This window comes from Tenacibaculum sp. FZY0031, assembly GCF_036350695.1.
Classification (GTDB): Bacteria; Bacteroidota; Bacteroidia; order Flavobacteriales; family Flavobacteriaceae; genus Polaribacter.
This window is the reverse complement of record NZ_JAZDVY010000001.1, coordinates 403701-505383: the sequence shown is the minus strand read 5'-3', so window position 1 is coordinate 505383 and position 101683 is coordinate 403701. Positions and strand designations below refer to the sequence as shown.

Annotated in this window: 89 protein-coding genes (1 of these 89 running past the window's edge); 36 read left to right on the top strand and 53 right to left on the bottom strand. The window is 32.1% G+C overall.

Features of this window, described 5'->3' with window-relative positions; genetic code table 11:
• The 3 genes from V1T75_RS02335 to V1T75_RS02325 all read left to right on the top strand — a co-directional run.
• Positions 1-2052, top strand: a 2052-nt coding sequence (locus V1T75_RS02335) for an HYR-like domain-containing protein (RefSeq protein WP_330486947.1), incomplete at its 5' end; no start/stop codon positions are given.
• A 10-nt stretch (positions 2053-2062) separates the two neighbouring features.
• Positions 2063-3001 carry a PorP/SprF family type IX secretion system membrane protein gene (locus tag V1T75_RS02330; RefSeq protein WP_330486946.1) on the top strand — a complete coding sequence of 313 codons (939 nt, stop codon included), beginning with the start codon at positions 2063-2065 and terminating at the stop codon, positions 2999-3001.
• Positions 3002-3012: 11 nt separating this feature from the next.
• The gene (locus V1T75_RS02325) at positions 3013-4890 is read left to right on the top strand and encodes an OmpA family protein (RefSeq protein ID WP_330486945.1); all 1878 of its coding nucleotides are present in this window, start codon (positions 3013-3015) and stop codon (positions 4888-4890) included.
• 91 nt (positions 4891-4981) lie between these two features.
• Here the strand turns inward: V1T75_RS02325 and V1T75_RS02320 are convergent, their stop codons facing one another.
• From V1T75_RS02320 to V1T75_RS02310, 3 genes are all read right to left on the bottom strand, one after another.
• Positions 4982-5473, bottom strand: coding sequence for a CAP domain-containing protein (locus V1T75_RS02320; protein WP_330486944.1), 492 nt, complete (start codon positions 5471-5473; stop codon positions 4982-4984).
• A 112-nt stretch (positions 5474-5585) separates the two neighbouring features.
• Positions 5586-6023, bottom strand: a complete 438-nt coding sequence (locus tag V1T75_RS02315; RefSeq protein WP_330486943.1) for a DUF4268 domain-containing protein — start codon at positions 6021-6023, stop codon at positions 5586-5588.
• Positions 6024-6108: 85 nt separating this feature from the next.
• The gene (locus V1T75_RS02310; RefSeq protein WP_330486942.1) at positions 6109-6690 is read right to left on the bottom strand and encodes a tRNA-(ms[2]io[6]A)-hydroxylase; all 582 of its coding nucleotides are present in this window, start codon (positions 6688-6690) and stop codon (positions 6109-6111) included.
• Positions 6691-6921: 231 nt separating this feature from the next.
• On the opposite strand from V1T75_RS02310, the gene V1T75_RS02305 reads away from it, so the two are divergent.
• The 3 genes from V1T75_RS02305 to V1T75_RS02295 all read left to right on the top strand — a co-directional run bounded on the left by V1T75_RS02305 (position 6922) and on the right by V1T75_RS02295 (position 14329).
• Positions 6922-12441, top strand: a complete 5520-nt coding sequence (locus V1T75_RS02305; RefSeq protein WP_330486941.1) for an alpha-2-macroglobulin family protein — start codon at positions 6922-6924, stop codon at positions 12439-12441.
• A 136-nt stretch (positions 12442-12577) separates the two neighbouring features.
• The gene (locus V1T75_RS02300) at positions 12578-13891 is read left to right on the top strand and encodes a DEAD/DEAH box helicase (protein WP_330486940.1); all 1314 of its coding nucleotides are present in this window, start codon (positions 12578-12580) and stop codon (positions 13889-13891) included.
• 261 nt (positions 13892-14152) lie between these two features.
• The gene (locus V1T75_RS02295; protein WP_330486939.1) at positions 14153-14329 is read left to right on the top strand and encodes a hypothetical protein; all 177 of its coding nucleotides are present in this window, start codon (positions 14153-14155) and stop codon (positions 14327-14329) included.
• A gap of 209 nt (positions 14330-14538) precedes the next feature.
• On the opposite strand, the gene V1T75_RS02290 is transcribed toward V1T75_RS02295, so the two are convergent.
• On the bottom strand, positions 14539-15486 hold the full coding sequence (locus tag V1T75_RS02290; protein WP_330486938.1) for a tRNA dihydrouridine synthase: 948 nt from the start codon (positions 15484-15486) through the stop codon (positions 14539-14541).
• An 85-nt stretch (positions 15487-15571) separates the two neighbouring features.
• Between V1T75_RS02290 and pbpC the strand changes: the two genes are divergently transcribed.
• Complete coding sequence (gene pbpC, locus V1T75_RS02285; protein ID WP_330486937.1) at positions 15572-17926, top strand: penicillin-binding protein 1C; 2355 nt, start codon at positions 15572-15574, stop codon at positions 17924-17926.
• Positions 17927-17984: 58 nt separating this feature from the next.
• On the top strand, positions 17985-19808 hold the full coding sequence (locus V1T75_RS02280) for a cation:proton antiporter (protein ID WP_330486936.1): 1824 nt from the start codon (positions 17985-17987) through the stop codon (positions 19806-19808).
• Here the strand turns inward: V1T75_RS02280 and dnaX are convergent.
• Positions 19797-21500 (bottom strand): DNA polymerase III subunit gamma/tau, encoded by a 1704-nt coding sequence (gene dnaX, locus V1T75_RS02275; protein WP_330486935.1) that lies wholly within the window; start codon positions 21498-21500, stop codon positions 19797-19799. The two genes, V1T75_RS02280 and dnaX, sit on opposite strands and share 12 nt — an antisense overlap.
• A 144-nt stretch (positions 21501-21644) precedes the next feature.
• Here dnaX and msrA point away from each other — a divergent pair, with 144 nt between their 5' ends.
• Positions 21645-22301 carry a peptide-methionine (S)-S-oxide reductase MsrA gene (gene msrA, locus V1T75_RS02270; protein ID WP_330486934.1) on the top strand — a complete coding sequence of 219 codons (657 nt, stop codon included), beginning with the start codon at positions 21645-21647 and terminating at the stop codon, positions 22299-22301.
• 83 nt (positions 22302-22384) lie between these two features.
• Here the strand turns inward: msrA and V1T75_RS02265 are convergent, their stop codons facing one another.
• From V1T75_RS02265 to V1T75_RS02210, 12 genes are all read right to left on the bottom strand, one after another.
• Entirely contained in the window at positions 22385-22945 is a 561-nt protein-coding gene (locus V1T75_RS02265) for a type 1 periplasmic binding fold superfamily protein (protein WP_330486933.1), read from the bottom strand.
• Between the two features lie 10 nt (positions 22946-22955).
• A complete protein-coding gene (locus V1T75_RS02260) occupies positions 22956-25364 on the bottom strand; it encodes a TonB-dependent receptor (RefSeq protein WP_330486932.1) in 2409 nt (802 codons plus the stop codon).
• 440 nt (positions 25365-25804) lie between these two features.
• Entirely contained in the window at positions 25805-26584 is a 780-nt protein-coding gene (locus V1T75_RS02255) for a TerC family protein (RefSeq protein WP_330486931.1), read from the bottom strand.
• Between the two features lie 3 nt (positions 26585-26587).
• Positions 26588-27028 carry a hypothetical protein gene (locus tag V1T75_RS02250; protein WP_330486930.1) on the bottom strand — a complete coding sequence of 147 codons (441 nt, stop codon included), beginning with the start codon at positions 27026-27028 and terminating at the stop codon, positions 26588-26590.
• Positions 27015-27602, bottom strand: coding sequence for an adenylate kinase family protein (locus tag V1T75_RS02245; RefSeq protein ID WP_330486929.1), 588 nt, complete (start codon positions 27600-27602; stop codon positions 27015-27017). Before V1T75_RS02245 ends, V1T75_RS02250 begins: the two co-directional genes overlap by 14 nt.
• Positions 27603-27605: 3 nt before the next feature.
• Complete coding sequence (purB, locus tag V1T75_RS02240; protein ID WP_330486928.1) at positions 27606-28949, bottom strand: adenylosuccinate lyase; 1344 nt, start codon at positions 28947-28949, stop codon at positions 27606-27608.
• Between the two features lie 360 nt (positions 28950-29309).
• Positions 29310-29891 carry a hypothetical protein gene (locus V1T75_RS02235; protein ID WP_330486927.1) on the bottom strand — a complete coding sequence of 194 codons (582 nt, stop codon included), beginning with the start codon at positions 29889-29891 and terminating at the stop codon, positions 29310-29312.
• 2 nt (positions 29892-29893) lie between these two features.
• Positions 29894-30832: a hypothetical protein gene (locus tag V1T75_RS02230; RefSeq protein ID WP_330486926.1), complete on the bottom strand. Its 939-nt coding sequence runs from the start codon at positions 30830-30832 to the stop codon at positions 29894-29896.
• A gap of 167 nt (positions 30833-30999) precedes the next feature.
• Positions 31000-32064, bottom strand: coding sequence for a serine/threonine-protein kinase (locus tag V1T75_RS02225; RefSeq protein WP_330486925.1), 1065 nt, complete (start codon positions 32062-32064; stop codon positions 31000-31002).
• Positions 32064-32519 carry a hypothetical protein gene (locus tag V1T75_RS02220; RefSeq protein ID WP_330486924.1) on the bottom strand — a complete coding sequence of 152 codons (456 nt, stop codon included), beginning with the start codon at positions 32517-32519 and terminating at the stop codon, positions 32064-32066. Before V1T75_RS02220 ends, V1T75_RS02225 begins: the two co-directional genes overlap by 1 nt.
• Positions 32520-32660: 141 nt before the next feature.
• On the bottom strand, positions 32661-33248 hold the full coding sequence (locus V1T75_RS02215; RefSeq protein ID WP_330486923.1) for a hypothetical protein: 588 nt from the start codon (positions 33246-33248) through the stop codon (positions 32661-32663).
• Positions 33249-33557: 309 nt separating this feature from the next.
• Positions 33558-34154 carry a Crp/Fnr family transcriptional regulator gene (locus V1T75_RS02210; RefSeq protein WP_330486922.1) on the bottom strand — a complete coding sequence of 199 codons (597 nt, stop codon included), beginning with the start codon at positions 34152-34154 and terminating at the stop codon, positions 33558-33560.
• Positions 34155-34225: 71 nt separating this feature from the next.
• On the opposite strand from V1T75_RS02210, the gene V1T75_RS02205 reads away from it, so the two are divergent.
• On the top strand, positions 34226-34639 hold the full coding sequence (locus V1T75_RS02205; protein WP_330486921.1) for a group III truncated hemoglobin: 414 nt from the start codon (positions 34226-34228) through the stop codon (positions 34637-34639).
• Here the strand turns inward: V1T75_RS02205 and V1T75_RS02200 are convergent.
• A complete protein-coding gene (locus tag V1T75_RS02200) occupies positions 34629-34967 on the bottom strand; it encodes a hypothetical protein (RefSeq protein WP_330486920.1) in 339 nt (112 codons plus the stop codon). The genes V1T75_RS02205 and V1T75_RS02200 overlap by 11 nt on opposite strands.
• A 130-nt stretch (positions 34968-35097) precedes the next feature.
• Between V1T75_RS02200 and V1T75_RS02195 the strand changes: the two genes are divergently transcribed.
• The 9 genes from V1T75_RS02195 (at position 35098) to V1T75_RS02155 (ending at position 46122) form a co-directional block, all read left to right on the top strand.
• Positions 35098-37116, top strand: coding sequence for a VWA domain-containing protein (locus tag V1T75_RS02195; RefSeq protein WP_330486919.1), 2019 nt, complete (start codon positions 35098-35100; stop codon positions 37114-37116).
• Positions 37116-37295, top strand: coding sequence for a CPXCG motif-containing cysteine-rich protein (locus tag V1T75_RS02190; protein ID WP_330486960.1), 180 nt, complete (start codon positions 37116-37118; stop codon positions 37293-37295). The genes V1T75_RS02195 and V1T75_RS02190 overlap by 1 nt, the downstream gene beginning before the upstream one ends.
• Positions 37296-37300: 5 nt before the next feature.
• Positions 37301-37699: an acyl-CoA thioesterase gene (locus tag V1T75_RS02185; protein ID WP_099214563.1), complete on the top strand. Its 399-nt coding sequence runs from the start codon at positions 37301-37303 to the stop codon at positions 37697-37699.
• Between the two features lie 33 nt (positions 37700-37732).
• Positions 37733-38071: a hypothetical protein gene (locus tag V1T75_RS02180; RefSeq protein WP_330486918.1), complete on the top strand. Its 339-nt coding sequence runs from the start codon at positions 37733-37735 to the stop codon at positions 38069-38071.
• 121 nt (positions 38072-38192) lie between these two features.
• Complete coding sequence (locus tag V1T75_RS02175) at positions 38193-42503, top strand: CusA/CzcA family heavy metal efflux RND transporter (RefSeq protein ID WP_330486917.1); 4311 nt, start codon at positions 38193-38195, stop codon at positions 42501-42503.
• Positions 42504-42513: 10 nt separating this feature from the next.
• Positions 42514-43707: an efflux RND transporter periplasmic adaptor subunit gene (locus tag V1T75_RS02170; RefSeq protein ID WP_330486916.1), complete on the top strand. Its 1194-nt coding sequence runs from the start codon at positions 42514-42516 to the stop codon at positions 43705-43707.
• A gap of 87 nt (positions 43708-43794) precedes the next feature.
• Positions 43795-44694 carry a cation diffusion facilitator family transporter gene (locus V1T75_RS02165; protein WP_330486915.1) on the top strand — a complete coding sequence of 300 codons (900 nt, stop codon included), beginning with the start codon at positions 43795-43797 and terminating at the stop codon, positions 44692-44694.
• A gap of 36 nt (positions 44695-44730) precedes the next feature.
• Positions 44731-45561, top strand: a complete 831-nt coding sequence (locus V1T75_RS02160) for a prohibitin family protein (protein ID WP_330486914.1) — start codon at positions 44731-44733, stop codon at positions 45559-45561.
• 27 nt (positions 45562-45588) lie between these two features.
• A complete protein-coding gene (locus V1T75_RS02155; RefSeq protein WP_330486913.1) occupies positions 45589-46122 on the top strand; it encodes a GNAT family N-acetyltransferase in 534 nt (177 codons plus the stop codon).
• 70 nt (positions 46123-46192) lie between these two features.
• On the opposite strand, the gene V1T75_RS02150 is transcribed toward V1T75_RS02155, so the two are convergent.
• Positions 46193-47992 carry a DEAD/DEAH box helicase gene (locus V1T75_RS02150; RefSeq protein WP_330486912.1) on the bottom strand — a complete coding sequence of 600 codons (1800 nt, stop codon included), beginning with the start codon at positions 47990-47992 and terminating at the stop codon, positions 46193-46195.
• 126 nt (positions 47993-48118) lie between these two features.
• Entirely contained in the window at positions 48119-49477 is a 1359-nt protein-coding gene (locus V1T75_RS02145) for a hypothetical protein (protein ID WP_330486911.1), read from the bottom strand.
• Positions 49478-49655: 178 nt separating this feature from the next.
• Between V1T75_RS02145 and V1T75_RS02140 the strand changes: the two genes are divergently transcribed.
• Complete coding sequence (locus V1T75_RS02140; RefSeq protein WP_330486910.1) at positions 49656-51278, top strand: ABC-F family ATP-binding cassette domain-containing protein; 1623 nt, start codon at positions 49656-49658, stop codon at positions 51276-51278.
• Positions 51279-51324: 46 nt separating this feature from the next.
• Here the strand turns inward: V1T75_RS02140 and V1T75_RS02135 are convergent, their stop codons facing one another.
• On the bottom strand, positions 51325-53442 hold the full coding sequence (locus V1T75_RS02135) for a response regulator (protein ID WP_330486909.1): 2118 nt from the start codon (positions 53440-53442) through the stop codon (positions 51325-51327).
• A gap of 200 nt (positions 53443-53642) precedes the next feature.
• Between V1T75_RS02135 and V1T75_RS02130 the strand changes: the two genes are divergently transcribed.
• Positions 53643-54011: a hypothetical protein gene (locus V1T75_RS02130; protein WP_330486908.1), complete on the top strand. Its 369-nt coding sequence runs from the start codon at positions 53643-53645 to the stop codon at positions 54009-54011.
• Between the two features lie 203 nt (positions 54012-54214).
• On the top strand, positions 54215-54673 hold the full coding sequence (locus tag V1T75_RS02125) for a hypothetical protein (protein ID WP_330486907.1): 459 nt from the start codon (positions 54215-54217) through the stop codon (positions 54671-54673).
• A gap of 60 nt (positions 54674-54733) precedes the next feature.
• Here the strand turns inward: V1T75_RS02125 and V1T75_RS02120 are convergent, their stop codons facing one another.
• The 4 genes from V1T75_RS02120 to V1T75_RS02105 all read right to left on the bottom strand — a co-directional run bounded on the left by V1T75_RS02120 (position 54734) and on the right by V1T75_RS02105 (position 57244).
• Positions 54734-55012, bottom strand: a complete 279-nt coding sequence (locus tag V1T75_RS02120; RefSeq protein ID WP_330486906.1) for an STAS domain-containing protein — start codon at positions 55010-55012, stop codon at positions 54734-54736.
• 138 nt (positions 55013-55150) lie between these two features.
• Positions 55151-55705, bottom strand: coding sequence for an RsmD family RNA methyltransferase (locus V1T75_RS02115; protein ID WP_330486905.1), 555 nt, complete (start codon positions 55703-55705; stop codon positions 55151-55153).
• Positions 55705-56535 carry a DUF3822 family protein gene (locus V1T75_RS02110; protein WP_330486904.1) on the bottom strand — a complete coding sequence of 277 codons (831 nt, stop codon included), beginning with the start codon at positions 56533-56535 and terminating at the stop codon, positions 55705-55707. The genes V1T75_RS02115 and V1T75_RS02110 overlap by 1 nt, the downstream gene beginning before the upstream one ends.
• Positions 56510-57244 carry a hypothetical protein gene (locus tag V1T75_RS02105; protein WP_330486903.1) on the bottom strand — a complete coding sequence of 245 codons (735 nt, stop codon included), beginning with the start codon at positions 57242-57244 and terminating at the stop codon, positions 56510-56512. The genes V1T75_RS02110 and V1T75_RS02105 overlap by 26 nt, the downstream gene beginning before the upstream one ends.
• Before the next feature lie 102 nt (positions 57245-57346).
• Between V1T75_RS02105 and V1T75_RS02100 the strand changes: the two genes are divergently transcribed.
• Positions 57347-58774, top strand: a complete 1428-nt coding sequence (locus V1T75_RS02100) for an ATP-dependent DNA helicase (RefSeq protein WP_330486902.1) — start codon at positions 57347-57349, stop codon at positions 58772-58774.
• A gap of 121 nt (positions 58775-58895) precedes the next feature.
• Positions 58896-61397, top strand: coding sequence for a PIG-L family deacetylase (locus V1T75_RS02095; protein WP_330486901.1), 2502 nt, complete (start codon positions 58896-58898; stop codon positions 61395-61397).
• Between the two features lie 53 nt (positions 61398-61450).
• Here the strand turns inward: V1T75_RS02095 and V1T75_RS02090 are convergent, their stop codons facing one another.
• The 6 genes from V1T75_RS02090 to V1T75_RS02065 all read right to left on the bottom strand — a co-directional run bounded on the left by V1T75_RS02090 (position 61451) and on the right by V1T75_RS02065 (position 67082).
• The gene (locus V1T75_RS02090) at positions 61451-63061 is read right to left on the bottom strand and encodes a class I SAM-dependent methyltransferase (protein WP_330486900.1); all 1611 of its coding nucleotides are present in this window, start codon (positions 63059-63061) and stop codon (positions 61451-61453) included.
• Between the two features lie 74 nt (positions 63062-63135).
• Positions 63136-63753, bottom strand: coding sequence for a hypothetical protein (locus V1T75_RS02085; protein WP_330486899.1), 618 nt, complete (start codon positions 63751-63753; stop codon positions 63136-63138).
• Positions 63754-63771: 18 nt separating this feature from the next.
• Complete coding sequence (locus tag V1T75_RS02080) at positions 63772-64320, bottom strand: NUDIX hydrolase (protein ID WP_330486898.1); 549 nt, start codon at positions 64318-64320, stop codon at positions 63772-63774.
• Between the two features lie 124 nt (positions 64321-64444).
• On the bottom strand, positions 64445-65533 hold the full coding sequence (locus V1T75_RS02075) for a M42 family metallopeptidase (RefSeq protein WP_330486897.1): 1089 nt from the start codon (positions 65531-65533) through the stop codon (positions 64445-64447).
• Positions 65534-65558: 25 nt separating this feature from the next.
• On the bottom strand, positions 65559-66395 hold the full coding sequence (locus V1T75_RS02070; protein WP_330486896.1) for a lysophospholipid acyltransferase family protein: 837 nt from the start codon (positions 66393-66395) through the stop codon (positions 65559-65561).
• 60 nt (positions 66396-66455) lie between these two features.
• Positions 66456-67082 carry an NUDIX hydrolase gene (locus V1T75_RS02065; protein ID WP_330486895.1) on the bottom strand — a complete coding sequence of 209 codons (627 nt, stop codon included), beginning with the start codon at positions 67080-67082 and terminating at the stop codon, positions 66456-66458.
• A gap of 103 nt (positions 67083-67185) precedes the next feature.
• On the opposite strand from V1T75_RS02065, the gene V1T75_RS02060 reads away from it, so the two are divergent.
• On the top strand, positions 67186-67479 hold the full coding sequence (locus V1T75_RS02060) for a hypothetical protein (RefSeq protein ID WP_330486894.1): 294 nt from the start codon (positions 67186-67188) through the stop codon (positions 67477-67479).
• A 68-nt stretch (positions 67480-67547) separates the two neighbouring features.
• Here V1T75_RS02060 and V1T75_RS02055 read toward each other — a convergent pair whose 3' ends face one another.
• A complete protein-coding gene (locus V1T75_RS02055; protein WP_330486893.1) occupies positions 67548-70118 on the bottom strand; it encodes an endonuclease in 2571 nt (856 codons plus the stop codon).
• Positions 70119-70290: 172 nt separating this feature from the next.
• Here V1T75_RS02055 and pheT point away from each other — a divergent pair, with 172 nt between their 5' ends.
• The 3 genes from pheT (at position 70291) to V1T75_RS02040 (ending at position 74449) form a co-directional block, all read left to right on the top strand.
• Entirely contained in the window at positions 70291-72717 is a 2427-nt protein-coding gene (gene pheT / locus V1T75_RS02050) for a phenylalanine--tRNA ligase subunit beta (RefSeq protein ID WP_330486892.1), read from the top strand.
• Positions 72718-72781: 64 nt separating this feature from the next.
• Complete coding sequence (locus V1T75_RS02045; RefSeq protein WP_330486891.1) at positions 72782-73831, top strand: quinone-dependent dihydroorotate dehydrogenase; 1050 nt, start codon at positions 72782-72784, stop codon at positions 73829-73831.
• A 3-nt stretch (positions 73832-73834) separates the two neighbouring features.
• Complete coding sequence (locus tag V1T75_RS02040) at positions 73835-74449, top strand: LysE family translocator (protein ID WP_330486890.1); 615 nt, start codon at positions 73835-73837, stop codon at positions 74447-74449.
• Here the strand turns inward: V1T75_RS02040 and V1T75_RS02035 are convergent.
• On the bottom strand, positions 74446-74976 hold the full coding sequence (locus tag V1T75_RS02035) for a YfiT family bacillithiol transferase (protein WP_330486889.1): 531 nt from the start codon (positions 74974-74976) through the stop codon (positions 74446-74448). The genes V1T75_RS02040 and V1T75_RS02035 overlap by 4 nt on opposite strands.
• Position 74977: 1 nt before the next feature.
• Positions 74978-75664, bottom strand: coding sequence for a tetratricopeptide repeat protein (locus tag V1T75_RS02030; RefSeq protein WP_330486888.1), 687 nt, complete (start codon positions 75662-75664; stop codon positions 74978-74980).
• A gap of 230 nt (positions 75665-75894) precedes the next feature.
• Here V1T75_RS02030 and lon point away from each other — a divergent pair, with 230 nt between their 5' ends.
• Positions 75895-78351: an endopeptidase La gene (gene lon, locus V1T75_RS02025; RefSeq protein WP_330486887.1), complete on the top strand. Its 2457-nt coding sequence runs from the start codon at positions 75895-75897 to the stop codon at positions 78349-78351.
• Positions 78352-78440: 89 nt separating this feature from the next.
• On the opposite strand, the gene V1T75_RS02020 is transcribed toward lon, so the two are convergent.
• Positions 78441-78608, bottom strand: a complete 168-nt coding sequence (locus V1T75_RS02020) for a hypothetical protein (RefSeq protein WP_330486886.1) — start codon at positions 78606-78608, stop codon at positions 78441-78443.
• Between the two features lie 484 nt (positions 78609-79092).
• On the opposite strand from V1T75_RS02020, the gene V1T75_RS02015 reads away from it, so the two are divergent.
• Positions 79093-79302: a hypothetical protein gene (locus V1T75_RS02015; RefSeq protein WP_330486885.1), complete on the top strand. Its 210-nt coding sequence runs from the start codon at positions 79093-79095 to the stop codon at positions 79300-79302.
• A 17-nt stretch (positions 79303-79319) separates the two neighbouring features.
• Here the strand turns inward: V1T75_RS02015 and V1T75_RS02010 are convergent, their stop codons facing one another.
• Positions 79320-81023: a helix-turn-helix domain-containing protein gene (locus V1T75_RS02010; protein ID WP_330486884.1), complete on the bottom strand. Its 1704-nt coding sequence runs from the start codon at positions 81021-81023 to the stop codon at positions 79320-79322.
• Between the two features lie 274 nt (positions 81024-81297).
• Between V1T75_RS02010 and V1T75_RS02005 the strand changes: the two genes are divergently transcribed.
• Positions 81298-81732: a hypothetical protein gene (locus tag V1T75_RS02005; protein WP_330486883.1), complete on the top strand. Its 435-nt coding sequence runs from the start codon at positions 81298-81300 to the stop codon at positions 81730-81732.
• A gap of 72 nt (positions 81733-81804) precedes the next feature.
• Here V1T75_RS02005 and V1T75_RS02000 read toward each other — a convergent pair whose 3' ends face one another.
• The 7 genes from V1T75_RS02000 to V1T75_RS01970 all read right to left on the bottom strand — a co-directional run bounded on the left by V1T75_RS02000 (position 81805) and on the right by V1T75_RS01970 (position 88589).
• On the bottom strand, positions 81805-84033 hold the full coding sequence (locus tag V1T75_RS02000) for a M1 family metallopeptidase (RefSeq protein ID WP_330486882.1): 2229 nt from the start codon (positions 84031-84033) through the stop codon (positions 81805-81807).
• A 71-nt stretch (positions 84034-84104) separates the two neighbouring features.
• Positions 84105-84596: a DUF6702 family protein gene (locus tag V1T75_RS01995; RefSeq protein WP_330486881.1), complete on the bottom strand. Its 492-nt coding sequence runs from the start codon at positions 84594-84596 to the stop codon at positions 84105-84107.
• A gap of 30 nt (positions 84597-84626) precedes the next feature.
• On the bottom strand, positions 84627-85424 hold the full coding sequence (locus V1T75_RS01990) for a carboxypeptidase-like regulatory domain-containing protein (protein WP_330486880.1): 798 nt from the start codon (positions 85422-85424) through the stop codon (positions 84627-84629).
• A 91-nt stretch (positions 85425-85515) separates the two neighbouring features.
• Complete coding sequence (locus V1T75_RS01985) at positions 85516-86292, bottom strand: carboxypeptidase-like regulatory domain-containing protein (RefSeq protein ID WP_330486879.1); 777 nt, start codon at positions 86290-86292, stop codon at positions 85516-85518.
• 36 nt (positions 86293-86328) lie between these two features.
• Positions 86329-87147 (bottom strand): carboxypeptidase-like regulatory domain-containing protein, encoded by an 819-nt coding sequence (locus V1T75_RS01980; protein WP_330486878.1) that lies wholly within the window; start codon positions 87145-87147, stop codon positions 86329-86331.
• A gap of 4 nt (positions 87148-87151) precedes the next feature.
• Positions 87152-87928, bottom strand: coding sequence for a carboxypeptidase-like regulatory domain-containing protein (locus V1T75_RS01975; RefSeq protein WP_330486877.1), 777 nt, complete (start codon positions 87926-87928; stop codon positions 87152-87154).
• A 130-nt stretch (positions 87929-88058) separates the two neighbouring features.
• Positions 88059-88589, bottom strand: coding sequence for a hypothetical protein (locus V1T75_RS01970; RefSeq protein WP_330486876.1), 531 nt, complete (start codon positions 88587-88589; stop codon positions 88059-88061).
• A gap of 210 nt (positions 88590-88799) precedes the next feature.
• Between V1T75_RS01970 and pepE the strand changes: the two genes are divergently transcribed.
• The 3 genes from pepE to V1T75_RS01955 all read left to right on the top strand — a co-directional run bounded on the left by pepE (position 88800) and on the right by V1T75_RS01955 (position 90721).
• Complete coding sequence (pepE, locus tag V1T75_RS01965; RefSeq protein WP_330486875.1) at positions 88800-89501, top strand: dipeptidase PepE; 702 nt, start codon at positions 88800-88802, stop codon at positions 89499-89501.
• A 137-nt stretch (positions 89502-89638) separates the two neighbouring features.
• Positions 89639-89830 (top strand): hypothetical protein, encoded by a 192-nt coding sequence (locus V1T75_RS01960; RefSeq protein WP_330486874.1) that lies wholly within the window; start codon positions 89639-89641, stop codon positions 89828-89830.
• Positions 89831-90097: 267 nt separating this feature from the next.
• Positions 90098-90721 carry a JAB domain-containing protein gene (locus V1T75_RS01955; protein WP_330486873.1) on the top strand — a complete coding sequence of 208 codons (624 nt, stop codon included), beginning with the start codon at positions 90098-90100 and terminating at the stop codon, positions 90719-90721.
• 139 nt (positions 90722-90860) lie between these two features.
• Here V1T75_RS01955 and V1T75_RS01950 read toward each other — a convergent pair whose 3' ends face one another.
• The 10 genes from V1T75_RS01950 to V1T75_RS01905 form a co-directional block, all read right to left on the bottom strand.
• A complete protein-coding gene (locus V1T75_RS01950; RefSeq protein WP_330486872.1) occupies positions 90861-92261 on the bottom strand; it encodes a Sau3AI family type II restriction endonuclease in 1401 nt (466 codons plus the stop codon).
• Positions 92254-93450, bottom strand: a complete 1197-nt coding sequence (locus V1T75_RS01945; protein WP_330486871.1) for a hypothetical protein — start codon at positions 93448-93450, stop codon at positions 92254-92256. The genes V1T75_RS01950 and V1T75_RS01945 overlap by 8 nt, the downstream gene beginning before the upstream one ends.
• Positions 93450-94676: a DNA (cytosine-5-)-methyltransferase gene (gene dcm, locus V1T75_RS01940; protein ID WP_330486870.1), complete on the bottom strand. Its 1227-nt coding sequence runs from the start codon at positions 94674-94676 to the stop codon at positions 93450-93452. The genes V1T75_RS01945 and dcm overlap by 1 nt, the downstream gene beginning before the upstream one ends.
• Positions 94666-94974 carry a helix-turn-helix domain-containing protein gene (locus V1T75_RS01935; RefSeq protein ID WP_330486869.1) on the bottom strand — a complete coding sequence of 103 codons (309 nt, stop codon included), beginning with the start codon at positions 94972-94974 and terminating at the stop codon, positions 94666-94668. Before V1T75_RS01935 ends, dcm begins: the two co-directional genes overlap by 11 nt.
• A 348-nt stretch (positions 94975-95322) precedes the next feature.
• Positions 95323-95502 carry a hypothetical protein gene (locus V1T75_RS01930; protein WP_330486868.1) on the bottom strand — a complete coding sequence of 60 codons (180 nt, stop codon included), beginning with the start codon at positions 95500-95502 and terminating at the stop codon, positions 95323-95325.
• Positions 95503-95648: 146 nt separating this feature from the next.
• Positions 95649-96533, bottom strand: coding sequence for a bifunctional methylenetetrahydrofolate dehydrogenase/methenyltetrahydrofolate cyclohydrolase FolD (folD, locus tag V1T75_RS01925; protein ID WP_330486867.1), 885 nt, complete (start codon positions 96531-96533; stop codon positions 95649-95651).
• Positions 96534-96985: 452 nt separating this feature from the next.
• Positions 96986-98314 carry a signal recognition particle protein gene (gene ffh, locus V1T75_RS01920; protein WP_330486866.1) on the bottom strand — a complete coding sequence of 443 codons (1329 nt, stop codon included), beginning with the start codon at positions 98312-98314 and terminating at the stop codon, positions 96986-96988.
• Positions 98315-98485: 171 nt separating this feature from the next.
• Positions 98486-99040, bottom strand: coding sequence for a DUF1572 family protein (locus V1T75_RS01915; protein ID WP_330486865.1), 555 nt, complete (start codon positions 99038-99040; stop codon positions 98486-98488).
• A 151-nt stretch (positions 99041-99191) separates the two neighbouring features.
• Positions 99192-99659, bottom strand: coding sequence for a peptide-methionine (R)-S-oxide reductase MsrB (msrB, locus tag V1T75_RS01910; protein ID WP_330486864.1), 468 nt, complete (start codon positions 99657-99659; stop codon positions 99192-99194).
• On the bottom strand, positions 99656-100528 hold the full coding sequence (locus tag V1T75_RS01905; protein ID WP_330486863.1) for an alpha/beta hydrolase: 873 nt from the start codon (positions 100526-100528) through the stop codon (positions 99656-99658). The genes msrB and V1T75_RS01905 overlap by 4 nt, the downstream gene beginning before the upstream one ends.
• Positions 100529-100660: 132 nt before the next feature.
• Here V1T75_RS01905 and V1T75_RS01900 point away from each other — a divergent pair, with 132 nt between their 5' ends.
• Positions 100661-101470 (top strand): M48 family metallopeptidase, encoded by an 810-nt coding sequence (locus tag V1T75_RS01900; RefSeq protein ID WP_330486862.1) that lies wholly within the window; start codon positions 100661-100663, stop codon positions 101468-101470.
• Positions 101471-101537: 67 nt separating this feature from the next.
• Positions 101538-101683, top strand: the 5' portion of a protein-coding gene (locus V1T75_RS01895) for an MFS transporter (RefSeq protein ID WP_330486959.1). Its footprint extends 1150 nt past the window's final position; 146 of the gene's 1296 nt are visible here — the first part of the coding sequence; its start codon is at positions 101538-101540; its stop codon lies off the right edge, out of view.

The following is a 101683-nucleotide window of genomic DNA, read 5'->3' as shown; positions in this document are numbered from 1 at the left end:
ATCACAGTAGAAGACACGGTAGCCCCAGAATTTGTAGAGACTTTACCAGTAGCAGAAATCACGGTAAGTTGTGATAACATTCCAGTGATGGAAACTTTAACAGCAACCGATAATTGTGATGCATCCGTAACAGTTAATTATGCTGAAGAGTTTGCGGGGCAAGATGATGCCTGTGCATCAGAATATACCATCACAAGAACATGGACAGTGCAAGATTGTGCAGGAAATAGTACATCACATACTCAAGTAGTAACGGTAGAAGATACTGTAGCTCCAGAATTTGTAGAAGCATTACCAGCAGATACAACCGTGAGTTGTGATGCCATTCCAACAGCTGTAGTTTTAACGGCAACCGATAATTGTGATGCATCCGTAACAGTTAATTATGCTGAAGAGTTTGCGGGGCAAGATGATGCCTGTGCATCAGAATATACCATCACAAGAACATGGACAGTGCAAGATTGTGCAGGAAATAGTACATCACATACTCAAGTAGTAACGGTAGAAGATACTGTAGCTCCAGAATTTGTAGAAGCATTACCAGCAGATACAACCGTGAGTTGTGATGCCATTCCAACAGCTGTAGTTTTAACAGCAACCGATAATTGTGATGCATCCGTAACAGTTAATTATGCTGAAGAGTTTGCGGGGCAAGATGATGCCTGTGCATCAGAATATACCATCACAAGAACATGGACAGTGCAAGATTGTGCAGGCAATACTACATCACATACTCAAGTAGTGACAGTAGAAGATACTGTAACTCCAGAATTTGTAGAAGCATTACCAACAGATACAACCGTGAGTTGTGATGCCATTCCAACAGCTGTAGTTTTAACGGCAACCGATAATTGTGATGCATCCGTAACAGTTAATTATGCTGAAGAGTTTGCGGGGCAAGATGATGCCTGTGCATCAGAATATACCATCACAAGAACATGGACAGTGCAAGATTGTGCAGGCAATACTACATCACATACTCAAGTAGTGACAGTAGAAGACACCGTAGCTCCAGAATTTGTAGAAGCATTACCAACAGATGTAACGGTAAGTTGTGATGCTATTCCAACAGCTGTAGTTTTAACGGCAACAGACAATTGTGATGCATCCGTAACAGTTAATTATACAGAAGAGTTTTCTGGACAAGAAGAAGGATGTGCTTCAGAGTATACCATCACAAGAGCATGGAGAGTACAAGATTGTGCAGGTAATGAAACTTCGCATATGCAAATACTTACTGTAGAAGACAATGAAGCACCAACTTTAGTGTCAGTATTAGAAGATATAACAGTTGCATGTGATAATGTTCCTGAAGTTCCAACATTAGAATTTACAGACAATTGCTCATCAAATGTAACACAAACAAACTTTGAAGAAACAAGTACGTTTGATGGCAGTGATAGTGATTATACAATCACAAGAACATGGACAGTTACGGATGACTGTGGTAATGTAGCAGACTTTACGCAAAATATAACAGTAACAGTCAATACAACAGTAACTGAACTAGCTGACTCAAGATGTATCGATGACGGAACGATTGATTTGAATGACTATTTAGCAAATCAAAGTGAAGATGGAACTTGGGAAGTAACTCAAGGAAGTGTAACAATATCTGATGACGGAAGTTTTGATCCGTCAGGATTAAACTTAGGAGATTACATCTTTACATATACATCACCAAATAATGGATGTTTAATAGCAACAAAAGTTACCATTAATATAAACGACGATTGTATAGTATTGCCATGTGGACAAGAAGATGTGGTCATATCTAAAGCAGTAACCCCTAATGGAGATTCATGGAATGAATTTTTTGAAATTACAGGAGTTGAATCCTGTGGATTCGTAGCCAATGTAAAAATATTTAACCGTTGGGGTGCAAAAGTATTTGAATCAAACAATTATGCAAATAATTGGAACGGAACTTCAGATGGAGCTACGTTTGGAGGAGCTGAAAGACTACCAGCCGGTACATATTACTACATTGTAATATTAGAAAATAGTGGTTTAAAACCATTTACAGGAGCAATTTACTTAGGAACCAAATAATATTATAGCTATGAACCATAATTACAAACTATTACAGGCAGTTATTGTGCTGTTTTTTGCAACAGTTTTAACAGTTCAATCACAACAGCTACCACAATTTACTCAGTATATGTATAATACAATTTCTATTAATCCTGCCTATGCAGGAAGTAGACAAGTGTTGAGTATTGTTGGATTGCACAGAAGTCAGTGGGCGGGACTAGATAGAGCACCAGAAACACAAACATTATCTATTCACACACCACTTAGAAATGATAAAATAGGGTTGGGGTTATCCTTTATAAATGATCAACTAGGATATGAAAATTTCACTTATTTATATGGAGATTTTTCGTATACCATTCAACTTAATGACGATATAAAATTGGCTTTTGGACTTAAAGCAGGGGTTACTCAATACAATATTGATGATGCTTTGATTGCAGCCGAAGGATCAGATCCAGGAATTTCTGGAATTCAAAATAGATGGGAACCAAATATTGGTAGTGGATTGCTGCTACATACCAACAAATGGTATGTGGGGCTTTCTGCCCCAAGGTTATTAAATATAGACCATAATGATTTAGAAATTAATGGAATTAATTATGGGGTTGTAGATAGGGTAAGTTATTACTTAACAGGAGGATATGTTTTTGACTTAAGTGATAATGTAAAGTTTAAACCAGCTACATTAATAAAAGCAACTAATGGAGCTCCAGTATCATATGATATTACAGCAAACTTTTTATTCAATGAAAAGTTTTGGTTAGGAGGTTCATACAGGATAAATGAAGATACAGGAGCTTTAGGAGCTTTAGTAGATTTTCAGGTATCTCGTCAGTTTAGAATTGGTTACGCTTATGAATATCCATTATCAGACATTAATCAGTATTCAAATGGAACACATGAAATATTATTAATGTTCGAGTTGCATAAAGTAAATAGAGTTAAATCTCCTAGATATTTTTAAAAAGCATAGTTATGAAGACAAAAATTACACTTTTAATCTTAATTTTTTCATTCTCCTATTCATTTTCTCAGAAGAGAGTCGCGGATAAGTTTTATAGAGATTATGCCTATGTAAAAGCTGCTGAGTTTTATGAAAGCGCAGTGAAAAAAGGAGACAGTACCACCTATACATTAGCAAGACTTGGAGATTGTTATTATAATAATTCAGATTCAAAAAAAGCAGTTCATTGGTATCAATTAGCAGCAAAAAGTGAAGATGGTTTAAGTAATGAAAATATTCATAGGTACGTACAATCATTACGAAGTATTGGAGCATATGAAAAAGCAGATGAATGGTTGCAAAAATTACCTGATGCTAAAGGAAGTTTATCAAAAGAAGGTTATGAAAAACTCATGACTTTGAATAACGATACGATTAATATTTACAATTTAGAAGTTAATACCAAAAATTCCGATTTCGGACCTTATGTAATAGGAAATAAATTTGTTTTCTCATCAGCAAAAAATAATAAAGGCAAAATTTATGAATGGAATAATGAGCCTTATTTAGACTTATATGAAGCAAAAATAAATGTAGAAAATGGAATAAAAACGATAGAAGCTGTTGTGCCAATTACCTCCTCAAAAATTAATACAAGTTTTCACGAATCAAGTGTGGCTATTACAAAAGATGGAACCACTATGTACTTTACCAGAAATAACTTAAACAAAAGAGATAAGTTAGATTATGATAAAGAAGGAACATCTCACTTAAAAATATATAAAGCCACACTGGTTAATGGACAGTGGGACAATATTGAAGAGCCTTCGTTTAATGATGAAGTATATTCAAGCGGGCATCCAGCATTAAGTCCAGATGAAAAAACACTGTATTTTACGTCAGACAGACCTGGAGGCTATGGTTTTACAGATATTTATAAAGTAGCCATTTTACCAAATGGAACTTATGGAGATCCTGTAAACATGGGAGATAAAATTAATACTGCTGGTAAGGAAATGTTTCCATATGTGGCTAAAGATTATACGTTATATTTTTCTTCAGATGGATATGCAAATTTAGGACTGCTAGATATTTATAAATCTAATTTATTAAATAATAATTCATCAGAAGTAAAAAATTTAGGAGCACCTTTTAATAGTGGATATGATGATTTTGCATTCTTTTTAAATGAAGATAACAAAACAGGGTATTTTTCATCGAATAGGCCAGGAGGAAAAGGACATGATGATATATATAGTTTCGAAAAATGTAAGCAGTTTATTTCTGGAAAAGTATTTGACAAAAGAACAAATGAGCTGTTAGCAGAGGCGCTAGTAGAATTAGTTGATACTACAGGAAAAGTGCTAGAAACAATTACTACAAAAGAAGATGGTTCATACTTTTTTGAAGTTAATTGTGGAAAAAAGTATGTTCTTAGAGGTTCAAAAAATGATTATAAAGACGATTTAAAAGATGTATTAACGACAAACGAAGACAATAAAAATATAGAGCTAGACCTGTATTTAACTCCTTTAATTATAGGTAATGAGATAGTGATAGATCCGATATTTTTCGACTTTGATAAGTGGAATATTCGTCCAGATGCAGCCTATGAGCTAGAACACATAGTAGGCGTGTTAAAAAATCACCCGAAAATGATTATTAAAATTGAAGCTCATACTGACAGTAGGGGAAGTGATCGTTATAACGAAATTTTGTCGGATAAGAGAGCCAAATCTACTAGAGATTATATTTTCTCAAGAGGGATAGCTACCAATAGGATAGAAAGCGCTATTGGTTATGGAGAAAAGCAGTTGGTAAATAAATGTTCCAACGGTATTCCTTGTACAGAAGAAGAACATCAAGAAAATCGACGATCAAAATTTATAATCATTAACGATTATAAATAGCAAAATAAGTAATTAGTCTCCCGTAGAGTAGTTTTCTTTAGCCCCGATTCAATGCGCATATTGGATTGGGGTTTTGATTTACTTCACTATTCTATTTCTTGACAAAAATATTGGTAAAAAACCATTTGCCGTTAGCACTTTTTTCAGCGGTAACTTCAAAGTGAGTGTAATCACCTTCAATATTTTCTTTATGTCCATTGCTTTTAATCCAAGCATTAACTACCGATTCAGCGGTAGAATAACCATAAGCCACATTTTCACCTACCTTAATTGCATCAGCGTTTTCAGCTAAATACTCTTTACGTTGGTAAAAAAAGTCGTGTGAAACTTCGTCCTTTTCAATCATGTAATTAGTATGATTGCTTGTTTGCGACTTAATAGTTTGTAACTTGTTTAGTGAAGAAAAGCCATTATTAACCCTATAAGAGTTAATGAGATTTAAAATGTCTGCCTCAATCGGTTTTTCACTGATGTTAGTTGACACTTCTGGGGTACTGTCAATTATCTCGGCTTCGTTAGAAGAGCAAGACGTTATTATTAGTGCACAAAATAACACCAATAACTGGAGGGGGTAGTTATTCATGATTATAGGGGTTAAGGGGTTAATCAAAAAACGTTGTAAAGATATGACGAAAACTTAATACAAAACAAGTTAATTGTATGTGTTTGAGGTAAAAAGGGGCTTTTTCCTGTGACTAGATAGCCTGTTTTATAAAGTCTTCATACTCGTAAAAAAACAGTTCAAACTGTGTCATGGTTTCAACATAAAACTCATAACAATCTCGCCACGTATTTTTATTGTGAATACTGAATTTTTTATCAAAAGGGACGTAAATTCTACGAATAATTTTGTGATTGTCTAGCTCAAAGTTGTCATCAAAAATAACCTCAGACAAATACGCACTTTCCAGTATGTTTTTTAAAGAAAGTAGCTGATCATAAAGTAATTCATTGGCTATGTCTTCAGGATGTTCAAAATCTAAACAAACAGAAGCTTTTTTTCTATCCGCTTGAAATTTAAAAGCAACCCCTTTTATCTTGGTATTGTATAATAGCCATTTTCTAGGAAAAGACTTTCCAAAGCTTGTCCAAAACTCTTTACGTAAACGAGCAGATTCTTCTTTACTGAACATTTATTTTAGTTATCAGTTATCAGTTATCAGTTATCAGTTATCAGTTATCAGTTATCAGTTATCGGGGTAATTAACTCATGAAACTTTACCCGTGAACTTTAGCAGTTTTACCTCTCTCTTTCATCATTTCTGCTTCAAAAGCTAACAACCCCTCCCATTTTTTATCAACTATTTCACGATCCATATACTTACGAGCATACCCCAAAAATAAAGTATAGTGATTTGCTTCCGAAACCATTAAATCTAAATAAAACTTAGCTAATTGTTCATCTTCCATATTATCAGCAAAAACTTTAAAACGCTCACAGCTACGTGCTTCTATCAAGGCAGCAACCAAAAGTCGATGAATTAGGGCTTCTGTTCTGTTGCCTGTGTGAGGAAAAAACTTTTGTAATCGTAAAGCATAGTCATTTTTAGTAGCTTGCCCTAAAACCATACCTCGCTCTATCATTATATTATGTACCATTCTAAAATGTTCCATTTCTTCAATAGCAATATCGCTCATATCCTTTACAAGTTCAGTTTCTTCAGAGTAATTGATAATAATTGACACGGCATTCGAAGCTGCTTTTTGTTCAGCAAAAGCATGGTCGGTTAAAAGTTGTTCTAATCCGTTTTTAGCAACTTCAACCCATGAAGTTGCTGTGTCAAATTGTAATCCAAGCATAATGTGTAATTGAGGCTGTAAAAGTAAAAAATATAAGTGCTAATTGTATATGAAATAGTCTAAAAATAGCTAGATTTGTTGTTAAAAAAAACTCTTAATAAAATTGCTCAAAAATATTGTTTTAATGACGAATACTAAATGAATTACTACAAATTCTAAATAGCTAAGCAGATAAAAAATATTTTTCAGTAGTTTTAGGTACCATAGAGAAAGACAAAACTCCTAAAAGAAATGAAACTACAGTTATTTAAAAAAAAGAAAAAGATTCTTAGTGTATTGGCATTGACCTTTTTAATGCTTATTGCTAATTCATGTAAAAAATCGGTTATCACAGAAAGTAATGTTAACGCGTTTAGTGAGTACATTAGTGTTTTTCCAGATAAACTGATATCAGTAACACCAAACTTAAAATTTGTCTTAAAAAAGAAGGGAACAGCAAACTTTGATGCAGCTGAAGTTATTACGACAAAGCCAGCCATAAAAGGAGAAGTAGTTGTAAACGATAACGAGCTAGTTTTTGTACCTGCTGAAAAATTAAAAAGCAATCAAGAATATTTAATAACCCTTCATTTATCAAAATTATATGAGGATATTGATGAGAGCCTAGAGAACTTTACTGTTAAAGTAAAAACGAAAGAATTATTATTTAATGTTTCTCTACAATCTCCAAGTGTTTATACCAAAAATGTATACGCAGTTGAGGGTGAATTGACAGCTAGCGATATTATTGAAACAGACAAAATACCATCTTTGGTCAAAGCAACCTATAATGGAAAGACAAAATCTATAAAGTTTAGCACTGTTGGAGAAGTAAGTTCTAAGGTTTATTTTAAAATAGACAGCATACAACGTTTTGAAGACGATAAACAATTAAAGGTAGAATGGACAGGAGCCCCAGTACAATCAGAATCTAAAGGGAGTAGAGAAGTAACGATAACAGGGAAAAATAACTTTAAAGTATTAAGTGTAGATGTTGTTGATACCGATAAGCAACATATTGAAATAAGTTTTTCAGACCCAATACAAAAAACTCAAAACTTAAAAGGACTTATCCAGTTTTTAAATACTCAAAAAAGAGCCTTTACATATAAGGTTAATAATAATAAAGTAACAGTATATCCTAAATCATCATTTGCACAAAAAGTTGAGATAGAAATATTCAAAGGAATAAAGAGTGTAGATGGTTATGCTTTAAAAGAAAATACAATTAAAACCATTTATTTTGAAGAGTTAAAGCCTGCTGTAACCTTTATAAAAAGTGGATCCATACTCCCAAATTCTAACAATTTAAAAATAAATTTTAATGCTGTAAATTTAAAAGCGGTTGATGCAACTGTTTACAAAATTTATAAAGAGAATGTACTACAGTTTTTACAGTATAATGAGTTAAGTAACCAAGGAAACTTACGTTACGTAGGGCGTCCAATAGCAAAATATACAGTAAACCTTGGTAATCAAGGATTGGATTTAAGTAAAGAAAATGCTTTCGCAATTGATTTAGCAGATATCGTAAAAATAGAAAATGGAGCAATGTATAGAGTTGAGTTTTCTTTTAATCAAGATTACTCAAATTACAAATGTGCAGAAGGGGGGGCAACCAAAACTATAGTTTTCGGAAAAAAAGAAATAGCTACAAAAAGTTATGATAACCCTAATTATTATGACGATTACTATTACGATTATAGCTGGAGAGATAGAGAAAATCCTTGTACCACTTCATACTACTACAATAAAAAAATCAGCACAAATATTTTAGCTACAAACATTGGTGTTATCGTTAAAAAAGGAAACAATGCTAAAATAGTAGTAGCAGTTACGGATATACTTACCACTGAAGTTATTGATGGGGCTAAAGTAACGTTATACAACTTACAAAAACAACCAGTAGCATCAGCAGTTACCAATAAAGAAGGTGTTGTTTCTTTTTCTGATGTTGCTAATGCCTTTTTTGCAGTAGTTACTAAAAACAACAGCACAACTTATGTGAAGCTGAAAGATGGCGAAGCGCTGTCTATGAGTAAGTTTGATGTTTCTGGGGTAAAATTACAAGAAGGAATTAAAGGGTATATTTATGGAGAACGTGGAGTTTGGCGACCAGGCGATCAACTATTTTTAACTTTTGTTTTAAATGATAATGCGAATCCAATTCCAGAGGAACACCCTATAAAATTCGAATTAATTAATCCACGAGGAAAGATAATCGATAGAAAAGTACTTCCAAAAAAATCAAATAATGTATACGGGTATGCTCCAATAACAAGCCAAGAAGCGATTACTGGGAATTGGAAAGTACGTGTAAGTGTTGGAGGAGCTGTTTTCAACAAAATAGTAAAAGTTGAAACTATAAAACCGAATCGTTTAAAGATTAAACTAGCTACAGATTCAGAATTCATTAAAGCAAACTCAACGATTACAGGAAATGTAGAAGTAAAATGGTTACACGGAGCAATAGCGAGAGGATTAAAGTTAGATATCAACGGAAAATTTTCACAAACCAATACGGAATTTTCAAACTTCAAAAACTATAATTTTGATGATGTTACTCGTCGATTTGGAACAGAAGAGTTTAAAGTACTAAAAGGAAGTTTAAGTAATGAAGGAACGACAAAATTTTCGGTAAAGCCTAAATTAGATAGTAAAGCTCCAGGGATGTTGAAAGCAAGTTTTATTACCAAGGTATATGAAAATGGAGGAGACTTTAGTACCGATGTATTTTCTAACAAAGTGTCACCGTATACCTCGTATGTAGGATTACAAGATGCCGAAGAGCCACAATCTAAAAACTATTTATTTACAGATGAAGAGTATACTTTTAATGCAGCTTCAGTAAATGAAGAAGGAGTAGGAATAGCAAATACTTTAGAAGTAAATGTATATAAACTATCATGGCGTTGGTGGTGGAGTACCTCTGATAATGGATTGTCTAGTTACGACGGTACACGTTATCATGAACCTTATAAAAAACTGAAAGTAACAACAAACGCAAGTGGTAAAGGGACTTTTAAATTAAAGGTTGATGAAAATGATTGGGGGCGTTATTTAATAAAAGTAAAAGACTCAAAAAGTAAGCATGTTACCTCAAATGTGGTGTATTTTGATTGGCCTTCTTGGTATGCTAAGAAAAAAGGAAATCAAGATAAGAGCAATGCTACGATGTTGGTATTTACAACCGATAAAGAATCGTATGAAGTAGATGAAAAAGCAACAGTGAAGTTTCCATCTTCAGAAGGAGGAAAAGCATTTATAACAATAGAAAACGGAACCGAAGTACTAGATCACTTTTGGGTACCAACACAAGCACAACAAACAACGTTTAGTTTTCCTGTAAAAGCGAGTTATACACCAAATGTGTTTGTAAATATATCGTTGCTACAAAAACATAGCCAAACAGTAAACGATTTACCAATTCGTATGTATGGTTCAATACCAATGTTGGTACATAATCCTGCAACGAAATTAGAACCAAAAATTCAGTTAGCAGACGAGTTACGACCAGAATCAACAGCTACCATTCGAGTAAAAGAGGAAAAAGGTAGAGCTATGACCTATACCATTGCATTGGTAGATGAAGGATTGTTAGATTTAACACGTTTTAAAACTCCGAATCCTTGGGGAGTGTTCTATGCACGTCAATCTTTAGGAGTAAAAACTTGGGATATTTTTGATGATGTAATTGGTGCGTATGGAGGAAAAGTAAATCAGATATTAAGTATTGGAGGAGACGAAGCAGAAGCAGGAAGTAAGAATCGAAAAGCGAATCGATTCAAATCAATGGTTACCTATTTAGGGCCTTTCGATTTAGAAATGGGAGATATTAAGGAGCATAAAATTAAAATTCCTAAATATGTAGGATCTGTTCGTGCTATGGTAGTAGCGACTGATACTAAAAAAGAGGCGTATGGGAGTGATGAAAAAACAGCTTTTGTACGCAAGCCAGTTATGATTTTAGCATCATTACCTCGTAAGATTACTCCACAAGAAACCGTTACCTTACCAGTTACTGTTTTTGCCATGAAACCAAACATTAAAAATGTAAAAGTTACCGTACAACCTAACGAAGCATATACTATTGAAGGAGATAAAACACAAACTGTTTCATTTAGTCAGCCAGATGAGAAAATGGCGTATTTTACCTTAAAAGTAAATGATTTTAAAGGAATTGGTAAAGTGAAAATAGACGCAAGTTCAGGAAGAGAAAAAGCGTCTTACGAAGTGGAAATAGATGTGTTGAATCCAAATCCAGTAACCACAGAAGTAAAAGATGTCGTATTGAAATCTAATGAAGCAGGGGAGATTAACTTTACAAGCTTTGGAACCAAAGGAACGAATGCAGCTACGTTAGAATTATCAACCTTACCACCCATGAACTTTACCAAGCGTTTGGGATACTTAATTCGTTATCCACATGGGTGTGTAGAGCAAACAACCTCTGGGGCTTTTCCGCAGTTATTTTTACCAGAATTATTTGAATTGCCAAAAGAAAAGATAGCTTCAACTGAAAGAAACATCAAAGCAGCAATTCAACGCTTATCTGATTTTCAATTATCTAATGGAGGATTGTCGTACTGGCAAGGAAATAGTACCGCGGATAGTTGGGGAACGTCTTATGCAGGTCATTTTATGATAGCAGCAGAGAAGAAAGGATATGTGTTGCCTATTGGATTCAAATCAAAATGGATAGGATATCAAAAGCAACAAGCACGTAATTGGAGAAATAACTCACGTTATTACAACAACTCTTTATCACAAGCATATCGATTATATACGTTGAGTTTAGCAAATAGCCCTGATTTAGCATCAATGAACCGTTTACGCGAATCAATGGGAGTTTCAGATGAAGCAAAAATGAGATTAGCAAGTGCGTATGCTTTAATAGGTAAAAAGACCATCGCAAAATCCATTTTAAAAGAAATAACCGGTTATACCTATACAAAACGATATTATACAAACTATGGTTCTGAAACTAGAAACAAAGCAATGTCTTTAGAAACCTATATGCTACTGGATGATGAAACGAAGTCAATAAAATTAGCAAAAGAAATAGCTGAAGATTTATCTAGTAACAATTGGATGAGTACGCAAACAACAGCCTATAGTTTATTAGCAATGAGCCAGTATGCTCTAAAAAATGGAGGTAGTGATGGAATTAATGTCAACTATATTTTAAATAAGGCATCAGGAGAAGCAAGTACTTCAAAATCGTTGTTAGCAAAAGAGTTGATAGCTATTCAAAAAGAGAATACATTAAAAATAACAAACAAAAACAACGGAGTTTTATATGTACGTGTGCTAAACAAAGGAATTTTACCTGTAGGTGAGGAAAAAGTATTCCAAAAGAATTTAGAAACTACTATTACATATAAAACAAAAGAAGGGACTCGTATTACCCCAGATAATTTGTCACAAGGAACCAACTTTGTAGCAGAAGTTACGGTGAAAAACCCAACAAGTGAAACTATTGAAAATGTGGCATTGACACAATACATTCCTTCAGGATGGGAAATTGTAAATACTCGTTTTACTGATTTTGGAAATAATACAACGTCTTCAAAAGTAGATTATACAGATATACGAGATGCAAGTATCAGTAACTATTTTACCTTGAAAAAATATGAAACCAAAACATTTAGAGTGTTGTTAAATGCGTCGTATTTAGGTGAATATTATTTGCCAGGAGTACAAGTAGAAGCGATGTATGATAATGACTATATAGCTCGCACCAAAGGAGAATGGATTAAAGTGGTGAAGTAGTTTATAAATAATTAAATGAAATAAAAAAGCTTACTGATTTCAGTAAGCTTTTTTATTTCTAAAATACTTAATCTTTCCTTGTGTAAGACTACCTATCTTTGCCCATCAATATAAAATTCATAGATATAAAAAGATTATGGTAAATACAGTTAAAACACAAGAAGATATTTTAGCAAAATTAAATATTTATGAGTTAAATGAAATGCAACAAAATGCCATTTCGACCATTGATAAAACAACCAATACAGTAATACTATCACCTACTGGTACAGGTAAAACATTAGGATTTTTATTACCAACATTAAAATTAATAGACCCTGATAATAAAGAAATTCAGGTTTTAATTTTAGTACCTTCAAGAGAATTAGCAATTCAAATAGAACAAGTGATACGTGAAATGGGAACTGGTTTAAAAGTAAATGCTGTATACGGTGGACGTTCAATGGCAAAAGATAAAATAGAACTAAAACATACACCAAGTATATTAATAGGTACACCTGGTAGAATCTCTGATCATTTTGCCAACGATCGTTTTTCTAAAGAAAGTATTAAAACCTTAATTTTAGATGAGTTTGATAAATCGTTAGAAGTTGGTTTTGAGTATGAAATGCGCGGAATTATTAATCAATTACCAAATATTAATAAACGTATCTTAACTTCAGCAACTCAAGAAGCTGAAGTTCCAGACTTTGTACGTTTAAACAATCCTACCGTATTAAACTATTTAACAGATAAAAAAACAAAGAAATTAACTTTAAAAACGGTTGTTTCACCGTCAAAAAATAAAAATCAAACCTTAGTGGAGTTATTACATCACATAGGAAATCAACAAGGAATTATTTTTTGTAATTTAAAAGATAGTATTGCTAACCTAAGCGAGTTTTTAACGAAGAACAAAATAGCACACAGTTGTTTTTCTGGTGGAATGGAGCAAAGAGATCGTGAACGTTCTTTAATAAAGTTTAGAAACGGAACAAGTCAAGTATTATTAGCTACTGATTTAGCTGCAAGAGGAATTGATATTCCAGAAATGAAATACATTATTCATTATGAGTTACCACAAAGAATAGAAGAGTTTACTCATAGAAACGGACGAACAGCAAGGGTAAATTCGAAAGGAACAGCTTATATTTTAAAATGGCAAAAAGAAAGCCTTCCTGAATTTCTTAAAAACATACCCAATGCCGATATTTCTCAGAAACAAAAATTAAAGCCTGGTTATTGGGAGACGTTATTTATTTCAGGAGGAAGAAAAGACAAAATATCTAAAGGAGATATAGCAGGTTTATTCTTTAAAAAAGGAAATTTAACCAAAGAACAAGTAGGAGTTATTGAGTTAAAACAGGACTGTGCTTTTATTTCGGTTCCTATTACTGAGTCAAAAAGATTATTGGAAGAGTTAAATAATACACGCTTAAAAAATAAAAAAGTTCGTATTACATTAGTGTAAACTAATTAGTTAGAATTGTAAGCTTAGTAAAAGAAAAAAATATTATTTCTATTTAAATGATGAAGAAAAAACCTATGCAGAAGTCAATAGAATTATAGAGTATTACTAAAATTAATAGCATATTTATGCTAGAGTTACGAAGTGAAGTAGTAAAATAAATAATTTAATAACAATATTCTTTCGCGAAGAATAGGCATAAACCTTGAGTGCCTTTAAATGTTCAAGGATTTAATTATATTTTAAATACTTCTTAGTAGTATCATGAAAAATGAAATTTTAAAAGCAGGTAAAGCTTTAACAAAAAAAGAACAAAAATCTATTGTAGGTGGTGGTTACGAATGTGGTTTAGTTTTTGACGAGACACAATGTGAAGAGTATTGGGCGCTACCACCAGAATATCAAGCGTGTAGTGATGTACATGCTGATTGTGTTTTATAAAAATAAATTAATAAAGAATAATAAAATCAAAACAATCATCACAGTATTTGCGGTGGTTGTTTGTTTTTTCTGTCTGTCCAAAAACTTATTTGACAGCCTAACATCAACAGTCTTTATAGCAAAATCGAGCTATAAAACATGTCATTAATTGTATAAAAAAGGGAAAACAGAATGTAATAAGTATTAGTTTTATATTTAAAGTTTCAAGGTTATCTTTCTCCATTCAAAATCTCCTTAACAGCTGCCTGATATTTCTTAGGATTTGTTGCTTTTTTTATTTTTTTATAAGTTTTACGAGGATCAGAAAATGATTGAGAAAAATACTCCCAAAAGCCTAACATTTTCATTTTTATAGGCGTTGGTCCTGACAAGGCAGCATCATATTGCTGGTATATTTCATCATGAAACTCTTCAAATGTTTTCCACCTGTCTTTTGGGTATTCAGTAGTATTATCTTTAATCATTTGTGGTAAAAACGGATCTGCAATTAAACCACGTCCAATCATAAAATGTGTAATACCAGGAAAACGTTCTTTCATAGCTTTAAAACCTGCTACTGTAGTGATATCGCCATTATAATATAATTGATGTTTGGCAGCGTCTATACATTTTTGAAAAGCATCTAAATCAACACCTCCTTTGTATAATTGTTTTCCAATTCTGGCATGAATAGCCACATTTTTTAACGGATATTTATCTAAAATAGGAAAAGTGTGCAGTATTTCTTCACTGTTTTCATAACCCATTCTCATTTTCATGGATACTAGAATATCAGTTTCGTTATGAGCGCGATGTAGTATTTCATCTATTCTTGTAGGATTACAAATTAAACCAGAACCCATACCCGATTTTGTAACCATAGGGTAGGGACACCCTAAATTCCAATTCAACTCTTTATATCCTAAACTTTGTACATATTTGGCAACAAATAAAAATTCTTCAGCATCATTGGTTATAACTTGCGGAATAACCGTTAAAGTTGTGTTATTTTCAGGGAGCAAATCACGTTCATAACTCGATTTTATTTTAAATTTCCCGTTTAATCGAATGTAAGGAGCATAAAAAGTATCGATACCACCAAAGTATTTTTGTTGGGCATTCCTAAAACGAAAGTCGGTAAACCCTTGTAAAGGTGAAGAAAGTAAGGTAAAACTCATAGTGTAATTTGAGTTGCAAATATAACAGACTTATCGACTAAATGTTTGCTATAAACTTTATACTTTTGAGCTATATAAGTTGTCTATGAAAATTGTTTTTAACTTTTTAAAACAGCATAAAATTAAAGTTATCATTATAAGTGTTTTTATGGTAGCTTATTATTTCTGTCTGCCTAAAAAATTATTTGACAATCCAACATCAACAGTCGTAACAGCAAAAAATAACGAATTGTTAGGAGCTGTTATTGCTAGCGATGGTCAATGGAGATTTCCTGAGTTAGACTCTGTGCCTAATAAATTCGAGCATTGTATTTTACAATTTGAAGACGCTTATTTCTATAAACATTTTGGGTTCAATCCTATTTCGATAGGAAAAGCAATGGTAGAAAATCTCAAAGCAAAAAGAGTGGTACGAGGCGGAAGTACGCTAACACAGCAAGTAATTCGCTTGTCAAGAAAAAATAAAAAGCGTTCCTATTTTGAAAAATTTCAAGAGTTAATCCTAGCAACTCGATTAGAATTTCGTCATTCTAAAAAAGAAATTTTAAAATTGTATGCATCACATGCTCCTTATGGAGGGAATGTTGTTGGGTTAGAAATGGCTTCGTGGCGTTACTTCGGATTAAAACCACATCAATTGTCATGGGCAGAAACAGCAACTTTAGCGGTATTGCCGAATGCTCCATCGTTGATTTATCCAGGGAAAAATCAACAAAAACTAAAAAATAAAAGAAATAGATTATTACAAAAATTACATGAAGAAGGAGTTATAGATCAAATAACGTATGAGTTAGCTATTGAAGAAGAGTTGCCACAAAAACCATATCCGCTACCTATGATAGCACCACATTTTGTACAAGAAGTAACGCAACAGTATAGTGGACAACGTGTAAAAAGCTCTATAGATGTTCATTTACAACGGCAAGTAAATAACTTAGTAAAGCAACATTATTTCCGTCAAAAACAAAATGAAGTTTACAATATGGCAGTCTTGGTGTTGGATGTTAAAACAAGAAAAGTACTGTCTTATGTAGGAAATTCTCCAACCGATAAAGCACATCAAAAAGATGTGAACAATATCATTGCCCCAAGAAGTACAGGAAGTACTCTAAAACCTTTTTTATATGCACAAATGCTACAATCGGGAGACCTTTTACCCAAGCAATTGGTAGCAGATGTGCCAACAGAAATAGCAGGATATACTCCTAAAAATTTCAATTTAACTTTTGATGGAGCAGTTCCAGCCAATGAAGCATTGACACGTTCGCTGAACATTCCTTCCGTACGTATGCTACAGCGATATGGATTGGAAAAATTTAGAGAAGATTTAAGAGCATACCGTATTAAGGATATTAATAAATCAGCAGATTATTACGGACTCTCCTTGATTTTAGGAGGAGCGGAAGCTAGCTTATGGGATTTGTGTAAAACCTTTGCAGGATATGCAGGAATTGTAAATCACTATGAGGAATTAAAACATAATTATTACGAAAATGAGTTTATAGAACCTAGTTTTTTGTCTGACGGAACCACAAATTTTGGTAAGGTTCAAAAAGGCTATACAACGTTAGATGCTGGAGTTACATTCTTAACACTAAATACTTTGATAGAAGTAAACAGGCCTTATACAGATCAAGCTTGGAAATATTATGATTCATCTCAAAAAATAGCGTGGAAAACAGGAACTAGTTTTGGAAATAAAGATGCCTGGGCAGTTGGAGTAACCCCAAAATATGTAGTAGGAGTATGGATAGGGAATTCCGATGGAGAAGGACGTCCAGACCTTACAGGTGTTGGAAGTGCCGCTCCATTAATGTTTAATGTTTTTGATGTATTGCCAAAATCTAATTGGTTTTTAGAACCCTATGAAGATTTAATAGAAGCAACTATTTGTGAGAAAAGTGGGTTTTTAGCCAAAACAATTTGTCCTTCAACAGTAACCAAAAGAGTTCAAAAAAGTGCAATGAAGGCTACATCATGTCCGTATCATCAAGAAATAACGGTAGCTATATCTGAAAAATTTAGAGTAAATTCAAATTGCGAGTCAATTTCAAACATGGTAACAAAACCGTGGTTTGTATTACCTCCTCTAATGGCTTATTATTATCAGCAGAAAAATGCAGATTACAGGCCACTTCCTAAGTATAGATCAGATTGTAATCAGTTGGAAAGTAATACAATGGATTTTGTTTTTCCTACTAAATACACCTCAAAAATATCTTTAACAAGAGGAGAAAACAATAAGTTAAACCCTATAATTTTAAAGCTTACACACGCTAATTCAGAAGCAAAAGTGTATTGGTATTTAAACAAAGAATTTATAGGAATAACAGAGCAATATCACGAGCAAGCTATTGTGCCAAAAAGCGGTATGTATACCATAACGGCTATAGATGATTATGGTAATGAGCTGAAGAGAGTTATTGAGGTAAAAAATTAAATAAATGTAAATACGGTTTAATTAAAAGCTGTATTTTTAGTCTTTTTAAATATAAAATATGTTAGAACTAGCAGGGATAATTATACTTGGAATTTTAGCGCAATGGGTAGCTTGGAGATTTAAAATTCCAGCAATTTTACCTTTAATCTTAATAGGGTTACTTGTAGGACCTATTGCAGCAGAATTTTTTAATGATGATGGAAGTAAATGGATAGAACCTATTTGGGATGGTGAAAAAGGACTCTTTCCTGGTGATGGTTTGTATTATTTTGTGTCATTATCTATTAGTATTATTCTTTTTGAAGGAGGATTAACCTTACGACGCGGAGAAATAAAAAATATAGGTCCAGTTATTACTAAGTTGATAACCTTAGGGTCAGCAATCACCTTTTTTGGAGGAGCTATAATCGCTCATTATGTATTTGGATTAAACTGGGAATTATCATTCTTATTTTCTGGATTGATAATCGTTACCGGACCAACCGTAATAACACCAATTCTTAGAAATATACCCCTGAAAAAAGATGTTTCAGCAGTTTTAAAATGGGAGGGAATATTAATAGATCCCATTGGAGCATTAGTAGCCGTACTTGTTTTTGAATTTATAAGTGTAGGCGGTGGTGCTGGGTTTACAGGAACCGCCTTGTTAGAGTTTTTAAAAATCATCCTTTTCGGAACCACTTTCGGATTCACTTTTGCCCATGCTTTAATATTTGTAATTAACAAAAAATGGGTACCACATTACTTGTTAAATGTAGTTTCTTTATCTACTGTTTTATTAGTGTTTGTGGAGTCTGAATTGTTTGCTCATGAATCAGGACTATTAGCTGTTGTGGTTATGGGAATGGTGCTAGGAAATAGTAAACTGAAGAACTTAAAAGAGATTTTATATTTTAAAGAATCATTAAGTGTCTTATTAATCTCAATCTTATTTATTTTACTATCAGCAAATATTGATTATAAAGAACTAACACTACTATATGAGTGGAAAACACTGCTTTTATTTGCTTTAATTGTGTTTGTAATTCGTCCGTTAGCCGTGTTTTTAAGTACATCAAAGTCGAATTTAAAAACAAATGAAAAACTGTTTATTAGTTGGGTAGGACCAAGAGGTATTGTTGCCGCAGGTATTGCTTCGTTATTTGGAAGTAAATTGCTTAAACAAGGAATTGAAGGAGCTGAATACATAACTCCTTTGGTGTTTATGGTAGTACTAGGAACTGTTTTATTAAACGCCACTACAGCAAGATTGTTTGCGAAATTAGTAGGAGTGTTTTTAAAGCGTTCTAATGCAATTATGATTGTTGGAGCTTCAGATTTGGCAAGAATGATTGCAAAATACCTAAAAGAAAATCAAAGAAGAGTAGTATTAATTGATTCTAATATTGAAAATGTGGAAAAAGCCAAAGAAGAAGGGCTGGAATCTATTGAAGTTAATATTTACGATGATGAGTTAACTGATAATATTGAATTAAACGATGTAGGGTATTTAATTGCAATGACAGGAAGTGATTCTATCAACAAATTTGTAATCTCTAATTTCTCTTCTATTTTTGGAGAGCAAGGGGCTTATCGTTTAGCAACGTCGCAGGAAGTTATTACAAAGGATTATGAAGACGAAGATCATTTATTTACAATAGAAGATGATTATATTAATTTAATGGAAGCTGTAAGAGAATTCCCTGAAATTCACGAAACAGTAGTTAATTCTATTGATGATTATAAGAAGAAAATTGAAGAAATTAATCGAGATCAAAAATCAATTCCAATTTTTGTTAAGAGTCAAAAGAATGAAATTCTATTAATTTCAGAATTTGAGAAAAACGTCAAGAAAATAGAAGATTGGAAGTTGGTTTATGTAGGGAAGAATTTAAACATCTAACCCAAAAGTACTTTTTAACTTTTCAATTAACGGATTTTTTTCCTTTAGTTTGTCATACTTCTCTTGAGGCGTATAGGCAAACTTTTTTTCTACAGTTTCATTAACAATAACATTAATTTGAATACCATAGTTGTTTAACTTTTCACGTAAGAAGCGTAATAATTTAGGTTTTCCTTTTTCTAGTTGAGACTTCATTAAGTCATTAGGTAGCGAAAAAACAATCGTAAAATCTTCCTGTAATTTAGGCTCGTCAGAAGCTAGAATGGCAGCAATACTTCGCTCTCCGAAACCTTGTAATTGGAAATAATATTTTTTCCAAGCATCTTTTAGTTCATCTTGAGTAAAAGGAGTTCTAGGATGATTGTCGTAGTTTTCTTCTACATCAATAGTGTTTTTTACTTCTTTCTTTTGTTGTAAACTCTTTAAAGACAAAGCAGAAGTACGTCGTTTAATATTTTTTAAAACGGGTTTAGCGGGAGCTTCTTCTTTTGTAACTGTAGTAGTTGTTGGGGTGGGGTCCGCTTTTTTAGGCGTTTTTACAACAGCAGGTTTTACCTCGATCTTTTTAACAGAAGGAGATAAAGAGGTAAAAAAAGTAGCAGGAATTATGTAGTTGCTAGATTTTTTTTTTGCTCCATCAAAAGTGATAGAGGCAATTTGCATTAAAGTAAGTTCTACCAATAAGCGTTGGTTTTTACTTCCTCGATATTTTAAGTCGCAATCATTCGCCTTGTCTATGGCAGGGAGTAAAAATTGCATACTGGCTTTAGAAGCTTGCTCTAAATATTTTTTCTTAGTATTATCACCAACCTCTAGTAAAGCTATAGTAGCTTGGTCTTTTGCAACTAATAAATCTCTAAAGTGAGAAGCCAAACCGTTTATAAAATGATGTCCCTCAAAACCTTTTCCTAACACATCATTAAATGCCATTAACACTTCAGGAATTTTATTCTGAAGTAATAAATCGGTAATGTTAAAATACACATCGTAGTCTAACACATTTAAGTTTTGGGTAACCGCCTCACGTGTTAAATTGTTTCCAGAGAAACTTACAACCCTATCAAAAATAGAAAGGGCGTCGCGCATTGCACCGTCAGCTTTTTGGGCAATTACATGTAATGCATCATCTTCCGCAGTAATGTTTTCTTTAGCACAAATTGTTTTTAAATACTCTTTAGCATCTAAAACACCAATACGTTTAAAATCAAAAATTTGACAACGAGATAATATCGTTGGTATAATTTTATGTTTTTCGGTAGTTGCTAAAATAAAAATAGCGTGTGCAGGTGGTTCCTCTAAGGTCTTTAAAAACGCATTAAAAGCGGCTTGAGAAAGCATGTGCACCTCATCAATAATATACACTTTGTATTTTCCTGTTTGAGGCGGAATACGAACTTGGTCTGTTAAGTTACGAATATCATCAACCGAGTTGTTAGAAGCCGCATCTAATTCAAAAATATTAAAAGCAAAATCTTCATCATCGGTAGTTGCATCTTCTTGATTAATGCGTTTAGCCAAGATACGAGCACACGATGTTTTACCAACTCCACGAGGTCCTGTAAACAATAAAGCTTGTGCTAAGTGGTTGTTTTGTATAGCATTTTCTAACGTGTTGGTAATGGCTTGTTGCCCTACCACATCCTCAAAATTTTGAGGACGATATTTACGTGCCGATACTATAAAATGTTCCATTAAAATTTACTGTTTACTTGAACAAAAATAGAAAACACAGTGGCAACACGCAAACAAAATTCTTAAGGAAATATTAAAGTTGTAAACAATTGTAAAAAATGTATTTTTTGTACGACCAACCAACATATAAATAATAGGAATTATATGAAGATATTCAAGGGAATAGCAGTATTTACAGTTGTTGTTTTAGTGCTAACGTTATTAAGTTTCTCACAAAAAAAAGAAGAAAAACGAAAAGAGGTATCAGTACAAACAAACTCAGAAACAAAAGTAGCTTACTTTGCAAGTGGTTGTTTTTGGTGTGTAGAAGCAATTTTTGAAAGTGTGAGTGGAGTAGAGGAAGCAGTATCAGGATATGCAGGAGGACATACTACAAATCCGACCTATAAAACGATTGGAACTGGTCGTACAGGACATGCAGAATCGGTAGCAGTATATTACAATCCGAAAAAAGTTAGTTTCCAAACATTAGTAACGGTGTTCTTTGGTTCACACGATCCAACGACTAAAAATGGACAACATCCAGATTATGGTTCACAATATAGGTCAATAGCGTTCTATAAAACACAAGAAGAAAAGCAGCTCATACAAAATACTATTAGAAGATTAAATAAAGAAGTGTATCAAGGGAAAATAGTTACAGAGGTTAAAAAGATGGAGAAGTTTTATCCTGCGGAAGAGTATCATCAAAACTATGAGCGTTTACACCCAGAGAACCCGTATGTGCAAAAAGTATCAATTCCTCGATTAAATCGGTTTAAACGTAAGTTTCCGGAATTGCTTAAAAAGGAAAAGCATTAAAAACTTTATTAAGTTAAAGTTTGTTTATATAAAAAGGAAACTCCCCTGTTTGGGGAGTTTCTTATATTTTAGTTTCAATTTTATTACTCAACAGTAATAGGGAAGCTCACCTGAATATCTGTTTCTCCACCAGCATTTGTAATATCTCCTTCTTTTACTCCAGAAGCTCCTTTATTTGGTTCATGTCTTAATGTAACAATATAAGTACCAGTTCCAGCACTTCCTGTAGCAATGGTAAACTTAATACCTACAGGGTTTCCATTTGAGTCATTTGCCCCAGCATAAGTGAAAGTACTTGTTAAACCTGTTTGGCTATAAAAGAACTGGTGCTCATCTGCTTCTTCAGCAACTTCTTCAGTAATATCCTCAGCAGGGCTTTCCAATTCATTTAACAACGTTATTACAGCATTGTAAGTTGTGTTAGCAGCTAAAGTACCACCAGTAACAACAGGAGCTGTAGGACCATCTCCGTCAGCATCTTTACTTTGTAAAGTTACTTTATCACCACCACCATTTGGGGTTAATTCAATAGTCATTGTAGTAATAACTTCGTCTTCATTAATAACTACTGGATCATCATCTGAACAAGAGGTAATAGTGATTGCAGAAATAAATAATACGGCTAATAATTTAATATGTTTCATTTTTTGTTTTTTAATAATTAATTTTTAATTGAATTTTAAAATTCCTTCCTAGGTCATCAGCAAAGTACCTTAACCTATTTAAATAATTTCTATAGCTCTCATTTAAAATATTATCTACTGAAAAGTTTAAATTAAGTGTTGTTTTTGATAATTTAAAATCAAATCCTGTAGAAAAGTTTAATAAATGATATGCTGATGGTGGAGTGCTAACATCTACGGTTACGAAACGATCTTCAAGCGGTAAGTAAGCTTGAAAGTTGTTATTCGGAAACTCGTTTTGTTCTGCATTAAATTCGCTTTCTATGGAAGCATAAAAGTTTTTCCAGTTTTCTTTCTTGAAAACTAGTGAAGTAACTGTTTTAAAAGGAGGAATATCTATCAGCGGTCTATTACCTGATAAATCCTTACCTTTTAAAAGAGAACTTTTATTTGTCAACACAATATTATTTGTAGGTTGAAAAGAGATATTTGTATCAACTCCAAATAATTGAGCATTAACTTGTTTATAAGACCATACTGGAAAAGCACCTCTATTGGTTGTTTCCTCTCCTGTAGGCTCTATATAAATGAAATCTTTTATATGATTGTAAAACCCTTCAACAGTAATATTCAACTTATCGCTATTATACATATACGAAGCAGAAAACCTATTTGATGTCTCTGTTTGCATACGTAAATCTCCTATTTCTATTCTTGCTGCAGAGTGATGCAAACCGTCACTAAACAATTCAGAAGGGTTAGGAGCTCTGTTGGCTAGTCCATAGTTTACAATGAATGAGTTCTTAGCGTCAAGGTTATAGGTTAAACCAAGAGATGTAGAAACATTGTGGTATGTAAACTTTGGATTTGTTAAAAGTTGAGAACCTGGTGCATTAGGATCTATAATTATATGACTAAAATCATCTTGATAATTCAAATTATCCCATCTACTTTGCAGATAAAACTTTTTTGCGTCAATGTGCTCTAGATCATACCTAATTCCAGCGGAAAAGACTAAATCATCAAATTTAAAGTCAGCAATTGCATAGCTTCCAAAGCTAAACCTTTTATAATCCGGAATTAACCTTCTAACTTTAGTAATTGGGTCAGGGAAATTATTTTGGTATAATGCACTTAATCCAAACTTATAAAGATGATTAGGGTTTGAGTCTAACTGAAAATCAGATTTAAAATTATGAGTTGTTAAGTCTAAATCAACAGCTTGTAAACTTTTATTATCACCAATTCTTCTGTCAAACTCTAGTCTGTTATTAAACTGGAAATCGTATTGTAATGAAAGTTTACCCAATCCTTTAAACCTTTTGTAATAAGCAGCTTTTAATAAATGATGTGTAACATCTTGCTTTGGGTTATCAATATCATAACTAAAGTCATTTATAAAAAGAGGGATTGGACTTTCAATAGCATCAACTAAATCGGCAACATTACCAAAATGAGATGCTCTTAAAATACCTATTTCATTACTTAGGTAACTGTAAAAAAGTTCAAAACCTTTTTCAAACTGCTTTTTCCCTATGTTAAAAGTAAAAGCTTTTGAGTTAATCCCAGTATTAGATAAATTATAGTTTGCAGCTTCAAAATCACCTGCTCTTTTAAACGATGCTTGACCATTAACAAACCAACCACTTTTATAGCTTTTATTTAAACTTGTAGTAACGGAAAATAAACGACCATTAGTTTGTTGAGAAATTATACTTTTACCATATAAAGTATCTTTGTCAATAAAACTTTTCACAGGGTTTATTATAACAACACCTCCAATAGCATCACCTCCATATTGTAATGCATTTGCTCCTTTAACAACTGAAATAGTTTTAGCAGCATTAACATCTATATTTGGTGCGTGTTCAATTCCCCATTCTTGATCTTGAAGTCTAACATTGTTAAAAGAAACAAGAACTCTACTTCCGTTTAAACCATTAATTACTGGTTTAACAATACTATTACCAGTGTTAATAGAAGAAACTCCTGTAATATTTTTTAAAGCATCACCTAAAGAAGCACCACTAAATTTTTCTAATGTTTGTGTTTTAATTAGAGTTTCTTGGGCTGTTTTAGTTTTTAAACCAATGGCTCCTTTTACATTGACTTCATTTAGTTCTTCTTCGTGATGTTCTAAATCAATAATTTTATATATGTCTGTAGAAATAGTTAATTCAAGAGTTTGTGGATTACAAGCTACATGAGATATTTCAACTATAATTTTACCAGAACATACCTTTGGAATTGAAAATTTTCCTTGAAAATCGGTAACGGCGTATTTGTTTTGATTTTTAATAAAAACTGTAGCACCTACTATAGGAGATTTATCGTGAAAATCCTCAACAAGACCAGAGAATGTATGGCTGCAATTTTGACCTTTTACATTACTATAACCTAGTAATAGCAAAAGAATCAAAATGATACGTTTTGATTTCATTTAAGATTTATTTTTAATTTAATTTATGTGATAACTAAATTAAATTAAAAGGAGGCCCTCTAGGTAGAATTTTTACAACATGATGAACCGGAATAAATTGCGGTTGTAAGTTTTGTCTAGTTTTAAAATAAGTAACTGGAATTAAATCATAACTTGAATTAAAATCAAGCGAAAAAACTTGAAAGTTAAAATTCAATAAAGAACAATTTAATTCTTGCTCATGAAAGTGTTGTTCACTAGTAGAAGAACAAACTGGGTGTTTATGATTTTCAAAGGAATGTACTAGCAGTATAACTGAAGGTAACAGCAATACAAGTATACTTACAAGTGCAATATGTCTTTTTAATCTAAACATGCGTAATGTTGCAAATGTATGAAAAAAACAAAGACCTAACAGATAAATGTTTGCTAGGTCTTTTGCTTATAATATTAATATTTTCTTAATGCTTTTTTGAGTTCCCTCGCATTTTCATATTTAGCATTTCTACAAGTAGAGAAAATGTAATGGCAAAATATAAATATCCTTTGGGAATAGCACCAACTGATTGTCCAAAAACGATTGTATGAGACAAATGTGCACTCTCTGTAATTAGCATAAACCCAATTAGAATTAAAAAGGATAAAGCTAACATTTGAATTGTAGGGTGTTTGTTTACAAAATTACTAATAGGAGTAGCAAACATTAACATAATTAAGATTGAGACAATAACGGCGATAATCATTATCATTAATGCTCCTTGTATACCATTTGTCATACCTACAGCAGTTAAAACAGAATCAAAAGAGAAAACAATATCAATTAATACTATTTGAGTTATAACATTAAGTAAAGTAGCTCTCTTTTTAGGATTACCAGAAGCGTGTGCTTCATCTCTTCCTTCAACTTTATGGTGAATCTCACTAGTACTTTTGTATAGTAGAAATATACCTCCAGCAAATAAAATCAAACTTTGACCTGTAACACCTACTTTTAACCAAGACAAATCAATATTCCAGATAGGGTCTTTCATACTAATTAAATAAGAAACTCCTAGTAAAAGAAGAATTCTAAAAATCATAGCTAATAGAAGACCTATTCGAGTAGCTTTTTTTTGCTGATTTTCTGGTAACTTGTTAGAAGCAATAGAGATAAAGATAATGTTATCAATACCCAATACAACTTCTAAAAAAGTTAGGGTTAGCAAGGCAATCCAGGTATCAGCTTGTAAGAAAATTTCCATCGTTTATTTTACTTTATATACAGTTCCTTTTTGCTTAAAGTTAGAATAGCCAATTTTTGCGGTAAAACTATAAGAGCTATCAGTTACTTTAGTTATTTGAACAAATATAGGATCTTTATCTAAATCAGTTTTCGGACTTTTCATTCGCAAGGTATATGCAAAATTATTTTTCCATTTGATGTAGAGTGTATCTATATGTTTTACTTCTTTTTCAGTAACTAAACTGTCCGTTGAAAGACTTACTTTTTTAGTGTATTCTTCTATTTGTAAGCTATCCTTCCTTACAATAGTTGTTTTTCCGTAGTTATCACCAGCAGGAATTTCAAACGTTCCGTGTACAAAACGTGTAGGATCTCCTTTTTTCTCTGGAGTACACGATGTTACTATTAACATGCAAGAAAACAGCAATGCTTTAAATAGGAATAAAAAGTTAGCTTTTTTCACTTTCTGGATTATTTAGTTTTTGATAAATTATTTTATAAATCTCTTCTACAGATTGATTGCCATCTACCTCAATAGTTGTTACTCCCTGTTCTTTTATAAAACTGATAGCATGAGCTGTGAGGTTAACAAATTCATCAATTCTAGTTAAAACTGTGTTTTGATCTGCATCATCTTTTCTGCCCTCTTCAATAGCTCTTATTTTAGCTCTTTCCAACAAAACATCTTTAGGAACTTTTAAATAAATAACGAAATCTATAAGATTTTTATCCTTCTCTAAAAAATTGATTAAATGTTTAGCTTGTTCAATATTTCTAGGGTAGCCATCAAAAAGAAAATTATTTTTGTCATTTTGATTGAAATAAAAGCTTTCTACTATTTCCATAACTAAATCGTCTGGAGCAAGTAGACCTTTACTACTGTATTCTTCAGCTTCTAAGCCTAAATCACTTTTTTTAGCTTTTTCTTTTCTTAACACATCCCCGGTAGAAAGATGTGTTAAGTTAAAGTCATTTATTATTTTTTTAGATTGGGTTCCTTTACCAGCTAAAGGAGGCCCAAAAATTATAATATTCATAGGTTATATACCTGTGTAATTAGATGGTGTAATTTGTTTTAACTCGTTTTTAATCGCTTCAGAAACTTCTAAAGTATCAATAAAATTAGCGATAGAATCTTTGTTTATTTTTTCGTTCGTACGAGTTAATCCTTTTAAGGCTTCGTATGGATTAGGATAGGCTTCACGACGTAAAATTGTTTGAATAGCCTCAGCAACTACTGCCCAGTTATTTTCTAGGTCTTCAGCAAATTTAGCTTCATTCAACAATAACTTGTTCAATCCTTTTAAGGTAGAGGCAAAACCAATTAACGTATGTCCAAAAGGAACTCCAACGTTACGTAATACAGTACTATCCGTTAAATCACGTTGTAATCTTGAAACGGGTAACTTAGCAGATAAATGCTCAAAAATAGCATTGGCAACCCCTAAGTTTCCTTCAGAGTTTTCAAAATCAATCGGATTTACTTTATGAGGCATTGCCGATGAACCAACTTCCCCTTTTTTAATTTTTTGTTTGAAGTAGTCGTTAGAAACATAGGTCCAAACATCGCGATCTAAATCAATCAAAATCGTATTTACGCGCTTTAATCCGTCGTATAAAGCCGCCATGTGATCGTAGTGCTCAATTTGCGTAGTAGGGAAGGAGTGGTGCAAACCTAATACTTCTTCTACGAAATGAGTTCCGAAGTTTTTCCAGTCGATATCTGGATACGCTACTTTGTGGGCATTGTAATTACCAGTAGCTCCACCAAACTTCGCAGCATGTGGTGTATGTTGGATGTGAATAACCTGATTGTTAATACGCTCTACAAATACAAAAAACTCTTTTCCTAAACGAGTAGGAGAGGCTGGTTGTCCGTGAGTTCTTGCTAACATTGGTACGTTTTCCCATTCTTCAGATACATCAGCTAATTTGCAAACTAAGGTATCTAAAGTTGGGTAGTATACTTCATCCATAGCATCTTTAATAGATAATGGAATAGCGGTATTGTTAATATCTTGAGACGTTAATCCGAAGTGGATAAACTCTTTATACTTATTCAAACTTAGCTTGTCAAACTTTTCTTTAATAAAGTACTCAACAGCTTTTACATCGTGATTGGTAACGCTTTCAATTTCTTTGATTTTTTGTGCGTCTTCGGCAGAAAAATCTTCATAAATTTTACGTAAATCAGCGTATAAATTTTTGTTGAAATCGGCTAATTGAGGTAATGGAATTTCACATAAAGCAATGAAATATTCAATTTCTACCTTTACACGATATTTTATTAAAGCTTCTTCTGAAAAATAGTTCGCTAAGCTTGCTACTTTGTTACGGTATCTACCATCAATAGGAGAGATGGCGTTTAATTCTGTTAAGTTCATGTTTTGTTGTTGTGTTGAAAGGCACAAAAATAGAAAATACTTCCCTTTTTTTAGAGATAAACTACAGGAATTTTAGCACTAAATAAAAGCAATCTTATTTAGGGACAAAGAACTATGCCGTAATATCAGCGACCCGTGCCGTGGTGTTAACGGAGCATGCCGTAATATCAGCGACCCGTGCCGTGATGTTAACGGAGCATGCCGTAATATCAGCGCCCCATGCCGTGATGTTAATGGAGCGTGCCGTAGTATCAGCGACCTTCATTGGGGGAGTATTCAATAAAGTGTGTAGAAATACTTTGGTATAGGGTTTTGGGAAGTTTATTTGTTTTTACCTCAGTTCTTAGTTAGGTAAAGTTTTTATTCCATATCTCTACTCAATAGAATGTATACTCTACTTAAAATCATTAATAACGTTAATATGAAGTGGCCTAATAAAAAGTAATTAATTCCAATGAATATTATTTTCATGAAGCGAGCATAATTGAAAAGTGTAATTTTAGGTAAATCTACATTTAATAAAAGTAAAAATATTATTATGGTTAAAGCTACAATTATTGAATATGAAATATTTGAATTTATTTCTTTTGCAAAGGTTCTTTTATTATTTAAATCTCTTTTTGTAGTGTCGAAAATACCTAATTCTCCTTTTTCTGCTTTTATTTCATCTTTTTCAATTGCAATTAAAATTTTATCTATTTGTGTATAAATTATAGCTAGGAGATTAAATAAAAAACCTCCAAAAATAGAAATAGCAGCAATAAGATTGTTAATTTCTGATTCCATTGTATATCCAAAATATGTCAATATTATAGAACCTATTAAAGGAATTAGTATATACAGTAAATAACTTGAAATAGAAATTTTTTCATTTTTATTTTCTAAAAAATAAAAAGTCTTATAATGAGACTTAATAATTTTTCCAATTTTAATTTTTGGCATAATTAGATTTGAGGATTAATCATTTCTTTAATTAATTCTTCTGCCTTTTTAATTAAAGAATCTTTTGTAGGTTCTTCAAAATTATCAAACTTTAAACTGTCTGTAACATCTACATATGGCATAGGCTTTTTTGTATCTGCAACGTAAAACTTCTTTTTTGAACCATTTAATTCTAACTCAAATTCTACTTCATCTACAGTATCATCCATCTCCCTTATTTCTACCTGTTTATGCTTATCTCCTAAGACATTTAATCCTATAATCCATTTCTTATAGACATCTCCTAAATCTGTAGACGACGATAAAGAAGTTATGAACTTCCCTGATTTTGTATATTTAGCAGGTGAATTTAATTCTTCTGGAGTTGATGGTATTCTTTTCTTAATAAGTTCTACACTTTTTAATTTTCCATACTTCATCATTTTTTTGTAAACAGAATGGTGAAGTGTGCTACTTAACTCAATCCTATTGTCAAGGTAGCCCAGAGAGAGAACATAATCTTTTAAAGTATTAAATAAAGTTGTTTTTATTCCAAAGTTAACTTCTTTTTGAAGTATTAAATGTGCCTCTTTTTTTCCTTTTGGAATATATAAATAGAAAAAAATAGGTTGATATGAAGTATGATATTTTTCTTGATTAAATTCACCTTCTTCAGGAACTTCATCGTTTTTAATTGTTTTTTTGACTCCGGTTAAACCTGCATTGAAATAACCAAATAAAGTTCTATTAGTTTCATTAACTTCACAAGGTTCTTTTAAGGTAAATTTTTTTTTAATGTTTTTACTTACTAATGTTTTAGTATTTTCGAAAATATGTTCAGTGTATGTTTTGAATGTATTAAAAAAATCATCTTCTCCATTAAATCTATCTAAAAATTGATAGTCTCTTTTATTATTTTTAATTCTTATTTGGTATGTAGCAAATAATATTTTTCTATCCATAGTTCAGCTTTTTCCCGACTTGCAAAACGGTCCAGTGTATGAGTAGTAGCGGACTTCTACTCACCAACATTTCGGTTTTACACTAACCTTTGCTTTATGTTTATACTACCTTTTTTATCACTTAAACCGCTATTACTTATACATATTGTTGCCACACGTTATTTATTTCAGCTCGCATTTTCTATTACCCATTTTATAAATGTATCTTTTGCTTTTCCAATTGGTTTACTTTCAGCTAATTTTAACGTGTATGCACCTATTTTTGTTTCTCTGCCAGTTTGAATATTTTTCTTGTAAGGGATAAAGTCAAATTTTGAATTCTTCTTGGCAATTATCTCAAATCTATAATGATATTTGGCACCTATGCCTATTAAATTTCCATTAGAATCCATAGTCCAATAACCAGGATAGAAACACTTTTCCAATTCTCTTCGCATTTCTAAAGCTGAAGAATACCTCTTTGAATAGTCAGGATTGACAGCAGTATTAATTATTTTCTTAATTCTTTGAGGTACAAAAGGTTCATAGTTTTTTGTGTCAGGAATCTTTCCCTTCGCCTTTAAATCTTCAAATTTAGTCTCGCCATATTTTAGAAAATCATCTTTTATGTTACCAATACCATTTACTAATCTAAAAAAAGTAACTCCAGTTTGATATATGTCAGTTTGAACATTGATATAATTGCCTTTTAATGTTTCTGGTGCACGATGAATGATATATGCATCTTTGGGTACAGCAGTTCCAGAAGAAGTCGAAGCTCCTGTTATTCCATAATCAGCTAAAATTCCTTCGTTATTACTTCCAATTAAGATATTTGAAGGCTTTATATCGTTATGAAAAAATCTTTGTGAATGCAAATGTTCTAGACCTCTTAAAATATCTGTAAAAAGTCTAATCGCAATAGGTAAATCCAAAAAATTACCACTATTTAATAGTCCTAGAATTGAGCCATTTGGATGATATTCTTGAGCTATTAAAGTAAGTTGACCACCATTGTAAGGAACTACATCTGCATATTGAATTTTCAATAAATTATTATGATTTAATTTATTACCTATACGGGCTTCCTCTAAAAGTTGGGCTACTGTTTGAAAAGATGGATTTAGAATTTTTAATGCGGTATCAGCATCTATGGAATTGTCTTTTGCCAACCATACAGAACTGAAATTTCCACTTCCTAATGTCTGAAGTAGTTTGTATTTATAAATAACGTCTCCTTTTGAAAATGCCATTATTTAAGTTCTTTAATTGTTACAGCTATTGCATCAGCCATTTTCGAATTCCAATATTTTGTTGTTTTCCCTGTGTAACTTTCAGCGAAGTATTGAACTTCTTTGCTTTTAGTTCCAATATTGTTATATACGTAAGAATTCACAGGAATTCCTTTGTGATTTCCTATTAAGTGCGCGATAGAATCATAAAAAGCAGTCTCTTGTACTTTTGAATATTTTGTACTCACATTTTCATTTTGTTTCACTGCGATAATCTTTATATCTGGATTATTTGAAAGAATATTGTCAAATTCTTGATATAGCCAACCAACTTTTTCACTCAACAGAGTAAGATGCTTTGGAAAGACAAGCTTATTTTCTCCTGAAATATTTTCTAAAGAGATTGAACCATTAATTTTTTCAGATATGGCAAATCTGATATCAGTTGGACTGTTTCTAATTCCTAAAACTTTCATAGAATTTAAAGTTAGTTTTAATGTGTGGCAACGTATTTGTATAACTGTTGTTACGGGACTAAAGTTACTTATTATGTTTAATAACTAGCATTAGTAATTACCGAGTGGATTCGGACGAAGTCGAATCCGCCGTAATTGCGGTTATACATTGTTGTGCTTAGTGTTTTTTTTTATTTCATTAAAATATTTCATTCTATATTCGTTGCTGTAACTGAAATTGGTCAAACTTTGTCTAATTATTTTTTCAATTGGTTTTCCATAAATTGTCTTGTAGAAATTTACATTGACCATTGATTTGTATGCTTCTCTCAGAAAAGGGTCATTTCCGAAATCCAATTCGTGTTCATATTGCAACATTAAAGAAACTTGTTCGTAAGAATACTTTAGTTTAGGCAACTTTTCTATTTTGGGATAATCCAAATTTATGAATGTGTTTAAACATTTTTCTGCATATTCCAAGACTTTTTCATCATACGTAAAGTTTTCGATTTTTCTTGCAAACCATAAAAAATAGTCAAAATCCTCTTCCATTATACTTTTGATATTGGAACCTTTAAATACGGAAAATTCAATTACAGTATCAAGGGAATATATTCTACCACGAGGAATTCCATTGTCGTGAGTTCTGTAGTTTCTAATTAAAAATTCAGTTGAAGAATCAAATTCATATTTTTGAGGTGTTTCCTCTATGTATGGAACTTTTTCAGTTCTAAAAATTGATTTTTCCATAATACTTTCTTTTTCAGTGTTCATATCAACATTAAGCACAACTCGTTATATGTCAAACTTTAGTTCTTTTATCCCGTCAAAAGCATGAGATAACGTAAAGTTTAGCAATTTTTATACGCTATCAAATATATCAAAACCAATAGGTTACCTAAAATAAAGTTATGAACGAGTTATTGTTATTTGTTAACTAATTATACAATTCCAACAAACTTACTGCAAGGTGTGTACAAAATCTTACGGAATTCCATAAACCTATTAATTTATATGATTTGTAAGACACTTTATTAAAAGGTCACTTTAAAGAAAGTTTTAACGATATACCTTTCGTTTGCTAATTTTTAGGTCTCCCTTTTTTTCTAAGGATTTTATGACCCGAATAACCGTTTCTACGCGTAAACCTAAAATATCAGCTATTTGTTGACGTGTGTAGGCTACTTTAAACGAGTACTTTCCTTCAACTTTATATACATCGTCTTTTAAGTAATCAATAAAGCGGAGTACTCTATGAGCAGGTTCTTGACTCGATATTTCGGAAGCAATAATAGCTTTGTAATACAAACGTTTTGCTAAACTTTGGGTGATTTTTAAGTGAATTTCAGGATTGTCTTGCAGTAATTTAAACAGGTTGCTTTTAGATAAAGCTAAAATCGTACTATCAGAAATAGCCACCGCATTAGCAGGATATTTTACATCTATAAACAAAGGAGGTTCACCAAAACTTTGATTTTTATAAAACACCCCTTGAATAAACTCCTTGCCATCATCATTAAAATTATTCATTTTAACCACTCCGCTTACTATTTGGTAGTAGTAATGCGCGGTTTGTTTTTCAGAGAAAATGATTTCATCTTTTTGAAAACGTTTGGTTTCAGCGTGGTATTTTAATAAGAGTTCTTCTGGAATCATTATGATTTAAGTCATAAATTGCAATTGCATAAAGATATACTTTTGTAGCGTATTTCAACAACGATTTGTAAATGGATAAAAGAGACATAGAAAATAGGGAAGATGTGTATAAGTTGGTATCAACCTTTTATAATGATAAAATTAGAAAGGATGATTTTATAGGGCCTATCTTTTTGAAAACAATACCAGAAGAAACCTGGGAACCTCATTTACAAAAACTAACCGATTTTTGGGAAACGAATTTGTTTTTTGTTAGAAAGTTTAAAGGAAACCCAATGAAAGCACACAAAGATGTAGATAGAGATTTTGAGTATGCTATTTATCAGGAACACTTCGGACGCTGGTTACAACTATGGTTTGAAACGGTTGATGAACTTTTTGACGGAACAAAAGCACATGAAGCCAAAGAAAGAGCACGAAACATAGCTTCTATGCTCTTTTTTAGAATGTTTGAAGCAAAGCCGAAGCCTAAAACTACGACATAAGCAGGTAAAAGATCAACGAAATATTACCGAGTATATTGATAATAAATGCCCATGCAATTATCTTAAATGGGCGTTGACTTATGGCAGCAGCATTAGCTCCCATAGCCGTTACACAAGCAAAAATTAGGGCAAATAAATTAACGGCACCATTTACGGATAAAGCAGCTGTTATGGAAGCAATCATAGAACCTACGGTAATTAATATAATAGATACACCAATGCTATTTCGTTCTCCTTCAGCAATTTTTTTATTGATGTAAGCCTTAATTCCCATGCTATTTGTTTTTTGAATTGTTTTTTCAGCGGTTACGTTTTCAGTAGTTACCATAATATAATAGTTTCTGATAAAATTATGTAACTGATAATTAGTTTTTTATGATTGAAGTCATAAATGAAAAAGAAGAAAAGGTCTTTTTATTTGTTAGATATTTTTATCTTCACATACTAAAATAAGCTGAGTGGAGTCAATAACTATAATTTACATTGTATTAGCCGTATTCATAAGCGTAGCCATTGCTTTTTTTCAATATTTCTATAAGGTAAATAGCACTCCGAAAGTACACATCTTACTTTTTAGCTTAAAAGCCCTAAGTCTCTTTTTAATAGGATTGTTATTGATCAATCCGAAGATAACAACTCTTGAAACAGAGAACATACAACCGGTGTTATCTGTATTGGTGGATAATTCACTATCTACTCAGTTTTTTAAAGAAGAAAAAAAGGTTCAAGAAGTAATATCAAAAGTAGAAAGCAACGAAGAACTTCAAGATAAATTTAAGGTACAGTACTTTTCGTTTGGGAATGATATTAAGGTGTTGGATAGTTTATCGTTTGCTGAAACACAAACCAATATTTCAAAAGCAATTGATGCTGTTAATGAGTTGAATAAAGATAAAAATGCAGCTACCATTTTAATAACCGATGGAAACCAAACCCAAGGGAATGACTACGAGTTTTCATCAGCAAAGCATAAAGTATTTCCCGTAGTTATAGGGGATACCATTCAATATCAAGATATTCAAATTTCGCAGTTAAATGTGAACAAGTACAGCTATGTAAAGAACAAGTTTCCTGTAGAAGCATTGTTGTATTATGAAGGAAAAGAAACGGTAAACACTACTTTTTCAATCGTAAAAAAAGGGAACAGAGTTTTTTCAAAAAGAGTACGTTTTTCGCCAGAAAACCCTGTGCAAACTGTTACAGCCAACTTAGTGTCTAATACCAAAGGAGTACACTATTACACAGCGTCGATAAGTAGTATAGCGAATGAAAAAAACACGAAGAACAATTATAAAAGCTTTTCAGTAGAAGTTTTAGATGAGCAAACCAAGGTTTTACTATTAAGTTCTTTTTTACATCCAGATTTAGGAGCACTTAAAAAAGCGATTGAGAGCAATAAACAACGAAAAGTAGACATTGCTTTGATACAAGATAGAAACATAGATTTAGATGCCTATCAGTTTTTTGTTTTGTATCAACCTAACAGTTATTTTAAAACCACTTTAGAAAAAATACCCTCTAATTTCTTACTGGTTTTAGGAACTAAAACAGATTGGAACTTTTTGAATAGTCAAGGTTTGGGAGTTCAAAAAAGAGTTATCAATCAAAAAGAAGAATATACCGCTATTTACAATCCAGATTTTCTAACTTTTTACCAAGAAGATATCGGTTTTGATCAATTTCCGCCACTAAAAGACAAGTTTGGAGAAGTACAACTTAAAAAAGAATCTCAAAGCTTGTTGTATCAGAAGTATGCAGGGGTAGAAACCACGCAACCGTTATTGTCAACCTTTGAAGAGAATGATAAAAAGTATGCAGTGCTATTTGGTGAAGGTATTTGGAAATGGAGAGCTGCCAGTTATTTAAAAGAGAAAAACTTTGAAAGTTTTGATACGTTTGTAGGAAATTTGGTTCAGTATTTAGCATCCACTAAAAAGAGGAAACGTTTAGAGGTAAAAGCGCAACGTTTGTATGCAGCTAATGAACCTATAACTATAAGTACATTTTATGTTGATAAAAACTACCAATTTGATAGCAGAGCATCTTTAGAGTTGACAATAACTAATTTAGAAGCAAAGGCTAAAAAAAGTATTCCGTTTTCGCTATTTAATAACTCATATCAAGTTGCTGTTGAAGGATTAGCCTCAGGAGAATATTCATATACCGTAACTGTAAAGAATCAAAATATAAGTAGCTCAGGGAGGTTTAAAATTGAAGATTATCAGATAGAAGAGCAGTTTACCAATGCCAATTTTAAAAAATTAGAACAGCTGGCGTTAAAAACAGACGGAGCTATAGTTTATGCAGATAAAGTTGACGATTTATTAAAAAAGATACAAGAAGATGCATCTTTTTATACCACTCAAAAGTCTATTACCAAAAAACAAAGTTTAGTTGATTGGAAATGGTTGTTATTACTAATTATAGTTTTGTTATCAATAGAGTGGTTTGTTAGAAAATACTATGGTAAAATATGATGTATGAACACTTTTTTCAATGTCCGCATTGTTGGGAAGAAATTTCCATGTTGCTGGATACCAGTACGTCAGAAACCTATGTAGAAGATTGTGAGGTATGTTGCAATCCTATACAAATAACGTTTACCTTTGTAAATAACGATTTAATAGCTTTTGAAGCTAAAAATATAGAACAATAAATACGATGAGATTTCACACACGTAAATGGGTAAAACCAGAAGACTTAAATCCTAACGGAACACTTTTCGGAGGACGATTATTACAATGGATTGATGAAGAAGTAGCGTTATATGCTATTATTCAGTTAGAAATTCCAAAAACAGTAACTAAGTTTATGTCTGAAATAAATTTTGTTAGTTCAGCAAAACAAGGAGATATTGTTGAAATAGGAATTGATGTCGTAAAGTTCGGAACAACGTCTATTACCTTAAGTTGTGAGGTTCGTAACAAAATAACTCGAAAAACAATTATCGCAATTGATAAAATTATCATGGTGAGTTTAGATGAAGAAGGAAAGCCTTTTGCGCATGGTAAAACAAAAATCGAATACGTTAAAGATAGATTGGATAACGAAGATTCATAAAATTTTATAATTTTGTAACTCTAAATTAGATTAGTGAAAAAAAGCATCATCATATTATTAACCTTACTGTTAATTGTGCCTCCTTTACAGGCGCATACGGATGCTGTGGTTTTTGTAGCTGAATCAGAGGTGCATCACAATGAGTTAAATGAAGAACATCAAGATGAGCATCATGAAAACGATACTGAAGAAGAAAAAAACAAAGAACATCACCATCATTGTAACGTAATTACTGTTACAGCAGATTTTATTCCGATTGATTATAGTTTTGATATTATTCCTTTTTTTGAAATAAGAAACAGGATTAACTTCTATCAAAACACATACTACAACTCATACTTGTCGGCTATTTTCCAGCCACCCAAGTCTTAATTCTATTTTTATTATTAAAAACAGCGGTAGCTCTTGTGTAAGCAAGAACTACAAACTGTTGTACCGATTATTTAATAATAACCGGTAAAAATTATGTTACATAGAATTAAATCAATACAAAATGTTAGATAACATTATCAAATTTTCAATTAAAAATAAATTGATTATTGGAGCATTGGTTGTTGCATTAATAGGCTGGGGAATCTATTCTCTAAAACAGTTACCTATTGATGCAGTACCAGATATTACCAATAATCAGGTGCAAATAATAACCTCTGCACCCTCACAATCAGCCCAAGATATAGAACGTTTAGTGACGTTTCCTATAGAAATTACCATGTCAAACATTCCAGATATCGAAGAGATTCGTTCTTTCTCTCGATTTGGATTAAGTGTCGTTACAATCGTTTTTAAAGAAAGTACCGATATTTATTGGGCGCGTCAGCAAATTAGTGAACGATTGATAGAAGCCAAAAACCAAATTCCTGAGGGAGTAGGAACACCTGAAATGGCACCTGTAACTACAGGATTGGGGGAGATTTATCAATATACACTGTATGCTAAAAAAGGATATGAAAAGCAATACGATGCAATGGAGTTACGCTCTATTCAAGATTGGATTGTTCGTCGCCAACTCTTAGGAATTGAAGGAGTAGCTGATGTAAGTAGCTTTGGAGGTTTTTTAAAGCAATACGAGGTAGCTATTGAACCAGAACGCTTGCAATCGTTAAATGTTAGTATAAACGAGGTTTTTGAGGCACTGTCTAAGAACAATCAAAATACAGGAGGAGCATATATAGATAAAAATCCCAAAGCGTATTTTATTCGAAGTGAGGGATTGATAAAAACCCCAGAAGACATTCAGAATATCGTCATAAAAAACAATGTGAATGGAACCCCTATCTTGATGAAAGATATAGGAAAAGTTCAGTTAGGGCATGCAGTACGATATGGCGCAATGACAAGAAATACCGATGGAGAAGTGGTAGGTGCGATTGTTATGATGTTAAAAGGAGCCAATTCTTCAAAAGTGATTGAAAATGTAAAAGAAAGAATTGCACAAATAGAAAAAAGTTTGCCAGGAGGAGTTGCTATAAAACCCTTTTTAGATAGAACTAAATTAGTAGACAAAGCCATAAAAACGGTATCAACCAACCTTGTTGAAGGGGCTTTAATTGTCATCTTTATTTTGGTGTTGCTGTTAGGAAACTTACGAGCGGGGTTAATTGTAGCGTCGGTTATCCCGTTAGCAATGCTGTTTGCTATTAGTTTAATGAACGTGTTTGGCGTTTCTGGAAACTTAATGAGTTTAGGAGCTATCGATTTTGGTATTATCGTAGATGGTTCGGTAATTATAGTAGAAGCAACATTACATCATTTAGGGTTAAAAAAATCAGGAACCCAATTAACTCAAGATCAAATGGATGATGAAGTGTATGAGTCGGCTTCAAAAATAAGAACAAGTGCAGCATTTGGAGAAATTATCATTCTTATAGTGTACTTACCAATTCTTGCCTTAGTAGGTATTGAAGGAAAAATGTTTAAGCCTATGGCCTTAACCGTAAGTTTTGCAATTTTAGGAGCTTTTTTACTATCGCTTACTTATGTACCTATGATGAGTTCGTTGTTTTTAAAGAAAACAATCAACAACAAGAAGAATATTTCAGATAAAATCATCACAGCATTACAAAATGTATATACACCAATACTCAACTTTGTGCTAACTCATAAAGTAAAAGTAGTGATAGGTTCAGTCGCTATTTTTATACTCAGTTTAGTAACTTTTTCTAAAATGGGATCAGAGTTTATTCCTTCGTTAGATGAAGGAGATTTGGCAGTGCAAGCTATTGTATCAACAGGAAGTTCACTTTCGTATACTATCGATGTTTCCAACCAAGCATCAGCATTATTAATGAAAGAGTTTCCAGACGAAATAGAGCAAATTGTAAGTAGAATAGGTTCTTCAGAAATTCCTACAGACCCAATGCCCATAGAGGCTTCAGACATCATCATTATTTTAAAAGAAAAAGAGGAATGGACAAAAGCTAGCACCAAGAATGAACTCACAGAAAAAATGCAGCAATTGTTAGATGAAAACATGCTAGGTGTTTCTTTCGGTTTTCAACAACCTATTCAAATGCGATTTAATGAGTTGATGACAGGTGCTAGGCAAGATGTTGTACTTAAGATTTATGGAGAAGATTTAGACAAATTGGTAAAATATGCCAATCAATTAAGTAGAATTATTCCAGATGTAGCAGGAGCCGAAGATGTGTATGTTGAAAAAATGACGGGATTACAGCAAATTGTAATTGAGTATAACAGAAGTCAGTTAGCCTATTATGGACTCAATATTGAAGACGTAAACACTACTGTTAATGCAGCTTTTGCAGGTCAGAGTGCAGGATCAGTATATGAAGGTGAAAAACGTTACGATTTGGTAGTGCGTTTAGCAAAAAATAGAAGAGCTAGTATTGAAGATATTCGTAAGCTATACATAACAACTGCAACTGGGGCACAAATTCCGTTAACAGCAGTAGCGTCTGTAGATTTTAAAACGGGTCCAAATCAAATTCAAAGAGATGATGCTAAACGTAGAATAACGGTTGGTTTTAATGTAAGAGAACGCGATGTAGCGAGTATAGTTAAAGAACTAAAAGGTAAGGTCTCAGATGAAATAACATTCGATCCAGGATACTATATTACCTATGGCGGAACGTTTAAAAATTTAGAAGAAGCTCGTGCCAGATTAGGCGTTGCAGTACCAGTAGCGTTATTACTCATCTTTTTGTTACTGTATTTTACGTTTAAATCGATTAAACAAAGTGTATTGATATTTACTGCCATACCGATGTCTGCTATTGGAGGAATTTTCGCGTTGTGGTTACGTGGAATGCCTTTTTCAATTTCAGCAGGAGTAGGTTTTATAGCCTTATTTGGTGTAGCGGTGTTAAACGGAATCGTTTTAATTGCTGAGTTTAATCGTTTAAAAACCATTGGAATATCTGACCTTACAGAGATTGTAAAAAAAGGAACGTCAGTGCGTTTACGTCCTGTAATTATGACCGCAGCTGTGGCTTCGTTAGGGTTTTTACCTATGGCATTATCCTCCTCAGCGGGAGCAGAGGTACAAAAGCCTTTGGCTACCGTGGTAATAGGAGGATTGGTGTCTGCAACTTTGCTAACCTTACTTATTTTACCTGTGTTGTATATGCTTTTTGAAAAGAAAGTAAACTTAAAAGCGAAAAAGAGTATAGTAACTGTAGTAGTATTTGCAATTGGAGTTTTTGGAGTTCAAGCACAAGAAGTGCCTCAAAAGTTAACAGAACAACAAGTTATTGATTTGGCGTTGCAAAAATCGGTGTTGATGAAAAAGTCAACCTTAGCGATTGAAAAATCGAAAGCAGGTATAAGTAAAGCGATTGAATTGAACCCGACAACAGTTCAATATCAAGATGTTGGTGTGGCCAATGGTATAGCGGAAAAAGAATGGTCTGTGAATCAGAATTTCGGTTCTATTTTAACGCATATTCAAAAAAAGAAGTTGGCTAAAGAGAAAAATAATTTAGCAACGATTAATAATAACATCGCAAAGAAAGAAACAGTAAGAAAGGCTAGAAGGTTATATCAGCAATGGAATTACTTATATGGATTGTTATCGCTAATGGAAGAGCAACAGCTTAGCAGCAATCAAATAAAAGAAATAGCGAGTAAGTTGCATGCCTCTGGAGAAATAGGAGGGTTAGAAAACGATTTAACCTCATTACAATCCTTAGGAGTACAGTCACAAAAAAATAAAACATATAAGAACTTTATTCAAGTAGAGAATGAACTAAAGCAGTTATTACAAATTGATTATTTGATACAACCGTTTGAAAAACTACCTCAAAAAAAGGACTTTTTAATTCAAAAAGACTCGTTGTCAAAAGACTTTATCAAAAGTTTAGAGCAACAAAATAAGGTAGCTGCTAAAGGTGTGTCTGTAGCAAAATCAACTTATTTTCCTGCATTAACAGCTGGTATAATTAATAGAACAACAGGAAAAGAGAACAGTTATACAGGTTTTAATGTAGGGGTAAATATTCCGCTTTCTTTCTGGTCTAATAATGCAAAAATAAAAGAGCAAAAAATTATACAAGAAGAAATAGCTTATGAAAATAAAAACAAAGCTATGGTAATTCAAAATGATTATAAAAGTTTGCAAGAGCAACTTACGTATTTAAATGAAGAGTTAGTAAGTATTCATTCAACAGTTACACAAGCGCAAAAGTTTATAAAAAAGCTAGCACTAGCTTATAAAGTAGGAGAGATTGATGCGTATCAGTATAATCAGAGTTTTACCGCTTATTTTCAGGTAATGCAAAACTATTTATCACTGGTTCATAATTTTAATCAAACTGTAATTGCCTACGAGTTTTATATAAAAGAATAAAAATATACACATGAAAAAATTAGTAATATTAGTAGTAACTATCATTATCGTTGTTAGTTGTAAACAAAAGGAAGAAGATCATTCAGATCACGATCATGCAACAGTAAAAAAAACAACACAAAATGTAACAAATGATGGAGAGCATAATGAAAATGGAATTCATTTAACTCAACAGCAAATTGTAACAGCTAAAATAGAGACAGCTGCAATCGAAAAGAGAAAGATTAGAGAAAAAGTAGCAGTAACCGGAACAATAGAGGTGCCACCACAAAGCAAAGCCACTATATATGCCCCTTTGGAAGCGTTTGTTTATAAAACAGATTTGTTGCCTGGTGATAAGGTGAAAAAAGGACAAACAGTAGCGGTATTACAGCACCCTAACTTTATAGAGTTACAATATGCTTACCTTGAAGCAGTGAATAAATTAAAAGTAACTAAGGCAGATTATGAAAGAAAGAAAATGTTGTTAGAAAACGATATTACCTCCAAAAAATCATTTCAAATAGCAGAAGGAAGTTATCAATCGGCAAAAAGTTTAGCGAATAGCTATGCAGCACAGTTAAAAATGGCAGGATTATCGCCTACTACAGTGGCAGCCAATGGAATTCAGCAATATGTGTATGTAAAGGCTCCGATTTCTGGTTATGTTGTAGAGAACAATTTGAACAAAGGAATGTTTTTAGCAGCGAACTCGGAGATGATGGAGATAATAGATAATGATCATATGCATGCGGAGTTAAATGTTTTTGGAACGGATATAACAAAAATAAAAAAGGGGGATGAGTTTGAATTTCAACCGTCCGGAATTGATGTAGCTTATAGAGGATATATTAAATTAATTAGTCAGAAAGTAGATGACCAAACGAAAACGGTAAATGTGCATGGGCATTTTGAGGATGAACACAACCGATTAAAAGCAGGAATGTTTATCAATGCTCAAATTTTGTTGGGAGGAGAGGAAGTATACGCTGTTCCTGAAGAAGCAGTCATAGAAAATGAAGGAGAGCATTTTGTTTTTGTTAAAAAGTCAACAGATGAATTCGTACCTGTTGAGGTGACTGTTGGAGGGTCTGATAATGGATTTGTCGCAATAAAAACAATTCAAGAGAATAATTACAATGTAACTATTGTAACTAAAGGAGCACACTTTTTAAAAGGAAAACTATTACAAATGGCAGGCGGAATGGAAGGCCATGCTCATTAATAAAACAACAAGCGATTATTTAATCTATAATCGCTTGTTTAGTTGTAATGCATCTTTTTCATACATTTAAAGTCAATTAATAAAAACATGGGACACAACCATAATCATTCACATGGAAACTCTACAGGAAATATAGCTGTAGCATTTTTTCTTAATCTCGCATTTACAATTATCGAATTTATTGGAGGTTTTTATACCAATAGTTTGGCCATTATGTCTGATGCCTTGCATGATTTAGGCGATAGCTTAAGTTTAGGACTGTCTTGGTATTTTCAAAAAAAATCGACAAAAAAGGCAACAAAGAAGTATTCTTATGGATATAAACGATTTTCTCTTTTAGGTGCTATTATCAATTCGATAGTATTAGTGATAGGTTCAGTATTTATTATTAAAGAAGCAATTCCTAGAATTATCAATCCAGAAAACGCAGATGCCAAAGGAATGATGTGGTTGGCTGTTTTAGGAATTATAGTAAATGGTGCTGCTGTATTGAAGTTAAAAAAAGGAACTTCAATTAACGAACGAGTAGTTTCATTGCATTTATTAGAAGACGTGTTAGGTTGGGGAGTAGTGTTGATTGCAAGTATAGTAATGCAATTTTGGGAGGTACCAGTATTAGACCCTGTTTTATCTATTGCTATTGCAGGATTTGTACTGTATAATGTGTATAAAAACATAAAAGAAAGTCTTCGGGTAATATTACAAGGAACTCCAGAAAATGTTTCTGTAGAAGAAATTCAACAAAGAATAGTTGCGATGGAGGGGGTAGAGAGTATTCATGATTGTCATTTATGGACTATGGATGGAGAATACAACGTGTTTACAGCCCATTTAGTACTAGAAGAAAAAGAAATGTCTTGGGAAAAAAGCCATGAAATAAAGCAAGAAATTAAACAGGTATTACACGATGATTTTCATTTAGAACATATTACTCTTGAGCTTGAGTTTACATCACAAGAATGCGGTTATGAAAACTGTGGTTCATAAATTTAATTGTACATTTGAGTACAAAACATATAAAAAATGACAAGAAATCAAGTAGAGTTAAAGTTTCCAAAATTCGGATTGTTAATTCCAGTAGCCATCGTTTTGATAATTTTTATAGCAAAATCTACGGTAACAATCAATTCAGGAGAAGCGGGAGTATTGTATAAAACGTTTGGAGGAGGAGTCGTAACAGATGAACCACCATTAGGAGAAGGGTTTCATGTAGTTGCTCCTTGGAATAAAGTGCATGTATATGAAGTAAGACAACAAGAACTTTTCGAAAAAATGAAAGTATTATCGTCTAACGGATTAGAAATTCAAATAGATGCCTCGGCTTGGTACCAACCAGTTTATAAAGATTTAGGAAACTTACATCAAACACTAGGTGAAAATTATTTACAACGTGTAATTCAGCCAGCAATCCGTTCAGCAGCACGTAGCGTTGTAGGTCGTTATACACCAGAGCAGTTGTATTCTAGTAAACGAGATGCGATTCAAGATGAAATATTTATAGAGACAAAGAAAATATTAGAAAAACAATATGTTCAATTAAACGAAATTCTTGTAAGAGATGTAACGTTACCATCAACTATTAAAGAAGCAATTGAACGAAAATTAAAACAAGAACAAGAATCGTTAGAATACGAATTTAGGTTAGTAACCGCTCAAAAAGAAGCAGAAAAGCAAATTATTGAAGCAAAAGGTAAAGCTGATGCTAACAGAATTTTAAGTGCTTCATTAACAGATAAAATCTTACAAGATAAAGGGATAGAAGCTACCAACAGGTTAGCAAACTCTAACAATAGTAAAGTCGTTATTATTGGTTCTGGGAAAAGTGGAATGCCTATTATTTTAGGGAATCAGTAGTTTTTGTGATTTATTAAAAAAGAAAAAGTGATTTTAAAAGTAGACTCTGATATAGCATTGAGAGAACTTGAGTTAAATGATGCAGCTGATATTTTCAAAACAATTAATAAAGAAAGAGAATATTTAGGTACATGGTTACCATTTGTGGCATATACTAAAGAATTAAAAGATACTGAATGCTTTGTAAGTTCGGTTGTTAATGTTCCTGTAGAAAAACTAGAACATACTTTTACAATCAGAAAACAGAACGAATTTATAGGGTTAATTGGTTTAAAAGATACCAATGTTTTAAATAAGAAAACAGAAATAGGGTATTGGCTTTCTGAAAAGGAGCAGGGTAAAGGTATTATGACAAAATCAGTAAAAGAATTATGCAATTTTGCCTTTACGAAATTACAAATGAATAGAATTCAAATAAAATGTGCTGTAGGAAATACGCCAAGTAAAAATATTCCTAAAAGATTAGGTTTTAAGTTAGAGGGAGTTGAAAGAGAAGGAGAATTACTAACAGGAAATACTTTTACAGATTTGGAAATATACAGTAAATTAAAGAATGACTAAATTAATTTACATCATATAAGAAAAAAAACAGCTCGTTTGAGCTGTTTTTTTATTTGTAACACTTTTTTAGTTAGTCTCTTCTGCGTTTTCTTCCAAACCCAGCAGCAGCAGTTTTGTTATCTCCTCTTCTAGAGGCGCTGTTTTCACTACGTCTTCTTCCAAACCCTTTTTTGTTATCAGTAGGTTTATCACTTCTACGTTTTTTTCCGTTGAAACCACTACCACCACTTCTGCGCGGTTTTCTTCCACCACCATTACTACGGTCGTTTTTAGTAACCTCAATATTTACAGATCTTCCATTAAAGTCAGGATCATTAGCCGCAAAAGCATCTAAGGTCTCTTTTTCGAAGTTTTTATCAATTTCAAAGAAAGAAAAAGTATCTAAAATGTCTATAGCACCAATTTCAATTTTATCACCGATGTTCTGATCGTTGATTAAACCAATTAACTTGGCTGGATTTAAACGATCTTTTCTTCCTAAATTGATAAAGAAACGAGTCATATTTTCACTAGAAGAACGTCCTCTAGAATTTTCTCTTGAAGATAGGTTGTTTAAATCAGGAGCATTTTCGTAGTAAGATAAGAAGGTGTTAAACTCTAAAGAAACAAATTTTTGAATCAACTCTTCACGACTTAACTCTTCTAATTTTTCGTAAATACTTGGTAAAAACCCTTCAATTTGTTCGGTGTTTACTTCTGCATGATGCACTTTATCAATTAAATGGAATAATTGATTTTGACATATTTCCTTCCCAGAAGGAATAGGCGTGTGAACAAACTGTTTTTTTATAATACGTTCAATCGGACGTAACCTACCTTGCTCTTTCTTGCTTACTAAGGCAATAGAAATCCCTTTGTTACCAGCCCTACCAGTTCTACCACTACGGTGGTTGTAGTTTTCAATTTGATCGGGTAATTTATGGTTGATAACGTGTGTTAGGTTGTTAACATCCAATCCACGGGCAGCAACATCAGTAGCGACTAATATTTGAATGTTTTTTTTACGAAACTTTTCCATTACAGAGTCACGTTGAGCTTGTGATAAATCACCATGTAAAGAATCGGCATTATAGCCATCTCTAATAAGATTGTTAGCCACTTCTTGTGTTTCTCTACGTGTTCTACAGAAAACAATTCCGTAAATATCAGGATTTAAATCAGCGACTCTCTTTAGAGCAGGATAGCGAGTTTTTTCATTTACTAAATAATACTCATGACTTACATTATCTGAACCTTGATTCTTTTGTCCTGAAGTAACTTCAACAGGATTAGTCATGTAATTTTTTGCGATATCTTCTACTTCTCTAGGAAAAGTAGCAGAAAACAATAATGTTTGTTTTGTTTTTGGGGTTGCTTCTAAAACTTGGTCTAATTCATCTTTAAACCCCATATTAAGCATCTCATCAGCTTCATCAAGTACAAGCCATTGTACATTACCAAGCTTTAAGGCTCTCCTTTTAATTAAGTCTACAGTTCTACCAGGAGTACCTACAACTATTTGAACCCCTTTTTTAAGTTTTTTTATTTGCTCTTCAATATTAGCCCCACCATAAACAGTAGCGACTTTTAAATTGGGTAAGTACTTTGAAAAATCTTCAATATTTTTTCCTATTTGTACTGCTAGTTCACGAGTAGGAGATAAAATGATTGCTTGTGTGTGTGTGCTTGTTTGATCAGCAAGTTCAATAATAGGCAAACTAAAGGCAGCAGTTTTACCTGTACCTGTTTGTGCAAATGCTTTTAAATCTTCTGTAGAAGAAATTATTTGAGGAATTGCTTTTTCTTGAATTACTGTTGGCTTTTCATAACCTAAATCGGTTAATGCCTTATTGATAGGTTCTTGCAAACCTAAATCTAAAAATGTTGACATACTGTGTTTTTAGAGAACCCACAGATGCCCCTCCGCGAATTCTATAATTAATTATTAATTAAATCGTTTAGTACGATTTTTTTTGGACGGTGCAAAAGTACACTAAATAAAATGAATAGAGGTTAACTATTTTGTTTTTTGTAAATTACTGATTTCAAGATTGATATCTTTTGCAGATAAACTAGTATAACCATTTTGAATAACTCCGTTTTTATCAACCAAAATCATACGTGGAAATTTACTAGTAGTAAAATCGCATACAGCACTCTCGCTAGGGATGGTGTATTGGTATTTTACATCTACATTTTTTGTAAACCTTTTAGAAGAATCACATAAATTAACAAGGACAAAGTTAATATTGGGATTTTTCTTAACTAAATAATTAAAGCGAGAAGAAACCCAATCGTCTGAGGCGTATTCGTAGTTTTTTAATAAAACAACGGTGTTTTTGTTTTTAGAAATGCTTGAAAAATCTTTTAGTTCACCATCTGCAGCAATTAATTTAAAAGAAGGTAATTTTTCTCCCTTGTTTAATATTTTTAAATCATTAATTAAACGTTGCACATTTTTTTTATGCTCGTTATCGGTGTTTAATTTAAAAAAGGTGAAAAAAGCTTCGCTTTTCATTTCGCTGCTTGGTTCTTCATAAAAATTACGAATAACAGCGTTGTACAGCATTTTGTTTTTTACCGTTTCAAGAGCCACATTTTCATCAATCGCATACAATAGGTCTTGTGTATAGGTGTCTGATTTTACGCCGCCACTTTTTTGATAAGCATCATTCTTTATTTTTTCAATAATAAATCTATAATAAGGACCATAAAACATCAACGAATCTTTGTGAATCGGAGCATTTTTACGGTACTTAAAGTACGAGTTATCAATCTTTTCGGGAGTTTCTTTGTTGAAACTTTGAAGCGCGTACTCTTCTAGTTTAGCATACAAAGGAAAGTTTAAAGAAATATCAAAAATATCTACAAAACCAGAAGCATCATTACTACGGGTTGTATAGTTTTCAAGAATCTCTCTTTTCATCGCCCTCATTGAATCAATTTTAGCAATAAACTCTTTTTGGGGTAAAGAGAGGTATTTAGAAGTGTTTTTATAATCTTGTTCGTATTGTAAAAAAGACTCAATTAATAGGTTATTTCGTTCAGCATTCACCCCACTAAAAACCAGCGATTCGTCAAAATCCCAAGTGTTTAACCTAATCAACAAACTATCAGAAGGTTGCATGTACACATACTGAAGTTCATTACCGTGGTGAAAAATGTACAATCCTTCTTTAAAGTTATGATAGCTACCTAAAAATGTATTGTTCTTACCAAGAGGAATAGTATCGTTAAAATCGTAATTATCAGTTAGTACAACGAAGTCAGATTTAGGGTTGATGATTTTACCCCCAAAATAGGTAGGTTTATTGTTGTCAGATTGGTTGCATCCAACAAATACAATTAATATGAGAGGTATAAAATACTTAATCATGATTTAAATTACCCTAAATATCAGAGTCCAAAAATAGATAACTCTTTAATATTAGGCTGTTAATTCGTTGTTAAAAAGAATTAAAAACGAGCCAAAAGTAAGATGTTAAAAACTTCCATGCAAATTCTTTTATAGTCTTTAGTTTTCATACTTTTGCACGGAATTAAAAAAAATATACATGTTATCAGTTTCTAATTTATCAGTTCAGTTTGGAAAACGTGTTTTGTTTGATGAAGTAAATACTAAGTTTACACAAGGAAATTGCTACGGAATTATCGGAGCAAATGGAGCTGGAAAGTCTACATTTTTAAAAATTTTATCAGGAAAACAAGAACCTACTTCCGGTCAAGTTCATTTAGAACCAGGAAAAAGAATGTCTGTATTAACACAAGATCATTATGCTTTTGACGAGTATACTGCCTTAGAAGCTGTGTTAATGGGAAACAAAGAACTGCATAAAATAAAATCGGAAATAGATGCTTTGTATGCTGATTATTCTGATGAAAATGCAGAAAAAATAGGAGAGTTGCAAGTTCGTTTTGAAGAAATGGATGGGTGGAATGCTGATGCTGCTGCTGCAAGTTTATTGTCTAACTTAGGGATTAAAGAAGAAGATCATTATACCCTATTATCGGAATTAGATTCTAAGAAAAAAGTACGTGTATTATTGGCACAAGCGTTATTTGGTAATCCAGATGTGTTAATTATGGATGAGCCAACGAACGACTTGGATTTTGAAACGATTGCTTGGTTAGAAAACTTCTTAGCTAATTATGATAATACTGTAATAGTAGTATCTCACGACCGTCACTTTTTAGATGCTGTGTGTACTCATATTTCTGATATTGATTTTGGAAAAATTAATCACTACTCAGGAAACTATACTTTCTGGTATGAATCTTCTCAATTAGCAGCGAAACAAAGAGCGCAACAAAATAAAAAGGCAGAAGATAAGAAGAAAGAATTGGAAGAGTTTATTCGTCGTTTCTCTGCAAACGTTGCAAAATCGAAGCAAGCAACTTCTCGTAAAAAAATGATAGAGAAATTAAATGTTGATGAAATTAAGCCTTCTTCACGTCGTTATCCAGCTATTATTTTTGAGAGAGATAGAGAAGCAGGAGATCAAATTTTAAACATTGAAGGGTTATTAAAAAAGGATGCAGAAGGAGATTTACTGTTTTCTAATGTCGATATCAACTTGAATAGAGGAGATAAAGTAGCTGTTATTTCTAAAAACTCTAAAGCAACCACTGCCTTTTATCAAGTAATTTCAGGTAATGATGAACCTGATTCAGGTAAATACAGCTGGGGGGTAACTACTACACAGTCATACTTGCCAGCAGATAACTCTGCTTACTTTCAAAATGGAGAATTGAATTTAGTAGATTGGTTACGTCAATATGCACAAACTGAAGAGGAGAGAGAGGAAGTGTTTTTAAGAGGTTTCTTAGGGAAAATGATTTTTTCTGGAGAAGAAGCTCTAAAGAAAAGCAATGTATTATCTGGAGGAGAGAAAGTACGTTGTATGTTATCTCGTATGATGATGACTAGGGCTAACATTTTAATGTTAGATGAGCCAACTAACCACTTAGACTTAGAATCTATTCAAGCTCTGAACAATTCTTTAATTAATTTTAAAGGAACTGTGTTATTTACTACGCATGACCACGAGTTTGCACAAACAGTAGCGAATAGAGTGATAGAAATAACACCTAAAGGTATTATTGATAAATATGCTACTTTTGATGAGTATTTAGAAGACCCTAAAGTAAAAGAATTAAGAGAAAAAATGTACTCTTAAGAAGTTTAAAGATTAAAAAGAGAACCTAATTAGGTTCTCTTTTTGTTTATACTTGATTGTTTTTTGCCATAGGTAGAACTCCAAAACGTTGTTTGTATATTTTAGAAAAATGGGTGGTATGTAAATACCCAACTTCTAAAGCCAATGTCTTTAATAAAATAGTTGGATTTTGCTCAAGTAAGTCACGTGCCTTTTGCAATTTAATTTCGGTAATAAACTGATTTGGAGTTAGGCCTGTTTTTGCTTTTATTTTTCGATTTAAAGAACTTCTTGAAGTACTAAAATACGCTACAATATCGTCTTGAGTCATTTTTGGGTTTGAACATTGTTTATAAACGAATTTTTGTATATCAATAATCCAATGGTTATTCTGATCTAATTCTTTTTTAGATATATTATTTCTTTCAATAAATTGTGCTCTATTTGCATTATTGTGTAGTGCATTTTGTATTCGAATTAATAGTTCTTCTTTTTCAAAAGGCTTATTAACATAATCATCAATACCTAAGCGTAACACATTTAACTTACTTGTAGAGTCGGTACGTGCAGTTAGCATTAAAATAGGAACATAGATTTCTTGTTCTTTAATCTTTTCAATTAAAGTTAAACCATCCATTACGGGCATCATATAATCTGTTACCATAAAGTCGATTCTTTCATTAGATAGAACATCTAAAGCTTCCTTTCCATTTTCTGCTTCAAAACAAGTATATTGATTTAAAATTTTTTTTAAGTAAGCTCGCATCTCAAAATTGTCGTCAACGATAAGAATAGCATAAGGTTTTGTTATCTCTGAGCTGGTTACTTTTTTATGAGTAAAGGATTCTTCATAGGTATGTTGTACCGTTATTTCTTCTAAATTTTCTTTTGTGTTAATTTTTGATGTTTGAGGTAACATTATTGTAAATGTACTTCCTTTTTTCAATTCACTTTCTACAATTAACTTCCCTTGATGTAATTCAATGATTTCTTTACTAAAAGCCAATCCTACACCGCTACCACCAGCTTTATTAATATCATTTTTAACTTGATAAAAACGGTTGTATATTAAATTAATATCTTCCTTAGCAATTCCAATACCAGAGTCTTTGATAGAGATGATAATTTGTTCGTTTAGCTTGTTTAAAGAAACTGTAATGTTTCCTTTTTTAGGAGTGTATTTAATAGCATTAAGAATAATGTTATTTAACGCTCTTTCTAAAAAAATAATGTCAGATGATACCCAGCACTCATTTTTTTCTTTTTTAACAGTGAAAACAATTTCTTTTTGGTTGCATAAAGGTTCAAAAGAGGTATAGAGTTTATCAATTAACTTATTTATTAAGTAGGGAGTAGGTGATATTTTAAAATTAGCTTCCTTCATTTTAGCTAAATCAAGCACATCGTCAACTATGTTTTTAATTTTATTGACTTGTTTGTTTAGGCGGTTTTTAATATCAAAACCTTCTTTTTCGTATGCAGATCCCTTTAAAAGTTCTAATTGGTCTATTTCACCTTTAATTAAGGTAAGAGGAGTTCTGATTTCATGAGAAACATTGATGAAAAACTGAGATTGAAATTCGTTAAGTTCTTCCAGCTGTTTTCGTTGGTTTTCGAGGATTTCTTCACTTTTAGTGTTCACATTTTTGAAATATTGTACTAGGAAAAAGAAAATGATAAACTGAACTAAAATAAGTATTGGTGAGCCAAAAGTACCTTTGGGGTAAATAGGGAAAATATGAATAGGAATAACAAATAGTAAATAAGATATTATAAAAACACTGTAAAGTAAGTACTTATTGTTTGTGAATAATAATAAAAAAACAGGAACGACTATATAAAAGTACTCAATATAACCACCTCTTTCAGCAAAATTACAAAACATAAAATTACTGTATAAAATTAGAGAGAAAAATAGTATTCGTGCAGCTTGAAATTTATGTTTAAATTGTAAAAATAATGTAACTACTAATCCAATAATACTACCACTATGTATAAAAACAGGTAAAGAAGAAGTTCCTTTGTTAAAAATATCTTCGGAGATTAAAACGAGTTCAATTAAAAACCAGTTGGAAATAAAAATATTGAGTAATCGAACCCTTTTGCGTTCAAGCTTTGAGAGCTTATCAGTAACTCCAATATTAGTTAAATTATTATATAGTTTAGCTATTTTCTTATAAAACATCCCTGTCAAATATATTAATCTATTATGTATACAGTCCTATTTTATGCAATAAAAAGTCAATTTTACTTCCTAAACCAGTTTTTACTAGGATTTAAGTGGTTTATTATTAGTTTTTTATGTTTTTGAAACGATAATGAGTATGATTGAAACAATATTGATGTTGATATAAATCATATTTGCAACATATAAAAATTAATAATATGTATACATTAAACATTGTAAACAATTATATGTATGATTGTTTCTTTCAAAATCGAGAAACAGGAAAAGATTATATAGTAAACCATCATAATAAATCAAAAATAGGCAACTTAGGGAACGGTTATTTAGAAGTTCCTGGAATGGGAGTTGTTAATTTTATTGATTTGGCAGCTACAAAAATAGCTGGATATAATTACCCTGAAGAACATTGGGGAGTTTTAATAAGAACTCACAGTGTAGAAGGGTATTATCGTTATGAAGGAGGTGGAGAATTGACTCTAGAAATAGATGAGTTCGGTGGGTATACACTTTCAACTTCAAATGGAACAATGATTATGATAAGTCTACCTGAGTTGACCATAAACTAAGATTTAAAAACTACAAATTCTATTTTACTAGAAATATTTACAGGAAACTTTGGCTCAAGAGTATGGGTACAATGCAACAGGTAATTATTATCCGTTTCAGGAAATTAAGTGCTTTTTAATTTATTAAGAACCTCTTATTTAGGTTTAAAGTATTGTATGGCTCTGGCGAGAATTTATCCATCAAGATTATAAACTTGCATCAGTTGTTAATAATATCTTCAATAATAACTCAAAAGGTTGCTGCTCTAGCAACAGCATCTGGAAGAGTAGAGTATAAAACTTTGGTTACCGATAGAAATAATGTAAGTAAAGCCGACTTAGAAGATAAAAGTAATTATCTGTATGGTGAAGCACACCAAGCCATGTCAACTATGGTATTTATTAACTTAAGCTTATTGGTAGCTGACCCAATTATTGGTGTGGCAAAAGATGCTACTGTATTTGCACAGCAAGTAACTTTTGACTATTATATTGAAAACTTAGGTGATGTTGACCTATCATCATTAAGTTTAAGTGATGATTTAGATGCCGTTTTTGGTACTGGAAATTATACAGTAATTAGCCAACCTAGTTTTATTGATAACTCAGGAACAATTAATTTAAATACAGATTTTAACGGAAATATAAACACGCAAATATTAAGAGAAAAAATGTACTCTTAAGCTATATTTTATAATTACTTAAAAAATAAAACAGCCGCAATTAATATTGCGGCTGTTTTATTAGGCCACATTTCTATAATATAATTCATCCATAATATCTTTTGATCCCTTGCCACAAAAAAGTAAATTCTTTTCTTTTTTTAAAGAAAACTGATACGCCTCGACTATTGAGTTAACCCCAAGAGTATCAATATTGGTAATGTTACCTATGTCAACAACAATGTTTTTATATTTCTTGATAAAAGAATAAATCATTATTTCAAAAAGCTTCACATTAGCTACGGTTAAATCACCTGATATTTTTAAATAGTTATCAGAACTTTTAATTTTGAACTCCATAATACATCGTTTTAAATTTATACACTAAAATTATGAGGTATTTTGAAGAAAAATAAGGCTATTTCGTTAGCATTCAGGTTTCTATCGTTGGTTGGTTAATGTAGATGGATGAATAAATAGCTGAGTGAATAGGTTGAATTATTCTTTATTACTTTCAATAATTTCAAAAAAGCTAAAAACATTACCTCCATAGCGTTTTTCGTAGCTATAAAAAGGGTGCTGAGATAAATCTGTGTGTTTAGAATGCTCAATTATTAAAAGACCGTCTTCATTTAATAAATTACGATTAAAAATTATATCGGCTATTTTTAAAAACTGACTTTCCTCAAAGTTATAAGGAGGATCAGCAAAAATAACATCCGTTTTAAGAGGTGTTTTTTCTAAAAACTTATATACATCACTCTTGTAACTATTAATAGGCATGCCTAAATCTTTTGCAGTTTGATTAATGAATTTTATACACGCATAATGAGCATCAACCGCATAAATAGCTTCAGTACCTCGAGAGGCAAATTCATAGCTTATATTTCCTGTTCCAGCAAATAAATCCAATACCGAAATATTTTCAAAGTAATAGAAGTTATTTAAAATATTAAATAAAGACTCTTTTGCCATATCGGTTGTTGGTCGTACAGGCAGGTTTTTAGGAGCTGTAATTCTTTTACTTTTATATGTTCCAGAAATAATTCGCATTAGGCTATAAGTATAAAATTAGAATGATTCGAAAAATCTTCACTGCCTGCAAAAAAACTATTTACAGGGTTCATAAAGTGAATATTTCGAATGTAGGTGTAAGTAATAGAGTATATATCTGACTCTTTTTCAATATCACCGATAAAAGTCAATTGGAAAGAGTTTGGATCCATTTGTAGCTGTTCAGCGGTGAAAAGAATATAATAGATAAAATCTTCTTTTGTATTGTAAGAAAATGAGTTGTAAAACAATAATTTACCTTCTTTGCAAACGACAATATCTAAATGAGAAGAAGAAACATGCACAAAAAATTGTTCTTCAGAATCGTTTTCAGAATAAGTAAGTAGCTTATCAATTAAAACTGTTGAATGATGTTTGTATTCAAATTCCCCAAAATTTTGAAAAAGATAGTTGTTAATATTTACATAAGGTATGTAAACTGTATTAGCAGCTATTATAGTATGTAAATCGTAAGTAATAAAATCTGTTTTTAGTGTTTTTACATCGTATTTTAAATAAGGAACTAGATTGTTTCTATCAAAAAGTTTGTTAGGAACTAATGTAGCTAAATTGTTTTGGTGAATGGCAAAAACAGCTGTAAAGTCTTGTTGTAAGTCTTTGTCAGTATCAAAAATATACATGATTTTATCTAGTAACAGTTCTGGGGAAGCGATAGAACTAGTAAAGGTATATTCAGTAAAAAGAAGAGTTTCTTTTGTATCTGAGTTAGAGATACAAAAAGAAAATCCATCCAAACTAAATTGGATGGATAGACTTTTATGCTGCGCAAAAGCGCTATTTTTTTTACTCTTTTTTTGCAATTGCTTCACCTTTATCGTAATAAGGAGGCCAGTTACCACCTACAGTTACTTCAGTTAAAGACCCAACAGAAACAAATTCACCTTTAATTTGATCTGTTTCAATAGCTTCTAATTCTTGTTTTATTAAAGAAGGGTTCATTCCTTTTAAGATAGGTTTCTTAGAAACTTTAGCCTCAAAAACAGGAACTTCTAAACCAGCAACTTTTTCAACTCTACCTGTAGCTAATTCAAATTGCTCTTCTGTACCCGGTACAGCAAACATAGTAGCATACTCTTTACCTTCAAAATATTTTGATACAGGCTCATATCCTACAGTATCAACAACTTTAACAGAGATGTCTTTAGTAATACCACCACCTAATTCAACCGTTTTTTCAACGTTTTTAGTTTCAGTAATAGCTAATTGACCATTTTTAATAAAGGTAAGTAACGTATCTTTATTGTTGGTATATGTTCCGTAAACTTCTTTATATTTTACTTCAGCGTCTCGAATCAACTTTAAATTCTTAATAACTTTAGCATAACGTACTCTCTTGTCTTTGTTAAAATTGATAGGCTCCATAACACCATTATAAATTTTATATACTAAAAAGACAGTTGCTCCTAATAGTAAAATAGAGACTAACCATCTCATTTTTAGAGGAACAAACTTAACAACAAGTAATGCTAAAAGAACTGCAACTACAACAGCTGCTAAAATCATTAATAATAAACTCATTTTTTTAATTTTTAATGTATGATATTCGCAAATCTACAATTTTTTTTCAATGATGAAAATAATTATTTATAAATAGACTTATCTTTGAATATTATTTGAAATATGATACAAACTGCTTCGAAATTTTATAAAGAAATACTACAAAAGTTCCCATATACTCCTACAGAAAAACAAAATGAGTTATTAGATGTCTTAACAGACTTCATTTTTTCAGATGACAATCGTGCTTTATTTTTATTAAAAGGATATGCAGGAACAGGAAAAACAACTATAATAAGTACTGTTGTACATAATTTATGGAAGATAGGTCAAAAAGCAGTTTTATTAGCACCTACAGGGCGTGCAGCTAAGGTAATTTCAGGATATTCTAACCGACAGGCATTTACAATTCATAAAAAAATATACTTTCCAAAAAAACAAAGTAGTGGTGCTGTAAACTTTGTAATGCAACCGAATAAGCACACCGATACACTTTTTATAGTAGATGAAGCTTCTATGATTTCTGATGAAAAGCAGAACGCTAAACTATTTGAAAATGGTTCTTTATTGGATGATTTAATCTCGTATGTATACTCAGGAAAAAATTGTAAAATTATTTTTATAGGGGATACTGCACAGTTGCCACCCGTAAAATTAACTATGAGTCCAGCTTTAGAAGCTGACAAACTTTCGTTTGAATTTAATAAAGAAGTTACCGAAATTGAGTTAGACGAAGTGGTTCGACAAGAAGAAGGCTCAGGTATTTTGGCGAATGCAACCGATTTACGCTTATTAATTCAGAACGATTCAACACATTTTCAGTTTGATGTAAATTATCCTGATATTATTAGATTACAGGACGGATATGATATACAAGATGCTATAACAATGGCTTATGATGGAGATATAGGCGTGGAAGATACTGCTATTATTGTACGTTCAAATAAGAGAGCTAATCAATACAATCAACAGATAAGAACTAAAATTCGCGGACAAGAAAACGAGATTTCTACAGGAGATTACGTGATGGTGGTGAAAAATAACTACTATTGGTTAAAAGATTCTTCGTCTGCTGGTTTTATTGCGAATGGTGATATTTGTGAAGTAATGCGTATCAATTCAATTAAAGAATTATACGGATTTAAGTTTGCCGAAGTAGAAGTTCGTATGATTGATTATCCTGATATGAAACCTTTTGAAACCGTTTTACTCCTAGATACTCTTAGTAGTGAAAGCCCGTCATTAACATACGAAGAATCAAACCGTTTGTATGAAGCTGTAAAGGAGGATTTTGCCCATGAAAAATCAAAGTATAAGCAATTTATGGGAGTGAAGAAAAATAAGTATTTCAACGCACTTCAGGTAAAGTTTTCATATGCTATGACTTGTCATAAGTCACAAGGGGGGCAATGGAAAACAGTGTTTATAGAGCAACCATACTTACCAGATGGAGCTTCAGTAGAATATTTACGTTGGTTATATACGGCTGTTACGCGTGCACAAGAAAAATTGTATTTGATAGGTTTTAAAGACGAGTATTTTTTAGATTAAGGAAGTATCCATTTTCTTTTTAGTTAAATAGACTTTACCAATGAATATGTTAGCATTTTGTTAATGTGTATCGTACTTTAGTTAAAAAAGTTACATTTGTGTAGTATTCAAACTATTAAAAATGCACAAAAAAGTACTTTTATTACTGTCTTTTTTATTGATTTCACTAACAATAAATGCACAAAAACCACAAAAACTTACTTCAAACCAGATTTACGAGAAAGTTCAAAAACTAAACTTTCTGGGTTCTGCACTATACATTGCAGCACATCCAGATGATGAAAATACTCGTTTGATTGCTTATTTATCTAATCATGAAAAGGCAAGGACAGGATATTTGTCATTAACACGTGGAGATGGAGGGCAAAATTTAATAGGTCCTGAAATGCGAGAACTATTAGGAGTTATTCGTACGCAAGAATTATTAGCAGCAAGAGGAGTAGATGGAGGAGAACAACGCTTTTCAAGGGCTAACGATTTTGGTTACTCAAAGCACCCTGATGAAACGTTGAAAATTTGGGATAAGGATAAAGTACTTGCCGATGTAGTTTGGGCAATTCGTACTTTCAAACCCGATGTAATCATTAATCGATTTAATCACAGAACTCCAGGAACTACGCATGGGCATCATACTTCATCAGCCATGCTAAGTGTTGAGGCCTTTGATTTGGTTAATGATAAAACGAAATATCCAGAACAATTACAATACACCGATACTTGGAAGCCAAATAGGTTGTTTTTTAATACTTCTTGGTGGTTTTATGGAAGTGAAGAAAAATTTGCCAAAGCTGATAAAAGTAAAATGCTAAGCTTTGATATAGGAACGTACTATCCTTTAAAAGGATTGTCTAATAATGAATTGGCGGCAATTGCAAGCAGTCAGCACTTATGCCAAGGGTTTGGTCGATTAACTACTAGAGGAACACAAACAGAATATGTAGAGTTTTTAAAAGGAGATTTTCCTAAAGATAAAAAAGATATTTTTTCAGGAATCAACACTACTTGGAATAGAGTAGAAGGTGGAGGAGAAATAGGAGATATTTTATACGATGTTGAACAAAATTTCGATTTTCTAAATCCGTCAAAACATCTTCCAGCATTAGTAGAGGCCTATCAAAAGCTTGAAAAATTAAAAGACAAACATTGGAAAAAGATAAAAACCAAAGAGTTAAAAGATATTATTGAAGCCTGTGCAGGTTTGTATTTAGAAGCTTCTGCAAAAAGTTCTAGTACAACACCCAACAGTACGGTAGAGGTAGATTTTGAAGTGTTGAACAGAAGTGGAATTTCGATCGAGTTATCTTCTTTAAAAATACTTCCAGAAAGTAAAAAAATAGTTAAAAATTTAGACCTAGCGAACAATGAGAAAAAAACATTTACAGAAACTATTTCTGTGCCTCAAATTTCTTATTCATCACCGTATTGGTTGCAAAAACCTTGGAGTTTAGGAATGTATACCGTAGAAAACCAGCTATTGATAGGGAAGCCAGAAACTCCGAGACCCGTTCAAGTACAATTTGATATAATGATTGAAAATCAATTAATTTCTTTCGTTAAACCAGTAGTATATCGTTATTCAAAAAGAGATAAAGGAGAGGTTTATGAGCCTTTTGAGGTGTTGCCTAAAGTAACGACCAAACTACTGAACAAAGTACTAGTTTTTTCTTCAAATAACTCTCAAAAAGTAACTGTTGAAGTCCGTTCAGGAATGAAAAACACAAATGGAACAGTTACTTTAAAAGCACCAAAAGGGTGGACTGTTACCCCTAACGAAGCAAAATTCTCCATAGCTCAAAAAGGAGATATTCAATTGATTGATTTTATGGTTACTCCAACACAAAAAGAAGTAGAAGGAGTATTGAAGGCTATAGCAACAGTTAAAGGAAAAAATTATGATAAAGAATTGATAGAAATCAATTATAGTCACATTCCAAAGCAATCCGTATTATTACCATCACAGGCAAAGGTTGTACGTATGGATATTCAAAAGAATGGTACTAAAATTGGATATATACAAGGTTCTGGAGATGCAATTCCTGAAAGTTTACAGCAAATAGGTTATGAGGTAGTAGAATTGAATGTAAACGAAATTAATGGTAATTTAGAGCAGTTTGATGCAGTAGTTGTTGGTATTAGAGCCTATAATACAATAAAAGAGTTGCAGTTTAAACAAAAGTATTTGTTAGACTATGTAAAAAACGGAGGAAATGTAATTGTACAATACAATACCAATAGAGGGGTAAATGTGCAAGCGCCATACAATTTACAGTTATCTCGTGATAGAGTTACCGATGAAAATGCAACTGTAACATTCTTAGCTAAAGAACATTCGGTTTTGAACTACCCCAACAAAATTACAGAAGCTGATTTTAAAGGATGGGTACAAGAACGCGGATTGTATTTTCCTAACGAGTGGAGTTCAGAATATACCCCAATTTTATCAATGAACGACAAAGGAGAGTCTGCTAAAAAAGGAAGTTTGTTAGTGGCTAAATACGGAAAAGGAAATTACATTTATACAGGGTTAAGTTTCTTTAGAGAGCTGCCTGCAGGTGTTTCTGGAGCTTATAAGCTTTTTGCTAATTTATTGTCAGTTAAAGAAAACACTACAGATGAGAATTAAAGTTTTATCAAATACATAAAATAAAATAAGCAAGGTTTAAAACCTTGCTTATTTTATTTAAAAAGATTAATAGAAACCGTTGCCAATTCCGAGTTTGGAAATTTTCTAAACGTATTTTTATCGTAAGTCAACCCAATAGCTTCCATAGCATTCATGTATTCATCCAACTCAATAATGTATTGATCAGAATAACCATGCGTAGCATCATAGGCGGTAGCCGCTGTTTTTCCTAAGTTTTTAGCAACCGACTCTGGTTTTGAGGTATGTAATTCAATAAGTAACAAACCAAACTTACTGATATACGGTTTCCACTTGGTAAAATGTTGTTTTAAAGACTCGACTACTAGGTTATTGTTTAAGCGTTTTCCTCTATATGCATAAGCTCCTGTTGAGCTTGTAATGGCCAAATTATTAACAGGAACAGGCTCTTGCCAAATTCTGTTGTGATCTAAAAAGGTACGAACATTCAATAAGTCAGAAAGATTGATTCCGTACTTATCTTGTAAATCTTCTGATAATGCTTTAGGGTTTCCAATATCTCCCCAAATTACTTTCGCCCAGATATCTGCTTGTACTAAGTTTTTACGAGTAATTTTTAAGGCTGCTTCGTTATAATCAACCCCAATTAGTAAAAGTGGATACTCTTCCAAAATTGCGCCTCTTTTGGTTTGGTTTTCGATTACATTAAATAAATGTTTTAGAAAAGCACCATTGCCACAACCAACATCTAAAATGCCTTTGGGCTGCTCGTTGATAGGTTTATTAAATAAGTTGATGATGATTTCATCAATAACCTTAAAATAGGTTGAGTGTGCACCACCACTTCCCCAAACATTCATCTCTCTATCTACATGGATTTCGTCATTTCCAATTTCGGAAGTTCTAAAAATATCAGGATTTCCGAAAATAAGTTTATCAAGTTTTCTAAGCGTAGGGATGTAAGATACAGTGACTCCATAAGCACTTGCTCTTCGAGCAAAGAATAAGCCTTCATCGGTAAACTCATATGAGTCTTTAGTCTTGGAAAACCAACCTAAACTAGTTAATAGATTGAGTAGTCGACTAAAATTATCAGCATCTTTATGAAATTCATCGGCGCTAAATTTTGTTTGCATAAAGTACTTATGAAACATACCACTCATTCCTAACAATACTGTTGTTGGTCCTACAATAATTCCTTCAATGTGAGTAAGAATTTGTGTTAGAATTTCTCTTTCTTGGGAAGTTATAGGCAGTTCAATTCCGAAGTTATTTGTAAAGTTTTTATAGAGTTTTTCAAGCTTTTCAAAAGGTTCAATTTCAAATTTTCTAGCACTGTAGTTCTCCGAGAACTTCAATAAAGAATAAGCATCTTCATAGAGATGAAAATATGAAAAAGCAATTGTTGAAGCTTTATTGGTTTCAAATTGTACGGTGTTTTGTGTGTTGTTAACATTTTGAACCAGCCAACCTTGAGAACAGAGTGTTCTTAAAGCAACGTTTAAATATCCATCATTCACTTTAAAACGATTGGTGATTTCAGATAAACTGACAGACTTGTGATCTAACAAATATTTTGTAATTCCTTTTTCGTGCAAGGTATAGGCTGCGGGGCAAGTTACAATTCCATCTAAATGCCGAAACAACCTACTTCTTAATGCAGATTTTTCTTGTTTTGTTAACATACAGGGAGATTATTTGTCTTAAATATAGTTATTTAAGTTCATAAGAAGTCTATTTCGTTTTAAGTTTTTGAGAGTTATTGGTAAGTAAACATGAAAGAAGTAACCTGAATAGAGTTGGAGTTAGCAGACTCTTTTTTTTGTTCAAGGCAATTTCCTTTGTAGTCTTTAGAGAGACATTCAAACTTGATTGTATTTACGAGATTGTTGTCTTTATCAGTAACCAAAATTTTATTAAGTTTACTGCTGGTATATTGATATTGTTGCGTGTAAAACGTTGAAAAATTATCTACTATTTTATCAATCAATCCGTTTTTGGTGTAATGCACAATAACTTCATTTTGTTTGTACTGCTTTTGAGTATAACAACTAATACGTTCTCGTTGATTGGGTTTCCAGCGTGTTTTACAATAATAAGGAAGTTTGTTAGGATATGAGCGTTTTTCAAACCAAAGGCGTTTTTCAGTTTGTTCAATAATATTGCCTAGGTTATCAGTGGTTTTTGATGTTTTTACACGTCCGTTTTTAGTAAAGTTTAAGGTTTTAGTGTTAAGTAGTTTTTTTTGATTGTTTTCGATTACGTATGTTTTTTCGATAATCTTCTTAATTTCACCAGAGAAACCATGCTTTTTTAAATATTGTTTAGAAGCACAAGACTGAAGTATGCCAATAAGTAAAAATAGTAACTTTTTCATTTTTAATGAAATTAGGTACTATAATATACTAAGTTTTTTTAGAATTTGGCTATGTACAAACGAATAATAGTCTTGATATTGAGGAAGTAATAAGTTTTCGTAGTTTTTGGTATGCAGTATTGTTTCTAAGCTAAATAGCTTTAAGTCTGCTACTTCCTCTTCTTGAAGTTTTAATTCTTGGACAGGAACTGTTAATTCGGAAATAAAGACATGATGAAATTCATTATCGATAATTCCATTCGGGTGAGTTACCATGTGCTTTCGAGTGCCTATTTTATGCAAGTTTTCAGGAAGAATATCAAAACCTATTTCCTCTTTAATTTCTCTGATAGCAGCAATTTTAATGTCTTCACCAGCGGCTATATGACCGGCTACAGAAATATCCCATAAACCGGGAAATACCTTTTTGGTAAGTGCTCTTTTTTGAAGTAGTATTTGTTGATCGGTAGTATATAGCCAAACATGAATAGTAGGATGGAAGTAGCCTTTTTTGTGAGCCACAGATTTTAAACAGGTTTTTCCTGTATAGTTTCCGTTTTCATCAACAATGTCTATCAGTTCATCCATGTTTGTTTTTTGTGTCAGTTCGAGTAGTTTTTCTTTTATTTACAAAGAAAAACTGTATCGAGAATTGATGGTTAAGACATCTCGATACATTTTCTTTCAGAAAATCACTCGATGTGACTGTTTGTTATTTAAAATAAGAGAAATCTTCTCCGTCTTCAATTTTTAATAAACTTTCGTAAATCATTTTAATTACGTTTTCAACATCTTCACGGTGTACCATTTCAACCGTAGTGTGCATATAACGTAAAGGCAATGAAATTAAGGCAGAAGCAACACCACCATTGCTATATGCAAATGCATCGGTATCGGTTCCTGTAGCTCTTGATAGGGCAGAGCGTTGGAAAGGAATTTTGTTGGTTTCGGCAGTTTCAATAATTAAATCTCGTAATTTTTGTTGTACCGCAGGAGCATACGCTACTACAGGACCTTTACCTAATTCTAAAAGACCTTCTTTTTTCTTATCAATCATAGGTGTGGTAGTGTCATGTGTTACATCGGTAACAATTGCCACGTTAGGTTTAATGGTTTGGGTAATCATTTCTGCACCACGCAAACCAATTTCTTCCTGGACTGAATTGGTAATGTACAATCCAAAGGGTAATTTTTTCTTGTTTTCGTGTAGTAAACGGGCTACTTCAGCAATCATAAATCCTCCCATTCGGTTGTCTAATGCACGACAAACAAATTTATTTCCATTCAAAATATGAAACTCATCTGGATAGGTAATAACGCAACCAACATGAACTCCCAGACCTTCAACTTCTTCTTTGGTACTGCAACCACAATCGATAAAAATATTATCTGGTTTTGGAGCTTCTTCTTTGGCTTTACTACGTGTGTGAATTGCGGGCCATCCAAAAACACCTTTTACAATTCCATTTTTAGTATGAATGTTTACAATTTTACTAGGAGCAATTTGATGATCACTTCCTCCGTTACGGATTACATAAATTAAACCATCGTCAGAAATATAGTTTACATACCAAGAAATCTCATCAGCATGTCCTTCAATAACTACTTTGTATTTAGCATCAGGGTTTATAACCCCTACAGCAGAACCATAAGTATCGGTAATGAACTCATCAACATAAGGTGTTAAATAGTCCATCCATATTTTTTGCCCTTCCCATTCATATCCAGTAGGAGCAGCATTATTCAAGTATTTTTCTAAAAAGTCGATAGACTTTTTATTTAAAATAGATTTATCAGCCATAACTTAAACGTTAATTTTAATGTTATTAATCTTTCTTTTCTTTTTCTTTAGGTTTATCAGCGCCCCAAAAACGTCTCTTTTCAATAAACTCTTCTTGTTCCTGAAGTTGTTTTGGTGTTAACACCTTTAAAAAAGAGGGGTGTTGCTCTATTGCATACTCAATTTTTTCAACAATACTAGCTACGTCTTCATTTTCGTAATCTATTTCTAAAGGTTCTTTGATAACCATAGATTGTAGCACGTTACGTTTTTTTATCATCAATCCTTTTTTATCAAAAGAACGTCTAAATCCGTCAATTACTATAGGAACTACAATAGGTTTATAGGTTTTAATAATATGAGCGGTACCACGACGAATAGGTTTAAAAGGGGTAGTTGTACCTTGTGGGAAGGTAATTACCCAACCATCATCTAAAGCTTTTCCTATGTTAGAAATATCAGACATTTTTACTTGTCTGTTTACATTTTTACCAGCGCTTCTCCAAGTTCTTTCAACAGAAACAGAACCTACATAAGCAAAGATTTTAGGAAGTAATCCAGAACGCATGGTTTCACCTGCTGCAACATAATAAATATTCAATTTAGGTTTCCATAAATACCCCACGTTTCTAATATTGTCATCTCTACCTTTTAAAGCAGCGTTAAATACGTGAAACATAGCAGCTACATCAGCAAAATACGTTTGGTGATTGGAAATAAATAGTACTTTTTGGTCGGGGAGATTTCTTAAAACATCCATTCCCTCTATTTGTAGGTCATTAAACTTACGGTAACGTCCGTGAGAAATAACTCCGAGAACTTGTATTAAAAATCTTTTAATGAACAATATATGTCCAAAAGGATTCCTTTTAAATAAAGGCATTTTTATAATCAGGTTTTATTAGTGTAAATGCTAAATTACAAAAGAAAAGCATAAAAAAAACTATTTAAACAAATCTTTAATTTCTGAAAGCATCATGGCAGTTGCCCCCCACACAATGTAATTGTTTAATTTAAAGCAAGGTACCTCGATATTTTTCATGTATGAGGTTTCCATTTCTACTAAAGTTAAGTTGGAATCATCTAATAAATCAGCTAATAAAACTTCAATAATTTCTGCCACTTCTTCATTAGGAGTAAAATGAGGTGTCTTTTCAGAAACACCTATAAATGGAGCTACTAAAAAATTACTAGGAGGAATATAGGCATTAGACGTTTGTCGTATTATTTCGATAGCTCCATGGGGTATACCCACTTCCTCATAAGTTTCTCGTAAAGCAGTTGCCTGTAAGTTGTAGTCATCCTTATCAAACTTTCCACCAGGAAAGCTAATCTGCGACGAATGTGTTCCATTATAACTCGCTCTTTCCGTAAGTAAAAAACGAGTTTGATTATTATTGTCAGGGTAAAACAATGCTAAGACAGCTGCTTTTCTTGGGTTTTTGCTTAGTATTAATTCTTCTGAAAACCGTGTTCTTAAGTTAGGAGCTAACTTAAATTGAGACGTTAAGCCACCTAGTTGCTTTTGCTGTAATCTTTCTATTTGATTGATAAAATCAGAAAAAGTCATTCGTTTTTAGTATTTTAGAACAAACTTATCAATTTACAAGAGAAAAGTTATAAGTTTTGGCTTGAATTTTGATTTGTTGAGTGTAGAATTAATTTAATACTAAATGACTAAAGAAAAAAAGTACCAAAAACTAGCATTAAGTTTATTGTTTGACGCTATCGGGTATGTATCTTATTTAATACCAGGGCTGGGAGAGTTGTCTGATATTGTTTGGGCACCAGCATCTGCGTACATCATGACAAAAATGTATAAAGGAAACAAAGGAAAAGTAGCAGGAGCTATTGCTTTTATTGAAGAAGCAATGCCTGGGTTAGATGTTGTACCAACATTTACTCTTATGTGGTTGTATACCCATGTATTTTCTTCAAAAGAAACAAAAACTACCATTGAAGTTTAGTTTTTAAATCGTATAAAAAATAAAGAGCTTCCAATTTTGGAAGCTCTTTTTGTATTCTATAACTATAACTATTTTTTGATAATCTTCTTAGTAAATGATTTTTGACCGTCGTTTACTTGAAGAATATATATACCGTTATGTAGGTTTGAAACATCAAGATTATTATGAGTAACTTTTCCTGTTAAAACTTGTTGCCCAGTTAAATTTGTTATTGTAAAAGTAGCATTTCTGTCGTCTGCTAATTTAATTTTAATAAAATCAACACTAGGGTTTGGAGAAATACTAGCATCAAAAATAGAAGCTTCATTTCCTAATTTTCCATCAATTGCTATGTTGTTGCGTTCTATACCTTTAGAACTACTACCTATGTTAACAGTATAATCTTCAACTTCACCATAAGAGAATGTTTCACAAGCTGATGGAGCTGCATTCCATTTCATAGATACACGCATTCTTGTTGTACCTGTTAAAGCAGAGTTAGGTACAGAAAAATTATACGATAAATTGCCAGAGCTAGATGAAGAACCACTAACAACTTCTTCAGAAGATTCAAAAGTTCCGTTTTGGTTGAAATCAATCCAAACTTTCCAATATTCTGTGTATGATGAACTAGAAAACCCTGCGCTTACAACAATGGTATTGCTTCCAAAAGCTAAGTTTCTAGTTAAAGAAGTAAAGTCTGCATATCCACCGTTAGCACCAGTAGCGTTTGAAATTCCGCCTATAACAACATTATCTATCCATTCATAATTTGCATTATTTCCCTTAGAGTTACAGTAAGAAATTGTGTTTGCTAAAGTTGTTACATTTACGGTATTACTTGAAGAAGAAACATTATTGGCAGCATCTTTAGCTTTTACTGAAAAAGTATAGTTTGTAGAAGCTGTTAATCCACTTACAGAATAACTAGTAGTAGTAACAGTTGCTATTTTTGTGCTTCCCTGATACACTTCATATCCTGTAACACCAGTATCATCTGTTGATGCTGTCCAACTTAAGTTAACAGAAGTCTGTGTTATACCAGAAGCAGCAACGTTAGTAGGAGTTGATGGAGCAGTAGTATCAGGAGCAGGAGTTCCTCCATTAATGTTGTGGTTTCCCAAGCCGCTAAATGTATCTTTTGCTAAGATATTCCATTCAGAAATAGTATATGCACTATTAGGAGAGGTAACAGAAGATTTTCTTTGCATTGTTTTGTCTTGTGCAAAAGTTGAAGAGCTATTAGGGTCTCCAATCAAATCGATAAGAGTACTTCCTTTGAATAAACCAACAGCATCGTTTCCGTTAAAAGAAATAACAGCAGTATCTGTTCTGTCAGCTTTATTTAGTATTGTGCTAGAAGCACTGCTATTAGCTATGACATATACCTCACCATTTGTTAGTTGACCACTTAAAGTTAGTGTATTGGTCCATCCACCACCATTGGCAGCTTTCTTTAATGAATACCCTGATAAGTTTACACTGGATCCAGTGAAATTAGCAATTTCAATAGCTTTGTTATTTGAAGAACCTTCTACATATTCAGAAATAAATAAATCTGTTGCTGTTCCGTTTCCTCCTCCTGAACTAGTATTCGTTGTTATTGTAACTGAGTTACTAATAGAAGATTCATTTCCAGCAGCATCTTTAGCTTTTACAGAAAAAGTATAATTAGTAGCTGCTGTTAAGCCAGTAACGTTGTATGAAGTTGTTGTTACAGTAGCAATTTTTGTAGCAGCATTGTATACATCATATCCAGTTACACCAACATTGTCAGTAGATGCAGACCAAGTTAAGTCAACTGTGGTTTCTGTAATGTTTGAAGCAGCTAAGTTAGATGGTGCAGTAGGAGCTTGAGTATCCGATCCGCTACCGCCTCCAAATAAATCTTCAGCTTGAGGGCCTCCCCAAATTTCAGTAGCAAATGCAGGATTGTCGATAAAAGGATTGCGGTTCCCTTGAATTCCTTCTAAAATAGGATTGCGTTGTTTTTCAAAATCAGATACTGGATCGTCAACATTCCATTGAATAAATAAAGCAAGCATGTTAGCATCTGAAGCCATCGTAGCTCCTGTACCGACACCAGTAGGTAAACATTGGTTTCCGTAGCGTAAATACATATACATCATCATACGGGCAACATCCCCTTTCCATTCATCTCCAGGATACCAACCACCAGAAACACTACCTGCATTACCAGAACCATCAGCAAATTTTTTACTACTCCTTTGTGAGTTGAAAGAAATATCAGCAGCTCTTAAATGGTGTGCATCTGCACCAGGACCAGAAGTACCTAAATTAGGACTTCCTAACGACTTAGCATATACATGCTCTCTGTTCCATTGTGTACCCGCTGTACCACCGTTAGCATCCTTATCTCTAGTTCTGTCAGTAACATAATTGCCATCAGTATCACTATAACCATATATTAATAGAACTTTCGTAGGATCGTTAGGATCTAAATCAGTTTGTTTTAGAGCATTCCATACCCCAGGAGTATACGATAAGTTCGTAGTGTGTGTATTGATAATTTTAGTAGCCAGTTCATTTTTTAATGCAGTCCCAGACAAGTTTAAGTTTACATCGTTATAATAGGAAGGGACTTGTGAAAAAACAGCTAGCGAAGCTATCAAAAAAAAGAAGAGTAGTTTATGTTTCATAATTTGTATTTAAAATGTTAAAATTTTGTTAACTCGCTACAAATCAATAAAAAATATAATTTTTCAATGTTACCAAAAGGTTAATAATCAATTGTATATCTTTTGTAGAGAACTAGTTTATAGTTTTTCCTTTATTTTACGTAAATTTGCACGCTAAAATTAGAGATTGATTATGAAGATATCATACAATTGGTTACAACAATTTTTACAGACAGACTGGGAGGCAGAGAAAACAGGTGAGTTATTAACTGATTTAGGTCTTGAAGTTGAAGGAATAGAAACTGTAGAGAGTATTAAAGGAAGCCTAAAAGGGGTAGTTGTAGGTGAAGTTTTAACTTGTGAAAAGCATGCAAATGCAGACAAGTTAAAGGTTACTACTGTTGATTTAGGAAATGGTTCTACTGTGCAAATTGTATGTGGAGCACCAAATGTTGCGGCAGGACAAAAAGTTCCTGTAGCTACTGTTGGTACTATCTTGTATGATGAAAAAGGAGAAGGCTTTAAAATAAAAAAAGGAAAGATAAGAGGAGAAGAAAGTCATGGAATGATTTGTGCCGAAGACGAATTAGGCTTAGGGCAAAGTCATGACGGTATTATGATTTTAGATGAAAGTTTGGTTCCTGGTACTCCTTGTTCGGAAGTTTTTAACATTGAAACAGATCATGTTTTTGAAATTGGTTTAACACCAAACCGTGCAGATGCTATGAGTCATTACGGTGTTGCTCGCGATTTAAGAGCTGGATTAATTCAGCAAGGAACTAGTATAGAGTTGATTTCTCCATCTGTTTCAGATTTTCATGTTGATGAGCGTACTCACAAAATTGATATCGAAGTAGAAGATAAAGATTTAGCGCCTCGTTATTGTGGTATTACTATCACCGATGTAGAGGTAAAAGAATCACCAGAATGGATTCAAAATAGATTAAAAGCAATTGGATTGACTCCAAAAAATAATATTGTAGACATTACAAACTATGTGCTACATGAATTAGGACAACCCTTACACGCTTTTGATGCTTCTAAAATTAGAGGTGGTAAAGTAGTCGTAAAAACTTTAGAAGAAGGTACTAAGTTTACTACGTTAGATGATGTAGAAAGAGAGTTGTCTTCTGAAGATATTATGATTTGTGATGCAGATGAAAATCCGTTATGTATCGGAGGTGTGTTTGGTGGAGCAAAATCAGGAGTAACAGAACATACAACATCAATTTTCTTAGAAAGCGCTTATTTTAATCCGGTTTCGGTTCGAAAAACTGCAAAACGTCACGGGTTAAATACAGATGCTTCTTTCCGTTTTGAGAGAGGTATTGACATCAATACTACAAAATATGCCTTAAAACGTGCTGCTTTATTGATAGAAGAGTATGCAGGAGGAAAAATGTCTTCGGATATTTTAGATTTTTATCCTGTAAAGCTTGAAGATTTTGAAGTGTTTTTATCCTTTGAAAATGCGTATAAATTAATAGGGCAGGAAATACCTAAAGAAACGATTAAAAAGATTTTAGCGTCATTAGATATTAAAATTAATAGTGTTACAGAAGCAGGTTTAGGTTTAGTAGTACCTTCTTATAGAGTAGATGTACAACGTGAGGCAGATATTATAGAAGAGATCTTGCGTGTTTACGGATATAATAATGTAGAGTTTTCTCATAAATTAAACACGTCTATTTCTTTTGATAGTGATAAAAACGTAAAAATTGAAAACATTGTAGCAGACCAGTTAACATCGTTAGGGTTTAACGAAACCATGGCTAACTCGTTAACAAAGGCAGACTATATTGAGCTATCTGATAACTTAAATGCTGATTTTAACGTAGAAATGCTCAATCCGTTAAGTAACGACTTAAAAGTAATGCGTCAATCGTTACTGTTTAGTGGTTTAGAGTCGGTTGCATACAATATTAATAGAAAGAACAATTCATTAAAATTTTACGAGTTTGGTAAGACGTATCATAAGTATGAAAGCGGATACCAAGAAGACAAGCATTTAACGTTATTTGTTACAGGTAATAAAACACAAGATAGCTGGAAGGTAGCTACACAGATATCAGATTTCTTTTATGTTAAAGGGATTGTAACAGCATTGCTAAGTCGTTTAGGAATTGATAAATTAAAAACTACACCAACAAAATCAGATGTATTTTCTGAAGGAATTACGTTAAGTTTAGGAAAAACGAAGCTAGTAGAGTTAGGAGTTGTTAAAAGAGCGATTTTAAAAGAGTTTTCAATAAAACAAGAGGTATTGTTTGCAGACTTTAACTGGCAGAATATTTTAGATTTAGTAGGTAAGAAAAACATAAAAGTAGCCGATTTACCTAAGTTTCCAGCTGTAAAACGTGATTTAGCCTTGTTATTGGATAATAAAGTTGAATTCAAAGAGATTTATAACTTAGCATTCCAATCAGAAAGAAAGCTTTTAAAAGAAGTAGATTTGTTTGATGTGTATGAAGGAGACAAATTACCAGAAGGTAAAAAGTCGTATGCAGTAAGCTTTGTGTTACAAGATGAAAACAAAACCTTAGCAGACAAGCAAATAGATAAAATAATGCAGAAACTACAGCAAACATTCGAAAAGAATTTAGACGCTGTATTACGATAATTCAGAAGCTCCATTTTTGGAGCTTTTTTTATATTTAATAAACGAAAGATTATAATTAAAACCGATGTACAAATTACTGATTCGCCCAATATTCTTCCTTTTTAATCCAGAAAAGATTCACCATTTTACTTTTTCGCTAGTTAAATTTTTATCAAAAATACCAGGTGTTCCATCTATTTTTAGAGGAATGTATCAAGTAAATGATAAAAAGTTAGAGCGTAACTTGTTCGGGTTAATCTTTAAAAATCCAGTAGGATTAGCAGCAGGATTTGATAAAAATGCAGTTTTGTATAATGAATTGGCAGATTTTGGTTTTGGTTTTGTGGAAATTGGTACGGTTACACCAAAGGGGCAAGTAGGTAATCCTAAAAAACGTTTATTCCGTCTAAAAGATGATAAAGGAATTATCAATCGAATGGGATTTAATAACGAAGGATTAGAAGCAGCAATTGAACAATTAAAAAAGAACAAAGGAAAAATAATTATTGGAGGAAATATTGGAAAAAATACCAATACAGCTCCTGAAAATTATACTGAAGACTATGTAGCGTGTTTTAAAGGATTGCATCCGTATGTAGATTATTTTGTGTTGAATGTAAGTTGTCCAAACGTATCGAGTCATGCTAAACTTGAAGATGCTGACTATTTAAAGGAATTGATTATTGAAGTACAAAAGATTGATAAAGAATTATCGATTGCTGAGCGTAGTCAAAGCAAACCAATCTTATTAAAAATTGCTCCAGACTTAAACAATCAACAATTAGATGAAATAATTGAATTGGTTGCTGAAACGAAGATTGATGGAGTGATAGCATCGAATACCTCGGTAAATAGAGACAATTTAAAAGCTTCTAAAGAACGCTTACAAGAAATAGGGAATGGTGGAGTAAGCGGACAACCAGTTAAAGATAGAAGTACCAAAGTAATTCAATACTTAACGGATAATTCTAATAAAGCGTTTCCAATTATAGGAGTAGGAGGTATTCATTCAGAAGAGGATGCCTTAGAAAAGCTAAAAGCAGGTGCAGATTTGGTACAAATTTATACAGGATTCATTTACGAAGGACCAAGCTTGGTAAAAAGAATCAATAAGGCTATTTTAGCTGAAAGTTAACTTATGCTAGAAACCCTTATATCTTTTGTATTAGCTACGGCTACCTTAGCATTTTCGCCAGGTCCTGATAATATTTTTGTCTTAACACAAAGTATTGTCAATGGAAAAAAATACGGATTGGCTACGGTTGTGGGTTTAATGACAGGGTGTATCATTCATACAACTTTGGTGGCTTTTGGGGTATCTGAAATCATCAAACAGAACCCGAATTTGTTTTTTATCATTAAGTTATTTGGTGCAGGATATTTACTGTATTTAGCATTTCAAGTATATAAAAGTGACGCAAAAATTGCCTTTTCTACAGAGCATGTACAGAAAAAATCAACCTTACAATTATTCAAAACAGGTTTTTGGATGAATGTATTAAATCCGAAAGTAACCATTTTCTTTTTGGCTTTTTTTCCACAGTTTTTGTTTTCTGACAGCTTGTCAAACGTACTCCAATTTTATGTATTAGGAGGTTTGTTTATTGTAACATCTTTCTTAATATTTTCTTCCATTGCTATATTGGCAGGAAAAATTTCTAATTACATCAAACAACACAAAAAGGTAGGAGTGTATTTAAAATGGGCACAAATAGTAGTATTTGTAGGTATTGCTCTATTGATTTTAGTTTAAAACCAGTCTTTTCTAATTAATAATTGCTCAATATGTGCATAATGGTGGTTACAATGCCAAGCATAAATTCCAATATTTTCTTTTAAACTCACTTCTTCATTTCCATCAGGATGGATAAACGATTTGTTTAAGTCTTCTTCAGTTAAACCTTTCAAGAAGTAAACCCATTTGGCATGTAAGGCCTTTAGAACATCTAACGAAAGTTGTATAGGAGCTTTTTTAGAGTCGAATAGTTCTGCCCAACGGTCTTCAAAATAAGCCTTTATAACTGGTTTATCTTCCGTAAGAGCCCATTTAAAACGTGTGTAGGAATTATGATGACTGTCTGCACAATGATGAATCACTTGTCTGATTGTCCAACCCTCCTCTCTATAGGCTGTATCTAATTGTTTTTCAGATAAATTAGAAACCAATTTATTCAGTTTTTCTGGGAAATATTCTAGCGTTTCAATCCATGTAGCAAGGTCTTCAGAAGAAATATTATTTGGAATCTCAGGTTTACCAATTGGGTATTTTAACTTTTCCATATTACTCTTCACTTTCTGAAGTTAACTTTGCTAAACTTCGTTTAGAACTACTATTTTCAGGATTGATGGCAAGGGCCTTTTTATAGTACTCAATAGCTTTAATAGTATCTTTCATTTTGGCATAAGCATCTCCAGTACTATCATAGGTGTTAGAGCTATTAGGGTATAATTCGATATTAATTTTAAAGACATTTATAGCATTTTCAAACTCATCTTTTCTAAGATACTGGTACCCTAACTTGTTCAAATTTCGTTCTTTAATAACAGGGCTTAAGCTGTCTTTTTCTTTTATAGACTTGTAACCTTTTAAAGCAGCTTCAAAATTACCTTCTGCTAAATGTTCACTAGGAGTTTTTTCTCCTTTTTTTAATTTTTTAAAGACAAATTTTTCACCTTCATGCTCGCGCTTTTCAGCTAATTCTATCTTGTTTTCAGTAGTGTTAAAAATTAGTTTTTCATTCAATTCTCTAACGTAAAAAGAAGAGTCGTTTACCTTTAAAGGTTCCAAATTTTGCTTACGCCACTTTACAAGTAATTTGTTGTCTTCATTAAACGTAACTTCTATAATTTCATCAGCATTAAAGTAATAGCGTCCAGCAGCTTTTTCTATAAACTCAGGAGTATTTGTTTTAGAAGTACAATTAGCAAGCAATAAGATAAGTGAAAGGATTAAAAATTTAAATTTCATTTTGGGTTAGTTTTTGTTGAAATATAATATTAATAAGACGATTGAAAATAAAATAAGTTACAAATTAAGTTATTTATGACTTTTGTTGGCATAAGAATTGAAATATAGATAACACGGTAGATAGGAAGGGTTGTGTATTCTTTTGTTTATCAATGAATTACGATATTAAAAAAGTGGTTTTATTTCAGGAGAAAAAACGAAAGTGCCACTATGACAGACATAAATAAGATATGAGCAAATCAAAAATATTACACTTAGACAATTTGTCGCTTCAAGATGTTTTTAATGAAGATTCTGAGTTAATCCCATTACTAACACCAGAGGACGAAGAATTAATAAATCAAGAAAGTATTCCTGAAGAGTTACCAATTCTTCCGTTGCGTAACACTGTTTTATTTCCTGGAGTTGTAATTCCAATTACAGCGGGTAGAGATAAATCTATTCAGTTGATTAAAGATGCTAATAAAGGAGATAAAGTTGTAGGGGTAGTTGCCCAAAAAGATAGTGAAGTAGAAGACCCAGGAATAGATGATATTTATCAAACAGGTGTTGTTGCACAAATATTGCGTGTATTAAAAATGCCCGATGGTAATACAACTGTAATCATTCAAGGTAAAAAGCGTTTCGAGATTGAAGAAGTTATTCAAGAAGAACCTTACTTAAAGGCTAAAGTAAAAGAAGCAGTTGATGAGCGAGAAATTGACGATCAAAAAGAGTTTGATGCAATTATCGAGTCGATTAAAGACTTAGCGTTAGAGGTAATTAAAGAAAATCCTATGCTACCTTCGGAAGCATCTTTTGCGATTAAAAACATTCAATCTAGCTCATTTTTGGTGAATTTTATTTCATCAAACATGGAGTTAAGTGTATCGCAAAAGCAGGTGTTACTTGAGAAAGACAATTTAAAAGAACGTGCGTTATTAACGTTAAAGAATTTAGATAAAGAGCTTCAAAAGTTACAATTACGTAACGATATTCAATCTAAAACACGTTCCGATTTAGACAAGCAACAACGTGAATATTACTTAAACCAACAGTTAAAAACCATTCAAGATGAATTAGGTGGTGTTTCTCATGAGCAAGAGCTAGATGAAATGCGTACTAAGGCTAAGGCTAAGAAATGGAATAAAGAAGTTGGAGAAACTTTTGAGAAAGAGTTGAGTCGTTTAAGACGTATGAACCCACAAATGGCGGAATATGGCGTACAACGTAACTATTTAGAGTTAATGTTAGAGTTACCTTGGAGTGAATACTCTAAAGATAAGTTTGACTTAAAAAGAGCTCAAAAAATATTAGATAGAGATCACTTTGGCTTAGAAAAAGTAAAAGAACGTATTATAGAGCATTTGGCTGTTTTAAAATTACGTGGAGATATGAAATCGCCAATTATTTGTTTGTATGGGCCTCCAGGAGTAGGTAAAACATCATTAGGTAAATCGGTAGCTGAAGCATTAGGGCGTAAGTACGTACGCATGTCTTTAGGTGGTTTACGTGATGAAGCTGAAATTAGAGGGCATCGTAAAACGTATATTGGGGCGATGCCAGGGCGTTTAATTCAGAATATTAAAAAAGCAGGAACTTCAAATCCTGTATTTGTGTTAGACGAAATAGACAAGTTAAGTCAAAGCCATCAAGGAGATCCTTCTTCAGCAATGTTAGAAGTATTAGACCCTGAACAAAACACTGCCTTTTACGATAATTATTTAGAAGTTGGCTACGATCTTTCTAAAGTATTATTCATAGCCACTGCTAATAATATTAATCAAATTCCATGGGCCTTACGTGATCGTATGGAAATTATAAACGTAACGGGGTATACTATTGAAGAGAAGGTAGAAATAGCAAAAAAATACTTGTTCCCAAAGCAGTTAAAAGAGCACGGATTATCAAAAGAGCATTTAACGGTAGGTAAAAAACAAATAGAAAAAATAGTTGAAGGATATACCAGAGAGTCTGGAGTTCGTGGTTTAGAAAAACAAGTAGCAAAAGTAGTTCGTTTTGCCGCAAAATCTATTGCGATGGAAGAGGAGTACAATGTTGTTTTGACAAATGAAGATATAGAAACTATTTTAGGACCTGCTCGTTTAGAACGTGATAAGTATGAAAATAACGATGTAGCAGGGGTTGTTACAGGATTAGCTTGGACAAGCGTTGGAGGAGATATACTATTTATAGAATCTATTATATCTAAAGGAAAAGGGAATCTTTCAATTACCGGTAATTTAGGAACCGTAATGAAAGAGTCTTCAACAATTGCAATGAAATATATAAAATCTAATGCTGAAGAATTTGGAATTAATCCTGAAGTATTAGATAAGTATGATGTACACATTCATGTGCCAGAAGGAGCTACACCTAAAGATGGACCAAGTGCAGGTATTACTATGTTAACTTCTTTAGTCTCTGTATTTACACAGCGTAAAGTGAAAAATAAATTGGCCATGACTGGAGAGATTACGCTACGCGGAAAGGTACTTCCAGTAGGAGGAATTAAAGAAAAAATATTAGCAGCAAAACGAGCAAATATTAAAGAAATTATTTTGTGTGCTGATAATAAAAAAGATATAGAAGAAATAAAAGAAAGCTACTTAAAAGGATTAACATTCCATTATGTAACTGATATGAGTGAGGTAATTGATATAGCGCTTACCAAGCAAAAAGTTAAAAAAGCAAAAAAGTTAGCCTAGCAATTTTTGTTGATGAGAACTTTTATAAAAAACAACCAGTACCTTTAAAGGTACTGGTTGTACTATGTAAGAGGTTTTGTAAGAGGCTTTTATTTTTTAAATTCTTCAGGTGTATCATCTATTTCAGCTTCACACCAGCAGCCTAACCAGTTACATCTTAGTACTTGCCCTCTAGGGCAAGATATTTGTCCCCCATTAACTTTTCTTTGTTCCGATTTATTCAAAACGTTTCCTAAGTTTACAATTGATTTTAACATGATTATTTAGTTTTAGTTATTGATAATTTTTAGTGGTCAAAGTCTACAGGTAATTCTTCAACATATTCCGGTTCACACCAACATCTTATCCAATTACATTTTAAATAAGTTCCTCTAGGGCAAACAATTTGTCCCCCATTAATTTCTCTTTGTTCCGATTTATTCAAAACGTTTCCAAAATTTGAAATTGATTTTAACATGGTTAATTAATTTTAGTTTTCCTTACTCTATATTATATGCTTTTCAGGAGCCGCATTTAAGAATTATGTATCCCAAATATTAAAAAATAGATAGAACAAAAGAAAAGTACTAAGTGACTATTTAAGAAAAAAGCAGGTACTATTTTAAAAAAATAGCACTATTGATTAGTGGTTAAGTGTTTGTTTTTTAGTATGTTGGATTGTTTGTGTGTGTGTAAAGGTTGGTAAAGGAAAAAGAATAGATAAAAAAAATTAACTTTACCTAAACAGAAAAATTAAAACTTATGAAACGTTTATCTATTGAGTTATTAACAAAGTACGAATTGACAACAGAAGAAAAGATTAAAATATTTGCAGGAGATCCAGTTGAGATACCTGCTAATAAAGTAGATTTTGGAGGCCCCGATACAGATGGAGAAGAAGACTGTTTTACGTTACCTTCAGGTAGTACAAAAGATAAATGCTACGATGGTAAAAACAAATTAAGAGTTTAAGATACTTGCAAGAAACACTATAACTCTTTATTGATTTTTTCTATAAATTGATAAGGAGTTATTCCTATATGCTTTTTAAATATTCGAGTAAAAGATTTAGCATTTTTATAGCCAGCTATTTCTCCAATAGCTTGTGTTGTATAAGACCTCACTTTTTTGTCATTGCTTAATACACCAATAATATAATTAATTCGCAACTCATTTGTATAATCATTAAAACTCATTTTTTTATAATCTTTAATGATTTTTGATAAGTAGGTAGTATTAGTTCCTATTTTTTTTGCCGCATTATATAAATTAAATTCTTCTTTTAAAAAGTACTTTTTTTCTTCTATTTTTAATAAGCCATTTATAATTTGTTGGTGTTGTTCGTCTTTTATTTTTAATGGATTTGATAGCGAAAAAGATTTTTCAGTTAGGTCTTCTTTTTTTGAAATTTTTTCTAACAGATCATTTAATTTTTTCTTTGTTCTCTTTTTTTCTTTAGCGTTTTTAAACACTAAAAAAGAAATAAACAATACTATAGTTATCAAACTAATAACTATAATTTCGTAGTAAAAACTCTTTTTAGTACTATCTTCTTTTAAATCTTTTATTTTTTGATCAAAATCAATTTTAATTGCTTCTTTAAATTGCTCTCTATCTCTCGATGAAACTTTAGAATGGTTGCGTATGTAGGTGTTTAAGTAATAATTGGCAGAATCTACTTTATTTTGATAAGTATAAATTTGCGAAAGATATCCATGCATTTTAATGTAATTATCATCTAAAATGGTATCTTTTTTTATACTGAGAGCAGCTAAAAAGTTTTGTTTAGCCTTTTCTAATTTATTTAAATTATAATAATTTAAACCGTTATTGTAATAACTTTTATATAAATAAGATTGTGATTTACTTTTTGTAAATAACACTAAGCTTTTTTCAAGGTAAGAACTGGCTTTAGAATATGCTTCTTTTAAGGTATAAACAGTACCCATACCGTAATAAACCTTACCTGTATAATAGCTGTTAAGATTGAACTCTTTTGTTTCTAATAGGGAATTATAGTAATGTAATGAAGAGTCTGCGTATTGATGTTTATCCTTATCATTTTTATATAAGGAGGCATAAATAGCAGCAACATTAAACATTCTTTTATACTTACTACTGTAGTATTTGTTTGAAAGAGTTTCTTTATTCGTTTCTATAAGCTCAAGGGTTTCTTTAGCTTTATTTAGCGCTTTGTCAAGCTCTTCCATATCTTGATAAATAAGTGCTATATTCCCTTTTATTTTAATGGTTCGATTAATATCTTTAGCTAATAAAGCATAATTTTCTGCGGTGATATAATTTTGTAAAGCTGGTTTAATTAACTTTCTTCTTTTATTAGTATTACCTAGTAAAATATGGATGTCAAATAATAAAGTGTAATTTTTATTGGTTTTGGCAATTTTAGGAAGGTATTTATTTATACTGTCTTTAAAAGGAATATTTATAGCCTGTTTCTCTCTTACTTTTAAATATTCTGTGGCGGCATATCCAAAAGTTTTATAAGCAATGTCATTACTCTCTATAAGTCTGTTCATGTAATACAGTGAACTGTCAACACCAATTTCTCTATTTTGGTAAAACTTATTTTTAAAATCTTTTAAATCACTTTCACGATACTTCTTTATTGTTTGAGCAAAGGAAACAAAACAAGTAAAAAGGACTAAGAAGAAAAATGAGATTTGTTTTAACATGATTTATTAGAAAGCTTAACGAATTATTTAGCACTGCAAAATAAAAAATATTTAAATATTTTTAACTATTTAGTTGTTGCTTGTTTTATTCTTTTTTAATGGTTTATAGCGTATTAGTAGAATAAAAAGCTAGTGTAAACATAATTAATAATTTTAAAGGTAAGATTTAGAAGATAATTAAAAGTATAAAATACTTTTTATAAGTAAAAAGCGTTGTTGTTTTAGTTATATTTAAAAAATTAAAAACAATATCAAACTTAAACCCTTAAACTTTATGAAAAAACTTCTTTTATTAGCAGGTCTTTTATTTTCTGTAGCCTCGTATTCTCAAATTGAATTTATTGAAACCACAAAAACTGAAATAGTAGGGAAAATAGAATATGTTTACTTGGAAAAAATAGGAAATGAAGCGTATAATTTTTATTATAAGAATATCAACGATCCTATTCATGAGTATGTTCATTTTTCATTTAAAAACTTAGATAACGATGTAGAAAAGCTATATCAAATAATGATAAAAGGCTTTGAAGAAAACCCTAGAGATCCATATAAAATTAAGGCAAATGGTGATGTAATTTGGTTAAAATATACAAAAGTTGATGGAATTGTTGTGCTGCAAATTCAACAGTATGTAAGTAGAGACCCAGATATTATGACGGTTTCTAAATTACTAACTTATGAAGAGGTAAATAAGTTATTTAGCAAATAATAATAAGACGGTACATAAAAAAAAGCAGCCTAAAAGGCTGCTTTTTTTATGACTAGGTTTTGGTAAACCGTATTAATTTTTTGCTTTGTTTTTAAAAGCATCAAACTTGTTTGTTGTTTGTTTAGGCCAGCTGTTGTTTGACGTATCAATATCGGCAGTTTCTAAATCAGGATCTACAACAATACTTTTAATTTCTTGTGATGAAGTAAACACTCGGTATACTTTACGCTCATCTTTCTTCCATATTTGAGCTGGGAAAGTTTCACGTTTTTTAGAACCGTCAGCATATGTTAACTCTACAATAATAGGCATAACTAAGCCTCCTGGTTTTTCAAATTCAACCTGATACATATAGTTAGGAATGTCTTGTAAGCTAGCTTTTTTATCAGATGACAATCCTTTAATATATGCTTCAACTTCAGATTTATCAGCATCTTCTTTATCAGTAGTTAAGTATACTAATTTACCTAATTGAGCAAAGTAAGAAGGATACTGTTGTTGTAATTTCTTAGTTTCTTCATTTGGCTTATTGGTTAAATATAAAGGCTTAACCTCTTTAATTCCAATATCAGTATAATCAGTTGTATAGAACCAACCTCTCCAAAACCAATCTAAGTCCATTCCTGAAGCATCTTCCATTGTTCTAAAGAAATCGGCAGGAGTAGGGTGCTTAAACATCCATCTTTTAGAATAGGTTCTAAAGGCATAATCGAATAATTCAGGTCCCATAATTGTTTGACGTAACATATATAAACCAGCGGCTGGTTTGGTATAAGCATTAGGGCCGAAATTGTGTACATAATCTCCTTGAGACATAATAGGACTCAATCTATTTTGATCTAAGCTCATATAACGAACAATGTCTTTAGGTAAGTTACCTGTATTGAAGTTTGGATCGTAATCTAGTTCCGCTAAAATTTCTACAAAAGAGTTTAGTCCCTCATCCATCCAAGTCCATTGGCGCTCATCTGAATTTACAATCATAGGGAAGAAGTTATGACCAACCTCATGAGTAATTACCCCAATCATTCCGTTTTTAACTCTATCAGAATACGTTCCGTCAGGGTTTGGACGTCCGTAGTTAAAACAAATCATAGGGTACTCCATTCCTTGGCGCTTTGCGTGTACAGATACCGCCTTAGAATATGGATAATCGAAAGTCATTTTAGAGTACTCTTCTAAGGTATTAGCAACTACACGAGTTGAATGCTCTTCCCATAACGGATTTCCTTCTTTTGGGTATAAAGACACAGCCATAACAGTTTTACCGTTAATGTTTACTGCCATCGCATCCCAAATATATTTTCTTGATGAAGCAAAGGCAAAGTCACGTACTTGGTTTGCTTTGAAATGCCAAGTTTTAGTTTGGGTAGTGCCTCGCTTCTCGTTTTCTTCAGCCTCTTTTTGAGAAACAATAAAAACAGGATTTTTATACGATTTTCTAGCTTTTTCAAAACGCTTACGTTGCTCTTTGCTTAAAACCTCTTTTTCATTTTGTAACTCACCAGTAGCATCTAAAATATGATCTGCAGGAACGGTAATTTTTACATCGTAATCACCAAACTCTAAAGCCCATTCACTACGACCCCAGAATTGCATGTTTTGCCATCCTTCTACATTATTGTATACGCACAGTCTTGGAAAGAATTGAGCAATGGTATAGTTTTTATTTCCATCAGGAAAAGATTCAAAACCTGAACGCCCACCATCTTCAACAGAATTGTTAATTAAGTAGTTCCACTTAATTTTAAATTTAAAAACTTCACCTGGAGCTAATGGCTTAGGTAAGTTAATACGCATCATTGTACGATTAATGGTATAAGGTAAGTCTCTACCATCAGCATACTTTACAGCTTCAATATTAAAACCAAAGGCTTTAGGCTTGCCCATGTTTTCACTCACAAATTTATCTGGAGTTTGAAAACCAGCAACACTTTTAGATTCTGCTAAAGGCGATTTAGAATCTGGAGCTCGCATATTTTGATCTAGCTGTAACCATAAATACTCTAAATGGTCTTTAGAATTATTGTGGTAAGTAATATCTTCGTCTCCATACAATCTATCTGTAGCTTCATCTAAACGTAAGTTCATTACGTAATCAACTTTTTGTTGTGTGTAAGCATGTCCTGGAGCTCCTGATGCAGTACGTTGATTGTTAGGAGTTGCTAGTACATCTTTTAATTGTCGGAATTTGTTTTGATCGGTATGACCTTGTTGACGTTCTTTTTTAGGAGCTTCTTGGGCAAATAAAGAAGCAGATACAAAGAGCGCTGAAAATAGTAGCGTAGAATATTTTCTCATTATATGCTTATTAGTTTTTGAATAAATAAGCGGAAAGTTAATGAAATCTTATTACTATAAAAGAGGCTTTATTAAAAATTTAACAAACCTTTATCATTATCACTCGATAAAAACAAACTTTTGCGTTCTTTTTTAACAGTTGCTTTAATAAGGTTTTGTTGATCGGGGAAGTGGTCTACTAAAATAGTGTTTTCCACGTTTATTGATTTAGGCAACGAAACATTTTCAATTTCTAAATAAAAGTAAACAATATCTCCTTCGTATTCTTTACCTATAAATTTATAGGTTTTTTCTTCATTGTTAATAGTAATTTTAAAATGCGCTTTTAAGTATTTGTAAAAAAGGTCATCAATTAACTTCAACTCATTTTTGGTAGCAATTTGTAAGTTGGTATCATAATCTTTATTAATGGCAAGCTCAATATCATCCATAAAAACATTCATAATCATTTGTATACTACGTGTATCTTCTCTGTATTCAATCTCGGTTAATGCAACATAGTATTTATGTAAGGTAAATGATAGTAAAGGAAGTATAAATAAAAGGACAACAAGTTTTTTCATGGTTGATTAAAAATCAATTATTGCGCCAAATTAGTATTTTTCAATAATTTTAAGGTACTCTGTATGTTCTTTTCTAAATATTTTTATCACTTTTAACACTTCACGATCTTGGTATAGTTTCTCTATACCTAAGGGATTACAATATTCTAAAAAGTGATAGTATTTATCTACAGGTATTTCAAGCTCACCAAAAAAGAAGTCTTCACCTAATTCATTAAGTAGTTTTGTAGGCATACTTTCTTTAAAAGCTAATTCTTTACGAAGTTTCCATAGTTTTTCTGAGTCTTTCACAGGAAACGTATTGGTAGTACCCATACCTTCAAAGGCTTTGGTAGGATCAACGTTAACCACAGTAGGCTTTACATGTTTGCTTATGTAATCATCTGAATGGTAATTAGTGTAATTAACATTAGAAAAGTCGGTAGCATTACTAGCTATTGCTAAGTTTTTATCTCGTTTTACTTTTTTAAGATCTTTGACTAATTCTCCCGATAATTCGTTGTTTCTTAATAACACTTCATCGAGTTCATAGTCTTGTTTTTCAAGAGTTGTTCTTTTTCTATACGTATTAAAATCTGCTTTGGTTAGTTTTTCATAAATGGTTTTATAACCAATACTACTATACCTAATAGAATCTGTAGGTCTGGCAAAAAGTCGATATTCCCCTTTTTCATTAGAAAATGTAGCTTGATTTGTTGAAAAGTTAACAATATGAGCATTTTCTAACACCCCATTTTCATCATACACAATTCCAAAAAGTGTTTTTCGTTCTTCTTGTGAGAATGATAGTTGAGATAAAAATAATAAGGCAAATAGTGCTTTTTTCATGGTATTTATAGGGTTAGTTTACAGTTACACCTAAAGGTACAAAATATTTAAGAAAGTATTTCCTAAATAACCAAATGACAAGGGGAGTATTTTACTTATAGTTTTTTGGGTTTAGTTTTTTAAATTCGTCTGATTTCTTTTGTAAAAACAGTATCATGGTAACTTCATTATGTAAGAAAGAGGGAGTAAAATCGTTAGCAGATTCAACAAAATAGATAAACCGATCAATATCTTCCTTTAGTATTTTTAACTCATATTCAATAAGTATGTGGTAGTTGTTGCGTATATGTTCGATTCTTTTTTCTTTGTCTTCAATAGCTTTAAATTTTTTTAGTTTTTTTATCCTGCCAGAAATCCAATTCAGTAAGGGGTCAATTGCGATTCCTCCATAACTTGAAGTAGCAGTATGTAGTCTTCTTTCAGCAGGCGTAAGTATTCTAGAACCGGCAAAGGGTAGGTTTAATGTTTCAGCGTTTATTTCTTTTTTAGATTTTATGTGTTTGGTATCAGAAGTAATATGGCCGAGTAAATTATGTTTTTTTATGGCTATCTCGTCCAATTCAATAGGTACTTTTTTTAGTTGAATGTAATTTTCTTGCATTCCGAAGTGATTGACATCTACTACAAAGTTTTTAGTTTCATAACCCACAAACGAAATTTGTAAAGTGTCATTTGCTTTGGCTAAAACCCTAAACTCACCATTATTATTCGTAAAAGTTCCTTGTTTCGTATTTAGGTTAATAACATGTGCATTAGCAACAGCACTTACTTCGTCTTGTAGGGTAGCATAAAAGAATTTTCTGTTTTCTTGTGCTGTGACTTTTATTATTAAAAACAGACAAATAATTGAAGGGAGTATGTTTTTCATGTGTTTGGTAACTATATTATTTAAAAGCAGTTGGCCTTATTCTTTTTCGTTAATTACTTTTAAGTAGCTTTTACTTTGTTGTTGTAAGATAGCAATCACTTTTAAAAGTTGTTTTTCTTTATACAACTTTTCTATACCTAGCGGGTTACAATATTCTAAAAAATGGAGGTACCTGTCTTTGGGTATGCTTAGTTCTTTAAAAAAAAAGTGTTCTCCAAAGTCAGAGAGTAGCATTTTCGGAAAACGTTCTTTATATTTTATTGTTTTTCGGGTTTTTTTAAGCCGCTGTGAGTATGCATCAAGGCCAGAACTAAAACTGGTACCTACGCCTGCAAAATTAGCTGTAGGGTCTGTGGTTTTTCTCATATTAGGAGCTTGTGATCTATCCATTTCATCAATTTCCAAAATTACTTTTTCACTAAAATCAATCTTAGAAAAATCTAGCGCTTTTTTAGCTTTTTCCATGCCAATATCTTTAGGTGTTTGTTTTATATCTATAGCTATAGAACCAATTAAGTTGTGTTTTTTTATTTCCACTTCCTCTAGTTCAAATGGAGCTTTCATTAGTTTTATCTCATTTTCTTCCATCCCAAAATGAAGACTCGTAACCTCAATCTTTTTAGTTTGGTATCCTACAAAGGAAATTTGTAAGCTATCGCTAGGTTTTGCTAAAATTCTAAATTTACCTATATCGTTGCTAAATGTACCTTGCTTGGTCGTAAGGTTAATTACGTGGGCATTGGGTATAACCCCGAGCTCGTCGATTAAAAGACCGTATAAGAACGTCCGTTTTTTTTGAGCGGTAGCACCTAAAGTAATTAAAAGTAAAAGTGTAATGGGTAGTTGTTTTATCATGCAATTATTTTTTGGTAACTCTTATATTTTCATTTTCTAGTAGGTAAGGGGAGGTTTTACTGTTTTCAATTAAAACAGCAGTAAGTTCTAAAACTTTGTCTTTAGTATACAAGTTTATAATTCCTTTAGAAATACAGGCTTGTAAAAACTGATTAATATGTTCTTTCTTTATTTTTAGTTGTCGTATAAAAAAACCATCTGTAAAGTGTTTTCTAATTTTTTCAATGCTTTTATCTTCAATAGTAATTTTTTTTAATTGCTTTTTTCGTTTGTTTGTTCCATTAAGGGCATTTATAAGTCCTGTTAAGCTCACGGCTACACCTGATGCTATTTTTACTGTTTTTTCGTCTTTTGTAGGTGTTACGTTGGCATAAGGTAGTTTTAAGGTACTGGCATTAACAACAGGGGCATTGGTAAGTATATCGCTATCAATTTCTAAAATACTTTTTTGTTTTTCTAACACAACTTCCTCTAACATATGTGTTTTACTATCAACAAAAACAACTATGTTTTTGGTTTTCATATGCTCTTTAGTAATGGTAACTTCTTTATATTCTAAATTAAGATGAGAAATTAGTAAGACGTTGTTTTCGGTAGCTAGAATTTCAAAGCGTCCGTTTTCATTAGAAACAGCGCCAATAGCTAGTTTTTTATTAATAATGTGTACATCTTGGGTAGCAATACTATCTATAAACACAGTACCAGTTATAATTTTTGGTGTGTTTTGTGCGATAACCACGCAAGAAAAGCAACTAAAAAGAACAAGTAACCATTTTCTCATATTACAAATAAACCACCAAGCAGTCTTAAAAATGTTTTAAGAAGTTTGTAAACTTTTGTTAAATAAAAAAAAGACCAACTAAAAAGTAACTTTTAGTTGGTCTTGTAATTTTTAATACTTGTAGCATCCTTTATTTTTCTAATACTAGAGTTGCTGTTCCTGTAATTGCAATAACGTCGTTGTTCTCTGTTTTGTTTTCAGATAAGTCTTGTTTTAATACCATGCTGTTTTTAGAAAACGATTCGATAGTAAATTTTGATTGTATTACATTGCTACTACCATTTTTAAAGATTAGTTCATTTCCACTAACTTCCCATTTACCAGCACTTAACCCCTGAACAGCGGTAGCTTTATGGTTTGTAGTTTCTACCGTATCATTTATTTTCGTTTTAGTAACGATGTTCACCGTACCCTTAGTAGTATATTTGTTAGGGTTTTGTGAAAAATTAAACGAAAAGTTATATTCTTCTCCATAAACATTAGATTTACTTTCATAAGATAAAATACGTGAAGTAACCTTAGTGGTTGTTTCAGAGGTTAAGCTCGTTAAACTCCAAGTACCTTCAGGTTTTATTGATGCATTTTCAGTTATGGGAATTTCAATAGAATCTGAACAAGAGAATAAAAATGTAATGGTAAAGAGGAAAAATAATTTTTTCATAGTTTTATATGCTTTTTGATTTATAAAATAACACCTACAAAAACAACTAGGACTTGAATAACCCTACTTTATTTATTAAAAATTTTACGGTTTCTTTTTAACTACATATTTTAGCCATAAATACTCGTAAAGCATAGTATTTATAGTAGGTTGTAAAACACCTGTTTAACACTTGTAAAAGTAAATTGTAAAACATTTAACAAAGAAAAAATGAAAAAACTAATTATAGCAAGTACATCTACTGTTCATGGAAGTGAGTACCTTGAATATATGTTACCAACCCTAACTACTTTTTTTAAAGAAGCCTCTACCGTATTATTTATACCGTATGCACGAGCAAGTGGAAAAACCTATGATGAGTATACTGCTGTAGCTCGTAAGGCTTTTGCAACAATACATAAAAAAGTTGTAGGTATACATGAGTTTGATAATCCGAAGAAAGCAATACAGCAAGCAGAGGCTATTTTTACAGGTGGCGGTAATACGTTTGAACTGGTAAACCAATTGTATAAAAACGAAGTTTTATCCGATTTAACAAGAGCAGTTGAAAACGGAACACCGTATTTAGGTACGAGTGCAGGAAGCAATATTTGTGGAGTAACAATGATGAATACGAACGATATGCCTATCGTATATCCGCCAAGTTTTACCACTTTAGGGTTTATTCCGTTTAATATTAATGCGCATTATTTAGACCCCAATCCTGATTCTACTCATATGGGAGAAACACGAGAAACACGTATTAAAGAATACCATGTATTTAATGAAACACCAGTTTTAGGGTTGCGAGAAGGTAGCTGGCTAGAAGTTAATGGAGGTTTAATTGTATTACGAGGAAACTATACTGCACGCTTATTTAAACAAGGAAAAGAGCCTGTAGAGCTAGAAAGTGGCACCGAAGTTATCGTTTAAAATAAAAAAAAATAAAAGGGGTATATACAGTGTTTTAACAGGTATGTATATCTTTATAAACAAATTTTCGCGGAGAATAGACATAAACTTGGGTGTCTTTAAAAGACCAAGAATTTAAAAAAAGTAAAATTTTAATTATGAAAAAACAAATTTTAAATTTAGGTAAAACATTAAACAGAAAAGAACAACAAGAAGTAAAGGGTGGATTTCCATTTTCATCTTGTGAACAATTTTGTAGCTTTACCTGGAGAGGTGAAGAAGACAGACAGTTATATTTAGAGCACCAATTAAATACTTATGGGTTAGATTGGTCGCATTGTGTTTGTTAAACAGCAAAAACATATTTAAAATGAAAACTCCAAACAAACGTTTGGAGTTTTTTTTATATTTTAAGGTTACAGTACTTATGGTACACGTTAAGATATAGAAAGTAGGAAAGAAGTACAGAACTGTGATATGGAGTAATTTTTTAGTGCTGCTTTGATTGTTGGTTTCGGTTTTTATCAAGAAAAAATAAATGCTAGTTGCTTGTTTAAAAAAACTACTTTCTATAAAAACTATATAAGCTATCTTTGAAAAAATCCTATTTTTACGATATGGACATAAAATTGACAGAACAAGAGAAGATAAAAATATTAAATTCCGATGCTATTTACGGAATAATGCAAAAAATATTGCTTCGTGAAAGTAAGATAGACCAAAACCGTGAACACTTTTGGGTTATAGGGCTAGAAAACAACAACCGTATTCTTTTTATTGAGTTGATAAGTTTAGGTACCGTAAATGCTACTTTGGTTGAACCTATGGAGGTGTTTAGTTTTGCATTGCAAAAAAGAGCGGTTAAAATTATTTTATGTCATAACCACCCAAGTGGTGAGTTAATTCCGTCAGTAAATGATAAAAACCTAACAGATAGGTTGATACAAGTAGGTATTATAGTAAATACCCATGTTATAGACCATTTAATTATTTCGGATAAAAGCTATTTGAGTTTTGCCGATACTGGCCTTTTACAAGAGTTAGCAAAAAGTACCAAATATGTTCCTAAATATGTGCTAGAGCAACGTCTTAAAAAAGAGGCTGCTGAAATTGCTAAACGTAATGAAAAAATAGAAATAGCTAAAAACTTGAAAAGGAAAGGTGTTGATACTAATACCATTGCAGACTCCACAGGTCTTACCATTGAAGAGGTAAAGAAGTTGCGTGTTAGGAGGGGGTAGTAGTGTTTGTTTTTAGTTGGTTGGAAGGGATAGCTAGTTTATACGCTGACTTTTTTCAATTTGTGATTCAGTATTGATGTGAAAGCATTTTGTAACCGTAGGAATGAGGGATAAAATGTGCTTAAACATAGTGTTGGACTTATTTCCCATAAATTTCATCTTTTACGTAACTCGCATTTAACCAAAAACAATGTTTTGTAAATTCGGTTAACCCTGTTAGTTTGTCGGCAACTGGTAAATTATAAGTGTCGTCTGCATTTCTTGCGTGTGGTCTAACGTGGCTAATTCTATTTTCCGTTTTCTTCGGGAAATAGGTCTTTCGAATACCTTTGTTTGTTACTTCTTTTACAATTTTTCCTTTTGAAATGGTTGTTTTCATTTTATCCCAAACAGATTTAGCTTCTATAATATCTGAATATGACATATTCCAAAACTTTACTTTCCTTAATATTAAGTTATCTCCCTCAAATTGATAGAAAACAAAGAAAAATTTACTTTCCAGAATGTTTTTAAAATCAGAATCTTCCCAATCTGTTTCAATTAATTTTTGATATTCAAAAGTTGGAAATGAAATATCTTCTTTAGGTAAATTATTTTCTTTAAGACGAATAGTTTTTACTTGAATGTCAGCTTTTTCAAACTCTTCAATTTTTTGCCCGAGTTTAAGTCCAAGAATAGCATTAGTAAGATTTGCAAAATAGCTTTTAGCTTTTGAGTTTAATTCTAAACCTAACTCTTGTTCAATTTGTTCTGCTGATTTTCCGTAAAAAGGTTGAAACTTAGAAATTACAACATCTTCAATTGATTGTAGTACATCAAGGATTTCAGGCTGTTCAATTATCTTTCCATAAACCGCATTTTCTTCTTGAGCGATATTAGCAATTATATGATTTACATAACCCTGTTTAAGTGAATAGGCTCTTTGTTTAGCTTTTTCTTTATTAAAAGGTTGGTCACGATAGGATTTTAAGGCTGTAGAACCTTTTGTACAAGCTCCAAGATAAAAAGTATCTCCTTCCGATAATTCGTGCGCTTTTCCGTCTTTTATTTTTTGATTAATTGTTTCCCAATCGTGTTTGATAATTTTCAAATCTTCATTAGGGTACTTCCAATCATCAACCAATTTAATTATGTAGTCAAGTAAATCTAAATCTTTGTCGTGCAGATAAAAGACTAAAAGCAAATGAGCATTTTTTTTCCAAAACGAACTATTCTCAAAGTTTTCTTTGTGAACTTCAAGATAGTTGATGATATTTAAAACAAGCCTTTCTTTTGAACGAAACTCTCCATTTTTTAAAGTTTTCAAAGGACTTGATTTAAGTTCTATCCCTGCTTCTTTAAAGTCAGGTTCAGCATCTGAATTTGGCTCATAACCAAAATAAAACTTCTCTAATATTTGACCAAAATTTCCTTTTCCTTTATAACCGTGTTTTTCAATTTCAGAACCACAAGCTTGTCTTAAAGATTGTTTTTTAAGCTGTTTTGCAAACTCAATAATTGAATTTGATGAGTTTATATCAAAATTCCTTTTGTTATTCATTTGGCGTAATATCTGTGAAGTCTAATAAATTATTCTCTTCGTTGAATTTGTACTGAATTAATTTTACGTTTTTCCATTCTGTAGAAACAGAAGGTCTTACACCTTTTATGAATTTACGCTCGACATTTTTAAGAAAAGTATCTAAAGCATCTTGTGTGTAACTAAAACCAAGCATAAATGCATTAATCATACTATAATCACCATAGGTGTATTCATTTTTTACCCAATCAACGTATTTCATTAATTGTAATATGTCTTGAGAGTTAACCACATCTTTTTTTATTTCTACTACTAAATAATCTGAAATCGTTGGTTTTTGATTTTGGATATATTTATAGCCGAAAACATCCATTTTATCCATATAATCAACAGGTTTAAACGGTGAAGCTATAACTTGATGAGTAATATAATCCCAAGAACCGAATATGTTTATTGTATTTTGTAAATTATTTGTTATTTGATAAATAAGTGATGCTTCAATAGCCATTTCATGTCTTAAACTTCCATTTTTATTATTTATAGTGTTTAAAAAAGGTGCGACTCCTAATTGATAATCAGTATTATTATTTGTTTTTTCTCTTATCATGTTATGGTTAACCCGATAATTGCTCTCGAAGGTATTAACATTATTTGGGGTACTAATTGCATCAATGTTTCTTCTTAATATAATGTCTTTAAAAGCTTGATTTTCTGTGTCTGAAAATTTAATAAAGCTTAATTTCCAAAAAGCTCTTAAAATTTTGAATTTTTCTGGCGCAGAAGATAATATTTCATCCATATCAATTCCATTCTGAAAAAAATATGGAAAAGGTTCGAATGTGCAAATGAATCTATTGTTTACACTATTTTGCCCATTATCATAAAGTAAATGGTCTTGTATATCATTATATTCTTGATCATATGGAACATTCGCATTGGGATAATTTAGAAATTTACAATTACCATTTATATTAACCAACCTACCAATTCCATAAATTTTTCTGTCAATAAAAAAATAAATATTATCTCCTTCTCTCATTGAAAGATAATCTGCAACTGTTCCTTCTTGTGGAGTATTCCAAGTTCCATTCCAGCCATTTTTTGGTTCTTGTATAATTGTAGAATAAACTCCTTTGTTTATACAGTCTTTTAATGAATCGAAGTCAGGTTTATTGTTTTTTTTCCCAATACTAAATAAATACCCTGGCATTATGAATTTATTTGTTTATAAAGTTCTTCTCCTATTTTTTCAATTACACCAACAACTAAAGCGTTTCCCATAAAAAAAGCTCGTTTTGTATCTGTAATTCCTTCCAATTTGGTGTGATTATCAGGAAACATATTTAGTCTTTCCAATTCAACAGGTGTCAATCTTCTTAAACCTCTGTCAGATACAACTACGTGTTTAAACCTTGAAGGTGATTTTCCACCTTCTCCTGTAATTATTGTTCTTGAAGCATTATCAAGAGCGTCTGGATAAATCATTCCTCCTTCACTATAATTGTATTCAAACCCGTCTTTAGTTGTTCTTTTTTCTTTTTTAGCACCTTTTAGATATTCCCATTTTGGTTTATCATTTTCGTTAATGAAAAATTCAGATGTTACTTCTCCGTTTTGTAGGATATCTCCTAAAACAGTTCTTTCACCATCATAATTTGGCTCTGTCTTAGTAGTGAAGACTTTACCATTTACAAGTAAACCTGTATTTTGAAAAGGAGAGAGCTTTCCGTTTTTGTTAAAATTATTTGTTATTTCAACTAAATCTCCTTTCAGTTCAATTCCTTGAATTGAATTTGTGTTGTTAACAGGAAAAGCATTTGCAATTGTTCCATCCTTTGTTAACCAATCGATTTTCTCTGCTTTTTGAAGCCTTTTATATATTTCTGTAGACTTATGATAACCAATAAAGAAAACCCTTCGTCTTCTTTGTGGCATTCCATATTCAGCTGCATTGATTACTCTCCATTCTACTGCATATCCTAGTTCATTTAAACTTTGCAACATAACCGCAAAATCACGTCCTCTTTGTTTAGCAGGTGATTTTAAAAGTCTATCTACATTTTCTAAAAATAGATATTTTGGCTTGTTCTTTTTTTCTTCTAAAATTCGGTGAATAGACCACCAAAGAACTCCTTTTTTACCTTTTAATCCTTTTGAATTATGCAATGTTGTTGCAACAGAATAATCTTGGCAAGGAAACCCACCACAAAGTAAATCATGATCTGGAATTTCGTTTGTTGAAACAGTTGCAATATCTTGATTTGAATGGTTCTCTTTACCAAACCTTGCTTCATAAACTAATGAAGCGTGTTGCATTTTTGTTGAAGGTTCCCATTGATTACTCCAAACAACTTTATAGTTACTCTTTTCAAGTCCAAGGCGGAAACCACCGACTCCTGCAAACAATTCAGCTACTTTTAATGTCTTATTTTCCATTTACTTGGGTTTTATAATATTTGATTTTTTCTTCTGCTACTTTTAGAATTTCAGAAGTAGATTCTGTATATTTTAATTCATCTGCAATTTTTTCTGAATACCAATTAATGGTTAATTCACTTTCAGAAAGCCCGTAAAATTTAGCAAGTCTAATGAGTTGCTCCATTGTTGGTTTCCGTTCATTTTTTTCGAATTTACTTATCAGAGATTGGTCAATATCTACTTCAGCAGCAACTTTTCGAAGTATCAATTCTTTTTCCTCCCTAGCGTATTTTAAAGTGTCTCCTAATGTTTTCATTGGTCAAAAATGTTTTAGACAAATATTGTCCAAATTTAGAAAAACAATTCAGCTTTACAACTTTTAATTAAGATTATTTTTTGAGGATTGGGAGAAGGGTAAGCTCTTTTTATTTTTAGTCAAAAGTAAAATAAAATGTGCTGAATGGGTAAAAAGTACTTAAATATAAAGTGAAATGAAACTATAAACTGTTTTCTATAAAAAAAAGACTGCCCTTAGAAGCAGTCTAAGTGTATTGCCTTTTAGCAGTTTTATAGCTAGAGTTCTTAGCATTCCAGAAGTTATTTTATCTAAAGTTGTTATATGTTGCTACGTTATGCTATCCTAATTTAGGAGTTTTAAGATGTATTAAGTATTTGATATTTTATAAATCATTTGTCCAATAGATTCTCCAAAGTTATACACAAGTGCAACACCTATTAAAACTATATAAATCCAACGAAACTGCTTTTTTCTATTTGTTTTCTTTTCTTCTTTAATAGCTAAAAAAGCGGCTATAACCAATAGTAATATGTAATAATAATCCATGTTTTAAATAATTTAGTGTTAATAATTAGTATAAAATAAGTTGTTATTATTACAATGATTACTGTTTTTGTTGTTTAACACGAGTTGTATATAACAAAAAAGACCGCCCTTAGGCAGTCTTTTGTACTATATAGTTGTGTATTTTGTTAGCACTCTTCTTGTCTACGTTCGCAAGCTAATAAAGTGTTTTTTAACAGCATAGCAATGGTCATAGGGCCCACACCACCCGGTACAGGTGTAATGTGCGATGCTTTTTCTGCTACTTCGTTAAAAGCAACATCACCTACCAATCTAAAACCTCTTTTCTTAGAAGGGTCGGCAACACGAGTAATTCCTACATCAATAATTACTACACCGTCTTTTACCATATCACTTTTTAAAAATTCAGGAATACCAATGGCAGCCACAATAATATCGGCTTTTTTGGTTACCTCTGTTAAGTTTTTGGTTCTACTGTGTGCTAGGGTAACTGTAGCGTTTCCTACTTTTCTTTTTTGAGATAGTAAAATACTCATTGGACTTCCTACAATATGACTGCGACCAATAACTACGACATTTTTACCCGAGGTTTCAATATTGTAACGGTCTAACAATTCTAAAATTCCGAAAGGAGTGGCAGAAATATACGTAGGTAAGTTTAAAGCCATTTTTCCTACATTCATAGGATGGAAACCATCTACATCTTTATCAGGGTTTACAGCCATTAATACCTTTTGTTCGTCAATATGATCGGGTAGGGGAAGTTGTACTATAAAACCATCAATATCGTTATCTATATTTAAAATAGCAATTTCGTTTAATAGTTCTTCTTCAGTAGTTTCTTCAGGAAGACGAAGTAAAGTAGATTCAAAACCTACACGTTCGCAGGCTTTTACTTTTGCATTTACATAGGTTAAACTTGCTCCGTCATTACCTACGATAACCGCTGCTAAATGGGGTGTTTTTTTATCGTTTGCTTTTAATGCTGCTACTTCTAAAGCAATTTCTTCTTTAATGTCTGCTGATGTCTTTTTACCGTCTAGTAAAATCATAGTCTTGTTAAGTTTTCAGTATACAGTTCCTGGTAAAGAGTTTTCAGTACACAGTCTTCAGTATACAGTTGTTGTGTTGTAATTGTTGTGTTGTTATATTCCAAATTTATCAGGATTGATAATCATATAATAGATTTATTTCCCAACTTTTTTGCTTTTGTATTCAATAGTAATATTTTAAAAGTTACTTCAGTAGAAGTATTATTTTTTAATCATAAATTAAGTTCAAATACTATATGTCAGTTCGAGTATCGACTGGAGGGAGATGTATCGAGAACCCGTTTTAAATGTTTCAATACAATTTATCTTCCTTTTAGTCAGAAAAATCACTCGACATGACATAGAAAGAACTCAATAGTTTTAACTCCCATAAATACAACTTACTGAATACTGTTTACTTTGGCACTGTAAACTAAATAAAAAAAGACAGGCAGAAGCCTATCTTTTTTATATTATCTCATGCCTTTCATCATTTGCATCATTTTTCTTCCGCCACCACCTTGCATCATCTTCATCATTTTGCTCATTTGGTCGAATTGCTTCATCAATTGGTTAACTTCCTGTACCGAAGTACCAGATCCTTTTGCAATTCGTTTTTTACGACTCGCATTAATAACAGAAGGCGTACTTCTTTCTTCAGGAGTCATAGAGTGTATAATAGCTTCAATTCCTTTAAAAGCATCGTCGTCAATATCAACATCTTTTAAGGCTTTACCAGCACCAGGAATCATACCCACTAAATCTTTCATGCTACCCATCTTTTTGATTTGATTGATTTGATTTAAGAAATCATCAAAACCAAACTGATTTTTAGCAATCTTCTTTTGTAATTTTCTAGCCTCTTCTTCATCGTATTGTTCTTGGGCACGCTCTACTAACGAAACAACGTCTCCCATTCCTAAAATACGATCGGCCATACGACTAGGGTGGAATACATCAATTGCATCCATTTTTTCACCCGTACCTATAAATTTAATAGGCTTGTCTACTACCGATTTAATAGATAAAGCAGCTCCACCACGAGTATCACCATCTAACTTAGTTAAAACAACTCCGTCAAAATTTAATACATCGTTAAAGGCTTTGGCTGTATTTACCGCATCTTGCCCTGTCATAGAGTCTACCACAAATAAGGTTTCTTGTGGTTTTACAGCTTTGTGGATGTTAGAAATTTCTGTCATCATTTCTTCATCAACAGCTAAACGACCCGCGGTATCAATAATTACCACGTTTTTACCGTTTGCTTTTGCATGCTTAATCGCATTTTGAGAAATTTCTACAGGATTTTGATTTCCTTCTTCAGCATATACTTCTACACCAATTTGTTCTCCAACAACACGTAACTGGTTAATTGCGGCAGGACGATATACATCACATCCTACTAATAAAACTTGTTTAGATTTCTTAGTTTTAAGATAGTTAGCTAGTTTACCAGAAAAGGTTGTTTTACCCGAACCTTGTAAACCAGACATTAAAATTACAGTAGGTGAACCTCCTAAGTTAACACCAACGGTATCACCACCCATTAACTCGGTTAATTCATCCTTAACCAATTTTACCATTAATTGCCCAGGATTTAACGTAGTTAATACGTCTTGACCTAAGGCTTTTTCTTTTACTGTTTTGGTAAAATTCTTTGCTATTTTAAAGTTAACATCGGCATCTAGTAAAGCTCTACGAACTTCTTTTAAAGTTTCCGCAACGTTAACTTCAGTAATTTTTCCGTGTCCTTTCAGCGTATGTAACGCCTTATCTAACTTTTCGCTTAAATTATTAAACATGTATCGGCTTCATTTTTTAGAGGCACAAATTTAGTTATTAGTTGTTAGTTTTTAGCAATTTGTTAGTAGATTTTTTCTGCATTATTGTATAAAAGTGTCCGATTTTTAATAATTAGTAAGACTCGTAGTCACTTTTTTTAGTTTTTATATTGGTAACAATACGAGTAAATGCTATAAATCATCCGTAAAATGTTTGCGACTTTTTTCTTGACTGAATTTTTCTTGATTGAAGTTTTTAGAAGCATTTTTAGGAATGGATAGCGATACCCATTTTTCGTTTTGTAGCATTTTGCCTAAAAATACAATTTGTCCGATGTGGTATGGATAATGACAAATTTGACGGTTAATTGCTTCGGTTACCGTATGTCCTTGATTTCTTATGTAGATGATTTTTTCCAAATCGGTTTCTTTTAAAGAGTGAATAGTGTTTAAAAAACAATCCCACCCTTTTTCCCAATAGGCTATCATTTCTTCTTTGGTTGAAAAGGTATTTACAAACTCGTCATCTCTATTTCTCCACAATTTTTCTCCATCTTCAGTAAAAAAGTTGGTCCAACGAGATAACATATTACCCGCAATATGCTTTGCTATCACAGCAATAGAGTTGCTTTCTTGGTTATATTGGTAAAATAGTTCTTCTTGAGTAAGTTGATTAAAAGTTTTATCGCCTAAACTTTTATAGTAGGTTATTTGTTTTTTGATACTTTCTAGATAGGAGTTTTGCATGGCATAATTTTTTAGTAAACTACCTCGTGACAAGCTCACGATGCATTTATTGGAAAAAAGTTCTTGATTTTCGAGGCAAGTCTTGGGGTATTATACCCTTTGGCGGCGCCAATAAAAAAAGACTGGTTAAAATCAGCCTTAATTTACAATTTTATTTTTTAGGAATAAATTCTAAAGCAACGCCATTAATACAGTGGCGTTTACCAGTAGTTTTTTTTGGACCATCGTTAAAAGAGTGTCCTAAATGTCCGCCACAAGTGTTACATTTTAACTCTGTTCTAGCATAGCCTAGTTTATAATCTGTATCTAGTTCTACATTTCCTTTAACAGCGCTATCAAAAGAAGGCCATCCACTACCTGAATCGTATTTGTTTTCAGATTGATATAGCGGGGTTTTACAGGCTGCACATACATAGGTCCCTTCTTTTTTGTTAAAGTTTAAAGGACTTGAGTTAGGTCGTTCTGTACCAGCTTCTCTAAGTACATAATACTGTTTGGGGGTTAATAACTTTTTCCACTCACTGTTGGTTTTGTTTACTGCGTACTTTTTCTTGTTTTGGGCATTCACAGTAGTACTAACTGTTATTGCTAAAAGGAATAAAACAACTAATTTTCTCATGGTTCTTTACTTATAAAATCAACAATTTTGGAAGCTACTTTCGGGTTACGAAGAATTCGGGTGTGTCCTAAACCTTCTGTAATTAAAAGTTTTCCATTCTGTAAGTTTTGACGTATTGCTATTGCACAACTTACATCAACATCGCCATCAAATGAATCATGAACTACTAGCGTAGGTATTTTTACTTTTTTAGCCTTTACGCTCGAAGAGTGTGTATCAATATCTCGTTGCCATTTTTTGTCAAACAAACGTTTCATTTTATGAGCTATAACAGGTTTTACTTGTAAGTTCTTAGTAAAGTTTAACATAACATCCGATATTTTATCAGCAGCGCCAACAGTAACTAGTTTGTTTACAGCAAAGTTTTCTGAAAGGGCGTTATACAAGCATACACCACCAAATGAGTGTCCTATAGCAGCATCAAAAGGACCAAATTGTTTGTTAATTTCAGTAATAGTTTCTAAGAATTCTGGCATTTCGGTAGTTTTTCCTGTAGACTTACCATGTGCAGGTCCGTCAAAAGAAATAACCATGTAGCCTTTTTCCAATAGTTTGTCAGCAATCATATATAATTGAGTACTTCTTCCTGCCCAACCATGTACCCATAATACTTTTTTAGTAGAGTAGCCGTACGATAGTACTTGAATATCTCTTGAGATGGATGGTACATTTATTGTTTTTTTTTGAGCACTCTCTAACATTACTTTTTCTCTCTTAGGAATAGGAAAATTAACAGGAGTTGTAAAAAGCCTAGCCCCAAATTTAGCAGCTTTATTGGTAGAAATGAACTGTAAAATTTTAGCTGAAAAGATAAGAGGTTTAGGAATTTTAATACTTGGTATGGCTGTTTTTGAATGCGTAAAATTCATGAATTAGTTTTTAAGATAAAGATAGAATTTGTAGCTTTAAAGACATAATATATTATCAAGTTTGTGACAAATAAGTTAATTTCGTGTCATAAAAGATACAACCAAGAACATAGAATTTTAAACTATTAAACAATGAAAAAAATTATAGCCCTAACATTTTTAGCTGCTTTTTTAGTAGCGTGTAGTACGGTACCAATTACGGGAAGAAAAAGATTGAATTTTGTAAACGATGCTCAAATTTTACCAGCAAGTTTTGCACAATACAAAGGGTTTTTAGAAGAGAATAAATTGTCTACTAATACAAAACAAACAAATCAAATAAGACGTGTAGGGAAAAATATTTCAGCAGCAGTAGATCGTTTTATGCGTGCTAATGGAATGACTACAGAAGCAAATTCTTATGAGTGGGAATTTAATTTAGTAGAAGATAAAACAGTCAACGCTTGGTGTTTGCCTGGTGGAAAAGTGGTGTTTTATACAGGGATTATGCCTATTTGTGCTAATGAAGATGGAGTTGCTGCTGTGATGGGGCATGAGGTAGCTCACGCATTTGCGAAACACGGACAAGAACGTATGTCTACAGGACAATTACAACAATTAGGAGGAGTTGCTTTGGCTTTAAGTACTCAGAATAGTAAAAATGCTGAAATGTGGAATATGGCGTATGGTTTAGGAACCCAAGTAGGAGTAATGTTGCCATTTAGTAGAGAACATGAAACCGAAGCAGATAAGTTAGGCTTAGTTTTTATGATTATGGCAGGATACAAAGGAGAAGAGGCTGCTGAAGTATGGGTACGAATGAGTGAACGCTCAGGAGGCGGAGCTCCACCAGAGTTTATGAGTACGCACCCATCTAATCAAACTCGTATTCAGACCTTAAGAAATTTTTTACCAGAGGCTAAAAAATTAGCAGCAAAATACAATGTGCCTGCGAGTAAATAAGATTGATAAATTATAGTATATTGCAAACCGTTCATGTTACATGAACGGTTTTTTTATTAGAATTTGTATGTATAAAATAGGAGATAAGAAGTTAATTAACGGATGGGCATTTTACGATTGGGCCAACTCAGTATATTCATTGGTAATTAGTACAGCCGTTTTTCCGTTGTATTACAGCGGGGTAACGGAAGGTAAAATTGTACGCTTTTTAGG

Excerpts from the sequence above, each read along its gene's own strand:
- V1T75_RS02215 (WP_330486923.1), bottom strand. The coding sequence starts at position 33,248 with ATGGAAAAATCAATTTTTAGAACTGAAAAAGTTCCATACATAGAGGAA.
- V1T75_RS02075 (WP_330486897.1), bottom strand. The coding sequence starts at position 65,533 with ATGGCTGATAAATCTATTTTAAATAAAAAGTCTATCGACTTTTTAGAA.
- V1T75_RS01975 (WP_330486877.1), bottom strand. The coding sequence starts at position 87,928 with ATGAGAAAATGGTTACTTGTTCTTTTTAGTTGCTTTTCTTGCGTGGTT.
- pbpC (WP_330486937.1), top strand. The coding sequence starts at position 15,572 with ATGAAAATTGTTTTTAACTTTTTAAAACAGCATAAAATTAAAGTTATC.
- V1T75_RS02160 (WP_330486914.1), top strand. The coding sequence starts at position 44,731 with ATGACAAGAAATCAAGTAGAGTTAAAGTTTCCAAAATTCGGATTGTTA.
- ffh (WP_330486866.1), bottom strand. The coding sequence starts at position 98,314 with ATGTTTAATAATTTAAGCGAAAAGTTAGATAAGGCGTTACATACGCTG.
- V1T75_RS01935 (WP_330486869.1), bottom strand. The coding sequence starts at position 94,974 with ATGAAAACATTAGGAGACACTTTAAAATACGCTAGGGAGGAAAAAGAA.
- V1T75_RS02135 (WP_330486909.1), bottom strand. The coding sequence starts at position 53,442 with ATGTTTTATAAGAAAATAGCTAAACTATATAATAATTTAACTAATATT.
- V1T75_RS02320 (WP_330486944.1), bottom strand. The coding sequence starts at position 5,473 with ATGAATAACTACCCCCTCCAGTTATTGGTGTTATTTTGTGCACTAATA.
- V1T75_RS01980 (WP_330486878.1), bottom strand. The coding sequence starts at position 87,147 with ATGATAAAACAACTACCCATTACACTTTTACTTTTAATTACTTTAGGT.
- V1T75_RS02140 (WP_330486910.1), top strand. The coding sequence starts at position 49,656 with ATGTTATCAGTTTCTAATTTATCAGTTCAGTTTGGAAAACGTGTTTTG.
- V1T75_RS02175 (WP_330486917.1), top strand. The coding sequence starts at position 38,193 with ATGTTAGATAACATTATCAAATTTTCAATTAAAAATAAATTGATTATT.
- V1T75_RS02115 (WP_330486905.1), bottom strand. The coding sequence starts at position 55,705 with ATGCGAATTATTTCTGGAACATATAAAAGTAAAAGAATTACAGCTCCT.
- V1T75_RS02055 (WP_330486893.1), bottom strand. The coding sequence starts at position 70,118 with ATGAAACATAAACTACTCTTCTTTTTTTTGATAGCTTCGCTAGCTGTT.
- V1T75_RS02045 (WP_330486891.1), top strand. The coding sequence starts at position 72,782 with ATGTACAAATTACTGATTCGCCCAATATTCTTCCTTTTTAATCCAGAA.
- msrB (WP_330486864.1), bottom strand. The coding sequence starts at position 99,659 with ATGAGAAAATTAGTTGTTTTATTCCTTTTAGCAATAACAGTTAGTACT.
- pheT (WP_330486892.1), top strand. The coding sequence starts at position 70,291 with ATGAAGATATCATACAATTGGTTACAACAATTTTTACAGACAGACTGG.
- V1T75_RS02060 (WP_330486894.1), top strand. The coding sequence starts at position 67,186 with ATGACTAAAGAAAAAAAGTACCAAAAACTAGCATTAAGTTTATTGTTT.
- V1T75_RS02220 (WP_330486924.1), bottom strand. The coding sequence starts at position 32,519 with ATGAAAGTTTTAGGAATTAGAAACAGTCCAACTGATATCAGATTTGCC.
- V1T75_RS02245 (WP_330486929.1), bottom strand. The coding sequence starts at position 27,602 with ATGAATATTATAATTTTTGGGCCTCCTTTAGCTGGTAAAGGAACCCAA.
- V1T75_RS01970 (WP_330486876.1), bottom strand. The coding sequence starts at position 88,589 with ATGAAAAAATTATTTTTCCTCTTTACCATTACATTTTTATTCTCTTGT.
- V1T75_RS02090 (WP_330486900.1), bottom strand. The coding sequence starts at position 63,061 with ATGTTAACAAAACAAGAAAAATCTGCATTAAGAAGTAGGTTGTTTCGG.
- pepE (WP_330486875.1), top strand. The coding sequence starts at position 88,800 with ATGAAAAAACTAATTATAGCAAGTACATCTACTGTTCATGGAAGTGAG.
- V1T75_RS01995 (WP_330486881.1), bottom strand. The coding sequence starts at position 84,596 with ATGAAAAAACTTGTTGTCCTTTTATTTATACTTCCTTTACTATCATTT.
- dcm (WP_330486870.1), bottom strand. The coding sequence starts at position 94,676 with ATGGAAAATAAGACATTAAAAGTAGCTGAATTGTTTGCAGGAGTCGGT.
- V1T75_RS01990 (WP_330486880.1), bottom strand. The coding sequence starts at position 85,424 with ATGAAAAAAGCACTATTTGCCTTATTATTTTTATCTCAACTATCATTC.
- V1T75_RS02145 (WP_330486911.1), bottom strand. The coding sequence starts at position 49,477 with ATGATTAAGTATTTTATACCTCTCATATTAATTGTATTTGTTGGATGC.
- V1T75_RS02100 (WP_330486902.1), top strand. The coding sequence starts at position 57,347 with ATGATACAAACTGCTTCGAAATTTTATAAAGAAATACTACAAAAGTTC.
- V1T75_RS02150 (WP_330486912.1), bottom strand. The coding sequence starts at position 47,992 with ATGTCAACATTTTTAGATTTAGGTTTGCAAGAACCTATCAATAAGGCA.
- V1T75_RS02255 (WP_330486931.1), bottom strand. The coding sequence starts at position 26,584 with ATGGAAATTTTCTTACAAGCTGATACCTGGATTGCCTTGCTAACCCTA.
- V1T75_RS02230 (WP_330486926.1), bottom strand. The coding sequence starts at position 30,832 with ATGGATAGAAAAATATTATTTGCTACATACCAAATAAGAATTAAAAAT.
- V1T75_RS02225 (WP_330486925.1), bottom strand. The coding sequence starts at position 32,064 with ATGGCATTTTCAAAAGGAGACGTTATTTATAAATACAAACTACTTCAG.
- V1T75_RS02305 (WP_330486941.1), top strand. The coding sequence starts at position 6,922 with ATGAAACTACAGTTATTTAAAAAAAAGAAAAAGATTCTTAGTGTATTG.
- purB (WP_330486928.1), bottom strand. The coding sequence starts at position 28,949 with ATGAACTTAACAGAATTAAACGCCATCTCTCCTATTGATGGTAGATAC.
- dnaX (WP_330486935.1), bottom strand. The coding sequence starts at position 21,500 with ATGGAACATTTTATAGTATCGGCACGTAAATATCGTCCTCAAAATTTT.
- V1T75_RS02080 (WP_330486898.1), bottom strand. The coding sequence starts at position 64,320 with ATGGATGAACTGATAGACATTGTTGATGAAAACGGAAACTATACAGGA.
- V1T75_RS02020 (WP_330486886.1), bottom strand. The coding sequence starts at position 78,608 with ATGTTAAAATCAATTGTAAACTTAGGAAACGTTTTGAATAAATCGGAA.
- V1T75_RS01950 (WP_330486872.1), bottom strand. The coding sequence starts at position 92,261 with ATGAATAACAAAAGGAATTTTGATATAAACTCATCAAATTCAATTATT.
- V1T75_RS02120 (WP_330486906.1), bottom strand. The coding sequence starts at position 55,012 with ATGGAGTTCAAAATTAAAAGTTCTGATAACTATTTAAAAATATCAGGT.
- V1T75_RS02330 (WP_330486946.1), top strand. The coding sequence starts at position 2,063 with ATGAACCATAATTACAAACTATTACAGGCAGTTATTGTGCTGTTTTTT.
- V1T75_RS01930 (WP_330486868.1), bottom strand. The coding sequence starts at position 95,502 with ATGGATTATTATTACATATTACTATTGGTTATAGCCGCTTTTTTAGCT.
- V1T75_RS02105 (WP_330486903.1), bottom strand. The coding sequence starts at position 57,244 with ATGAGTTTATTATTAATGATTTTAGCAGCTGTTGTAGTTGCAGTTCTT.
- V1T75_RS02065 (WP_330486895.1), bottom strand. The coding sequence starts at position 67,082 with ATGACTTTTTCTGATTTTATCAATCAAATAGAAAGATTACAGCAAAAG.
- V1T75_RS02290 (WP_330486938.1), bottom strand. The coding sequence starts at position 15,486 with ATGAGTTTTACCTTACTTTCTTCACCTTTACAAGGGTTTACCGACTTT.
- V1T75_RS02185 (WP_099214563.1), top strand. The coding sequence starts at position 37,301 with ATGAGATTTCACACACGTAAATGGGTAAAACCAGAAGACTTAAATCCT.
- V1T75_RS02310 (WP_330486942.1), bottom strand. The coding sequence starts at position 6,690 with ATGCTTGGATTACAATTTGACACAGCAACTTCATGGGTTGAAGTTGCT.
- V1T75_RS02130 (WP_330486908.1), top strand. The coding sequence starts at position 53,643 with ATGTATACATTAAACATTGTAAACAATTATATGTATGATTGTTTCTTT.
- V1T75_RS02085 (WP_330486899.1), bottom strand. The coding sequence starts at position 63,753 with ATGAAAAAGTTACTATTTTTACTTATTGGCATACTTCAGTCTTGTGCT.
- V1T75_RS01915 (WP_330486865.1), bottom strand. The coding sequence starts at position 99,040 with ATGCAAAACTCCTATCTAGAAAGTATCAAAAAACAAATAACCTACTAT.
- V1T75_RS02000 (WP_330486882.1), bottom strand. The coding sequence starts at position 84,033 with ATGAGAAAATATTCTACGCTACTATTTTCAGCGCTCTTTGTATCTGCT.
- V1T75_RS02325 (WP_330486945.1), top strand. The coding sequence starts at position 3,013 with ATGAAGACAAAAATTACACTTTTAATCTTAATTTTTTCATTCTCCTAT.
- V1T75_RS01945 (WP_330486871.1), bottom strand. The coding sequence starts at position 93,450 with ATGCCAGGGTATTTATTTAGTATTGGGAAAAAAAACAATAAACCTGAC.
- V1T75_RS02190 (WP_330486960.1), top strand. The coding sequence starts at position 37,116 with ATGTATGAACACTTTTTTCAATGTCCGCATTGTTGGGAAGAAATTTCC.
- lon (WP_330486887.1), top strand. The coding sequence starts at position 75,895 with ATGAGCAAATCAAAAATATTACACTTAGACAATTTGTCGCTTCAAGAT.
- V1T75_RS02300 (WP_330486940.1), top strand. The coding sequence starts at position 12,578 with ATGGTAAATACAGTTAAAACACAAGAAGATATTTTAGCAAAATTAAAT.
- V1T75_RS02030 (WP_330486888.1), bottom strand. The coding sequence starts at position 75,664 with ATGAAATTTAAATTTTTAATCCTTTCACTTATCTTATTGCTTGCTAAT.
- V1T75_RS02040 (WP_330486890.1), top strand. The coding sequence starts at position 73,835 with ATGCTAGAAACCCTTATATCTTTTGTATTAGCTACGGCTACCTTAGCA.
- V1T75_RS02170 (WP_330486916.1), top strand. The coding sequence starts at position 42,514 with ATGAAAAAATTAGTAATATTAGTAGTAACTATCATTATCGTTGTTAGT.
- V1T75_RS02015 (WP_330486885.1), top strand. The coding sequence starts at position 79,093 with ATGAAACGTTTATCTATTGAGTTATTAACAAAGTACGAATTGACAACA.
- V1T75_RS02035 (WP_330486889.1), bottom strand. The coding sequence starts at position 74,976 with ATGGAAAAGTTAAAATACCCAATTGGTAAACCTGAGATTCCAAATAAT.
- V1T75_RS02095 (WP_330486901.1), top strand. The coding sequence starts at position 58,896 with ATGCACAAAAAAGTACTTTTATTACTGTCTTTTTTATTGATTTCACTA.
- V1T75_RS01900 (WP_330486862.1), top strand. The coding sequence starts at position 100,661 with ATGAAAAAAATTATAGCCCTAACATTTTTAGCTGCTTTTTTAGTAGCG.
- V1T75_RS01960 (WP_330486874.1), top strand. The coding sequence starts at position 89,639 with ATGAAAAAACAAATTTTAAATTTAGGTAAAACATTAAACAGAAAAGAA.
- V1T75_RS01955 (WP_330486873.1), top strand. The coding sequence starts at position 90,098 with ATGGACATAAAATTGACAGAACAAGAGAAGATAAAAATATTAAATTCC.
- V1T75_RS01985 (WP_330486879.1), bottom strand. The coding sequence starts at position 86,292 with ATGAAAAACATACTCCCTTCAATTATTTGTCTGTTTTTAATAATAAAA.
- V1T75_RS02260 (WP_330486932.1), bottom strand. The coding sequence starts at position 25,364 with ATGAAATCAAAACGTATCATTTTGATTCTTTTGCTATTACTAGGTTAT.
- V1T75_RS02295 (WP_330486939.1), top strand. The coding sequence starts at position 14,153 with ATGAAAAATGAAATTTTAAAAGCAGGTAAAGCTTTAACAAAAAAAGAA.
- msrA (WP_330486934.1), top strand. The coding sequence starts at position 21,645 with ATGAAGATATTCAAGGGAATAGCAGTATTTACAGTTGTTGTTTTAGTG.
- V1T75_RS02235 (WP_330486927.1), bottom strand. The coding sequence starts at position 29,891 with ATGCCAAAAATTAAAATTGGAAAAATTATTAAGTCTCATTATAAGACT.
- V1T75_RS02205 (WP_330486921.1), top strand. The coding sequence starts at position 34,226 with ATGGATAAAAGAGACATAGAAAATAGGGAAGATGTGTATAAGTTGGTA.
- V1T75_RS02210 (WP_330486922.1), bottom strand. The coding sequence starts at position 34,154 with ATGATTCCAGAAGAACTCTTATTAAAATACCACGCTGAAACCAAACGT.
- V1T75_RS02280 (WP_330486936.1), top strand. The coding sequence starts at position 17,985 with ATGTTAGAACTAGCAGGGATAATTATACTTGGAATTTTAGCGCAATGG.
- V1T75_RS02200 (WP_330486920.1), bottom strand. The coding sequence starts at position 34,967 with ATGGTAACTACTGAAAACGTAACCGCTGAAAAAACAATTCAAAAAACA.
- folD (WP_330486867.1), bottom strand. The coding sequence starts at position 96,533 with ATGATTTTACTAGACGGTAAAAAGACATCAGCAGACATTAAAGAAGAA.
- V1T75_RS02005 (WP_330486883.1), top strand. The coding sequence starts at position 81,298 with ATGAAAAAACTTCTTTTATTAGCAGGTCTTTTATTTTCTGTAGCCTCG.
- V1T75_RS02315 (WP_330486943.1), bottom strand. The coding sequence starts at position 6,023 with ATGTTCAGTAAAGAAGAATCTGCTCGTTTACGTAAAGAGTTTTGGACA.
- V1T75_RS01905 (WP_330486863.1), bottom strand. The coding sequence starts at position 100,528 with ATGAATTTTACGCATTCAAAAACAGCCATACCAAGTATTAAAATTCCT.
- V1T75_RS02165 (WP_330486915.1), top strand. The coding sequence starts at position 43,795 with ATGGGACACAACCATAATCATTCACATGGAAACTCTACAGGAAATATA.
- V1T75_RS02010 (WP_330486884.1), bottom strand. The coding sequence starts at position 81,023 with ATGTTAAAACAAATCTCATTTTTCTTCTTAGTCCTTTTTACTTGTTTT.
- V1T75_RS02070 (WP_330486896.1), bottom strand. The coding sequence starts at position 66,395 with ATGCCTTTATTTAAAAGGAATCCTTTTGGACATATATTGTTCATTAAA.
- V1T75_RS02265 (WP_330486933.1), bottom strand. The coding sequence starts at position 22,945 with ATGAAACATATTAAATTATTAGCCGTATTATTTATTTCTGCAATCACT.